Annotated in this window: 72 protein-coding genes and 2 rRNA genes (2 of these 74 running past the window's edge); 16 read left to right on the forward strand and 58 right to left on the reverse strand. The window is 66.4% G+C overall.

Annotated features, from left to right (window positions below; translation table 11 throughout):
* From tssM to tssJ, 4 genes are all read right to left on the reverse strand, one after another.
* Positions 1-3498, reverse strand: partial view of a type VI secretion system membrane subunit TssM gene (gene tssM / locus NWF24_RS30925; protein ID WP_258351858.1) — the 5' portion only. The gene continues 162 nt to the left of window position 1, outside the view; the window shows 3498 of its 3660 coding nt (coding positions 1-3498); its start codon is at positions 3496-3498; its stop codon lies beyond the left edge, outside the window.
* Positions 3498-4895, reverse strand: coding sequence for a DotU family type VI secretion system protein (locus tag NWF24_RS30930; protein ID WP_258351859.1), 1398 nt, complete (start codon positions 4893-4895; stop codon positions 3498-3500). The genes tssM and NWF24_RS30930 overlap by 1 nt, the downstream gene beginning before the upstream one ends.
* A gap of 8 nt (positions 4896-4903) precedes the next feature.
* Positions 4904-6199 carry a type VI secretion system baseplate subunit TssK gene (gene tssK, locus NWF24_RS30935; RefSeq protein ID WP_256217028.1) on the reverse strand — a complete coding sequence of 432 codons (1296 nt, stop codon included), beginning with the start codon at positions 6197-6199 and terminating at the stop codon, positions 4904-4906.
* A gap of 255 nt (positions 6200-6454) precedes the next feature.
* Complete coding sequence (gene tssJ / locus NWF24_RS30940) at positions 6455-6973, reverse strand: type VI secretion system lipoprotein TssJ (RefSeq protein WP_258351860.1); 519 nt, start codon at positions 6971-6973, stop codon at positions 6455-6457.
* A 150-nt stretch (positions 6974-7123) separates the two neighbouring features.
* Here tssJ and NWF24_RS30945 point away from each other — a divergent pair, with 150 nt between their 5' ends.
* From NWF24_RS30945 to NWF24_RS30955, 3 genes are read left to right on the forward strand one after another with little or no spacing between them, the layout of a single operon-like run.
* A complete protein-coding gene (locus tag NWF24_RS30945) occupies positions 7124-7510 on the forward strand; it encodes a TssQ family T6SS-associated lipoprotein (protein WP_258351861.1) in 387 nt (128 codons plus the stop codon).
* Positions 7511-7568: 58 nt separating this feature from the next.
* On the forward strand, positions 7569-9533 hold the full coding sequence (gene tagH, locus NWF24_RS30950) for a type VI secretion system-associated FHA domain protein TagH (protein WP_258351862.1): 1965 nt from the start codon (positions 7569-7571) through the stop codon (positions 9531-9533).
* On the forward strand, positions 9526-10317 hold the full coding sequence (locus tag NWF24_RS30955) for a PP2C family protein-serine/threonine phosphatase (RefSeq protein WP_258351863.1): 792 nt from the start codon (positions 9526-9528) through the stop codon (positions 10315-10317). The genes tagH and NWF24_RS30955 overlap by 8 nt, the downstream gene beginning before the upstream one ends.
* Positions 10318-10329: 12 nt before the next feature.
* Here the strand turns inward: NWF24_RS30955 and NWF24_RS30960 are convergent, their stop codons facing one another.
* The 28 genes from NWF24_RS30960 to NWF24_RS31095 form a co-directional block, all read right to left on the reverse strand.
* Entirely contained in the window at positions 10330-10710 is a 381-nt protein-coding gene (locus tag NWF24_RS30960; protein ID WP_093058952.1) for a DUF4150 domain-containing protein, read from the reverse strand.
* A 15-nt stretch (positions 10711-10725) separates the two neighbouring features.
* Entirely contained in the window at positions 10726-11370 is a 645-nt protein-coding gene (locus NWF24_RS30965; RefSeq protein WP_258351864.1) for a DUF3540 domain-containing protein, read from the reverse strand.
* Positions 11371-11423: 53 nt separating this feature from the next.
* The gene (locus NWF24_RS30970; RefSeq protein ID WP_258351865.1) at positions 11424-12473 is read right to left on the reverse strand and encodes a pentapeptide repeat-containing protein; all 1050 of its coding nucleotides are present in this window, start codon (positions 12471-12473) and stop codon (positions 11424-11426) included.
* A complete protein-coding gene (locus NWF24_RS30975) occupies positions 12470-15181 on the reverse strand; it encodes a DUF2169 domain-containing protein (RefSeq protein WP_258351866.1) in 2712 nt (903 codons plus the stop codon). Before NWF24_RS30975 ends, NWF24_RS30970 begins: the two co-directional genes overlap by 4 nt.
* Positions 15182-15198: 17 nt before the next feature.
* On the reverse strand, positions 15199-15627 hold the full coding sequence (locus tag NWF24_RS30980) for a hypothetical protein (RefSeq protein WP_258351867.1): 429 nt from the start codon (positions 15625-15627) through the stop codon (positions 15199-15201).
* A 14-nt stretch (positions 15628-15641) separates the two neighbouring features.
* On the reverse strand, positions 15642-18011 hold the full coding sequence (locus NWF24_RS30985; RefSeq protein ID WP_258351868.1) for a type VI secretion system Vgr family protein: 2370 nt from the start codon (positions 18009-18011) through the stop codon (positions 15642-15644).
* A gap of 20 nt (positions 18012-18031) precedes the next feature.
* A complete protein-coding gene (tssH, locus tag NWF24_RS30990) occupies positions 18032-20761 on the reverse strand; it encodes a type VI secretion system ATPase TssH (RefSeq protein WP_258351869.1) in 2730 nt (909 codons plus the stop codon).
* On the reverse strand, positions 20758-21963 hold the full coding sequence (gene tssG / locus NWF24_RS30995) for a type VI secretion system baseplate subunit TssG (protein WP_258351870.1): 1206 nt from the start codon (positions 21961-21963) through the stop codon (positions 20758-20760). Before tssG ends, tssH begins: the two co-directional genes overlap by 4 nt.
* Positions 21960-23831: a type VI secretion system baseplate subunit TssF gene (tssF, locus tag NWF24_RS31000; protein ID WP_258351871.1), complete on the reverse strand. Its 1872-nt coding sequence runs from the start codon at positions 23829-23831 to the stop codon at positions 21960-21962. The genes tssG and tssF overlap by 4 nt, the downstream gene beginning before the upstream one ends.
* Complete coding sequence (tssE, locus tag NWF24_RS31005) at positions 23832-24359, reverse strand: type VI secretion system baseplate subunit TssE (RefSeq protein ID WP_042673168.1); 528 nt, start codon at positions 24357-24359, stop codon at positions 23832-23834. It lies immediately after the preceding gene.
* An 11-nt stretch (positions 24360-24370) separates the two neighbouring features.
* Positions 24371-25231 carry a type VI secretion system accessory protein TagJ gene (locus NWF24_RS31010; RefSeq protein WP_093180104.1) on the reverse strand — a complete coding sequence of 287 codons (861 nt, stop codon included), beginning with the start codon at positions 25229-25231 and terminating at the stop codon, positions 24371-24373.
* Between the two features lie 127 nt (positions 25232-25358).
* A complete protein-coding gene (locus NWF24_RS31015) occupies positions 25359-25841 on the reverse strand; it encodes an Hcp family type VI secretion system effector (RefSeq protein WP_097197420.1) in 483 nt (160 codons plus the stop codon).
* A 47-nt stretch (positions 25842-25888) separates the two neighbouring features.
* Positions 25889-27397, reverse strand: coding sequence for a type VI secretion system contractile sheath large subunit (gene tssC / locus NWF24_RS31020; RefSeq protein WP_093059305.1), 1509 nt, complete (start codon positions 27395-27397; stop codon positions 25889-25891).
* Between the two features lie 33 nt (positions 27398-27430).
* Positions 27431-28009 carry a type VI secretion system contractile sheath small subunit gene (gene tssB, locus NWF24_RS31025; RefSeq protein ID WP_093081718.1) on the reverse strand — a complete coding sequence of 193 codons (579 nt, stop codon included), beginning with the start codon at positions 28007-28009 and terminating at the stop codon, positions 27431-27433.
* A gap of 92 nt (positions 28010-28101) precedes the next feature.
* A complete protein-coding gene (gene tssA, locus NWF24_RS31030) occupies positions 28102-29196 on the reverse strand; it encodes a type VI secretion system protein TssA (protein WP_258351872.1) in 1095 nt (364 codons plus the stop codon).
* A 151-nt stretch (positions 29197-29347) separates the two neighbouring features.
* Positions 29348-30529 carry a fumarylacetoacetate hydrolase family protein gene (locus NWF24_RS31035; RefSeq protein ID WP_258351873.1) on the reverse strand — a complete coding sequence of 394 codons (1182 nt, stop codon included), beginning with the start codon at positions 30527-30529 and terminating at the stop codon, positions 29348-29350.
* 94 nt (positions 30530-30623) lie between these two features.
* Complete coding sequence (locus tag NWF24_RS31040) at positions 30624-34394, reverse strand: molybdopterin-dependent oxidoreductase (RefSeq protein WP_258351874.1); 3771 nt, start codon at positions 34392-34394, stop codon at positions 30624-30626.
* Entirely contained in the window at positions 34391-34891 is a 501-nt protein-coding gene (locus NWF24_RS31045) for a (2Fe-2S)-binding protein (RefSeq protein WP_258351875.1), read from the reverse strand. The genes NWF24_RS31040 and NWF24_RS31045 overlap by 4 nt, the downstream gene beginning before the upstream one ends.
* A complete protein-coding gene (locus NWF24_RS31050; protein WP_375338493.1) occupies positions 34869-36002 on the reverse strand; it encodes an ABC transporter substrate-binding protein in 1134 nt (377 codons plus the stop codon). Before NWF24_RS31050 ends, NWF24_RS31045 begins: the two co-directional genes overlap by 23 nt.
* 71 nt (positions 36003-36073) lie before the next feature.
* The gene (gene pncA / locus NWF24_RS31055) at positions 36074-36799 is read right to left on the reverse strand and encodes a bifunctional nicotinamidase/pyrazinamidase (RefSeq protein ID WP_258351877.1); all 726 of its coding nucleotides are present in this window, start codon (positions 36797-36799) and stop codon (positions 36074-36076) included.
* A 31-nt stretch (positions 36800-36830) separates the two neighbouring features.
* Positions 36831-37565: an ABC transporter ATP-binding protein gene (locus NWF24_RS31060; protein WP_258351878.1), complete on the reverse strand. Its 735-nt coding sequence runs from the start codon at positions 37563-37565 to the stop codon at positions 36831-36833.
* Complete coding sequence (locus NWF24_RS31065; RefSeq protein WP_097197427.1) at positions 37562-38371, reverse strand: ABC transporter ATP-binding protein; 810 nt, start codon at positions 38369-38371, stop codon at positions 37562-37564. The genes NWF24_RS31060 and NWF24_RS31065 overlap by 4 nt, the downstream gene beginning before the upstream one ends.
* A complete protein-coding gene (locus tag NWF24_RS31070) occupies positions 38368-40302 on the reverse strand; it encodes an ABC transporter permease (protein ID WP_258351879.1) in 1935 nt (644 codons plus the stop codon). The genes NWF24_RS31065 and NWF24_RS31070 overlap by 4 nt, the downstream gene beginning before the upstream one ends.
* Before the next feature lie 30 nt (positions 40303-40332).
* Positions 40333-41538 (reverse strand): ABC transporter substrate-binding protein, encoded by a 1206-nt coding sequence (locus NWF24_RS31075; protein WP_258351880.1) that lies wholly within the window; start codon positions 41536-41538, stop codon positions 40333-40335.
* A gap of 67 nt (positions 41539-41605) precedes the next feature.
* Positions 41606-42190, reverse strand: a complete 585-nt coding sequence (locus tag NWF24_RS31080; RefSeq protein ID WP_093059282.1) for an amino acid synthesis family protein — start codon at positions 42188-42190, stop codon at positions 41606-41608.
* 32 nt (positions 42191-42222) lie between these two features.
* On the reverse strand, positions 42223-42864 hold the full coding sequence (locus tag NWF24_RS31085) for an amino acid synthesis family protein (RefSeq protein WP_258351881.1): 642 nt from the start codon (positions 42862-42864) through the stop codon (positions 42223-42225).
* Between the two features lie 21 nt (positions 42865-42885).
* Positions 42886-43803, reverse strand: a complete 918-nt coding sequence (locus NWF24_RS31090; protein WP_258351882.1) for a UPF0280 family protein — start codon at positions 43801-43803, stop codon at positions 42886-42888.
* 2 nt (positions 43804-43805) lie between these two features.
* Positions 43806-45431: a 6-hydroxynicotinate reductase gene (locus tag NWF24_RS31095; RefSeq protein ID WP_258351883.1), complete on the reverse strand. Its 1626-nt coding sequence runs from the start codon at positions 45429-45431 to the stop codon at positions 43806-43808.
* Positions 45432-45742: 311 nt separating this feature from the next.
* On the opposite strand from NWF24_RS31095, the gene NWF24_RS31100 reads away from it, so the two are divergent.
* The 3 genes from NWF24_RS31100 to NWF24_RS31110 are packed head-to-tail and all read left to right on the forward strand — an operon-like array spanning position 45743 to position 48469.
* A complete protein-coding gene (locus NWF24_RS31100; RefSeq protein WP_130426483.1) occupies positions 45743-46516 on the forward strand; it encodes a ferredoxin--NADP reductase in 774 nt (257 codons plus the stop codon).
* Positions 46517-46535: 19 nt separating this feature from the next.
* Entirely contained in the window at positions 46536-47315 is a 780-nt protein-coding gene (locus NWF24_RS31105) for a TetR family transcriptional regulator (RefSeq protein WP_258351884.1), read from the forward strand.
* Positions 47270-48469: an amidohydrolase family protein gene (locus NWF24_RS31110; protein ID WP_258351885.1), complete on the forward strand. Its 1200-nt coding sequence runs from the start codon at positions 47270-47272 to the stop codon at positions 48467-48469. Before NWF24_RS31105 ends, NWF24_RS31110 begins: the two co-directional genes overlap by 46 nt.
* Before the next feature lie 12 nt (positions 48470-48481).
* Here NWF24_RS31110 and NWF24_RS31115 read toward each other — a convergent pair whose 3' ends face one another.
* The 4 genes from NWF24_RS31115 to metH are packed head-to-tail and all read right to left on the reverse strand — an operon-like array spanning position 48482 to position 54492.
* Complete coding sequence (locus NWF24_RS31115; protein ID WP_258351886.1) at positions 48482-48883, reverse strand: GtrA family protein; 402 nt, start codon at positions 48881-48883, stop codon at positions 48482-48484.
* Positions 48880-49875 carry a glycosyltransferase family 2 protein gene (locus NWF24_RS31120; protein ID WP_258351887.1) on the reverse strand — a complete coding sequence of 332 codons (996 nt, stop codon included), beginning with the start codon at positions 49873-49875 and terminating at the stop codon, positions 48880-48882. Before NWF24_RS31120 ends, NWF24_RS31115 begins: the two co-directional genes overlap by 4 nt.
* Positions 49872-51701: an ArnT family glycosyltransferase gene (locus NWF24_RS31125; protein ID WP_258351888.1), complete on the reverse strand. Its 1830-nt coding sequence runs from the start codon at positions 51699-51701 to the stop codon at positions 49872-49874. Before NWF24_RS31125 ends, NWF24_RS31120 begins: the two co-directional genes overlap by 4 nt.
* 52 nt (positions 51702-51753) lie before the next feature.
* Entirely contained in the window at positions 51754-54492 is a 2739-nt protein-coding gene (gene metH, locus NWF24_RS31130) for a methionine synthase (RefSeq protein WP_258351889.1), read from the reverse strand.
* Between the two features lie 224 nt (positions 54493-54716).
* On the opposite strand from metH, the gene NWF24_RS31135 reads away from it, so the two are divergent.
* Positions 54717-55688, forward strand: a complete 972-nt coding sequence (locus NWF24_RS31135; protein WP_375338494.1) for an esterase/lipase family protein — start codon at positions 54717-54719, stop codon at positions 55686-55688.
* A gap of 7 nt (positions 55689-55695) precedes the next feature.
* The gene (locus tag NWF24_RS31140; protein WP_258351890.1) at positions 55696-56625 is read left to right on the forward strand and encodes a lipase secretion chaperone; all 930 of its coding nucleotides are present in this window, start codon (positions 55696-55698) and stop codon (positions 56623-56625) included.
* Here NWF24_RS31140 and NWF24_RS31145 read toward each other — a convergent pair.
* Complete coding sequence (locus tag NWF24_RS31145; protein WP_258351891.1) at positions 56615-57058, reverse strand: PACE efflux transporter; 444 nt, start codon at positions 57056-57058, stop codon at positions 56615-56617. The genes NWF24_RS31140 and NWF24_RS31145 overlap by 11 nt on opposite strands.
* A gap of 101 nt (positions 57059-57159) precedes the next feature.
* On the opposite strand from NWF24_RS31145, the gene NWF24_RS31150 reads away from it, so the two are divergent.
* The 3 genes from NWF24_RS31150 (at position 57160) to NWF24_RS31160 (ending at position 59868) form a co-directional block, all read left to right on the forward strand.
* A complete protein-coding gene (locus tag NWF24_RS31150) occupies positions 57160-58092 on the forward strand; it encodes a LysR family transcriptional regulator (protein WP_258351892.1) in 933 nt (310 codons plus the stop codon).
* 33 nt (positions 58093-58125) lie between these two features.
* Positions 58126-58746 carry a TetR/AcrR family transcriptional regulator gene (locus NWF24_RS31155; RefSeq protein ID WP_258351893.1) on the forward strand — a complete coding sequence of 207 codons (621 nt, stop codon included), beginning with the start codon at positions 58126-58128 and terminating at the stop codon, positions 58744-58746.
* An 87-nt stretch (positions 58747-58833) separates the two neighbouring features.
* Positions 58834-59868: an NADP-dependent oxidoreductase gene (locus NWF24_RS31160; RefSeq protein WP_258351894.1), complete on the forward strand. Its 1035-nt coding sequence runs from the start codon at positions 58834-58836 to the stop codon at positions 59866-59868.
* Positions 59869-59879: 11 nt separating this feature from the next.
* Here NWF24_RS31160 and NWF24_RS31165 read toward each other — a convergent pair whose 3' ends face one another.
* Together NWF24_RS31165 and NWF24_RS31170 are read right to left on the reverse strand one after the other, a co-directional pair.
* A complete protein-coding gene (locus NWF24_RS31165; protein WP_258351895.1) occupies positions 59880-60596 on the reverse strand; it encodes an SH3 domain-containing protein in 717 nt (238 codons plus the stop codon).
* Between the two features lie 78 nt (positions 60597-60674).
* Complete coding sequence (locus NWF24_RS31170) at positions 60675-61727, reverse strand: homocysteine S-methyltransferase family protein (RefSeq protein WP_258351896.1); 1053 nt, start codon at positions 61725-61727, stop codon at positions 60675-60677.
* A 113-nt stretch (positions 61728-61840) separates the two neighbouring features.
* Between NWF24_RS31170 and NWF24_RS31175 the strand changes: the two genes are divergently transcribed.
* The gene (locus NWF24_RS31175; protein WP_258351897.1) at positions 61841-63700 is read left to right on the forward strand and encodes a DUF1963 domain-containing protein; all 1860 of its coding nucleotides are present in this window, start codon (positions 61841-61843) and stop codon (positions 63698-63700) included.
* A 12-nt stretch (positions 63701-63712) separates the two neighbouring features.
* On the opposite strand, the gene hutG is transcribed toward NWF24_RS31175, so the two are convergent.
* From hutG to NWF24_RS31245, 14 genes are all read right to left on the reverse strand, one after another.
* On the reverse strand, positions 63713-64537 hold the full coding sequence (gene hutG, locus NWF24_RS31180; RefSeq protein ID WP_258351898.1) for an N-formylglutamate deformylase: 825 nt from the start codon (positions 64535-64537) through the stop codon (positions 63713-63715).
* Positions 64538-64544: 7 nt separating this feature from the next.
* On the reverse strand, positions 64545-65927 hold the full coding sequence (locus tag NWF24_RS31185; protein WP_258351899.1) for a formimidoylglutamate deiminase: 1383 nt from the start codon (positions 65925-65927) through the stop codon (positions 64545-64547).
* Positions 65924-67159: an imidazolonepropionase gene (gene hutI / locus NWF24_RS31190; protein ID WP_258351900.1), complete on the reverse strand. Its 1236-nt coding sequence runs from the start codon at positions 67157-67159 to the stop codon at positions 65924-65926. Before hutI ends, NWF24_RS31185 begins: the two co-directional genes overlap by 4 nt.
* 27 nt (positions 67160-67186) lie before the next feature.
* On the reverse strand, positions 67187-67759 hold the full coding sequence (locus tag NWF24_RS31195; RefSeq protein ID WP_258351901.1) for a HutD/Ves family protein: 573 nt from the start codon (positions 67757-67759) through the stop codon (positions 67187-67189).
* The gene (locus NWF24_RS31200; protein ID WP_258351902.1) at positions 67756-68424 is read right to left on the reverse strand and encodes an amino acid ABC transporter permease; all 669 of its coding nucleotides are present in this window, start codon (positions 68422-68424) and stop codon (positions 67756-67758) included. The genes NWF24_RS31195 and NWF24_RS31200 overlap by 4 nt, the downstream gene beginning before the upstream one ends.
* A 7-nt stretch (positions 68425-68431) precedes the next feature.
* Positions 68432-69184 carry a transporter substrate-binding domain-containing protein gene (locus NWF24_RS31205; RefSeq protein WP_258351903.1) on the reverse strand — a complete coding sequence of 251 codons (753 nt, stop codon included), beginning with the start codon at positions 69182-69184 and terminating at the stop codon, positions 68432-68434.
* A 45-nt stretch (positions 69185-69229) separates the two neighbouring features.
* Positions 69230-69964 (reverse strand): IclR family transcriptional regulator, encoded by a 735-nt coding sequence (locus NWF24_RS31210; protein WP_097197449.1) that lies wholly within the window; start codon positions 69962-69964, stop codon positions 69230-69232.
* A 141-nt stretch (positions 69965-70105) separates the two neighbouring features.
* Positions 70106-70957 carry a phytanoyl-CoA dioxygenase family protein gene (locus NWF24_RS31215; protein WP_258351904.1) on the reverse strand — a complete coding sequence of 284 codons (852 nt, stop codon included), beginning with the start codon at positions 70955-70957 and terminating at the stop codon, positions 70106-70108.
* Complete coding sequence (gene hutU, locus NWF24_RS31220; protein ID WP_258351905.1) at positions 70957-72684, reverse strand: urocanate hydratase; 1728 nt, start codon at positions 72682-72684, stop codon at positions 70957-70959. Before hutU ends, NWF24_RS31215 begins: the two co-directional genes overlap by 1 nt.
* A gap of 28 nt (positions 72685-72712) precedes the next feature.
* Positions 72713-74272, reverse strand: a complete 1560-nt coding sequence (gene hutH / locus NWF24_RS31225; protein ID WP_258351906.1) for a histidine ammonia-lyase — start codon at positions 74270-74272, stop codon at positions 72713-72715.
* Between the two features lie 60 nt (positions 74273-74332).
* A complete protein-coding gene (gene hutC, locus NWF24_RS31230) occupies positions 74333-75070 on the reverse strand; it encodes a histidine utilization repressor (RefSeq protein ID WP_258351907.1) in 738 nt (245 codons plus the stop codon).
* An 8-nt stretch (positions 75071-75078) separates the two neighbouring features.
* A complete protein-coding gene (locus tag NWF24_RS31235; RefSeq protein ID WP_258351908.1) occupies positions 75079-75876 on the reverse strand; it encodes an ABC transporter ATP-binding protein in 798 nt (265 codons plus the stop codon).
* Positions 75861-76715, reverse strand: coding sequence for an ABC transporter permease (locus NWF24_RS31240; RefSeq protein WP_093059309.1), 855 nt, complete (start codon positions 76713-76715; stop codon positions 75861-75863). Before NWF24_RS31240 ends, NWF24_RS31235 begins: the two co-directional genes overlap by 16 nt.
* 13 nt (positions 76716-76728) lie before the next feature.
* Positions 76729-77703: an ABC transporter substrate-binding protein gene (locus NWF24_RS31245; protein WP_258351910.1), complete on the reverse strand. Its 975-nt coding sequence runs from the start codon at positions 77701-77703 to the stop codon at positions 76729-76731.
* A gap of 290 nt (positions 77704-77993) precedes the next feature.
* On the opposite strand from NWF24_RS31245, the gene recQ reads away from it, so the two are divergent.
* Positions 77994-79886, forward strand: a complete 1893-nt coding sequence (gene recQ / locus NWF24_RS31250; protein ID WP_258351911.1) for a DNA helicase RecQ — start codon at positions 77994-77996, stop codon at positions 79884-79886.
* A 12-nt stretch (positions 79887-79898) separates the two neighbouring features.
* Here recQ and NWF24_RS31255 read toward each other — a convergent pair whose 3' ends face one another.
* The 3 genes from NWF24_RS31255 to NWF24_RS31265 form a co-directional block, all read right to left on the reverse strand.
* The gene (locus tag NWF24_RS31255; protein WP_258351912.1) at positions 79899-81089 is read right to left on the reverse strand and encodes a nucleoside hydrolase; all 1191 of its coding nucleotides are present in this window, start codon (positions 81087-81089) and stop codon (positions 79899-79901) included.
* Positions 81090-81259: 170 nt separating this feature from the next.
* Positions 81260-82888 carry a S41 family peptidase gene (locus tag NWF24_RS31260; protein ID WP_258351913.1) on the reverse strand — a complete coding sequence of 543 codons (1629 nt, stop codon included), beginning with the start codon at positions 82886-82888 and terminating at the stop codon, positions 81260-81262.
* 64 nt (positions 82889-82952) lie between these two features.
* Positions 82953-85277, reverse strand: a complete 2325-nt coding sequence (locus NWF24_RS31265) for an ATP-binding protein (protein WP_258351914.1) — start codon at positions 85275-85277, stop codon at positions 82953-82955.
* A gap of 121 nt (positions 85278-85398) precedes the next feature.
* On the opposite strand from NWF24_RS31265, the gene NWF24_RS31270 reads away from it, so the two are divergent.
* The 3 genes from NWF24_RS31270 (at position 85399) to NWF24_RS31280 (ending at position 88889) form a co-directional block, all read left to right on the forward strand.
* Positions 85399-86598, forward strand: coding sequence for a threonine ammonia-lyase (locus tag NWF24_RS31270; RefSeq protein WP_258351915.1), 1200 nt, complete (start codon positions 85399-85401; stop codon positions 86596-86598).
* A 119-nt stretch (positions 86599-86717) separates the two neighbouring features.
* On the forward strand, positions 86718-86870 hold the full coding sequence (locus NWF24_RS31275; RefSeq protein WP_258351916.1) for a hypothetical protein: 153 nt from the start codon (positions 86718-86720) through the stop codon (positions 86868-86870).
* A 153-nt stretch (positions 86871-87023) separates the two neighbouring features.
* Complete coding sequence (locus NWF24_RS31280) at positions 87024-88889, forward strand: phosphoenolpyruvate carboxykinase (GTP) (protein ID WP_258351917.1); 1866 nt, start codon at positions 87024-87026, stop codon at positions 88887-88889.
* Positions 88890-89036: 147 nt separating this feature from the next.
* On the opposite strand, the gene rrf is transcribed toward NWF24_RS31280, so the two are convergent.
* Both rrf and NWF24_RS31290 read right to left on the reverse strand, forming a co-directional pair.
* Positions 89037-89149 (reverse strand): 5S ribosomal RNA (gene rrf, locus NWF24_RS31285).
* A 128-nt stretch (positions 89150-89277) separates the two neighbouring features.
* Positions 89278-91191 (reverse strand): 23S ribosomal RNA (locus NWF24_RS31290) (it continues 959 nt past the right edge of the window).

Raw genomic sequence — 91191 nt, forward strand, 5'->3', positions numbered from 1 at the left:
CAGCCTGTGCAGCGCCCACGGCCCTTCGGTCACGATGCCGCCCGCCGGCGTGCCGTTGGCTGTGGTCACCTGCAGGCGCACCTGGTTGCTGTTGCGCGGGCCGGGCCACTTGATGGTGCTGGGCGCCTGCGGGCCGTGTGCGTAGCGCACCGTCTGTCCGTCGACGTCGAGCGTGAACTGCGTGAGCGAGGCGTCCATGTCCTCGGGCCGGATGTCGATGGTGAACGAGGGCGTGCGCCCACCCGCCATGCCCGAGAAGAACACGTCGCGGATGGCCTGCGCCTTCTGGAACGAATCGAGGTACGCCGAGCGCCCTGCGGCGCTGCCGTCCACGCCGCGCTTGAAGGCCCATGGGTTGACCGAGGTGTCGACCTGCGTGACGAGGTTCTTCTGGAAGAAGTCGTCCATCATCCCGCCCGGCGCGAACAGCTGCGCAAAGTCGCCCGAAGCAACGTCGCGGTTCGACCCGCGCGTGAACGGATAGCGCCCCGCAATCGCCTGGTTGCAGAACGAGCCGATGCTCGCCGCCGCGCTCTGCCCGATGTTCTGCCGCGTTACCGCTGCCGCCTTCGACGACGCGGTAGCCGACAGATCGTTCAGCATCCCCTGGAACGGCACCGGCAGGCGCCCGGCTTCCGCCTGCACCTTGGTGACCGAATCGCTGGTCGGCGGGATGTTGCCGCTGCGCAGCGCGGTGTCGGTGGCGGTGAGGTAGTTGTAGAGCTCGTTGATGAGCGCGGCCGTCGCATCGATGGGCGCCTGCCCGCCCTGCTTGGGCGCGGTCACCATGCGGCGCAGCGGCTCGAAGTGGTTGTCCACCAGCGACTCGGGGCGGTCTACCCGCGTGTTGCGGCGCTGGCTGCCGTCGGGCTGGCCGATGAGCTGCTCGATGCGCTCGCGCGTGCTCTGCACGCGGTTCTGCGCCTGGTCGAGCAGGCTGCGCGCGGCCTCGTCGTGGTTGCGCAGCAGGTCGGTCTCGCGCGCCGCGCCGCGGATGAGCCGCGACATCGGCGACTCCGCGGTCGAGAGCACGCGCGTCATCTGGATGCTCTGCAGCAGCGAGCGGCTGTCGGCCAGGCGGATGTCGACGAGGTAGTCATCCCACACCTTGATGTAGTCGGTGAGGTAGAGCCGGCGCACTTCACGCAGCAGCAGTTCGCGCGAGGTGATGTCGGCGATGCCGGGCGCGCGGATCTGCAGCACCCAGCGGTCTTCCTGTTCGAGCGACAGCGTGGTCTCGGCGATGCGCTTGTCGAAGATGTCCCAGTAGCCGCGATAGGTGAAGAGCGTGGGAATGCCGTCGGTCAGCGGCTTGCCGCTCGCACGTCGGATGACCAGCGCCGACTCGGCACCGCCCGCCTCGGCGATGGTGAAAGCATTGGGCTGGCTGGTCTGCAGCAGGATGCGGCGCAGCCGCGCGTACGAGCGCTGCGCCAGCGGCACGCCGGCCAGGCGCTCGCGCGTCTGCATGATCAGGCGGTCGTCCTTCGCGAAGGGCGAAGTCAGCACGCGCCCCACGAACAGCGCCTTCAGGTGCGATTCGAGGTTCGCGCGCTGCTCGCGCGTGAGCGAAGCGCCGATCTTGCGGTCTACGTCGGCGAGCAGCCAGGCCTGCAGGAAGTCGGCGTCGTAGCGCTCTGCGTCGTACAGCATGAGATACGCCTTGAGCGCCTCATAGCTGTATTCGGCGTCGATCTTCGCAGCGTCGCGCAGCGACTGCTCGACGCGCTGCGCGGCCTGCGGCAGCAGCACCGTCTCCAGCGCGCGCTGGTACACGCCATCGGTCGCGGCCTGCAGCTTTTCGCCCTGGTAGAGGCCGAAGCGGTAGGAGGTGGGCGGATCGCCGATGTCGAAGTGGTTCGACTTCGGCAGGTCGCGCAGCTTGTCGAGGATGAGCAGCGAGCTTGCAATGTCGCCGCTCGAATCGACCACCGTGGGCAGCTCACCGCGCGCGGCGGCCTTGTTGAAGGCCTTGGCGTTGGTGTCGACCTCGGCCACGTAGTCCTTGTTGTTGCGCCAGCTGTTCACGCAGGCACCCAGGAACAGCACCAGCAGCACGCCAATGGCGCTGTAGCCCGCGATGTCGATGGCCCGTTTGCGCCGGTACCAGCGCAGGTTGGTGCCGGCCACGCCCGCGTCGCGGAAGATCACCTGCTGCAGCAGTTCCTTCAGGAAGTAGCTCTTGCCCGGGCCCGGCGGCGGCGCCGGCGGCGCGTTGACCTGCAGGTAGCGCTTGATGGCGCCCATCACGCGGTCGAAGGCCGTGCCCTCCTGCGTGCCGCTGGTGAAGTACACGCCGCGCAGCATCGACGCGGCCTCGAACTTCGAGGGGTTGAATACGTCGGCCAGGAAGGTGCCGAGGATGTCCTCGAAGCTCGCGAACTGCTGCGGCAGCAGGTAGGCCTGCGCGCGGCGCATCGGGTCGGACTCGGCCGCCAGCAGCTCGGGCAGGCGTTCGTCCAGGCGCTGGTGCAGCAGCTTGTATTCCTGGTGGAAACGCTCGCGCAGGTCGCCGCTGCCCACCGGAGCCGCGCCCTTGCCGGCCTTGTTCGCCGGGTTGCCCTGAATGGGGAAGGTGAAGCCCCACACCTGCTGCCGCTCTGCACGGCCCAGCGAGCCGAAGTACTCGTTGAAGCCCGCCAGCAGGTCGGTCTTGGTGACCAGCACGTACACCGGGAAGTCGATGCCCAGGTCGTTGCGCAGCTCCAGCAGCCGCTTGCGCAGCGCCATCGCATGGCGCGCGCGCTGCGCGTCGTCGGCCAGCGGCAGGTCGGCAATGCTGATGGTGAGGATCGCACCGTTGATCGGCTGGCGCGGACGGAACTTCTTCAGCAGATCGATGAAGCCCTTCCACTCGCCCTCGTCGGTCTCGCGATTGCTCTCGTGCGTGGTGTAGCGGCCCGCGGTGTCGATCAACACTGCTTCGTTGGTGAACCACCAGTCGCAGTTGCGCGTGCCGCCGATGCCGCGCACCGCGGCCTTGCCGAGCTGGTCGGCCAGCGGAAAGTCGAGGTCGGAATTCACCAGCGCGGTGGTCTTGCCCGAGCCCGGCGCGCCGATGAAGATGTACCAGGGCAGCTGGTACAGGTACTGCCGGTCGAACAGCGAGAAGCGCCCGCCGGACTTGCCATCGGCTCCTTCGCCGAAGCGCATGTTCTTCAGGATGGCCGTGGCGTCGGTGAAGCCGCTTTGCAGCTCCTTGATCTCGGGCGCGTCCTCGGGCTTGGCTTCCTTCTCTTTCTTGGAAGGGGTGCGCAGCTGGTTGAGCAGTTGTGCATTGAGCCGGCGCTCGCGCCACTTGCGGTAGATGACGCGTGCGATCCAGATCGCGAACATCAGCGCGATGACCACGATGCGCACGATCTCGTCTTCGAGCGGGCGGTAGCGGCCCACCGCTATGGCCGGGCCGATGATCCAGATCAGGAAGGCGAGCGCGACCAGGCCCAGAAAGACCCACAGATCGCGGCTGATGAGAAAACGGAAGATGGCGCGCAGCATCAGCGGGTGCCTCCGGGCTGCGGTGCTGGAGCGGCAAGCGGCGCAGAGTTGGCGGGCACGCCGGCCACAGGCGCCACCAGCAGCGTCACCTCGACGCGGCGATTGCGCGCGCGGTTGGCCGCGGAGTCGTTGGGCACGAGCGGGTCGGCATCGCCGCGGCCTTCGGCGCGCAGGCGTTCGGGGCGCGCAAGGCGCGTGGCGATCATTTTCTTCACCGCGTCGGCGCGGGCCTGCGAGAGTTGCCAGTTGGAGGGAAAGCGCACGCTGCGGATCGGCTGGTCGTCACTGAAGCCGCTGACCAGCACGTTGCCGTCCACGGCGTTGAGCGCATCAGCCACGCGCGCGAGCACCGGCGCATAGCGGTCGAGCACGCGGTCGGAGCCCGACGCGAACAGGCCGTCACCGCGCAGCACCACCACGCTGCGGTCGGCCTCGTCGCGCACGGTCAGCAGGCCGTCGCGGATCTCGGGTTCGAGAAAACGCTGCAGGCGCGGCGTTGGCGCTGGCATGACGACGGCGCGCGCGGTCTGCGGCAGGCGTACCGCGTTGACGGCCGCGAAAGCACCGTCGGAATGGCCAGCGAGGTTGAAGGTGAGCAGCGCGAACACGACGAGCAGCAGCACCGCCGCCACCGCGCCCACCGCCCACACGGGCAGCCAGTTGCGTGTGCGGCGCACCGGTGCACTCGCGTCCTGCCAATGCGGCGACAGCGGCACGGCGATTTCGCCGCGCGTCTGCCGGATGATCTGCAGCAGCCGCTGCTTGAGCGTTTCGAGCTGCGTGCGGCCGTTGTCGATGACGCGGAAGCGCCCCTCGAAACCCATGGCCAGGCAGAAGTAGATGAGCTCGATCAGGTGCAGGTGCTGCTGCGGGTTCTGCACCAGGCGTGACAGCAGCTGGAAGAACTTCTCGCCGCCCCAGGTCTCGTTGTGGAACATCACGAGCAGGCTCTGCGACGACCAGATGCTGCCGCCCCACGGCGTGAGCGCGGCGGCCTCGTCGACTGCCGTACACAGGCAGTAGCGCGCACCGATGATCACTTCGGGTGAGATGCCCGCCTGCTGCGCGCGCGTTTCGAAGCGGCGCACTTCATCGACGAGGTGCTCGCGCAGCTGCGCGGGCGCGGGATGGTGGCCGGTGGCGCGGATCTGCGGGATCAGGTCGAGCAGCGGATTGGCGGCCGCCACCAGCGGGTTGTTGCCCGCAAGCGCCGTGTCGCCCGCATGCGGACGCCGTGCGTCGTGCCATGCGGTGAAGGATTCGGGCTGCGCGCCAAGGCCGCTACCACCGCGCGAGGCATTCGGCATGCCACCTGCGTCGCCCATTGCATTGCCGCCGCCGGGATTCGGCGGCACGAAGCCTCCCGGACCGACGGCCATGTCGTTGACACCGTTCATAGAGTCCCTCACGGACGGATGGCCCAGAACTCCATGGCCAGCCCGGGAAAGTCACCGGCCAGGTGCATCGCCACGCCGCCCGATTTTTCGAGCTGGCGCCACATGTCGCCGCTCTTGTCGAGTTCGAAATAGTGGTAGCCCGCGTTGTACGGAATCTGCCGCGGCGCCACCGGCAGCGGGCGCACCACCACGCCGGGCAATTGCAGCTGCACAAGGTCGCGGATGCGTTCGACCGAGCCGATCTTCACCTGCGTGGGGAAGCGCTGCTGAATGGCATCGGCCGGCAGGTCGGCATGCACTGCGAGCACGAAGCCCGCGTTGCGCACCAGCACCGGGTCGGGCATGCGGCCCACGCGCACGCCGTGGCTGCGCTCTTCGAGTTCGATGGCGATCGCGCTCTGTTCGAGCACGGCCGACAGCGAACGCCGAAGCTCTTCAAGCAGCGGGCGGATGCACTCGTTGAGGTTGTCGTGGTCGTATATCGGCCACAGCACCGGACGGCGCGTGGGCGATGTGTGCGTGGCCAGATGGCAGGCCAGCTTGAGCCAGTCGACGAACAGGTTTTCTGGGTGCACCTGCACCGCCTGCTGCGAATGCCACGTGAGCGCGAGATAGCGGTTGACCAGTTCGAGCAAGAGGAAGTCAGAGACCTCGCTCACGCCGCCGCGCCCCGGCTGCGACAGCCGCGAAGCCAATGCCTCGGAGCGCTGCGTGAGCAGGCCGTGCAGCTCGGCGATCATGCTGCGCAGCATTGCGTGCGCGGAAGCGTCGAGCACCGGCGGAATGTAGTTGGCATCGACCACCAGCTTGTGGTCGGTACGCCGCTCGATCACGCGCACCGCGCCAATGGCCTGCCATTCGGCGGTGAGCGAGGAAGCGCGCGCAAGACGCAAGCGCGGCGCGGCGAGCTGCAGCACGGCGGGGCCGAGAGCAACCGCGTTGCCGTCGTTAACTTCGCGCTCGATCACGCCGAAGCGCGCGGCCGAGCCTTCGTCTTCCGCGAAGATGACCTCTTCGCTGCCGGGCCTGCGCAACGGCAGCGCGAGCACGATGAGCTCGTCGGTGAGATCGGTCGGTACTTCATAAGGCAGCGGCGCGTCTTCGGCACCGAACGAGAACGGCGTGCCGTCGGGCATCACGCCCGCGCCGCCGAGCAGCGACACACGGCCCAGCGCATACGCGTCGCGGTCGATCTCCAGACTCAGCCAGCCCCAATAGGCACCTTGCAGGCCTGCGGTGCGCCGGGTCACGTATTGCTCGACATAGCGTTCCATTTGCTGGAAATGCTGCGGCCGCAGGTACATCCCTTCGGACCACACCACACGATTCGCCAATGCCTGCGGATGGGCGCCATTCTTTGCGGCGCCCGAATTGCGAACTGTCACCAAAAGACCTCCTGGGGTGTGCTCACATCGAAGCGGGAGATGCGCTGAGGAGCGGCCTCCCGGTCCACTTGTTTTGCTCCTGATGCTACACGGCGCGTCTTACGTTTTGCACCGCATTTCACTCAAGAATTTCTCGCACTTTCGTACTAGCAGACCAACACCCCAAGCCGAAAGTTAACGACTTGGTAGCAGCTCTATGCCCGTCTTGCGCACGGCAACGTGCACGGCCTGCTCGCTCGGCGAAAACTGCCACACCTTGTACAGGTTGGTTTGCTTCGGTTCCTTCAGCGGCAACACGATGCGCCAGCGTGCGGCCTCGAGTTTGCGATAGCCTGCAATGATGCCGATGGCGCGCGAGTCGAGTCCTGCCTCGCGCTTGAACACACGCTCTTCGCCGCTGCGCATGATGGCCTGGTCGGCGTTGACGAGCTCGGTCATGAGCGTCTCGCGGTCACGGTCCTGTAGTGCAAAGTAGTCTGCTGTTTCGAAGTTACCGGAAGATTTCAGTTCGAAGACCTTCACGAGGATGGGTGCGGCCTGACCGCGTCCGTCGGGGTTGACGCCATCGTCGATCTTGACTGTGATGGCATAGGGCGTGGGCATGGACTTGGCTGTCGATGCGCATCCGCTGATGAGGCCCGCAAACAACGGTGTGGTGGCAAGTGCGCCTTGTAGCAAGCTTCGTCGATGCATTGAAATCTCCCCGAGGGTTCGCGGCCTATATTATCGAAGTCATGCGCACTTACGATGGCGCATAACGTGCATGTCGCAACACAGCGGCACACTATCTCAAGCATTCCTTTTGCAAGGTAGGAGAGAAGATTGAAGTCATGTCTGCCTGCTTTGGCGTTCGCTCTTTTCGTGGTCGCGGGTTGCACGACCACACCACCGCCAGAGCCCGCGCCGCAACCCGAACGACTGAGCCAGCAAGTGGCGCGCACCACGCTCGAGAAGGCGCAGCAAGCGTATGACGAAGGCGACTATGCCAAGGCCGTCAGCACGCTCAAGAGCGGCGGCGTGTCGGTATTCGAAGGTGCCGAGCCGGGCACCCGGCTCGATGCGATGAAGCTCGAGGCCTTCAGCTACTGCGTGGCCAACCAGATCGCCGAGTGCCGCAACCAGTTCCGCAAGATCCTCGATGCGTTCCCGACCTTCGAGCTCAACGTGGCGGAGCGCAAGCATCCGGTGTGGGGCCCCGCGTTCGAGGCCGCCAGGCGAATGAAGCGTTGATGAAGAACATCGCGGCGGCCCCGGTGCCGCGGCGCGAGACGACGAACACGGAGAAGCCATGCGTTGGACAGTGATCGAACATGCCGGCAGGCCGGTGACCGCGGGCCCCTCGGCATTGCTCGCCGCGCCCGGCGGAACGATCGGACGCAGCCCCGACAACCACCTCGTGCTGCCCGACGAGCAGCGGCAGATCTCGCGCCTGCAGGCCACCGTGCGCTTCGACGAAGACGGCATGGCGGTACTGCGCAACATGAGCGCGGTGCTGCCGATCAGCGTGAACGGACACACGCTCGCGCACGAGCAGGAAGCGCGCGTGGCCGATGGCGACCGCGTCGCGATCGGAAGCTATTTGCTGGAGGCCGCGAGCGCGCAGCGCGCGGCGCCTGTGATGGCTGCGGCTCCAGTTCCGCCTCCTCCACCACCTCCCCCGCCGCCACTGCAATCGATGCAGCCGCCAATGGCCGCGCCGATGTCGGCGAGCCCTATCGATGCGCTGCTGCCTTCCTCCGGCGCATCCGACGTGTTCTCCGATCTGTTCGGCGAAGGCGCGCTGCCCATCGGCGACACGCAACCCACGGTGGCGATGCCGCCGCCGCGGCAGGCAACGCCCATGCCGCCACCGATGCAGCCGCCCGCATTCGCTCCGGCGCCGCGCGAGTCCTTCGCCGCACCCTTGCAGCCGTCCGCGCCACCACCACCGCCGCAACCCAAGGTGAGCCCGCCCCCCGCCTCGTCACAGATCCCTTCTGCGGCTGACTGGGACGCCATCCTCGCCAACGCACCGCGCCGCGTCGACAGCACGCCCGCGCCGATGCCCGACCCGATGGCGCATGAGCCCTTCGAGTTGCCGTCGCAGGCGCGCCGCAACCCGGTCGATCCGCTCGCGGAGCTGAATCCCGACGCAGCCAACGACATGTCAGACATGGCGCTCAAGCGCGGCGTCGATCCGCTCTCGTTCTTCGCGGCCGACGAGAGCGCGCACTCGCCGCTGACCGATCCGCGCCCCACCGCGCTGACGCATACCGACCCGATGCTGCCGGGCGACACGCACCCCGCGCTCGACCTGTTGCAGAACAACAGACCGGCCGTGCAGGGGTACAGCCATTCGAACCATACGCGGGAAGTGGCGGCTCAGTTCCGTCCGCCGACTCCGGTGGCGATGCCGGTGCCTGCGCCGGCACCCGTGCCCGCCGTCGAACCTGTGAAGGTGGAGGCACCGCCGCCGCCACCACCGCCTGCGCCCGTTCCGCCGCCACCACCTCCTCCGCCGCCTCCCGCACCACCGCCCGTGGTGCAAGAGAGCCCGCCCGAGCCGCCGCCTGTCGTGGCCCCGCCCGTGGCCGCCGAGCCCGCTGCCGCACCCGTCGCCGCAGCAGTAGCGCAGCTCGTGGCACAACAGCCCGCAGCCCCATCGTCCTCATCGGAAGCCCTCTTCAAGGCCTTTCTCGAAGGCGCGGGCGTGCCGGAAGTCGCTGGCCAGCAACCGCTTGACATCGAGGCCATGCAGCGCCTGGGCCGCATCATGCGGGCCTTCACCGACGGCACCATCGAACTGCTGTCCTCGCGCGCCATGCTCAAACGCGAGGTACGCGCCGAGATCACGATGATCGTGGACGAGGAGAACAACCCGTTCAAGATCCTGCCCAACGGCCGCGCCGTGCTGATGCAGATGTTCGGCGCGCGCATGCCCGGCTTTTTGCCGCCGGAGGCCGCCGTGCACGACGCGCTCGGCGACCTGCAGTCGCACCAGCTCGGCATGGTCGCCGGCATGCGCGCCGCACTGCTCACGCTGCTCAAGCGCTTCGACCCCGCCGCGCTGAGCCGCGAGACCCCGCACGACGGCAGCCTGGGCGAGAAGCTGCTGCCCGGCGGCCGCGAGGCGCGCCTGTGGCGCGAGCTCCAGCAACTGCACACCGAAACGACCGCAGCCGTCGAAGACGACTTCCAGGCCGTGTTCGGTCGCGCCTTCCAGCAGGCCTACGACAAGGAAATGGAACGGCTGAAGGAGGCGCGCCGTGCTTGAAGCCACCCGCTCTTTCGCTGTGCCCATATCGACCTCACAGTTCTCCTGCGTGGGCGAACGCAGCGGCAACCAGGACGCCATCGGCTACCACCTCGACGAGCGCAACGGCTGCTTCGTGGTGAGCGACGGCGTCGGCGGCAACGCCGGCGGCGAGCTGGCCTCGCGCATCGCGGTCGACACCGCCCTCAACACTTTCGTCGACGCCCCGTCTCTGGCCGCCGACAACATCCAGCGCTGCGTTAAGGCGGCCAACGACGCCATTCTTGCGAAGCAGCGCGAGCTCACGGAGCAGAGCCGCATGAGCGCGACCTTCGTGTCGCTGTTCATCGACCGCATCACCAACCAGGCCTGCTGGGCCCATGTGGGCGACAGCCGCCTCTACTGGTTTCGCCGCGGCGCGCTGATGCAGCGCACAGAGGACCACAGCCTGTCGGAGCGCTCGGGCGATGCGGCCGCAAGCCACCAGAACGGCGGTGAGCGCCTTGTGAAGACCAATCTGCTGTACCGCGCACTGGGCGCACGCGCGACGGCCGAAGCCACCATCACCGCGCCGCAGCGCCTTGCCGATGGCGACGCCTTCCTGCTGTGCACCGACGGGCTCTGGCAGCTGATCTCGCAGCAGGTGATGGAACGCTCATTGCAGCTGGCCGACAGCGCGGAAGAATGGCTCGCGCTGATTCGCCGCGCAGCCGAATCCAAGGCTGATGAATCGCGCGACAACTACTCGGCGCTGGCCGTGTGGGTGGGCTTTCCGCAGCAGGTGACGCTGGCAGGGACGGTCTGAATCGACGCGCCCTCAGGGCGCCAGCATCAGCACCTTGAACTGGCTCGGCACGATGCGCATGCCGACGATGTTGCAACGGTTCTGCGTCGTGATGCTGGTGACCCGCGTGGCCGGCGTACCCTTGAGAAGCACGGTGAACGCGCCTGTCACATGACGCGATTGCTGCATGAACGTCTGCGACACAACGCCGCCCAGCGCCCCGGGCTGATCCCCCAGGGTGATTGGCGTGGTCGTAGCCATGTTGTGTGCCGGCATCGCCATGAAAAGGATGTTCCAAGCATTCGGAACAGCCATCGGCCCCATAGCCATGTTCGGGTATGGAATGGGCACCGGCGTCTTGCAAACGTCGGGGAATGCCATGTCCATTCCCATGAGCTGACAATTGGCAAACATCTGGTACCTCCTCGCTTAGCCCATGTGGATCTGAGCCGCGTCCACCTTCACCAGCTCCTGGCCGGTGACCATCGTGTGGTGGCCATGAATGCGCACCGTCTCGCTGGCCTTGTAGTCCATGTGGCCCGCACGCACCTGGTCGACTTCATCCGTCAGGCGTAGCGTCTGACGCGCCATCTGCACGATGCGATCGGCCACGGTCTCGAATACCTTGCCGACCAGCCGGACGCTTCCTGCCGCGGCCTGCACGGAGCGCGTCACCAGCCGCAGTTCACCAATGTCACACTCGCCCTCTTCTGCCTTGAGTACGAAGCGCTTGTCCGCGCGAAGCTTGAGCTCCGAAGTACTCGCGATGGTCACCCGGCCGTTGCCGGTAGACGCGAAGGTGACGTCGCCCGCCGCCTCGATGCAGCTTGACGACGCATCGGCCTGCTCGATCACGGCGATCAGGTAGGCTCGCGCGCTGTCGGGACCGGACACCAGCACGGTATCGCCGCTGGCCGGTTTGAGCAGGCAGCTAGCCGCGCGCCGGCAAACCCAGACAGCACCCTGCTCGTCATCGACGGTGACACGTCCATCCGGCAGCAAGGCGGCGACCACCCCCTGGAAGTGAACCGGAGCCGTCAGCTTCGAGGCTTTGCGCAGTGAAACGACTGACATGGAGATTTCCTTGTTTCGATGGGTAAACAGTGGAACGGACAGGCCTGGCGGCATCAACGCAGCGGAAGGATCTCTTGAGCCTTGAACAGCTCCGGATCGTTTTCGATGATGCCAGCGCTTCCCGAGAAACGCGCATCTGCGCGCGCGGCCCGATGAAAGCGGGTGCGCAGAAAACGCGCATTGCGCAAATCCGCGTCATGAAGTGCGGCATAGGAAAAATCAGCATCGTGCAGGTCCGCGTCGCGAAAGCTGGCACCCTTCGCCTGCGCGCGATGGAACACGCTCAGCGGCAGGCGCGAGCGGCTGAAATCGGTACCTTCGAGTTTGGCGTCGGCCCAGATCGACTGATCGAAGATGGCATCGCTGCAATTCGCTTCACGCAGATCGGCCTCCGGGAACATCGTCTGGGCGGCATCCACTCCGCTGAAGTTCGCCTTGGTCAGCGTGGCGCCCTTGAAGTTGCTCTGGGTCAGCACGGCGCCGCTGAAATCGACATCTGCCATCGCGCTGTCGGTGAACTGGCAGCGCAGGAAGGCGGTGTGCGGCAAGCGCTGACCTTCGAGATTGCACTCCATCAAGATCGAGCCATCGCATTGGGCCTGGGCGAACTCCACCATGCGCAGATCCATGCGAAAGAACATCAGGTGCAGCAGCTTCGCCCCGCGGCAGTCGAGCTGGTCGACCCGTGATTCGGTGATGACGATCTGATCGCAGATGCCGGGCTTCAACACCGCATGCCCGAGCTCGCATCTGAGAAAAGCCACGCGCTCCATTTGCGATTTCTCGAAATCCGCGTGAGCCAGCGAAGATTCGACAAACTGGGTGTCCTGCATGAACGCGCGGCCGAGTTGCGCGGCCTCCAACCGACACCGAAACACGCGCACGCCTTTCAAGCTGGCCGCCGACAGGTCGGCTTGATCGAGGTTGCATTGCGCAAGCGAACTGTCGTCGAGGCAGGCGCCGCGCAGATTCGTCCGGCTCAAGTCGACGTGCTCCATCTGCGCCCCCGACAAGTCGATGCCGCTGAGGTCCTGACCCGCGAGACTCACTTTGACCACCGGTTCGGCATGCCGAATCTTGTCCAGAAGTTCTTCCACTGTCATCGAACCGGCTCAGTCTTTCTTGCAGGCAAGGTCTTGGCTCCCTGGGTGTAGGCGCCGATGAAGGTGGTCGAACCGTCGATGGCGGCCTGTGACACGTCGGCGCGAAACAGATTGGCATCCTGCAGGCTGGCAAAGCGCAGGTCGGCCTTGGAAAGATTGGCGTCGATGAGGTTGGCACCGCGCAACGAGGCTTCGCGCAAGTCCGCGCGAATGAACAGGCTCTCGCCGGCATGCAATTCCTCCAGCCGCGCGCGCCGCAGGTCGCACTCGGAGAAGTCGCAGCCTTCAAGGCGCGCCTTCGCGAGGTCGGCGCCGACCAATATGGCACCGCGCAGGCCGCACTGCCTGAGCGAAGCGGCGCAGAACACCGCCTGCACAAAGCTGCAGCCATGGACGAAGGAACAGGTCACGAGGCTGGCCTCGGTGAAGTCGACCCCCTCCTGCGCATCGACGGCGACGAAAGCACAGGCGTTCAGCGAGGCGCGTACGAAGGATGTTCCCTTGAAGCTGCACTCGACCCAGCTCACCTGCTTGAACGCGGCGTCGTCGAAAGCGATGTCTTCCAGTGCCAGCTTGACCATCGCCATTTGCTCCCAGTGCGAGCCGCGCGCATCGCAGCGCGCCCATTCGCTTTCGAACAGATCGGCTTGCTTGAACGCGGCCTTCGCCAGCACGCAGGAACGAAAAATGGTCTTGCTGCAACGCGTCTGCACGAAGCTGGCCGCCGTGAAGTTCGCCCCTTCGCATTGCGCGCCGCCCAGATTGGCCTCGTCCAGCCGCGCATCGGTGAGCGAAGCCCGGACAAGCCGCGCCCGCGCAAGCACCGCGCGCGTGAAGTTGCAGCCATCGAGCCGCGCGTCGCTGAAGTCGACGTCTTCGAGGTTCGCTCCCGTGAAGTCGGCACCGCGCAGATCCAGACCCGAGAGGTTGGCGCCGACGAAGCTCATGCCTGCGAAACGACGCTCGCCGCTGGCTGCGGCCTCGAGACGCCGACGCAGCCGCCTGGAGCGCAGGCTGCTGGCCGGCGGCGCCGGCTCGAGCAGGTGTGCGCCGTAGAGGTCCCCCATGCGCATGCTGCGCCCAGCCTGCTCGCGCAGCCGCGCGCTTTCGGCGGCTTCGTCAGGCGTGGGGGGTGTTCGGCGCTCGCGCGCCGCGTCTTCCTCGAGGCGCGCGAGGTCACGCAGCAGGCGGTCCGGGTCGAATCGGCGCTGCACAGGCTTGCCGGTCCGCGCCTCCACCTCGGTCATGGCCTTGTCGATGCTCGCCTTGATCTCGTCCGACAGCTTGCGCGGCTCCATCTGCGACAGCGGCGGGATATCGATATCGGGTTGAATGGCAGCGGGCATCCCGTGTGCGACGGCCTTGGCCCGGTCCTCGGCGCCGCGGGCAAGGGCCGCCTGGCGCATTTGCTCGAGGACTTGATCGGCCTTCTCGGCGAAGTCGGGCAGATCGTCCGCGGAGGCAGGCGGCCGCAGATCCGGTTCGGACACGGGCGGCAGATACTGCTCGGGATCCACGCCCTGCGCCAGCAGACGGGCACGCATGCGTTCGCGCTCGCGCTGCCGGCCTGCGTGCAGATTGCGCGCCAGCGGAAGCGAAGCGATATCGGGCATCTGGTCGCCTGCCCATGGCCCCATGATCGCCTTGGGGACCAGGTCGCTGTCGCGCAGGACCAGCACCGCCTTGGCTGGATCGATGCGCTGCTGCAGCACCTGTTGGTAGTGGGCGAGCGGCCGCGGCTGCCCGCGCAACTCGAGCGCGGGCATGATGTGCTTGACGTCGGCCGCGTCATCCTCTGCGATGGGCGATGCTCCGTGCCAGACCAGGATGACGCGCTCGGCGTGCGGAAAAAACCAGGCCGTGCTCAGGTGCAGCGAAATTTCCGACAGCGCGCCACCGTCTTTCTGAAAGCTGGCGAAGCAACGCGCCTGCCAATCGGGCAGCTGGCCGCGCATCACCGGCTGCCGAGGGTGCATGTTCCACAGTTCGTAGGCGGCGCCCGGCGGCAATTCGCGCCGGCCGGGCAGGCGCTGGTCGGGAGGTGCTGCATTGAAGTAGCGCCAGTCCATGTCATCGGCGAAACCCGGGTACTCGTGCTGCAGCCACTGCTGGTCGTAGGCGCGCCCCATCAGTGCGAGCCGCTGCGGCCGATCGGGAGGCACGGCGCCGAAACCCGCAGGCACGATGCGCCGCCCGGGTGCGTCCTGACGCGCGCCGGGCAACTCGACATTGGGAAGCCGGCGCGTCTGTACGCCGTTGATCGTTTCATCGAAGCTGCCGATGCCTTCCGGGTTTTCGGGCTCGCTCGGGCCGCCATAGGCATGCGCCCAATCCAGCCTCAAGCGCTCGAAAGGCTGCGCAGGCGTAGCGCGGCCGCCAAGCCAGTAGCGATCACCGCTCACCAGCAATGGCTTGGCCTGGCCATTGAAGACGGCCTTGGCCGCACACAGTGTCTTGTCGTCCTGATGCGCCGTGTACGCATAGCCGCTGACCAGCCACTCCGGCTCGATCTTCGGCACGCACAGGTCCAGCACGTTGCCGGGCCCGATTTCGTCGGCCGCCAGCTTCCAGAGATCCTGGTCGGGCATCAGCAGGGGCTCGGGAGCCAGGCTGGCCATCGCGAAGACCGAGACGCCCAGGTGGTCTTGCCGCTGCCGCCGGAAGGGCCGCGTGAGGATGCTCAGGCGAAAGGGTTTGATGGTCTTCATGGGGCAGCGGACCCGCTTCAGCGCATCGGCTGATCGATGGCGATCTCGTGCGAGACCGGGTCGAAGCGCAGCTTCACGGAGCGCCCCGGGGCGAAGTCGGCGAGCTTCACCGGGCTGATCGGGGCGACCAGTTCAGCCTCGAAGGCGGGCCATCCGCCCTCAGGCTGTACTTGGAACTTGAGCCGTACGAGGATATAGATGCGCGCGGCCCGCATGCCCGTGTCATGGCTCTCGAGCACCGTCGCTACGGCCGGTTGGCCCGTACGAAGCACTCGCTCGGCGAGATCCGCACCCATCGCGCGGCGGTTGACCACACTCTGCATATGCATCACGTGGGAGGCATAGCGCTTGGCCAGCGTGATCGCCACGAACGCCGGCAGCACGACGACAGCGATGGGGACAATCAGATACCAGTACTTGGTAAACCACACAGCGAAAAGATCCAACACGCGCTCCAAGCTCAGACAAAGACGGTGAAGCCCGAGAGGTTCACCCTGTATCCGTTGTTATCGATTTTTTGCGCCTGGTTGTCCCACGTGAAAGCCGTCTGGGTGGTGGAAAATGTGCCCGCCGCAAGGCTGACGGAATACAGGTCGAGCTTTATGAACGCACCCGTGAGCGAGTAGGTGTTGAACCCCAGGTTCAGCCCGGCAATGCTGGTCACCAGGCCGTTCACGAACAGTGAAGTGCCGTTGAGGCTCACGTTGGCCCCGTTGATCCCCATGTTGAAGCCCTTGAAGGCAATACCCCAGTCCGTGAAGGTCACCTTTTTTGCCGACTTGTCCTCGACATGGGGCGCATCCAGCACGATCTTGGTCGGCGACTTGACCGAGATGTCTGCCGCGGTGCTTTCCAGGTTCATGGGGCCATCCGTCGTCGCACTCAACGACGTGTTCGCGTGCACCTTTTGTACCCCCTCGACGAGATAGTCCTCGTCGCCGTGGACCGTCACCTTCTTCCCCTTGGTTTCTTCGGTGTACAGGCCGACCACCTTGGTGGTCTGGGGACCGGCAATGTCTTCCTTGAGCGACGTACCGATGATCCGCTCTTCACCGCTGTCGACCGTGTCCTTGCGCTTGCCGGTGACATGGATGGTCTGGTTGCCGATGACGTCGACCTGCTGGTCGCCGCCATCCACCTTGATGAACTGGTTGCCGCCGTTGACGGTGATCGTCTGCGGCCCGCCCTTGTTCACCGTCAGCGTGTGCGGCCCGTTGACCGTCTCGTTGAGCGAGGTGTTGGTCGTGTAGGTGTCCGCGCCCTCGATCAACGTGTCGCGCGTGCCGTCCACGGTGTGCGTTTCATTGTTCTCTACGCTGAGGCTGAAGTCCTTCTGCGCGTGCATCTTGATCGACTCGCTGCCGGGGTCGTCGTCGATCACGAAGTGGTTGGCCAGCTCGCCGTCGCCCTTGATGGTGCGGCTGATGAAGCCGCTGACCGTCGCCTTGGCCGGCAGTTCGAGCGGCGGCATCTGGTCGGCGTTGTAGACACGGCCGATGATGATCGGCCGGTCGGGGCAACCGGCGATGAAATCGACGATCACTTCCTGCCCCACGCGCGGGTGGTTCACCGCGCCGAAGTTCGAACCGGCCCACGCGCTGGACACACGCACCCAGCATGAGCTGTCTTCGTTGCGCTGGCCGTAGCGGTCCCAGCGGAACTGCACCTTCACGCGGCCGTACTTGTCGATCCAGATGTCTTCCCCGGGCGGGCCCACGACCGTGGCGGTCTGCGGGCCGTGCGTGGTCGGCATCCGCGTGACGCGCGGCGCGCGGAACGGAAACGACGTGGGCTGCACGCCGAAGTTGAAGCTGTAGAGACCGTCGGGGCTGCCCGTCGCATAGCCGCCCTCGCGCAGGTTGTACGTCACCGAGACGATCAGGTATTCCTTGTTGTCCTCGTCGCGCGGCGCGTTCTGCATGTTGAAGCGGTAGCCGGGCGCCATGCCGCGCACGTTGGAGTGGCCGGTGTCGACTTCGGCCTGCGCCTGCGCTTCCTCGAGCCGGATGCGCGCGTAGTGCTCGCCCTGCCCGGCGTCGCTGTAGCCGCCGAGCCACTCGTACATCTCGTAGCGGCCGTGATCGTTGTCGCGCGGCTGGCTGCGCGTGTTGAGCAGGTCGGCCTTGGGCTTCTTGAAGTCGAAGTCGTCGACCACGAAGGTGCCGGGCCGGATCTCCTCGGTCACCTCCCACTGGTCGATCACTTCGCGGCCCGTCTCGCCCACGCGATCGGTGGCGAGGTAGCCGATGCGCGGATAGCCCGGCAGCGTGTCGTGCGCGCCCATGTCGTCGGCCAGCACCAGCGTGTGCTGGTTCTTCTCGTGCCTGAAGTAATAGTAGATGCCTTCGTGTTCCATCATGCGGCTCACGAATGCGAAGTCGGTCTCCTGGTACTGCACTGAATAGTCGCGCTGGCGGTAGGTGGCGCCGAGCTTCTTCTCGAACGCGAACCCATACTCGCCGAGCACTTCGTCCAGGATATCGACAACCGATTTGTTCTGGAAGATCTTGCAGTCGCTGGTGCGCGTGAGGTACCAGAGCCAGGGCCGCACCGAAGCGCGGTACACGACGTAGCGCGAGGAGCTCTCTTCACGGCCGATCATCGTGAAGCGCGTGATCTGCCCGTTGAGGTAGCGCGGCGCCCCGTCGATGGTCACGATCTCGAGAGTGAGCGGCTTGCCGAGAACCGCCTTCATGTCGACGGAGGTGTTGGGACTCAGCAGGTCCACCTCGAACTCGAAGAGCTCCGACAGCCCTTCGTTGCCGTGCATCGAGCGGAACAGCAACTGGTCCGGTGCAAGCGGCGTATGTGCAGTGACGACTCTGGCCATGTGGTACTCCCTTTCTGCGCTCAATGTTCAGAAAATTCGTAGCGAAAATCGTCATCCGCCGCACTCAGTTGCACGCCCGCGAGCTTGCGTGCACTGACCGTGGCGCCGATGACTTCCTCGCTCAACCGCGGAAGAATCGTGTGCGTGAGGATCGCGTCGATCATCCGGCCGCCCGATTCGATGGCAGTGCAACGGCGCGCGACGAGTTCGACGGCGCTGTCGTCGTAGGCCAAAGCAATGCCGTGGTTCGCCTGCAGGCGCGCCGCGATGCGATCGAGCTGGAGGCGGATGATGCGATGCAATGCCTCTGCGTGCAACGGGTAATAAGGCACTACAACGAGGCGGCCGAGCAGCGCGGGCGCGAACACCTTGAGCAGCGGCTCGCGCAGTGCTGCGGCCAGCGGCTCGGGGTCGGGGCGCAGGGTCGGGTCTTCGCACAGCTGCATGACCAGGTCGGTGCCGACGTTGGAGGTCATGATGATCACGGTGTTGCGGAAGTCGATGTGGCGGCCCTCGCCGTCTTCCATCCAGCCCTTATCGAACACCTGGAAGAAGATCTCGTGCACGTCGGTGTGCGCCTTCTCGATCTCGTCGAGCAGCACCACGCTGTAGGGCCTGCGGCGCACGGCCTCGGTGAGCACGCCGCCTTCGCCGTAACCCACGTAGCCGGGCGGCGCGCCCTTCAGCGTGGAGACGGTGTGCGACTCCTGGAACTCGCTCATGTTGATGGTGACGAGGTTCTGCTCGCCGCCATACAAAGCTTCAGACAATGCCAGCGCGGTCTCGGTCTTGCCCACGCCCGAGGGGCCGCACAGCAGGAACACGCCGACGGGCTTGTTGGGGTTGTCGAGCCGTGCGCGCGCGGTGCGGATGCGGCGCGAAATGGTCTCCAGCGCATCGGGCTGCGCGACCACGCGGGCCGAGAGGATCTCGCCGAGCTTCAGCACCGACTGCGCGTCGTCGCGCACCATGCGTCCGATGGGAATGCCGGTCCAGTCGGCCACCACGGTGGCGATGGCCTGCGCATCGACGGCCGCGAGGATGAGCGGAGACTCGCCCTGCAGCTGCACGAGCTTGTCTTGTGCTTCGTTGAGTTCGGCGCGGATTTCCTCGGGCGTGCGCTGGGGTTCAGCGGGCGGCGTGTCGACATCTGCATCGACATTCGCCTCGCCGGCTTCTGCCGTCTCCGCCTGCACCGGCACCGCCGCCGGCGACAGCTGCTTGCGCAGCGCCACGATGCGCTCGACCAGCGCGCTTTCTTCCACGCGCCGCGTCTCCAGCAGATCGAGTTCGGCCTGCGCCGCCGCCACCTGAACCGCGATGCCTTCCACACGCTGGTGCTCGCCCACACCAATGGCCGCTTCGCGCCCCGCAATACCCGACTCGATGCCCAGCACCTCGATGCGGCGCTGCAGGTCTTCGATGGCAGCGGGCAGCGCGTGCTGGCTCAGCGCCACGCGTGCACAAGCCGTGTCGAGCAGGCTCACGGCCTTGTCAGGCAACTGCCGCGCGGGAATGTAGCGGTGCGACAGGCTCACGGCCGCCTCGAGCGCGGCGTCGAGAATGAGCACGCCGTGGTGCTTCTCCAGCTCGGCCGAGATGCCGCGCAGCATGATCACCGCCTTGGGCTCGGTGGGCTCGTGCACCTGGATGGTCTGGAAGCGCCGCGTGAGCGCCGGATCTTTCTCGATGTACTTCTTGTACTCCGACCAGGTGGTCGCGCCAATGGTGCGCAGCCGCCCGCGCGCCAGCGCCGGCTTGAGCAGGTTGGCCGCGTCACCGGTGCCGGCCGTGCCGCCTGCGCCTACCAGCGTGTGCACCTCGTCGACGAACAGCACGATGGGCTTGGGGCTCTTCTCGACCTCGTCGATCACCTGGCGCAGGCGCTGTTCAAATTCCCCCTTCACACCTGCACCGGCCTGCAGCAACGTGGGGTCGAGCACCCACAGCGACACGTCTTTCAGCGAAGGCGGTACGTCGCCCGCAGCGAGGCGCGAGGCAAGGCCCTCGACCACTGCCGTCTTGCCGACGCCGGCCTCACCGGTGAGCAGCGGGTTGTTCTGGCGGCGGCGCATGAGGATGTCGATGATCTGTCGGATCTCGTCGTCGCGGCCGTAGACCGGGTCGAGCTCGCCTGCGCGTGCCTTGGCGGTGAGGTCGCTCGCATACTTGGCGAGCGCCGAACCACCTGCCGCGGGGCTATCGCCTTGGTGGTGCGCGGCAGCGGCTGCGCCGCCGGCCGCGACGCCGCTTGGTGCGGCATCGAAGTCGTCTTCAGGCGAGCCTTCGGTCCATGCAGCGAGCTGCGCCACCAGCACGTCGGGCACGATCTTGTCGAACTCGCGCGAGATGCCCGAGAGCACCTGCCGCAGCCCCGGCGTCTTGATGATGCCCGCGAGCAAATACGCACCGCGGATCGAGGTAGCCTCGAAGCGCAGGCTCGCATAGACCCACGCGCGCTCGACGGCGTTGTCGACGTGTTCGGAGATGTCGCTGATCGACGTGGCGCCGTGCGGCAGCCGATCGAGCGCGCGCACGAGGTCTTGTTCGACCGCATCGAGGTTGAGCCCAGCGCGCTTGATGATGCGCAGCATGTCGCTGTCCTGCAGCTGCAGGATCTGGTGCAGCCAGTGCACCAGCTCGACGTAGGCATTGCCGCGCAGCTTGGCAAAGGCGGTGGCGGTCTCCAATGCCTTGTAGAGCATCGGATTGAGTTTCGAGAAAAGAGAGACGCGGCGGATGTCGGTCATAGAGCCATGGAGGAAGATGCGGGCGCGGCAACGGGTGCCGCCGATGCGGAACGGGAAAACAATGCTTCGGGCTGGAACACCATGTCGCCGGCGTCGGTGTCCGACAGGCGCGTGCCGAGCCAGCTGCCCCAGCCGAGGCGCTGGTTGCTGTTGAGCCGCATGCCGTGCGCGTCCTGCTTCTTGAGCACGAGCCGCAGGTCCCACGCGAACTCGATGCCGACGTACTGGCGCACCCAGTCGACCACCTGCTGCAGCCGCTTGCTGCCCGGCAGGAACTCGCGGAACTCTTCCTGCGAGAGCGGCCCGAGCTCGAGGCGGAACTTGCTCTGCGCATCGCGCACGGCAAGGCCGATGGTGGCGCCGCCGCCGAGCCGGTGGTTGCGGCCGGTGATGCCGATGCGGCTGACCTGGCGCTCGTCGATCATCACCCAGTCGCTGACGAACTCATCGACGCGCACGGGCACGTCGAAGTAGAGCTTGAGGATCTGGATCAGGCCCTCGGGGTTGCGCGTCTGACGCACGAGGTGGCCCGCCATGAAGGTGCGCGCATGGTCGGCAATGCGGTCGCGCTCCTTGAGGCCGGGCTGCCCCATGTTCATGAGGCTGGCCACGTAGTCGACGAAGCGGTGGCCATCGGGGCGGTCCAGGCTGTTGACCGATTGCGCGTCGGCCCAGGCCCGGTAGAACAGCAGGATCAGCCGGTGATGGAACAGGTCGGCGAACGCGCTGATGGTGTTGTCGGCATGGTGCCGCTTGCGCTCGCGCGCGTACTCCGTCAGGTGCAGCGGCAACGGACCGTTGGGGCCGAACAGGCCGAAGCCGTAGATCGAGATGCGCGGCGGGCCGTCGCTGTCGACATCGACGCCCGACACGTTCGAAGGCGCGAAGGCCATCGAGGGCTCTTGCCCGAGGCGCAGCGGCTCGTCGAGCGGGCGCGGCGCGCGGCCCAGCAGCGGATGGTCGCCCTGCGCGTCGAGCCGGCGCAGCAGCATGAACAGGTCGTGCTCGAAGGGCTGCTCGACCAGCTTGGCCCAGAGCACGGGATCGGCCTGTGGCACGCCGCGCCGCGCCGCGGCACCGTACGCAGGTTGCACAGGCTGCGCGATGTCATGGCGGACCTCGGCCGCGTCCAGCACCTCCTGGGCCTCCCCGGCCGGCGCTGCGGCTTGCTGCATCCCGTCGGTGAAGCCGGTTTCGCTCATACGGCGGGGCGACGTCCCACGCGCGGGGTCCACCGCGCGATCTCGCCGCGCTGCAGGCTGGACAGCGCGAACTCGGTGAACGCATTGAGCGACACGTGCCGGCTGAAGAACTGCTCCAGCACGGCACCAAAAAGATACGGGCTCGCGCCCGAGAACGCGACCTCATCGATCTTCAGCGCAATCTCCACGCCGCGCCCGAACACGATGGGGCCCGGCTCCGGCAGGCGACGGAATACCGGCGCCAGCGCCATCGAGCGCACGCCCTGAATCTGGCGGCGCACCGAAGGGTCGGCGAGGTTGCCGTACAGGTCGAGCATCTCGCGCAGCGCGGCCGCGCCCTGCGTCGCATCGACATCGGTGAGGCTCAGGTAGTTGAGGCCGAGGTGACTGATGAGGCGCCACGTCAGCGCGCCTTCGGCCAATGCGGGGTACGGCCGCGAAGGCCCGCGCAGGATGCGGATCGAGCGTACGGGCGCCGATACGCGCAGCGTGAAATCCGACTCAAGCCCGGTCGGCAGCAGCAGCGGCAGGTCGCGGTTGGTGCACAGCGCATCGAGCGTGATGTGCCGCAGGCTGTGCGGAAACGGCGCATCGTGCTGGTCGACCAGCGACACATAGACCTCGCTGCCGGTGTAGCTGGTGCGCGTGCCCTGGGCGCGTGCGCGGTCCGACACCAGGCGCGGCTCGCGGCGCAGCGAGAAGTACGCGCCGAAGTCGCCATCGTCCGCCGCGAACGAACCGAGGAAGGGCCGGAACTCGCGCTCTTCCGAGCCGTTGGCCATGTGGCCGGTGACGCGCTCGACGGTGAAGATCTCGAAGTCGCGCGGGCGCGTGCGATCGATCACCGCGTGATGCTCGTGCTGGCCCGGCCCCACCGGAATGCGGTCGCTGCGGCGCGGCACGAGGTTGATGATGGGCGTGCAGAACAGCGAGAAGTGCTTGGCATCTACCAGCCGTTCGAGGTCGCCGTCGGCGCGGTCGAGCAGGATCACGATCTCCATCGTGGTGCCGCCCATGGCCTGCACCGCCGCACGCAGCTTGCTCACGCTGAAGAACAGGTAGCGGTCGGGAAACGCGAAGTACTCGTGCAGCAGGCGGTAGCCCTGGAACGAGCGCGCGTCATAGGGCAGCAGCGCCTGGTCGGGGTCGAAGCCCTCGTGCCTGATGGCCTCGTCGCCCAGCGGCACGATGCGCGCCGTGCTGCCCGGTCCGCTGCGGCACACAACACCGATGCTGTGGTGCGCCGCGAGTTCGAGCACGCGCAGCGCATGCAGCTCCGCGCCCGAAAGGAAAAACTCGAGCCGGTCGAGCGGCATGTCGGCAAAACGCGCACCGCCCACCGCTTCGAGCTTGATGGTGATGGCGCTCTTCGCCTGCCGCGCAGCCATGGGCATCGCATGCGCGATTTCCGCGGGCACCGGGCCGATGCCGGCGTCGGCGATGCGAATGGGCCACAGCGTGACTGCATGGCCTGTGCGGAACTCGCAGGCCGTCTGCTCGCCCTTGATCATTCGCCCGCGCAGGATGGTGTGGCGCGGCAGCTCGTAGCCGGCCTTCAGCGAGCCTTCGTTGAGATTGCCGTCGATCTGCACCACGGCCATGGCGGGCAGCGGCGCGAGGAAGTTGGGGTACACCACTTCGAGCAGCCGCTGCGAGAAGCGCGGAAACTCCGCGTCCATCTTGAGCTGGATACGCGCGGTGAGAAAGCTGAAGCCTTCGAGCAGGCGCTCCACGTACGGGTCGCTGACCTCGATGCCGCGCATGCCGAGGCGGCCCGCGATCTTCGGGTAGCGCTGCGCGAACTCGGCCCCGAGCTCGTGCATGTAGGTGAGCTCGCGGTTGTAGTAGTCGAGCAGCCTGGCATCCATTCAGAGGCCTCCGGTGGGCCGCAGCACCATGTGCCCGCTTTCGAGGTCGAGCTCCGAGCGCAGGATGAATTCGATCGGGTACGGCACCGACCACAGCGTGCCGCGGATCTCCAGCGCGAGCAGGTTGTGGTGCTCGAGATCGGTGGCGTCGGTCACGCAGCGCACGTCGATGCTGTCTTTCATGATGCGCGGCTCGAAGTCGATGATGGCCGAGCGGATGGCCGCTTCGACGTCCGCGAAGTCGACCTCCGACATGCGCCCGCCGGCCCAGCCGCGCACGCCGAAGTTCAACACCGAGCGGCGCGCGCGCGGCATGGTGTTGATGTTGTGGTCCGCACCGAAATTGGTGGTGTTGAGCAGCCACTGCAGATCGCGCAGCACCGAGTCGCGCAACAGCCTGCCGCTCATGAGGAAGGCGCCCGCGCGCTCCTGGCGGGTCTGCGGCGTCTTGTCGGTGAGGCGGTCGAGCAGCACCGGCTGCAGGCGGTCGCGCGCGACGCTTTCCTGCTGGTCGCCGTCAGTGTCCATGATGCTGCTCATCAGGTCGCGTCCTCGCGCGAGAACTCGATGAGCCGCAGGTCGAGCAGCGAATGGTCGCCAGCCTCGCTGATCAGCGTGCGCTGGCCGAGGCCCGCGTATTGATCTTCGCCGGCCAGCGGCAGCCAGTCGGTGCGGCGGCCCAGCGTGGTTTCGTCGTCGAGGCCTTCGAGCGAGCCCGGATAGCGCACCGGCACCAGGCCGTTGAGCGCGCGGCCATCGTGCAGCTCGAATTCAGCTGGCGCCCACAGCAGGTCGACCAGGTGTTGCGGCCGCGAGAACTTGATGCGGCGCACTTCGGGCAGGGGCAGCCATGCATAGCCCGAAGGCGTGAGCAACTCCAGCACCGCGCCGATGCGCACGTCGCCGTCGCACAGCCACGCGAAGATGCTGCGCTCCACCGGTTCGCCGTCGAGCGCCTGCACGGCGCGCGAATCGGAGCGGTCGACGCTGGTGAGCGCGCCATGCAAGGCGGGCGCGGCCTGCCGCGCGGTCTCGCGCAAGGCGGCGGCCTCCTCGGCGCGGTCGGCCGGCAGGGCAGCAGCAGCGATCAGCTGTTCGACCCATTCCGCGTTGCCGCAGACGATGGCCGGAGCGCGTCCGCCGGACCAGAAGTCGCTGCGATGCCGTTCGCCCGAAAGCGCCATCGAACACGTGACGCTGGCGGGAGTGAAAGTGGGGTCGAGCTTGGTGGCGAGCTTGAGCTGGTCTTCGGCCCGCTGCCATTCGCCGCGCAGCGCGAGGAAGTGGCACAGGGCAAGACGCAAGCTTGCATTCTGGGGATTGGCGCGGATCTGCCTCTGTACCCATTCGGTGTGCTCGGCCACGGAGCGTTCGCCCAGCACTGCAAACCCATCGCCCATGAAGCTTCCTCGCTGACTGAGTGGCACACGGCGCGAAAGGCCTGTGTGCGAAGGACGGCCGTGGAGGCCGTCGGGAAAAACGTCGCGGCCGGCCCGCTGGGCCGGCCGCGCATCGAGAAAAAGGAAATCAGGCTTCCTTGTTTTCCTTGATGTTCCAGCCCAGCACCGTCTCGGCGCCCTTGCCGCCCTTGTCGGTCTGTTCCCAGTACTGCTGCTTCACCTTTGCGGCCTGGAAGGCGTACTGCACGAACACGGCGTCCGAACCCTGCTCGGCCGTGTACTGCACCGAGGTGACCAGCACTTCTTCGAGCGTGACGCGGGTGTACTCGATCTGCGCGCCCCCCGCCTTGCAGACCGACACTTCCACCTTGCTCAGGTGCTTGCCGCTGGCGCAGTTCTTCAGGACGGACGGTGCCGCCTTGTCGATGCGTGCCAGCACCTGCAGGTCGTTGAAGCTGGCCTTGCCAACTCCGCCGCCGCCGCCGCTGACCATGTTTCCAGGCTGCGTTGCTCCCCACGCAAACGACTTGATGTCCGTCCACTCCTTGTGGTTCGAGTCTTTCGATTCGCCGTTTGCGCCTTCAACGCGCATGAACATGTCTACTGCCATGATTAACCCCCAAAGTTATATGTGCCCGATTCCGGGACACCGTTGAATTAGCTGCTGTCCTTCTTGTTGGATGGCAGCTTCGAAACCAGCCGCAACGACACCGTCAGCCCTTCGAGCTGATAGTGCGGCCGGAGAAAAAACTTGGCGGCGTAGTAGCCCGGGTTGTCCTCGATGGCTTCCACCTGGACTTCCGCCGCCGCCAGCGGCTTCATCGCCTTCGTGTCCTGCGACGAGGTGCCGGGGCTGCCGTCGACGTAGTTCATGATCCAGTCGTTGAGCCAACGCTCCATGTCCTCGCGCTCGCGGAACGAACCGATCTTGTCTCGCACGATGCACTTCAGGTAGTGCGCAAAGCGGCAGCAGGCGAACAGGTACGGCAGGCGCGCCGCGAGGTTCGCGTTGGCCGTGGCGTCGGCGTCGTAGTACTCGGCCGGCAACTGCAGCGACTGCGCGCCGATGAAAGCCGCGAAGTCGGAATTCTTGCGATGCACCAGCGGCATGAAGCCGTTCTTGGCAAGCTCGGCCTCGCGCCGGTCGCTGATGGCGATCTCGGTCGGGCACTTCATGTCCACGCCGCCGTCGTCGGTCGGGAAGGTGTGCGTGGGCAGGTTCTCCACCGCACCGCCGGACTCCACGCCGCGGATGGAAGTGCACCAGCCGTACTGCTTGAACGAGCGGTTGATGTTCACGCCCATTGCGTAGGCCGAGTTGGCCCAGGTGTAGCGGCTGTGCGCGGCCGAGTCGGTCTCTTCCTCGAACTCGAATTCGTCGACCGGATTGGTGCGCGCGCCGTATGGCAGGCGAGCCAGGAAGCGCGGCATGGCCAGGCCGATGTAGCGCGCGTCTTCCGAGTCGCGCAGGCTGCGCCATGCGGTGTGCTCGGTGTTCTGGAAGATCTTGGTCAGGTCGCGCGGGTTCGACAGCTCCTGCCACGAATCCATCTGCATCACGGTGGGCGATGCGCCGGCGATGAAGGGGCAATGCGCGGCCGCGGCGATCTTGGCCATTTCGCTGAGCATCTCGACGTCGGGCGGGCTGTGGTCGAAGTGGAAGTCGCCGATCAGCGCGCCGAAGGGCTCGCCGCCGAACTGGCCGTACTCGGCTTCGTAGATCTTCTTGAACAGCGGGCTCTGGTCCCAGCCGATGCCCTTGTGACGCTTGAGCGAGCGCGCCACTTCACGCTTGGACGCGCACATCACGCGGATCTTGAGCTGCTCGTCGGTCTCGGTGTTGTTCACGAGATAGTGCAGGCCGCGCCATGCGCCTTCGAGCTGCTGGAAGTCCTCGTGATGCAGGATCTGGTTGATCTGCTCGGAGAGCTTGCGGTCGATCTCGGTGATGATGGCCTGCACCGTGCGGTAGGCATCGTTGGAGACGGTGACGGTGCTTTCGAGCGCCTGCACGGCCAGCGTCTTGACGGCGTTCTCGACCGCCTCGCGGGCCTGGTCGGTCTTGGGCTTGAACTCGCGCTGCAGCAGGTCGGAGAACTCGTTCGGCTCGAGCGTTTCGACGGAGGCGGGTGCGCGCGCGGCGGTCTGTTTGGGGGCGGTGCTCATGATGATGACGGTCCTTGCTGCTCGTGCTCGCGCTTACTCGGAAGAGGTCCCTGGGTTGCCGGGCGTACCGGCCTTTTCGTTGGCGGCTTCCACGGCCTTGGCGACGGCCGGGTTCGGCGCCGAGGCCAGCGACTTGAGAAGCCCCGGGTTCTGCAGCGCCTGCGCGATCAGTTGCTCCGCGCCGTTCTTGCCGTCCATATAGGACAGCAGGTTCGACAGCTCGGTGCGCGCTTCGAGCAGGTGCTGCAGCGCGCCAACTTGGCGGGCAATGCGCGCGGGCGAGAAGTCGTCCATGCTGTCAAAGGTGATGTCGACGTTCATCTGGCCGTCGCCGGTGAGCGTGTTGGGCACCTGGAAGGCAACGCGCGGCTTGATGGACTTCATGCGTTCATCGAAGTTGTCGATGTCCACCGCCATGAACTCGCGCTCGCCGAGGTCGGGCATCGGGTCGACCTGCTTGCCCGCGAGATCGGCGATGACGCCCATCACGAAGGGCAGCTGGATCTTGCGTTCGCTGCCGTAGATCTCGACGTCGTATTCGATCTGCACACGCGGCGCGCGGTTGCGCGCAATGAACTTCTGACCACTGTTTCTGACACGGTTGTCTGCCATAAGCTTCCTCTTGAATCTGTAATGCGTGTGGGTACGACCCCGGCAGTCCTGCCGGCCTGCGGAGTCCGCGACGGCCTCCGCCTTCTTGTTTATTACGTGCTGCCCCCACTGTTCAGCGGACGTCCTGCAAGGCTTTCTATCTTTTGCAATCCCTCGGGCACGAGCTCTTCGATGATCTGGAAGAAGTTGAGATCCAGCAGCCGCTGCGCTCTGCGAATCAGCATGGGCGCCGGATGACTGGGTTCCGTGCGCTCCATGAACTGGCAAGCTTTTTCCAACAACACTTGCACATCATCACGAGTCGATATTTCAATATCTTTAACAAGCACCGTGCGTAGGCCAGCACCACCATTTGCACTGCCGGCAGCAGCACCCTTCGCAGCCGGCTCGGCAACTCCCGCCCCTTGCGGATCGGCTCCAGAGTGGGCTGCGCCAGCCTCTACCCCTTCGCCGGGCGCCTGCTCGGGCAACAGCTGGGCCACGGTGCGCAGCGAGCGTTCGAGCCGCGAGAAATCCGGCGCCCAGCTCTGGCCGAGCGCGCGCTCGCAGGTTTCGCGAATGCGCTGCAGCAGGTCGAGCGCAGCACGCAACGCCACCACCGGGGGCGCCGCCTTTTCCTGCGCGCGCCGCGCCGCGTCCCGCAGTCGGCCGATGCCGCCCGGGTAATCGATCTGATGGTCGGTCTTGCTCGAATCGAGCAAGGCTTCGACCTGTCGCAGGCTCATTGATGCGCCGCCGTCTTCGAGCAGCCTGGCATCGCGAACACTGCGCCCCAGTCCCTCGGCTTCGGCCAGCGCGGCCAGTGCATTCATGCGCGGCAGCGGGTCTTCGAAGCCATCGTCGACAACGCGCGGATGCACGTTGTCCCAGAATTTCTGCAGCACGGCGTCGACGAGTTGCAACCCATCGACATAGCCGGGCAAGCCACGGTTTTCGGTCCAGGCCAGCGTGAGGGGTACCAGCACCCGCAGGTCGCGCGTACGTGTGCACAGCTGCTTCGCGATGCGCTCCACGCGGGCCCAGTCGGGCGGCTCGGCGGGGATGATCGTCGAGCCGAATTGCTGCTCGCGCTTACCCGTTGTTGCTTGATGCAACGCCATGAAATCGGGGTCGTATTCCAGGTCTTCACCGCACGGATGCGAGCCTTCCACAGGCAACTGCAATAGATCGATTTCGCTCGGCGACAAACCTCTTCTCCCTGTTCAACCGTTTCGTAACAGCGGCAATCTTGAGGGGAACAAGAGGCGCGGTCAACAGCAACAGATTGCAACACGACGCGTATGAATTACTAAGGAGTACAACTCCTTTTGAAATTCAAACGGAACGTCTACATGCGAATCACAGCAGACCGCGTTCGCTCAAATTGCGCATCAACGCACTGATACCAAAAGTCCACATCGGCGCCTGGTCCGCGTGCACAACGCGATTGACCAGGGCGCCGAGTTCCGGTGCGGCAATGCACACGCGGTCGCCCACGACGTGGGTGAATCCTTGCCCAGGCCCATGACGGTCTTGTGTCGGCGCGAACATCGTTCCAAGAAACAACATGAAACCATCAGGGTAGGCGTGATGCCTACCCACGGTCTGCGCCACGAGGTCGAGCGGATCGCGGCTGATCTTCGACAGCGAGCTCGAACCCTCGAGCGTGAAGCCCTCGGGGCCGGTCACTTCCAGCGCAACGGTGATGCGGCGCACGTCCGCAATGCCGAAATGCGCATCGAACAGGCGGATGAAGGGGCCGATGGCGCACGAGGCGTTGTTGTCCTTGGCCTTGCCGAGCAGCAGCGCGCTGCGGCCTTCGAAGTCGCGCAGGTTGACGTCGTTGCCGAGTGCGGCGCCAAGCGTCTCGCCACGGCTGTTGACGGCGAGGACGACCTCGGGCTCCGGGTTGTTCCACACCGAGCCAGAATGAATGCCGACGTCGGCGCCCGTGCCCACGGCGGAGAGCACCGGTGCCTTGGTGAAGATCTCGGCGTCGGGGCCGATGCCGACTTCGAGGTACTGCGACCACGCGCCCTGCGCGATCAGCACTTCCTTGACCTTCATGGCCTCGGGCGAGCCCGGCACGATGTCGGCGAGGTTGTCGCCGAGCACGCCACCGATGGCCGCGCGCGTGGCCTCGGCCTTCGATGCGTCGCCGCGTGCCTGCTCTTCGATCACGCGTTCGAGCAGGCTCGCAACGAAGGTGACGCCGCTGGCCTTGATGGCCTGCAGGTCGCAGGGGGCGAGCAGCCAGGGCTTGTTCGTGTCGCGCGCGGTCTCGTCGCTGTTGGCAAGGACCTCGTCGAGCGCGGCGATGCGCGGTGCGCCCTGCAATGCGTGGCGAACGGCTTCTGCAGGCGCCTTCTTGCCCTCGAGCAGGTCGCTCATGGTCGGCGCAAGCGCCGACAGGTCATACAGGTCGCCGTCGTGCACGGCCACCAGCACGGGGCCCACGCCGGGTTGCCACAAACGGCCGACGAGGGTGGCGCGTTCGGCGTCGCGGGGCAGGCTGGAAGAGATTGAAAGATCGAGCGGCATGGCGTGGTGTCTCCGTGGATGTGTGCGCTACGCTGCATCGTAGCGGCGCACAGCGGATCACGACGCGGCCGGCTCTTTCCTTCTCTTCCTGGTGTCAGTGCCCCGGCGCGGCGCGCACGCGCGCCACGTCGGCAGGCAGGTTGGCCCACGCAGGCTCCTGCGGTGCGAAGCGCGCGCGCATGTAGCCGGCGAGTTCGGCGATCTGCCGGTCGTCGAGCACTTCTCGGAACGCGGGCATGAAGCCGATGTCGCGGCTCGCGGGCTCGCGCACGCCATCGAGGATGGTGCGCAGCAGGTTGTCCGGCCTCGCGCTCGTGAGGTTGCTGTTGAGCGCGAGCGGCGTGTTCACGCCGAGTAGCGTAGGGCCGTTGCCGTCGTGGTGGCAGGAGGCGCAGGCGCTGTCGAACATGCGCTGCGCGGGGCCGAGCAACTGGCCCTGCGTGCGTGCGGCGTTATCGATCGCTTGCTGTGCCACGGCGGTCGGTTGCACGGACGGTGCAGGATTGAACGAACCGAGGTAGGTTGCCATCGCGCGTACGTCTTCATCCGGCACCTGTGCGAGTTCGCGCACCACCTCGGCCATCGGCCCACCGGCGATGCCATGGCGCTGCGTGTGGCCTTGGCGCAGGTAGCGGTAGAGCTCATCGGCGTCCCACGGCACCGCAGACTTCGACAGGTGCGTGAGCGCGGGCGCCTCCCAGCCGTCGATCATGGCGCCCGACAGGAAGGCGCTGCCGCCCTGCTCCGCGCCGAGCGCATTGCGCGGCGTGTGGCAGGCGCCGCAATGGCCCAGGCCGTTGACGAGATACGCGCCACGGTTCCATTCCGCGCTTTGCGTGGCCACGGGTTGCATTGGCGTCGGATCGTGGAACAGCGCGTTCCAGCCGGCCATCAGCGGCCGCATGCTGAACGGGAACTTGAGCTCGGACTTCGGCGTTTCCGCGCGCACCGCGGGCATCGACATGAAGTAGGCATAGAGCGCCTGCAGATCGTCGTCGCTGGCCTTGGCGAATGCGGTGTAGGGGAACGCGGGGTACAGGTAATGGCCGTCGCGCGAGACGCCTTCGCGCATCGCGCGCTGGAAGGCGCTGAAGGACCAGCGGCCGAGGCCCGTCTTGGGGTCGGGTGTGAGGTTGGTCGTGTAGAGCGTGCCGAAGGGCGTTTCCATCGCGCGGCCGCCCGCATTGGGTGCGCCGCCAGGGGCGGTGTGGCACACGGCGCAGTCGCCGGCAGCGGCAAGCACACGCCCGCGTTCGATGGTGGCCTGGCTGTAGACCGGAGCGGTGAGCGATACGGGCGCGATGGCGGAGCGCCAGCCGAGCAGACCGGCGACCACGCCGATGCCGCCGACGACGAGCGCAGCGCCGGTGGCCCAGACGCTCTTGCGCTGAGGCCATGCGGCTCCCGCATTGCTCCTTCTCCCTCTGGGAGAGGGCTGGGATGAGGGTGCGACGGCGTCACCATTCGCAGGCCGCTTGCCCTCACCCCAACCCTCTCCCGGAGGGAGAGGGGGCAAGTCCGAAGTCAATGGGTTCAGTGCTGCCAGCACCGTCTCCGGCGTAAACGGCGGCGACCTGAACCGCACCCCCGTCGCATCGAAGATCGCATTCGCAATCGCCGCAGTCCCCGGCACCGAAGACGACTCACCGGCCCCCAGCGACGGCTCTCCAGGCCGGGGCATGTGCATCACCTCGATCACCGGCACTTCGCGGAAATTGATGATCGGGTAGGCACCCCACTCGCGGCTCGCGACCACGCCGGAAGGCAGCACGCCCGGCAGCTGTGCGCCCGTCGTCGAGCCTTCCTGTTGTTGTTGTTGCTGCGGCGCGAACTGCACCCGCTCCTTCAGCGCCCGGCTCGTTGTCTGGATCACGTTGCCGTGTATCTGATGCTCGACCCCCGCCGGGTTGATCATCAGCCCCGCGTCATGCCCCACCACCACACGGCGCACATGCACCTCGCCGGTCTTGCGATTGACCTCGACGTCGGCCACCCACGCAGCCCACGCGGCGCCGAAGCCCGGCCACTTGCTGTGGATGTAGCGGGCGTACGCAAAGCCTTGCCCGAAAAGGATGTCGCCCCCTTCGCCGAGCCCGCCGTCCGCGTTCTCCTGCGGCCCGGTGCGCATGCGCCAGCCGGCCTTCTGCGCAGTGGCCTGCACCAGTTCGACCGCGCGCGGATCTTCCAGATGCCGCAGGCGGAACTGCACCGGGTCCACACCAGCAGCAGTCGCCAGTTCATCGATGTACGACTCGTGCGCGAATGAGCTAGGCAGCGCCGACACGCCGCGCAGCCACGAGGCCCGCACGATCGGCGCCATGTCGTTGACCTTCACGCGCAGGTTGTCGTACGTGTAGGGCGGGCGCGCGGTGCGGTCGCCCATCTCGAAGGCCTGCGCCACCGGCTCGATGGTGCGCGTGAGCAGCAGCGCGAGCGTGGGCGCGCCGTTCGACGGATACGAGGTTTCGAAGTCGTAGGCGGCGACGCGGCCATCGGCCATGAGGCCGCCGTCGATCTCCATGAGCTGCGCGGCGCCCTTGGGCTCCCACGCATGCTCCTGCTCGCGCGTGAGCTGCACGCGCACCGGCGCACCGACCGCACGCGCGAGCAGCGCCGCATCGGCGGCCACGTCGTCGGCGCCGTTGCGGCCATAGCAGCCAGCGGCTTCCATGCGGACCACGTCGACCTGCACGTCCTCCACGCCCATGAGCTTCGCGAGATCGGCGCGCAGCACGTGCGGATTCTGCGAGCCGGCCCAGCAACGCAGCTGCATGCCGCTGCCATCGGCCGGCTGCCAATCGGCCAGCGCGCACGAAGGGCCGATGGACGCATGCATCTGGTACGGCCACACGTAGGTGCGATGCATCGGCTGCGCGGCGGCGGCAATGGCGCCATCGACATCGCCTTCATCGACCAGCAGGCGCTGCGTCGACGGGTTGTCGCGCAGTGCCTGTGCCAGGTCGCCCAGGTCAGGCATGCCGGGCCATGGCTTCCACGTGACGCGCAGTTCGCGCAAGGCCTGCTCGGCGTGCTCCTCGCGCTCGGCCACGATGCCAACGAAGTCGCGGATGACGACCACGGCGCGGATGCCGGGGATGTGCGCAATCGACGATTCATCGACCGCCTCGAGCGTATTGCCGATGAACTCGCCATGGTCCGCGCCCGCATACGGCGGGCGCACCACGCGGCCGTGCAGCATGCCGGGCACGCGCATGTCGTGCACGAACACGAGCTCGCCTGCCAGCTTGGCCGGAATGTCGACGCGCGCCTGCCGCGTGCCGACGACGCGATAGTCAGCGGGATTCTTGGGCTGCGCCTGCGGATCGAGCCGCAGCACGGTGCGCTGGCCGGCCACGAGTTCGGCGTAGCTGACGTGGCGGTCCGGCGCTTCGGTGATTCGCACCACGCCGTTGCGCACCTGCAGCGCGTCGACGGCCACGCCCAGCCGTTCAGCCGCGCGCGCCAGCAGCCACGCGCGCGCCTGCGCGGCGGCAAGCCGCATCGGCTGCGCATGGATCTGGATCGACGCACTCGCAATCGTCGCGCCCTGGTTGGGCGCGCGCGCGGTGTCGCCGAGCATCACCCGCACGCAGGGCATGCCGAGGTCCAGTTCCTCGGCCACGATCTGCCCGAGTGCGGTCTGGATGCCGGTGCCCAGATCGACGTGGCCGTTGAGTGCCGAGGCGCTTCCGTCGTCCCATACGGCGAGCAGGATCTCGTCGCCTTCGAGCGGGTTGCCGGCGATGAATGCGGGCTGGCCCTTGGCAGGCGGCGGTGCGAGCGGGGTCTCGCGCACCACCAGCAGCACGCCATCGGCCGCCAGGAACTCGGTGCGTGTCCGCGGAAGATCGGCGCGTCGCGTCATGGGGCCGGATGCGCGCGCATGCGCACCGCCGCGCGTTGCACGGCGTCGAGAATTTCGATGTGCGTGCCGCAGCGGCACAGGTTGCCCGAGAGCTCGGCGCGAATGCGCGCATCGCTCGCATCAGGATCGCGCGCGAGCAAGGCCGCCGCCTGCATCACCATGCCGTTGAGGCAGTAGCCGCACTGCGCGGCCTGTGCATCTTCGAAGGCGGCCTGCACCGGATGCCAGTCGCCCCGCGCGCCCAGCCCTTCAAGCGTGGTGATGGCACGCCCCGCCACGCCATGCGCGGGAATCACGCACGAGCGCGCCGCCACGCCGTCGACATGCACCGTGCACGCGCCGCACTGCCCCAGCCCGCAGCCGTACTTGGGGCCGTTCAGCCCCAGGTCATTGCGCAGCAGGTGCAGCAGCGTCGCTTCGCGCGGCACGCCCTCGATCGTTTGCGCCTGGCCGTTGACCAGCAGGTGCAGCGGCTCAGCGCCGCAACTGGCCGTCACGGGTGTACATCTCCAGGTCCACGAAGGTCGAGCCGTTGTGGTTCTTCGCGCTGTACTCGACGGGGAAGTCGCCGATGCGCGTGCTGCCGATGCTTTCAAGCCCGGCGATGAAGCTGTCGCGCGTGAGCGTCTTGCCCGCGCGGCGCAGGCCCTCGACCATCACGCGCGCGACGATGTAACCCTCCAGCGCGGTGTAGCTGTCGATCTTCTCGCCGAACTCCGCGCGGTCGCGCTGGTAGTCGGCCACGATGGGCATGCGCTGCGCCTGCGGCGGCGGCACGATGCTGGCCGTGACCAGCCCCGCGAGCTTGCCGTCTAGCCGCTTGGCCGAACCGGCCGCGTCGGTGATGCCGACCGACAGCGTGTACAGCGGCGCGCCCACGCCGTTCGCGCGGTAGTCGCGCATGAACACTTCGACCATGCGCCCGGCCATGATCATCACGACCGCGCCCGGCTTGGCTTCAGACAGACCGGTGACGACCTGCTTCGCGTCTTCGGCCGTGATGGCCAGCGGGAAGGTCTTGAGCACCTTCACCTTGTGGTCGGCCGCCAGCTCTTCACAGGTGGCGAGGTTCGACTTGCCGAAGGCGCTGTCCTGGTAGACCACCGCGATCGACTGGATGCCGATGGTCGAGAGGTGGCTGATGATCTTGCGCAGCTCCAGGTCGTAGCCCGCACGCACGTGGAACAGGTAGCGGTTGACCTTGGTGCGGAACGAGCTAGTGCCCACCAGCGGCGCGAACATCGGCACGCCCGCCTTCTCGGCCAGCGGCATCGCGGCCGCGAGGTTGCCGGTGGCCACGTAGCCGGTGAGCGCGAAGACCTTGTCCTCGTCGATCAGCTTTGCCGTGTTGATGGCGGTCTTTGCGGGGTCGTAGGCGTCGTCATACGTGACGAGTTCGATCTTGCGACCGTTGACGCCGCCCGACTTGTTGACGCGGTCGAAGTACAGCTTGATGCCCGCGCGGTAGTCGACGCCGAAGTCTTTTGCCGGCCCGCTGAACACGGCCGACTGGCCGATGCGGATGGTGGTGTCGGTCACGCCGTTTTCCGCGCGTGCCGACCGCAGCAGGCCGGGGCCAAGGGCCAGGGCTGCACTGCCCGCCACCATGGCGCGCCTTGAAAGGGAGGGCTTCATGCGTCGTGGATCTCGCTTTTTCTGCTGTTCTTCGAGGTGCGGGCTCAGGCGGTCTGGATGTCGGCGGACTGGATGCGCTTGACGCCCTTGGCCGTCATCTGCTTCCACGCCGCGGCCAGCGAGCCGTTGAGGTCGATGCCGCGCGTGGCGTCCTCGATCACGTAGGCCTCGAAGCCGGCCTTGCGCGCGTCCATCGCGGTCCATGCCACGCAGAAGTCGGTGGCCAGGCCGGTGACGAACACGGTCTTGATGCCGCGCGCCTTCAGGTAGCCGGCCAGGCCCGTGGCCGTCTTGTGATCGGCTTCCTCGAAGGCCGAGTAGCTGTCCATCTCCTTGTGGAAGCCCTTGCGGATGATCAGTTGCGCGGTTGGCACCTTCAGCTCCTTGCCAAGCGCGGCGTCTTCAGTGCCCTGCACGCAGTGATCGGGCCAAAGCACCTGCGTGCCGTAGCTGAGCTTGGTGGTCTCGAAAGGCTTCTTGCCGCTATAGGTGCTTGCGAAGGATGCATGGCCCGCCGTGTGCCAGTCTTGCGTGACGACGATGTTCTGGAACGCGGGCGCCAGCGCGTTGATGACCGGAATGACTTCATTGCCGCCCTTCACCGCCAGCGTGCCGCCGTCGAGAAAGCAGTTCTGCACGTCGACCACGATCAGCGCGGCCTTGTCGCCGGGCTTGATCTTGCCCGCCGCGAAGGCGTTGAAACCGACACTGCCGAAGCCGCCGGCCAGCCCCAGGGCGGCGGCGGATTTCACGAGGGTTCTGCGATGCATGGCGTGGACTCCGATGGGTTGAAGGAAAAACTCAAACGCTGAGGTAGGCGCGGCGAACTTCGTCGTTGGCCGCAAGCTCGGCCATGGTGGCGTGATAGCGGATCTGCCCCTTCTCGAGCACATAGGCGCGGTCGGACACCAGTTCAGCGAAGTGCATGTTCTGCTCCGACAGCAGGATGCTCACGCCCTGCGCCTTGAGCTCCAGGATCATGTTGGCCATCTGCTCGACGATCACCGGGGCCACGCCCTCGGAAGGCTCGTCGAGCAGCACGAGGTACGGGTTGCCCATGAGCGTGCGCGCCACGGTCAACATCTGCTGCTCGCCGCCGCTCATGCGTCCGCCGGGGCGGTTGGGCATTTCGCCGAGGTTGGGGAACAGCTTGAACAGGCGCTCGGGCGTCCACAGCGGCGCGTCGGTGCCGTCGGCCCAGCGGCGCGCGGGCTGCTTGCCGACTTCGAGGTTTTCCATCACGGTGAGGTCGGTGAACACGCGGCGGTCTTCGGGCACGAAGCCCAGGCCCAGACGCGCAGCGTGGTGCGGTTCGCTCTTCGAGATGTCGTGGCCCAGGAAGCGCACCGCGCCGCGGCGCTTGGTCAGCATGCCAATCAGCGTCTTCAGCGTGGTCGACTTGCCCGCGCCGTTGCGGCCCATGAGCGCGACCACTTCGCCGCGACGCACTTCGAGGTCGACGTCATAAAGGATTTGCGCGGCGCCATACCAGGCACACAGGGCCTTGGCCTGCAAAAGGGGTTCGTGTGTGCTCATGCGGCGACTCCAAGGGCTGCGGCTTTCTCTGCGATCTTCTCGAATGTCTTGCCGCTGCCGAAGTACACCTCCTGCACCTTCGGGTGGTCGCGGATTTCGAGCGGCTTGCCCTGCGCGATGAGGCGGCCGCGCGCCAGCACGATCATGCGGTCGGCATATGCGAACACCACGTCCATGCTGTGCTCGGTGAAGAGCACGGCCATGCCGCGTTGAATGACGAGATCCTTGGTCAGCGCCATGAGCGAGTTGCGCTCCTTGGGCGCCATGCCGGCGGTGGGCTCGTCCATCAGCAGCAGCTTGGGGCTGTTGGCCATCGCAATGGCGAGCTCGACGCGCTTCACGTCGCCGTACGCCAGCACGCTGCAGGGCCGGTCGGCCTGCGACTTCATGCCGACCTGGTCGAGCAGCGCCAATGCTTCGTCGCGCTTGTGGTCGGCCGCGCGGCGCCACATCGAGAACAGCTTGCCGTCGTGCGACAGCAGCGCCATTTGCACGTTCTCGACCACGGTGAGCGAGGCGAAGGTTTCGGCGATCTGGAAGGTACGGCCCACGCCCTGGCGCCAGATGGCGCGCGGCTTCTGGCCCACGAGCTCATGCCCATCGAACAGGATCGAACCCTGGTCGGCCTTGAGCTGGCCGTTGACCATGTTGAAGGTGGTCGACTTGCCGGCGCCGTTGGGGCCGATGAGGGCGAGCAGTTCGCCGGCGTGCAGCTCGAAGCTGATGCCGTCGACGGCCTTCACGCCGCCGAAGGACTTGCCGAGGTTCTCGACCTTGAGCAGGGGTGTGTTGGAGGTGGTCGTCATGCCTTGGCCTCCTTCGCCTCGGCGGCCACAGGCGCCGCATCGGGCTTGGCGCGGCGCAGCAGCTTGTCGGTCAGCTGCTTCGCAAAGCCTGCAATGCCCTGCGGGAACAGCAGCACGAGGATCAGGATGATGGCGCCGAGCGTCGCGCGCCAGTAGTCGGTGTTGCGCGCCACGGTGTCGTGCAGCCAGCTGAAGGTGACGGCGCCGACCACCGGCCCGGCCAGCGTCTGGATACCGCCCAGCAGCACCATCACCAGCCCGTCGACCGACTTGTCGACGCTCAGGCTCTCTGGCGAGATGCTGCCCTTGGAGAAGGCGTAGAGCGAACCGGCCAGCCCGGCCGCGGCGCCCGCGACGACGAAGGCCGTCCATTGCATGCGCTTGACGTCGATGCCGATGGCGTCGGCGCGCAGCACCGAGTCGCGGCCCGCGCGCAATGCATAGCCGAAGGGCGAGAACAGCACGCGGCGCAGCATCATGACGCCGGCAGCCACCAGCACCAGCGTGAGCCAGTAGTAGGTGCGCTTGTCCGACAGCCATTCCGACGGCCACACGCCCGTGAGGCCGTTGCTGCCGCCGGTGAACGAATCCCACTGGTAGACGACAGCCCAGGTGATCTGCGCGAAGGCCAGCGTGAGCATGGCCAGGTACACGCCAGACAGCCGCACCGCGAACCAGCCGTAGACGAAGGCGCCGATGGCCGCGACCAGCGGGGCCACGATGAGCGCGACTTCCATCGGCAAACCGCTGGAGCGCACCAGCAGCGCGGCGCCATAAGCCCCGAGGCCGAAGTAGGCGGCATGGCCGAACGAGTGCATGCCGGCCGGGCCCATGATGAAGTGCAGGCTGGCAGCGAACAGCGCGGCAATCAGCAGGTCGATCATCAGCACCGTGGTGTAGGGCGAATCGGCGGTGAGCAGCGGCATCGCCATGAGCACCACGCCCAGCGCGGCGACCAGCCACAGGTAGCCCTTGCTCGCGCGGCGCAGCGGCTCCTCGGCCATGCCCACGTAGCGGCTCGGTGCCTGTGGCCGGCCGAACAGGCCCCACGGGCGCCACACCAGCACGATGGCCATGACGATGAAGTCAACCACCAGCGTGAGCTTCGAGAAAGACACGCTGTAGCCGAAGATTTCCACCACGCCGAGCCAGATGCACACGGCCTTGATCTCGGAGATCAGCAGCGCCGCCGCATAAGCGCCCGGAATGGAGCCCATGCCGCCCACCACCACGACCACGAAGGCTGCGCCGATGGTGTTGAGGTCCATCGCGAGCGTGGCCGGCTCGCGCGGCAGCTGCAGCGCACCGCCCAGGCCCGCGAGCATCGCGCCGAGTGCGAACACCGCGGTGAAGAGCCAGGCCTGGTTCACGCCCAGCGCGCTGACCATCTCGCGGTCTTGCGTGGCGGCACGCACCAGCGTGCCCCAGCGGGTGCGCGTGAGCAGCAGCCACATGAGGCCGAGCACGACCGGGCCGACGACGATCAAGAACAGGTCGTAGGTCGGAAACTGCCGGCCCAGGATTTCGACCGAGCCCGACAGGCCCGGAGCACGCGGCCCGAGCAGTTCGTCAGGCCCCCAGATGTAGAGCACCGCGTCCTTGATGACAAGGACCAGTGCGAAGGTCGCCAGCAGCTGGAACAGCTCGGGCGACTTGTAGATGCGGCGCAGCAGCACCATCTCGATCAGCGCGCCGAGAATGCCGACCGCGAGCGCGGAAATCACCAGCGCGGGCCAGAAGCCCATGCCGCCGCCGAGCTTCTCGACCAGCGTGTAGGCCAGGTAGATGCCGACCATGAAGAAGGAGCCATGCGCAAAGTTGACGATGCGCGTGACGCCGAAGATCAACGAAAGGCCGGCCCCCACGAGGAACAGCGACGAAGCCGACGACAGCCCGGTGAGGAACTGAAGCAGCAGGGACGAGAGGCTCATGGGTGCAAGCGTTCCGAAAAAGGATCAGGGTCAGTCGGCGGCGCGCGACTTCTTCACGTCGGCGGCGGAGGGCTGGAACTTGGCGCCGTCGAAGTAGGTGTAGTCGACCATCACGCCCTTGCCGTTCTCGTTCTTCGTCTTGCCGACGAAGGCGCCCATGGTGGACTGGTGGTCTTCGGCGCGGTAGCTGATCTTGCCGAAGGGCGTGTCGACCTGCAGGCCCTTGAAGGCTTCGAGGAGCTTCGGCGTTTCGGTGCTCTTGGCCTTGGCGGCGCCGGCCGCGACCGACTTGATCATGCTGTAGCCAACCACCGAGCCGAGGCGCGGATAGTCGTTGTACTTGGCGTGGTACGCGAGGAAGAAGGCCTTGTGCTCGGGCGTCTGGATGCCGTACCAGGGGTAGCCGGTCACGATCCAGCCGTTGGGCGTTTCGTCCTTCAGCGGGTCGAGGTACTCGGGCTCGCCGGTCAGCACGCTGACGACCGCGCGGTCCTTGAACAGGCCGCGGGTGTTGCCTTCGCGCACGAACTTCGAGAGGTCTGCGCCGAAGAGCACGTTGAAGATCGCGTCGGGCTTGGCATCGGCCAGCGCCTGGGCGACGGCGCCCGCATCGACCTTGCCGAGCGGCGGCGCCTGTTCGGCGACGAACTCGACGTCGGGCTGCGCGGCCTTCAGCAGCGTCTTGAAGGCGGCCACGGCCGACTGGCCGTATTCGTAGTTGGGGTACACGACGGCCCAGCGCTTCTTCTTGAGCTTGACAGCCTCGGGCACGAGCATGGCGGCCTGCATGTAGGTGCCGGGACGCAGGCGGTAGGTGTATTCGTTGCCGCCCTGCCAGGTCATCTTGTCGGTCAGCGGTTCGCCGGCCAGGAAGAAGATTTTCTTCTGCTTGGCGAAGTCGGCCACGGCCAGGCCGGTGTTCGACAGGAAGGTGCCGGTGAGCACGTCGATCTTCTCGCGCGCCACCAGCTCTTCGGCCACGCGCACGGCGTCGCCGGGGTTGGCGTTGTCGTCGCGCGTGATGAGCTCGATCTTCTTTCCGTTCACGCCGCCCTTGGCGTTGATTTCTTCGACAGCCAACTCCATGCCCTTCTTGTAGGGCTCGAGGAAGGCGGGCTGGGCCTTGTAGCTGTTGACCTCGCCGATCTTGATCACGCCCTGCGCGTGCGCGGGAACGAGAGCAGTGGTCAACGCAGCGAGGGCCGCGGCGCTGAAGACGTGACGCAATGGGTTCATGGGGAAAGCTCCTTGAGATCGAATGAGGAAAGAAAACACCGTGATTGGGCGAGGGCGAAAGACAGCGTCAGCGAAGACCGTCTTCGCCCTTGATTTCATGGGCCTGCAGGCCGCCGATGCGCGGCAGCGGACGGCCGCTGTCGGTGACGGCAACCGCCACCACGATCTCGTTGGCGCGCGGCGCGTCGCTTACGCGGGCTTCGATCGCGTCGAAATGGCTGCGCACGAAGGCTGCGTCTTTATGGCCCAGCGGCACGTCGATGGCGGTGCCCAGCGTGCCCTGCTTCTTGGCCGAAGGCACGAGCGCCGCGCCCTTCTCGACTGCAACGCGCAGCGGCGCGCCCAGCTTGGGATGCAGGATGGCGGCGGCGTGTTCGAGCTCGCCGCGCTCGCCGACGATGGCGGCCTTGCCATAGCTTTGCGCCTGGCCGGGCTCGATGCCCAGCGCCTTCACTGCCTTCTGGCCGAGCAGCGCGCCGAGCTCTTCGCCGATGGCGATCAGTTCGTCGAGGTTCTCGCTGTAGCGGCCGGCGTACGGGTTCTCGATCACGGCGATGGCAACGGCGCGGCGCGTGGGCGGCGTGACGTCCTTACCCATTTCCTTGCGGGTTTCATCGACCTGGATGACGAGCTTGCGGATGTTGGCGGTCATGTTCTGTATTCCTTGTCTTGTCTCTGTGCGGGTCAGCGCAGGCCGTCCCACTTGCTGATGTTCTCTGCGAGCAGGCCGCCGACGCGGGCATGCACGCGGTAGCCGGTGCTCATCGCGAGGATGAAGACGATCTCGTCCGCAGCCGGCGCGCCGGGCACGCGCACCTCGATGGCGTCGAACTGGCCGCGCACGTAGCTGGCGTTGATGTTGGTCAGCGGCACGTCGAGCGCGGCGCCGGGCGGGCCGACCTTCTTGGTCGAGGGCACGATCGACAGCGCGTTGCCGGGCTGGCCGGTTTTCTCTTCGGCCTTGCCTGCGGTGTAGGCGACGCGGCTGCCCTTCCAGCCGAGCAGCTCGCGCATTGCGTAGCCACCGGGCACGTGCCACAGCGCGCCGTGCTCCAGCTCGCCGTCGGCGCCGACGATGGCGCCCTTGCCGTAGGTGGCAATGCGCTCGAGCGGCACGTCCATGGCGGCGTGCAGCTTGTGTGCCATGTCGACGCCCACAGGGTCGAGCAGCGCCATCATCGGAAGGATGTCGGGCTCGTAGCGGCCGGCGAACGGATTGGTCAGCACCGCGCCGATGGCACCGCGCACCAGCGGCGTTGCGGCACGCGGTCCGAACTCGTGGTGGATGTGCTCGACATGGGTGAAGACGCGTCGGATTTCGATCATGAAAAAGAACCTTGCTTTTCGTTAAGCAAATACTGAACCAACTGCTTTCGGCAGCTCGGTCTTGAGCGCCTTCGAGCATAAGGGTTCGACAAGTCGCCACTGCCCCTGACAAACGAGTAGAGCGGCCCACACAAGCCCGCCTTTTTGCAGGACCTTGGCGCACACCACGCCCGTATCGAGTGCGCTGCGCACCTGCCCGGGGGCCAGCGTGGGTACGTCGACGGTGACGAGGGTGTCGCCGAGGTCGCTGTCGTCCTTGCATTCGTTCGCGGGGCGGCGCGCGATGGCCGCGTCGTCCACATCGACGGCGTTGGCGATCACTGTCGCCGCCGCATCGGCCTGCGCTGCAGTGGCGGCCAGGACCGTCACGCTGTCGGCGATGCCCAGCGAAAAGCTGCGTCCGCGCCAGCCGCTGGTGGCGACGCCGCGCACGGGCTGGTCCGCGCGCAGCTCGAACTGGCCGTCGGTGGTGAGGATGCCGCTGCCACCATCGACATGATTGCGCCAGTCGAAGCGCGCGAGGTCGGCGAACACGCCCACGCGCGCGGACTGGCCGGGCGCGAGGTGCAGCGCGATGTCGCCGCCGTTGTTGATCCATGCGCGCTCGATGCCGGGGCGTTCGTAGAAAGCGATCAGCTCCTGCGCGACCGAGCCGGCCACCGCCGCCATCGGCGTGATGAACATCGGCGAGAACGCGGCGCAGGCGTCCCACATGCGGCGCGCCACCACATTGCGCGGACGCATCTTGTCGGTGACGGGCAGGCGCAGCAGCGGCAACTCGCGCACCAGTTCGTCGAGCACATGGACGAAGCGCGCCCACGCGGCGTCGTGCGCGGCCGCGACGGCGTACGGGTCGCCATGCGCCTCGGCCACGATGTCGATCGGGCCGTGGTTGAAATGCCAGCGGTTCTGATCGAGCGCTGTGCGTTGGGCGGACATGATCAGCCCAACATGGGGGCGTGGCCGAGCGGCCACGGATTGGCGTCGTCCATCGCGAGCCATTGGCGCGCAAGCGGTGCGCCGTCTTCCTGCCATGCACCGCGCGCGAGCGCCTGTTCGAGCGGGAAGATGTGTTCCATGTGGCCGCCGAGCGCTTCGTAGTCGTCGCGTCGCATGCTGAACTCGATGGGTGCGACGATGGCCGGCGTGGGCACGGTGCCGAAGCTGTTGTCGGGCATGCGCATGACGTCGGCCATCACGGTGATGCCGCCGCCGGGCCACACGTATGCCGGTGCGCCGCCGCAGGTGACGTTGACCAGCGCGCGCTTGATGGCACGCGTGAGCAGCACCGGGTTTTCAGTGACCCCCGCGCGCAGGCTGCCGCCCGCGCCGCCGAGGAACAGCACAGTGCACAGCGAGGGTTCGCAGTTCTCGCCGATGCGGTCGACGATGCGCTTCACCTCCGCGGGCATGGGTTGCTCGACAGGCTTGAGCGCATCGTCGAGCACGTACCACTGCGCGTGCTCGCCGGTGGTCGAGGTCATCAGCAGGCGCAGGCCGGGGCGCGCGACGCCCTCTGCCCAGCCTTCGATGATCGCGAGCGGATCGGCGATGTCGGTGCCGCCCCAGCCGTTGCCCGGGTTCGCCACCTGGAAGTAGCGCCCCGGCGTGGACTTGCGCCCCAGCATCTGGATGCCCGAGGGCGCCATGTCGAGGCAGCGGCCGGCCTGGTGCTCGGTGAGCACGCCTGTGATGTGGTCGTCGACCACTACCACCTCGTCAGCCACGCCCGCGAACTGGCGCGCGAAGATGCCGACCGCCGCGGAGCCGCAGCCCACGCGCATGCGTTGCTCTTCGACGCCATTGACGATGGGCGCCTTGCCGGCCTGGATGACGAGGGTGGAGCCGCCGTCGATGGTGCACTCCACGGCCTTCTTGTTGCCCAGCAGTTGCATCAGCTCGGCCGTCATGCGGCCTTCCTTCTTGCTACCGCCGGTGAGGTGGTGCACGCCGCCGAGCGAGAGCATCTGCGAGCCATATTCGGCCGTGGTGACGTGGCCCACGACCTCGCCGCGGTAGCGCACGTTTGCCTGCTCTGAGCCAAGGAAGCGGTCGGTGTCGATCTTCACCTTGAAGCTGCAGTAGCTGAAGATGCCTTCGGTGACGACGGTGACCATGTCGACGCCTTGGGCCTTCGATGCCACGATGAAGGGCGCGGGCTTGTAGTCGGGGTAGGTGGTGGACGAGCCCACGCCGGTGACGAAGACTTCGTCGGCGTGCAGCAGGTCGCCGTTCCAGTCGGGCTCGGCGGGGGCCGGGGCCAGAGCCGTTTCGGCGCCAGTGCGATTGAAGGGCACCAGCGCAGGCGCTTCGCTTTCGATCGTCCGGCGCAGCAGCACCACGGGATCGACGCGCACCAGCACGCCTTCGCGGTTGGCATAGCGGTCGCAGGCGCCGGTGCGGCCGTCGGAGATCTGGCACAGCACCGGGCAGGCGTTGCACTCGACCTTGGCCGTGCTCATGCGCTCGTTGCGCGGAGGCGCCTTGCCGAAGGCGCTGCTGCCGGCTTCAGCCACCACGGGCATGTCCATGCCGGGGAGGCCATCTGTCTTGGTGTGTTCTGTCATCGGGCAATCTCGTGGGCGTATGTGGGCAAATCCTGGCTGTCGGGGTTTGCAACAAACGTGCCGTCCGCCCGCTTGTGCACCGACTTCCGTTTGTGTAGCATTCCCTACACTTTCATGTTGCGTTCACTACATTCGCAGTCAATGTAGCAAACAGGCCCGATGCTTGCAATGGTGTTTTCTCGCGATGTTCATCGGGGTTTTTACGACCAACGACAATGGAGGGTTCGGAGCCGGCCGGTGGTTTTCGCCCCAAAGGCGTGCACATCGGCTCAGCCAACCTCCCCTGTTACCAACCAACTCTTGAGTTCCGTATGAGTGCATTCAGCGAAGAACGCGTCCTGAGCGTCCACCACTGGACCGACCGCCTGTTCACCTTCACCACCACGCGCGACCCGGCGCTGCGCTTCTCGAACGGTCATTTCACGATGATCGGCCTGAAGGTCAACAACAAGCCCCTGCTGCGCGCCTACAGCATCGTGAGCCCGAACTACGAGGAGCATCTCGAGTTCCTGAGCATCAAGGTGGAAGAAGGCCCGCTGACCTCGAAGCTGCAGCACATCCAGGTGGGCGACACCATCATCGTGGGCCGCAAGCCCACCGGCACGCTGCTGATCGACTACACGCTGCCGGCCAAGCGCCTGTACCTGTTCGGCACCGGCACCGGCCTCGCACCGTTCATGAGCATCATCCGCGACCCGGACACCTACGAGAAGTTCGAACAGGTCATCCTGGTGCACGGCGTGCGCCAGGTCGACGAGCTGGCCTACCACGACCTCGTGACCGACCACCTGCCCAAGCACGAGATCCTCGGCGAGATGATCGAGAAGCAGCTGCTGTACTACCCGACCGTCACGCGCGAGGAGTTCCGCAACCAAGGCCGCATCACCGACCTGATCGAGAGCAACAAGCTCACCGACGACCTCGGCCTGCCGCCGCTCAACGTCGAGGAAGACCGCGTCATGCTGTGCGGCAGCCCCGGCCTGCTGGTCGACCTGAAGCACATCCTGGAGAAGCGCGGCTTCAAGGAAGGCAACACGAGTACGCCAGGCGACTTCGTCGTCGAACGCGCCTTCGCAGAAAAGTAAGCAGGACGTCGCGCGCACGATGGCCGACAACAGCCGCTCCGCCTCCCACAAGCCCAAGCCGCAGCGCCGCACGGGCGTGCGCGAGGCGGCCGCACAGGCCACGCGCGACAGCATCCTGAAGGCGGCGACCAAGGTGTTCGCCAAGTACGGCTACGACGGCGGCAGCGTGGAGAAAATCTCCAAGGCCGCGAAGTCGTACGACCGGATGATCTATTACTACTTCGGCAGCAAGGAAGGCCTCTTCATTGCGGTGCTCGAAGGCATCTACCAGCGCATGGACGACGCCGAGGCCGCCATCGCGCTCGACGCCTCGCGGCCGGTGGAAGCGCTCACCGAAGTCATCCGCTTCGTGCTGGGCTACTACCGCAAGAACCCCGAGTTCGTCACGCTCTTGAACACCGAGAACCTGCACAAGGGCCGGCACATTTCGAAGTCGCTGCGGGCGCGCGAGTATTCGTCGCGCGCGGTGGCGATCATTGCGGAAATCCTCGCCAGCGGCGCTGCGCAAGGCCTGTTCCGCAAGGAACTGGTGGCGCGAGACATCTACCTGCTGATCGCGTCCACGGGTTATTTCTACACCTCCAACCGGCACACGCTCACCGCCTTCCTCGGTGAGCCGCTGGAATCGCCGGAGGCGATCACGCACTGGGAAAACTTCGTGATCGAGACGCTGCTGCGCACGGTGCGCGCTGACTCGGATGCAGAGGCGGACGAGCCGCAAGACAACACACCACCCCACGAGGACACATCGAAATGGCAGAAATCGCAGCCGGCGGCAAGTCGGGCAAGGTCGTCATAAAGAACATCGGGCTGCTGCTCTCGGGCGACATCGACAAGCCCATCCTCGACGCCGACACCATCGTGGTGAACGACGGCCTGATCGTCGCGGTCGGCAAGGAGAAAGACTGCGATCTCGAAGGCGCGCAGACCATCATCGACGCGAAGAAAACCTGCGTGACGCCCGGCCTGATCGACAGCCACGTGCACCCGGTGTTCGGCGACTGGACACCGCGCCAGGGCCAGATCGGCTGGATCGACTCCACCATGCATGGCGGCGTGACCACGATGATTTCCGCTGGCGAGGTGCACCTGCCCGGCCGTCCCAAGGACATCGTGGGCCTGAAGGCACTGGCCATCACCGCGCAGCGCGCCTTCGACAACTTCCGCCCCGGCGGTGTGAAGGTGCTGGCGGGCGCGCCCGTCATCGAGAAGGGCATGGTCGAGAGCGACTTCAAGGAACTCGCTGAAGCCGGCGTGGGCCTGCTCGGCGAAGTGGGCCTGGGCTCGGTGAAGGCCGGCTACGAGGCGAAAGAGATGGTGGCCTGGGCGCGCAAGTACGGCATCCAGAGCACGATCCACACGGGCGGTCCGTCGATCCCCGGCTCGGGCCTGATCGACAAGGACGTGGTGCTCGAGGCTGACGCCGACATCATCGGCCACATCAACGGCGGCCACACCTCGCTGCCGGAAGCGCACGTGTGTGAGCTCTGCGAGAAGAGCTCGCGCGCCATCGAGATCGTGCACAACGGCAACGAGAAAGTTGCCATTGCAGCGGCGAAGGCGGCGCTGGAGCTCAAGTGCCCGCACCGCGTGATTCTCGGCACCGACGGCCCCGCCGGCTCGGGCGTGCAGCCGCTGGGCATCCTGCGCATGGTGGCAATGCTGTCGTCCATCGCGAACATTCCGGCCGAGCTGGTGTTCTGCTTCGCGACCGGCAACACCGCGAAGATCCGCAAGCTCAACTGCGGGCTGATCGAAGTGGGTCGCGATGCCGACTTCGTGTTCATGGACCGCGCGCAGCATTCGCCCGCGCCGGGGCTGCTCGAAAGCGTGCAGCTCGGCGACATCCCGGGCGTGGGCATGGTGATGATCGACGGCATCGTGCGCTGCGGCCGCAGCCGCAACACGCCGCCTGCTACCGAGATTCCGGTCGTCGTGTCCGGCGCGCACTGAGCGCTGGCGGCCTCAGCCGCCGCGGTGCGAGCGAAAGACCAGGTAGCGCGCCGAAAGGAAGTTGGCGCTCATGCCGGCAAGGCTGCCCAGCGCCACGCCCAGGGCAGCGGCCCAGCGCCCTTCGACCCAGTGCAGCGTCAGCACATAGGCGCCGTAGTTCAGCACCGCGCCGGCCGCCATGGTCGCCAGGTAGCCCAGGTACTCGCGCCAGAGAGAGCGGCCGGCCGATGCGCTGGGCGCGAAGGTGTAGCGGCGGTTGAAGGCCCAGGTGGTGGTCGCCGCTGCAAGAAACGACACCACCCGCGCACCGTACCAACCCAGCAGCGGCGCCAGCAGATACAGCACGACCACGTCGACCACGAGCCCGATCACGCCGACGAGGGCGAAGGAGAGGAGCTCGCGTCCGATCTTCATCGTGAATTGCGTGTGCCGCGGGCCGCCTGCTCGCGCACGCTCGGAATCGCGAGGTAGCTCAGCCGCTTGGCCTCCCGCCGTCCCAACGTGATGGCCTGCATGACGACGCCGCACACGAAGGACAGCATCGCCGCCAGCATCGCGCCCGTGGCCAGCACCGCCGTGGGGAGGCGAGGCACCAGGCCGGTGTGCATGTAGGTCATGACGAGCGGCAGGACCAGCGCGACCGACATCAGCACCAGCAGCCCCCCGATGATCGAGAAGAACTGCAGCGGCCGCTCGCTCACGAACAGCTTGCAGATGGTCTTGAGGATGCGCCAGCCGTCGCGGTAGGTCGAGAGCTTGCTCACCGAGCCTTCGGGGCGCGTGCTGTAGGCGGTGCTTTCCTCGGCATAGGGCATGCGCAGTTCGAGCGCGTGCACGGTGAGTTCGGTTTCGGTCTCGAAGCCCCGCGACAGCGCCGGGAACGACTTGGCATAGCGCCGCGAAAACACGCGGTAGCCCGAGAGCATGTCGCTGAGGCCGCCACCGAACAGCTGCGCCACGGCACCCGTGAGCATGCGGTTGCCCAGGCGGTGGCCAGTGCGGTAGGTGTGCGCGTCCTGGCCGTCGTCCACGCGGCTGCCGACCACCATGTCGAGGTTGTCGCTCACCAGCCGGTCGATGAGCCGGCGCGCGGCGCCGGTGTCGTAGGTGGCGTCGCCGTCGACCATCACGTACACGTCGGCATCGACGTCGGCGAACATGCGCCGCACCACGTTGCCCTTGCCGCGCAGGGTCACGTGCGTGACGATGGCACCGGCCGCGCGCGCCACGGCGGCCGTGTCGTCGCTGGAGTTGTTGTCGAAGACGTGGATCTCGGCCTCTGGCAGCGCAGCGCGAAAGCCCGCCACCACCTGGGCGATGGCGAGCGCCTCGTTGTAGCAGGGGATCACCGCGGCAATGCGCAGGCCGCTGCTGCCGTGGGTGGTGGGGAAATTGGCGTCGGTCATGGTGCGGCGGGAAGGATACGGTAGACCCGGCTGCCGTCCTTCTCGTATTCGACGGCGAAGTACTTGTCGAAGTCGACGCGCGCGCTGAATACGGGCACCACACTGTCCGGCAGGACGACCGCCACAAAACCCAGGCCGCCGAGCTTGCGCGCGAGATCGCCGCCCGACAGGCGCCCGAAGTCGGTGTAGCGCCACGGCCCGAGCGTGTCGCCCCAGATGGGGTTGGGCCCGTAGTAGATCGCTTCGTTCAGCGCGACCTGGTAGACGCGGCCGGTGGCAGTGCGGCGCAGGTAGTCCATGACGGCATAGCCCGGCACATGCTTGCGCAGCACGGCATCGCGGGCCTCCGGGGTGATCGAGACCATCGACATCTTCACCGCGGTCTGGCGCACCGACACGGCGGCCAGCACGGCCAGCAGCAGCACGAGCACCCAGTCACCCGCGCGGGCGCCGGAACGCGCGGTGTCGCGGCTCATCGAGCCCGTCGCCACGGCGCCGGCATCCTGCGTCTTCTCTTTCGCACCGAACATGCGGCGCAGGCCCGATGCGGCCCAGCCGAACAGCACCTGCCAGCCGATGGCCGCGATGGCGGCCAGCAGCGGGAACGAGGCCGTCAGGTAGCGCGGATAGCGCGAGGTCACGACCCAGACCACCACCGAGTAAAGGCAGAACCAGCCTGCGGCGCGCACGGCCGCGGAGCGCTTCCACAGCACGCTGAACGGCGCGAAGAACACGGACCAGATCAGCGCATTGGGCAGCTCGGCATGCACGCGCACGTCCGCCACCTGCTGCACGTAGTCGGCCGGCGTCCATTCGGTGAAGCCGAACACGCGCGCACCGATCGGGTTGAACGGGTCGCCCGTCATGACGGCGTTGCGCGCGTACCAGTACACGCACGGGATCAGGAAGCAGACGAACACCAGCGCCCATGCCTGGGGCCGGCGCTCGTGGCGAATGACGAACAGCGCCACCAGCGGCAGGAAGATCAGCGCCTGGTACTTCGAGCCCGCGGCCACGCCAAGGCAGAAAGCGGCCACGCCGAGCCAGCGCATGCCGCCGTGCACGGGCTTTCCGGGCTCCGACTCGCGCCACCACCACAGCGCCACGCAGGCCGACAGCACGAACAGCGCCACGCCCATGTCGATCAGCGCGTTCGAATAGTCGCCGAGCCCCAGCCAGATGGCCGCGCCGATGCAGGCGGTGAGCCGGTTGGCGTGCAGGATGCCGAGGCGGAAGATCATCACCACCGACAGCGCACCCGCCAGCGCATTGAGGAAGTGCGGCAGCACGTCGTCGCCAACCTGCAGTGCAGCGGCGTAGAGCAGGTTGTAGTTGTACGGGAACCAGGGGTAGCGCAGCCAGTCATGGATGCCCAGCGAGCCCTGCTGCGCGACCTGGCGCGCATACGGCAGGTGGTACATCAGCTCGTCGAAGGCGATCGGCGGGGCGAGCGGCGCCACCAGCGCGGGCAACGCGACCAGGGCCAGCGCGATCATGGCAACGCGCTCGAAGTAGGTCCACGGCGCGGCGGGTTCGTTCGCGCGCAGGGCACGCCGTTCGCGCAGCCACGACGGTAGCTGGATCGCCGCCGCAACGAAGCCCGCCACGACCAGCGCCACGGTCGCGCCCATCTTGAAGGCCCCGAAGATGGCCAGCGCCTGGAACGCGCAGATGAAGAGGCCGACGCCCAGCGCCACGGCCATGGCGGCTTCGAGCCCAGCGTCGCGGCGCGGCGGCGGGGCCATGCGGCCCAGCAATGCGCGGCCGTAACCCCAGCAGCTGAACACGAAAATCGCCAGTGCCGCGTAGTGCGCGGCTGCAAACATCAGCTTCTGAATAACAACTCCCGGCGCCGGGCGGCCGCGCCGGCCGGCAGGTTCAAAGATTGGGCGCCAGCAGACGCTCGAGATCGGACTCGCTCTCCTTGCGCCGCGCGGCTTGGTCCTGCAACTGATCGTGTCCGATCTTGCCGACGTTGAAGTACGTCGCATCGGGGTGGCTCAGGTAGAAACCGCTCACGCTGGCGGCGGGCATCATAGCGAGGCTTTCCGTCAGGGTCATGCCAATGTCCGCGCAAGCCAGAAGGTCGAACATCGGGCGCTTCACGCTGTGGTCGGGGCAGGCCGGGTAGCCGGGCGCGGGGCGGATGCCGCGGTACTTCTCCGCGATCATGTCGTCGTTGCTCAGGCTTTCGTCGCTCGCGTAGCCCCAGAGGTCGGTGCGCACGCGGTGGTGCAGCGACTCGGCGAAGGCCTCTGCCAGCCGGTCGGCCAGGGCCTTGAGCATGATGGCCGAGTAGTCGTCGAGGTCGTCGATGAAGTACTTCTCTTTTTTCTCGACACCCAGGCCGGCGGTCACGGCGAACATGCCGACATAGTCTTTCACGCCGCTGTCCTTGGGCGCGACGAAGTCGGACAGGCAGCGGCTGGGGCGCATCACGCCGTCGATCATCTGCTTCTCGGTCTGCTGGCGCATGCCGTACCAGGTGAGCGCGACCTCGCTGCGCGACTCGTCGGTGTACAGCTCGATGTCGTCGTCGTTCACCGTGTTGGCAGGCCAGAAGCCGACGATGCCGCTCGCGCTGAGCCAGCGGCCTTCGATGAGGCGCTTGAGCATGCGTTGGCCATCGGCGTACACGCGCACGGCCTCGGTGCCGACGATCTCGTCCTTCAGGATGGCAGGGAACGGGCCGGCCAGGTCCCAGGTCTGGAAGAACGGGCCCCAGTCGATGTACTTGGCCAGATCGGTCAGGTCGAAGTTCTTGAACACGCGCCGGCCGATGAACTTGGGCACGGGCGGCAGGTAGTTCGCGAAGTCAATCGGCGTCTTGTTGGCGCGCGCCTTGGCCAGCGGCCACATCGGCACCTGCTTCTTGTTGGCGTGCTGCTGACGCACCTTGACGTAGTCGGCGTTGATCTCGTCGATGTACGCAGTGGCCTGGTCGGAGAGCAGGCTCTGCGCCACGCTCACGCTGCGCGAGGCGTCGGGCACGTAGACCACGGGGCCTTCGTAGTGCGGCGCGATCTTCACGGCCGTGTGCACGCGGCTGGTGGTGGCGCCACCGATCAGCAGCGGAATCTTCTTGATGCGGAAGTGGTCGTCCTTCTGCATCTCGCCGGCCACGTACTGCATTTCTTCCAGGCTCGGCGTGATGAGGCCAGACAGGCCCACGATGTCCGCGCCCTCGACCTTCGCCTTGGCCAGGATCTCGTGGCACGGGACCATCACGCCCATGTTCACCACTTCGAAGTTGTTGCACTGGAGCACGACGGTGACGATGTTCTTGCCGATGTCGTGCACGTCGCCCTTCACGGTGGCGATGATGATCTTGCCCTTGGTGCGCACGTCGCGGCCCGCGGCCTCGTCCTGGCGCTTTTCTTCCTCGATGTAGGGAATGAGGTGGGCCACGGCCGACTTCATGACGCGCGCCGACTTCACCACCTGCGGCAGGAACATCTTGCCCTGGCCGAACAGGTCGCCCACGATGTTCATGCCGTCCATCAGCGGGCCTTCGATCACGTGCAGCGGGCGGCCGCCCTTGGCAAGGATCTGCTGGTAGGCCTCTTCGGTGTCTTCGACGATGAAGTCGGTGATGCCGTGCACCATCGCATGCGACAGGCGCTGGTTGACGTGCACCGGGTTCTCGGGCGTGCCGCGCCACTCGAGTTTCTTGCTGTCGTCCTTGGCGCCGCTCTTGGCGGTTTCGGCCACTTCGACGAGGCGCTCGCCGGCGTCGGCGCGGCGGTTGAGCACCACGTCTTCGACGCGCTCGCGCAGCTCGGGTTCGAGGTCGTCGTACACGCCGACCATGCCGGCGTTGACGATGCCCATGTCCATGCCCGCCTTGATCGCGTGGTACAGGAACACGGTGTGGATCGCTTCGCGCACCGGGTCGTTGCCGCGGAAGCTGAAGCTCACGTTCGACACGCCGCCCGACACCTTGGCGCCCGGCAGGTTCTGCTTGATCCAGCGCACGGCGTTGATGAAGTCGACCGCGTAGTTGTCGTGCTCCTCGATGCCGGTGGCAATGGCGAAGATGTTCGGGTCGAAGATGATGTCCTCGGGCGGGAAGCCCACCTCGTCGACCAGGATGCGGTAGGCGCGCTCGCAGATCTCGATCTTGCGTGCGTAGGTGTCGGCCTGGCCCTTCTCGTCGAAGGCCATCACCACTGCGGCGGCACCGTAGCGCTTCACCAGCTTGGCCTCGTGCTTGAACTTGTCGACGCCCTCCTTCATGGAGATGGAGTTGACGATGCCCTTGCCCTGGATGCAGCGCAGGCCTGCCTCGATGACTTCCCACTTCGAGCTGTCGACCATCACCGGCACGCGCGCGATGTCGGGCTCGCTGGCGATGAGGTTGAGAAAACGGACCATCGCGGCCTTGCTGTCGAGCATGGCCTCGTCCATGTTGATGTCGATCACCTGCGCGCCGTTCTCGACCTGCTGGCGCGCCACGGCCAAGGCTTCTTCGAACTGCCCGTTCAGGATCATCCGCGCGAAAGCCTTGGAGCCCGTGACGTTGGTGCGCTCGCCGATGTTGACGAACAGCGTGCCCTGGCCGATGGCAACCGGTTCGAGGCCGGACAGCTTCATGGGAGGGGGCATTGGGGAAGACATGGTTTGACTCGTGGGCAAAAGCGGTTATTCGTGCGCGGGTTGGGGGAGTCTATCGCCGTCCCCTATGCCGATAGCGAGCAAAGAGTAAGTCTGAATCATGAAAGGGTAAGTCCGAATCGATAGCGAATCCCTGATTTCGCAGAATGAAAAGAGCACGCTCGTTCTTTTTTGCGTGCATCCCCCTAAACCGACCTAACGCAATACAGGGAGTTCCGATGATTCGACTGAAGACGATTCTGGCTTCGACAGGCAGGAAAAGCGGCACGGCGCGGCGATCTGCCGGCGCCCTCCTGATGTGCGGCGTGCTGGCCCTCGCGCCCCTGGCGCAGACCGCGCAGGCAGCCAGCAGCAAGACCGCACAGACGGCCTACCCGATCGTGCTGGTGCACGGCATGCTGGGCTTCGACACCGTCGCGGGCATCGACTACTGGTACGGCATTCCCGGCGAGCTTCGCGCCCAGGGCGCCAAGGTCTTCGTCGCCGAAGTGGCGGCCACCAACAGCAGCGAAGTGCGCGGCGAACAGCTGCTCAAGCAGGTCAAGGATGTGCTGGCGCTCACCGGCGCGAGCAAGGTCAACCTGATCGGCCATTCGCACGGCGGCCCCACGGCGCGCTATGTCTCGGGCGTGGCGCCGGAGTTGGTGGCCTCGGTCACGACGGTGGGCAGCCCCCACAAGGGCAGCAAGGTGGCAGACGTGCTCGGCAACACACTGCCGGACGGCAGCATCAGCCGGACCGTGGTGGTGAGCGTGGTCAACGCGTTCTCCAGCCTCATCGGCATTCTCTCGGGCAACAACACGCCCCAGAACGGGCTCGGCGCGCTGGATTCGCTCAACACCGCCGGCTCGGCCAAGTTCAACGCCAAGTTCCCCGACGGCGTGCCCACCACGGCCTGCGGCAACGGCACCGAGCTGGTCAACGGCGTGCGGTACTTCTCGTGGTCGGGCACCCAGCCGCTGACCAATGCGTTCGACGCATCCGACTACGCGCTGTCGCTGACGAGCGTGGTGCACGGCGAGCCCAACGACGGCCTCGCTTCGGCCTGCAGCTCGCACCTGGGCACCTACCTCGGCAGCTACCGGCAGAACCACCTGGACGAGGTCAACCAGCTGCTCGGGCTGCGCGACCTGTTCTCGGTGAGCCCGGTGACGCTGTACGTCAACCAAGCGGCGAAGCTGAAGCAGCTCGGCCTCTGAGGAGACGATGTCCCCGAAGCTCCTGCGCCCGCTGGCAGCGGTCGCGGTGGTGGTAGCCGCAGGCGTGGCGTGGTGGCAGCTCAGCGAGCCTGAAGCGCCTGCGGTCGCCGCTTCTTCGGTGCCGCCGGTCGCCAACCCCGCGGCGGCGGAAGCATCCGCCATCGCGCTGCGCAACAACGGCCATGCCCCCGACCCGCTGCTGACGCCCGACCTGCTGCGCATCTTCGAGCAGATGCTGAACGACAGCCAGGCCAGGGACAAGGAAGGCCTGATGGCCGAGATGCGCGCGAAGGTCGACAAGTACCTGCCGCCGGAATGGCGCGTGCGCGGGCTGGGCCTGCTGGAACGCTACATCGACTACCGCAACGCGCTCGAGGCGCTGCCGGCAGCCAGCATCGGCGACCCTGCCGGGCTGCGCAGGATCCTCGATGCGCGCGCGGGCATCAGGGCACGCTACTTCGCACCCGAAGAGGTCGAGGGCTTGTTCGGCGCCGAAGAGAAATTCGACCGCTTCAGCGTCGAGAAGCTGGAGATCGAGCGCAACAAGGACCTGACGCCCGAACAGAAGCGCGAGGCGCTGGCGCAGACCGAAAAGAACTGGCTCACGCCCGAGCAGCTCGCCGACCGAGCTGCCACCACGGCGCAACTCGGCGTCGCCGAGCAGACCGCGGCACTGGATGCGCGCGGCGCGAGCCCCCAGGAACGTTTCGCGGAGCGCTCCCAGCAATACGGCTACGAAGCGGCGCAGCGGCTGGCCACGCTCGACCAGCAGGAGCAGGACTGGCAAAGCCGCCTCTCGCGCTATGCCGCTGCCGACGAGGCCACGCGAGCACAGCTGCAGGCCCAGCTCTTCACGCCGCAGGAAGCGCTGCGGCTTCAGGCCGCGCTGGAAGTCCGCGCCGCCAACGACAAGAAGAAGGGGCCCTCTACGCCGTGACCACCGCGCTGTTCGCCGCCGCAGAAGCCGGCAGGCCGAACACCCGGTCGAAGGCCCAGTTGAAGACGAAGGTGTAGACCAGGAAGAAGATCACCAGCCCCAGGTCCATCACCAGCGCCTGCCAGAGCGACACGCCCAGGCCCCAGGCGAACATCGGCACCAGGAAGGCAACCAGCCCGCCCTCGAAGCCGATGGCGTGGGCGATGCGGCGGCGCAGGCTGCGTCCGCGCACGACCTGGCGCGATTCCCAGCGCTCGAACAGCGAGTTGAAGACCAGGTTCCAGATCACCGCGATGACCGAGGCGGCCACCGCCAGCACGCCCGAATGGCCGAGGCCGGCGTCCGTCATCAATGCCAGCCCGGCGCTGGCGGCGACGATGGCGATGCCCTCATAAAGGCTGATGTAGACGATGCGACGTTGAATGCCTTGCATGACTCTTCTCTTGGTTTCGTGACTGCGATGACTGGACTTTATGTGTCATCCACTGATATAAAAAGTTAACTTGTTTCAGTTTTATTGATAGATCGGACGCCATGGCTTTTTCCAGCGACAACGTCGAAGTCTTCCTGGCCGTGATCGACCACGGCTCGTTCTCGGCCGCCGCCCGGGCGCTGCACAGGGTGCCGTCTGCCGTGAGCATGGCCATCGCCAACCTCGAGGCCGAGCTCGACCTGCCGCTGTTCGACCGCAGCGGCCGCGAGCCCCAGCCCACCGCCGCCGCGCGCTCGCTGGAGCCGCAGGCGCGGCTGCTGGCGGCCCAACTCAGGCAGCTGCAGGTGCAGGCGCTGGCGCTGAACCAGGGGCTGGAAGACCGGCTCACGCTGGCCATTGCGCCCGAGCTGCTGGCCGCGCGCTGGAGCGGTCCGCTGGCCGAGCTGGCACGGGAGCATCCGCTGCTGCAGGTCGAGGTGCTGGCGGCCCCGCAGGCCGACGCGCTGGCGCTGCTGCACAGCGGGCGGGCGCAGCTGGCGCTGGTGTTCGAGCGCCCGAGCCTCGACGGGCGGGAAGGCTTCCAGGAAGTCGGCAGCGACCTGATGGTGGCGGTCATCGCGCCGGACCACCCCGTGCTCGCGGCCAACGGCGGCCGGCTGCGCGAGGACCACCTGACGAACACCCGGCAGATCGTCGTGGCCGGGCGCGACCTGACCACCAGCGACCCGCGCTTCGTGTTCGCGCGCCATGTCTGGCGCACCGACAACGCGCTGGCCGCGCTGAGCCTGATCACCGCCGGGCTGGGCTGGGGCTGGCTGCAACGCAACTTCGCGAAGCCGCATGTGGCAGCGGGCGCGCTGATCGAGATTCCGTTCGAGAACCTCAGCAACGGGCTGGACCTGTGGGTGGATGTAGTGTGGTCACGTGAGCGCCCACTCGGCCTGGGAGCCCAGCGCTTCGTGAGGTTGATAGCCAAGGACCGGGTTGCCGCCGGTGAATGCAGCCCCAAGACAGGCGGCGATCAAAGCGACTAGACGACTGGTCTAATAGCCGCTAGAGTGCGGACCATGAACGCGATCGCTCCCACTCCCGACGTCCGGCAGCACATCCTCGACGTGGCTCATCCGCTGCTCCTGCAAAGGGGCTTCACCGGGGTCGGCCTGGCCGAGGTGTTGGCGGCGGCGAAGGTGCCGAAGGGGTCGTTCTATCACTACTTCGGCTCCAAGGAGGCCTTCGGCGAGGCCGTGCTCGAAGCCTATTTCACCGAATACCTGGGGCGCACCGACGCCCTGCTGACCGAGGCGCCGGGCACGGCCGCCAAGCGGCTGATCGGCTATTTCGACGACTGGCTCGAATCGCAGACCGGCGACGATGCGCAGAGCCGCTGCCTCGTGGTCAAGCTAGGCGCGGAGGTCTGCGACCTGTCCGAGAGCATGCGCGCGGCGCTGGCGCGCGGCACCCGCGGCATCACTGATCGGCTTGCGCGCTGCATCGAGGCTGGCCGGGCCGACGGGTCGCTGCAGGCCGCGCCGCAAGCAAAGGAACAGGACGCGCAGGGAATCGCCGTCGCGCTCTACCAGCGCTGGCTCGGCGCCAGCCTGCTGGCCAAGATCACCCGCGACCGCGCATCGCTGGATGCGGCGATGTGCGACACCCGGCAGCTGCTGGGCCTGTCTACGGACAACTGAAGCGAAAAGCGGGAGACGAGCGCTCCCGCTTTTTTTGCCCGCCCACTAGACGACTGGTCTATTAACCACCAAAGGAGCCCACTGCCCATGCCTCAAAGCGACACCCTCAACCGCCGCATCGTCCTCGCCGCACGCCCGCGCGGCCTGCCGACACCGGGCGACTTCCGCCTCGAAGAAACCGCCATCCCCATGCCAGGCGAAGGACAGGTGCTGCTGCGCACGCTGCATCTCTCGCTCGATCCGTACATGCGCCAGCTGATGGACGAGGTCGCGCCGGTCTACGCGGCCTCGGTGCCGCTGGGCGAGCCGATGCCGGGCGGCACGGTCAACCGCGTCGTCGACTCCAAGCACCCGCAGTTCCGCCCCGGCGATCTCGTGCTCGGCAACGCCGGCTGGCAGGACTACGCGCTGTCCGACGGCCAGGACCTGCTCCCGCTCGGCGAGATGGCACAGCCGTCGCTGGCGCTGGGCGGGCTCGGCATGCCTGCCTTCACCGCCTACGTCGGCCTGCTCGACATCGGCCAGCCGAAGCCGGGCGACACCGTGGTGGTGGCCGCAGCGACCGGCGCGGTCGGCTCGGTGGTCGGTCAGATCGCCCGGCTCAAGGGCGCGCGTGTGGTCGGCATCGCGGGCGGCGCGGACAAGTGCCGCTACGCCGTCGAAACACTCGGCTTCGACGCGTGCCTCGACCGCCACGACCCGGAGTTCGCATCGCGCCTCGCGACCGCCTGCCCCAAGGGCATCGACGTCTACTTCGAGAACGTCGGCGGGGCGGTGTTCGACGCGGTGCTGCCGCTGCTCAACATCGGCGCGCGCGTGCCGGTGTGCGGGCACATCGCCGACTACAACAACGAGACGCTGTCGTCAGGCCCGAACCGGCTGCCGCTGCTGATGGCGGCGCTGCTGCAGAAGCGCATTCGCATGCAGGGCTTCGTCATCCTCGACCACTACGGCGAGCGCTTCGACACCTTCCGGCGCGAGATGGGCGAATGGGTCGGTGCCGGCCGCGTCACGCTGCGCGAGGACCGGGTCGATGGACTGGAGAACGCCCCGGCCGCGCTCATCGGCCTGCTGCAGGGGCGCAACTTCGGCAAGCGCGTGGTGCACGTCGCCGAGGGCTGACGCACGCGCTTTCAGGGCCGGTGGCCGCCACCATGTCCGCCGCCGTGTCCGCCACCGCCATGCGGACGGTCGCCGCCCCCACCGGGCCTCGGCCGGCCTCCGGGATGCGGATGTGGCAGCCCGGGCGGCGGCCCGGGACGGAAGGCCGGCTGCGGCCGTGGCGGCCTGATGCCTGGATCGTGCGGCGGGCGGAATCCGGGCCCGGGTGGTGGGCGAAAGCCAGGGCCCGGCGGCCGGAAACCCGGCCCCGGCCGCCACGGGTGCGGCTGCCAACCCGGCCTCACCGGCGGCGGTGGACGCCATCCCGCCATGGGTGGCGGAGGCGGCCGGCCACCCCACCAGCGTCGGTCGCCGTACCACGGCCGGTCCCGGTAGTAGTCGGCCCAGTAGCTGCCGATCGCGAAGCCGATGATCGGCACGCCGATCACCGCGCCGTAGGTGGCCAGCGGCACGCGCTGCTCCTGGTAGGCGTAGTCGAGGTTGCGCGACCACACCCAGCCGCGCCCACCGTCGGGCAGCACCACGTCGCACCAGCCATAGCCGCTGGTGCAGCCGACCACGTCGAGCGGCTGGCCCGGCCCGAGCCGCGCCACCAGCGGATAGTCGCCCGAGGGGCCGGCGCGCATGTTGACCGCGCCGCGCGTGAAGGCCTGCTGCGCCGCGGCCGCGAGCGGAAGCAGCAGTGCCAGGGCGCCGATGCCGATCCAGCGCGGAACGAGTGTGTTCATGGGTAGGCTCCTTGCGCCCCAGCGTAGGCCGGGGGCCAAGAGCCTGTCAATCGGCCACGGGCGCGACCGGAGTAGTGCTTACGCAGCTTCTTTGTAGAAGCCAGCGTTGTTGCTGCCGAGCACGCGGCCTGCCACCGGCGCCACCGCCTTGCCGATGGCCGCAATGTGGTCCGGCGTAGTGCCGCAGCAGCCGCCCACGATGTTCACCAGCCCCTCGGCCGCGAACTCGTGCAGCAGCCGCGAGGTCACGTCCGGCGTCTCGTCGAAGCCCGTGTCGCTCATCGGATTGGGCAGGCCCGCGTTCGGGTAGCAGCTGATGAAGGTGTCGCCGGCCACGCGCGCCAGCTCCTGGATGTACGGGCGCATCAGCGCCGCGCCCAGCGCGCAGTTCAGGCCGATGGCCAGCGGCTGCGCATGGCGCACGCTGTGCCAGAAGGCAGTGACGGTCTGGCCGCTGAGGATGCGGCCCGAGGCGTCGGTCACCGTGCCGCTGATGATCAGCGGCAGGCGCTGCCCGCTGTTGTCGAAGTACTCGTCGACCGCGAACAGCGCGGCCTTGGCGTTGAGCGTGTCGAAGATGGTCTCGACCAGGATCACGTCGGAACCGCCCTCGACCAGCGCTTCGGTCTGCTCGTAATAGGCCGCACGTAGTTCCTCGAAGTTGACGTTGCGCGCGCCCGGGTCGTTCACGTCGGGGCTGATGCTGGCCGTCTTGGGCGTCGGGCCAAGGGCGCCGGCCACGAAGCGCGGCTTGTCGGGCGTGCTGAACTTGTCGCAGGCCGCGCGCGCCAGCTTGGCTGATTCGAGATTCATCTCGCGCGCGAGGTGAGCCATCTTGTAGTCCTCCTGCGCGATGGTGGTCGCGCCGAAGGTGTTGGTCTCGATCAGGTCGGCACCGGCCGCGAGGTAGCTCTCGTGGATGTCGCGGATCACGTCGGGCCGCGTGAGCGACAGCAGCTCGTTGTTGCCCTTGATGTCGCGTTCGAAGTCCTTGAAGCGCTCGCCGCGGTACTGCTCCTCGGTGAGCTTGAAGCGCTGGATCATCGTGCCCATGGCGCCGTCGAGGATGGCGATGCGCTTGGCGAGGATGCCGGCCAGGGCCTGGCCGCGGGTGTAGACGAGGGGCTTCATAACCCCCGATTGTAGAAACCAGCCCATCGCCCCGCTCTGCCCCGGGACTTGGGCCTTGTCCATGTCTTGCCGCTCTGGCAAGGTTGGACGCAGGCATCGACGCTTTCATCTCCATGCAAGAAGACATCTTTCAGGTCGGCGACGCGCACTTCGCGTTCACCGCGCAATCCTCGGCCAGCTTCGTCGACGGCGGCATGCAGTTCCAGTTGCACACGGCCCCGGTCGCATTCGATGCGGCGCTGCATGCACCCGCCTTCCAGCCCGACGACGTGGACAACCCCTCGGAGGGCACGATCGCGCCGCAATTCGGCACCGGCAGCACGTTCTTCTTCCACGACAAGACCGGCGAGGCGCTGCGCACAGTGCAGATGCCGCAACACCAGCCGGCCACCTTCGACTTTCACCTGTACGAGCGCGGCTTCGCGCTCGACAACTTCCACGGCACGGTGACGCTGAGGCCATCGTCGGTCGAACTGCACGGCGCGATGCGCTCGCGTTACAGCGACGGCAAAAGCGTTCCCGTCCACATCCGCAAGGCTTTCGCGCCGGGTGAAGTGATATTGCAGCCGCACATGTACACCAGCCTCGCGGAAGCGGCCGAGGTGCCTCCCGAACGGGTGCGGCGGCTGCTGATCAAGCAGCCGTGGCAAGACGACGCGCCGAAGATCGAGGCCTTCCCGCCCGAGATCCTGCGCTTCAAGAACCTCGAATTCCTGTCGTTGCAGTTCACGTCGCCGGCACACGCGCCCTTCACAGCCTTGCCGGACGAATTCTGTTCGCTCGCGTCGTTGAAGGAGCTGTTCGTACGCGGCTCGGCCATCGAGCACCTGCCCGAGAACTTCGGTGCGCTCGAGCAGCTGGAAGCGCTGTTCCTGCAGTACGGCAAGCTGCGCGACCTGCCCGACAGCATCGACCGCCTTTCGCGGCTGCAACGGCTGGTGCTGCCCGGCAATGCGCTCTCCACGCTGCCCGAATGCGTCGGCCACCTGCCGGCGCTGACTCTGCTGAACGTCGAGAAGAATCCCTTCGTGTCGCTGCCGGCGTCGCTGAAGAACATCGGGAAGGTCACGCTCGAGAACAAGCTCAAGGCGCTGTATCTCGACATCCGCTATCGCCCGGACATCGATCTGGCGGTGGCGCCCGAAAGCTTCCTGGCGCGCGACAGCGCAGAACACGCGGCAATCCTGGAAGCCGCCTGCGCCCGGCACAAGCTCAAGCGCTATCTGCCCGCGCTGCTGCGCCTGGCCCGCAACACCGTGCGCTACCGCACCACCGAGCCGGAAGACTATGCGCAGAAGGGCAACACGCGCTTCGGCGGCGCACCCGACCTTCCGCCGGACATCGAATTTCCCCGTGCGGAAGACGGCACGCACTGGCGCTTCTATGCGCAACTGCGGCTGAGCGACGTGGCCGGGCTGCAGCCCTGGCTGCCGCGCGACGGCATGCTCTACTTTTTTGGCGAAGACCAGGAAGAGCTGCAGAAGCACTGGGTGATTCACTCGACCGCTCCCGCCTCGTCGCTGCAGACCTACCGCTACCCGGACGACCCCACGTTCGACATCGACGACGTGTTCCCCGGCTTCAAGGCCGTCGCCAGCGCCACCGTGTCGGTGCCGAGCCTCTACAACGCAGGCGACCGCCTGACGGGCCCCGACGCGGTGCTGCTGGACATCCGCGACAACGACAAGCTGCAGAAGGCCTACTGGGCGCTTCGGGACGAGCTCTCGGGCAAGAGCGAGGACTGCCATCTCGTCAATGCGCATGTGTTCACGCAGCACGAATCGCCCGAGGAGCAGGCATCAGCCGAGCGCGGCGGCCTGCCCGGCGAATGGGTCAACCTGCTGATGCTCGAGTCGGACAACCGGCCCGGCTTCTACTTCTGGGACGCGGGCACGCTGAGCTTCAGCATCCACATGAAGGACCTGGCGCTCGGCGATTTCTCCAGGACCTTCGCGAGCCTGGAAAGCAGTTGAGCCTGCGGTCGCTCAGCGCGCCGCGCGCGATTCGGCGAACGCCAGCACCGCCTCGATCATCCGCCGCACATGCGGCTGCACGCCGGCCGCCACCTCGGGCAGGTAGTCGAACGGCAGCTTCTCCTGCATGTAGCTGCTCTGCGTCATCTCCAGTTGCACCGCGTGCACGTTCTGCGCGGGGCTGCCGTAGTTGCGCGTGATGTAGCCGCCGGTGAAGCGGCCGTTGAGCACACCGGTGTAGCCGGTGGCGCTTTCGGCGATGCCCAGCAGCGTCTGCGCCAGCGCCGGGTCGCAGCTGATGCCCTTGCCGGTGCCCAGGTTCAGGTCGGGCAGCTTGCCTTCGAAGAAGCGCGGCAGCACCGAGCGGATGGAGTGCGCGTCCCACAGCGCGGCCACGCCGTGCTGCGCGCGGATGCGCGCGAGCTCTTCGGCCAGCTTCGCGTGATAGGGCTGCCAGATGGCATCGCGGCGCTCGGCGGTTTCCGCATCGCCCGGCAGATCGCCGGGGTTGGCATACACCGGCGTGTCGTCGAAGGTGTCGACCGGGCACAGGCCGGTGACGCTCTGGCCGGGATACAGGCTCGCGCCATCCGGCGGACGGTTCAGGTCGATCACGTAGCGCGAATGCGTGGCCACGAGCACCGACGCGCCGAGCTCATCGGCAAAGTCATACAGGCGTTCGAGGTGCCAGTCGGTGTCGGGCACATGGCGCGCTTCTTCCGTGAAGCGGGCAGCCAGTGCGGGCGGCACATGCGTGCCGACATGCGGCATCGAAATGAGCAGCGGGCGCGTGCCCTGGCGGAAGCGGAATGGCGGTTCGGCGGTGGTGAAGGCCATGGTGGGGTCAATCCTTGAGTAGTTGGGTGCGCGCGGCCACGAAGGCGGCCGCGGCTTCGTCGTGCAGCGCATGGCGGCCGGCCGAAACGCGCGGACGGCCCGCCACCCAGACGGTGTCGATGGCCGAGGTGCGATGGCTCGCGAAGACGTGGGCCGAGAGCATATCGGGCGCAAGCAGGCCCTGCAGCGCGAGGTGCGATGCATCGAGCACGGCAAAGTCGGCCTGCTGCCCCGTGGCAAGCCCGCCGACGGCGCGGCCCGCGGCCTGCGCACCGCCCTGCACCGCTTCGAGCGTGAGCGCGGTCGCGACATGCGGCTGCGCCGCGCTGGCGCCGACGTTGCGCTGGCGCTTGGCCAGGCGCTGGCTGTACTCGAGCATCAAAAGCTCTTCGGCCGCGTTCACGCTGGCGTGGCTGTCCGAGCCCACGCCCCATGCCCCGCCGTGGCTGCGCCATTTGGCGAAGTCGAAGATGCCGTCGCCGAGGTTGGCCTCGGTCGTCGGGCACAGGCCCGCGACCGCGCCGCTCTGGGCCGCGTACTCGTACTCGGCGTCGTTCATGTGCGTGGCGTGCACGAGGCACCAGCGCGCATCGACCGAAGCGTGGTCGAGCAGCCACTCGACCGGGCGCAGGCCGCTCCAGGCCACGCAGTCGTCCACTTCCTTCGTCTGCTCGGCGATGTGGATGTGGATGGGCGCGGTGCGGTCGATGGCTTCGAGCCCCGCGATCGCATCGCGCAGGCCTTCGGGCGGCACGGCGCGCAGCGAATGCGGTGCCAGGCCGAGGCGTGCGCCCTGCGCTTCGCAAACCGGCTTGAGCGCTTCGAGCAAACGCAGCATCGAATCGGTCGAGCGGATGAAGCGGCGCTGCCCGTCGGTGGGCGGCAGGTCGCCGAAGCCGCCGGTCTGATAGAGCACCGGCAGCAGCGTGAAGCCGATGCCGGCATTCTTCGCGGCGCGCAGCAGGGCAAGGCTCAGCGTCGCGTCGTCGGCATACGGGCGGCCATCCACGTCGTGATGCACGTACTGGAACTCGCACACGCTGGTGTAGCCCGCTTCGAGCATCTCGGCATAGAGCCAGGTGGCGATGGCTTCCATGTGCTGCGGGCCGAGGCGCGCGGCAAAGCGGTACATCAGCGTGCGCCAGCTCCAGAAGCTGTCCTGCTGCTCGGCGCGATGTTCGGTAAGGCCCGCGAAGGCGCGCTGGAAGGCGTGCGAATGCAGGTTGGGCATGCCGGGGATCACGGGGCCGCTGGCGGCTTGCGTGTCGGCAGTCCGTTGTGCACCGGCTTGCACCTGCGTGAGCTGGCCCGCATCGTTCCACGTCAGCAGGACGTTCTTGGCCCAGCCTTCGGGCAGCAGCGCGTCGGCTGCGAAAAGCGTTTGTGTCATTCCTTGGCTCCGATGGCGATGCGGCCCTGCCGCACCACCGCGCGCACGGGCTGCTGGCCAAACCAGTAGGCGAGTTCGGCCGCTTCGCGCACGTTCCACAGCACGAAGTTGGCGGGCATGCCGGGCGCGATGGCGCCGTGTGTATCCTGCAGGCCCAGCGCCCGCGCGGCGTGCACAGTGACGCCATCAAGCGCTTCAGGCACGGTGAGACGAAACAGCGTGCAGGCCATGTTCACCATCAGCAGCAGGCTCAGTGCCGGCGAGGTGCCGGGGTTGTGATCTGTGGACACGGCCATCGGCACGCCCGCTGCGCGCAGCGCGGCGATAGGCGGCAGGTGCGTGTCGCGCAGCGTGTAGTAGGCGCCGGGCAGCAGCACGGCCACGGTGCCCGACTGGCGCATCGCCTCGATGCCTTCGGCCGACAGGTGTTCGATGTGGTCGCACGAGAGCGCCCCATATCGCGCGGCCAGCGCCGCACCGCCCATGTCCGACAGCTGCTCGGCATGCAGCTTCACCGGCAGGCCCAGCGCCTGCGCGGCCTTGAAGACCTGCTCGGTTTCTTCGAGCGAGAAGGCGATGCGTTCGCAGAACACGTCGACCGCATCGACCAGCCCTTCGGCCGCCAGCGCGGGGAGCATCTGGTTGCAGACGAGATCGATGTAGTCGCCACTTCCATTGACCTGGCCCGCGTATTCGGGCGGCAGCGCGTGCGCGCCGAGGAAGGTGGTGCGCACCGTCACGCCATAGGCTTCGCCCAGGCGCCGCGCCACGCGCAGCTGCTTGCGCTCGTGTTCCAGCGAGAGGCCGTAGCCCGACTTGATCTCGATGGCGCACACACCATCGGCCAGCAACTGTTCGAGCCGCGACGCGGCCTGCGCGAAGAGCGTGTCTTCGTCAGCCTCGCGCGTGGCGCGCACCGATGAGACGATGCCGCCACCGGCCTTCGCCACTTCTTCGTACGTGGCGCCCGCGAGCCGCATCGCGAATTCGTTGGCGCGCTGGCCGCCGTAGATCAGGTGCGTGTGGCAATCGACCAGGCCCGGTGTGACGAGCGCGCCGCCGCCGTCGTGCGGCGCAAGGCTCGCGAACCCTGCCGGCAGTGCGCTGCGCGCGCCGACCCAGCGGATCGCGCCCTGCTCCACCACGATGGCAGCTTCCGCCCCGGCATCGGTAGCGAGGCGCAGACCGGTCCAGAGGCCGTCGGCCGAAGGGAATTCGTTGGCGGGTTTCATCGTCTTTCCTGTCTTTGCTGTTGCAGGTTACGCCGGCCTGATGCGCACAGCGAGCAACCGTGCATCGGTGCCCTCGGGCACCGCCTGCCAGGCCTGCGCTGCGTCAGCCCACTGCAGGCCCTCGCCTTCGCGGAACGCTTCGTCGTTCAACCGCCACGCGCCGCGCAACGCCAGCAACACGCCATGCGGCGCGGCGTCGATGGCTGAAACGCCATCGAGCACCAGCACCTCGGCGCGCCACTGTCCACGCCGCGTCATCACGTTGAAGTCGTTCGACGCACCGCCGAGCAGCGTGCAGTCGACGGCCTCATCGCCGCTGAAGGCAAAGGGCCGGTGCGGCACGTCGAGCCGATGGTCGATACGCCCGTCGTGCGTGAACAGGCGAACCCCGTCGCCTTCCAGCAGCGTGATGCTGCGGTCGACGCCCGCGAACACCGAGAACGGCCCCGCCGCTGCGATGGTCGCGATGCTCACGCGCCAGCCGAAGCTGTCGAGCCCCGCGCCCTGCGGCCAGCTGGCGATTTCCTGCGTGGTACCGCCGCCGTTCTTCCACGGCATAGCAGGCAGCGCGGCGCGCGAGAAACGAAGCACAACGCTCATCGCATCAACCCGCCCTGGCGCAGCCGCTGCTCGAAGTGCCGCAGCACCAGCGTCATGGTGCCGGTCAGCACGAAGTACACGACCGCGATGGCCAGGTACACCTCCAGCGAGCGGTAAGACACGCTGATGATCTTCTGCCCTTCATGCATCACGTCGTGGATAGTCAGCAGCGACACCAGCGCCGAGTTCTTGATGAGCGCGATGAACTCGTTGCCCAGCGGCGGAATCATGCGCACCACCGCCTGCGGCAGCACGATCTGGCGCATCGCCACGCCGGGCGTCATACCCAGCGACTGCGCCGCCATCGTCTGGCCCTTGTCGATCGACTGGATCGCGCCGCGCACGATCTCCGACACGTATGCGCCCGAGTACACGCCGAGCCCCAGCACGCCGCACAAGAAGGCCGGCAGAAGAATGCCGAAGTGCGGCAGCCCGAAGAACAGAATGAACAGCTGCACCAGCAGCGGCGTGCCGCGAATGGCCGCCACATACGCGGTGCACACGCCGTAGAGCCAGCGCCGCTTCGGGTTCAGCCGGCCGATGCCGACCAGCAGGCCCAGCACGCAGCCCAGCGCCAGCGCGCAGGAGGTGATCTCCACCGTGACGAGCGCGCCGCGCAGCAGGTCGGGCCGGCCCTCCCAGACGGGCGAGAAATCGAAATCCATGGCCCGCTTACTTGGCGTTGGCGCTGAACCACTTCTTCACGATCTGGTCGTAGGTGCCGTCCGCTTTCAGCTTCTCGATGGCGCCGTTCACAGCCTTGGTGAGCTCGGGCGTGTCCTTGCGGATGGCCATGCCGTATTCCTCGGTGGTGATCTGCTCGGGCAGCACCTTCAGGCCGCCGCGCGTGCGCACGTACTGGTAGGCGGCGGGCTTGCCGGTCACGGCGGCGTCGGCGCGGCCGATGTCGACGAGGTTGAACATCTCCTGGTTCTTCTCGACTTCCATCAGCTGCACCTGCGGGAATTTCTCCTTGGTGTACGACACCGACTTGGTGCCCACCTGCACGCTGACCTTCTTGCCGTTGATGTCGGCCGGCGTCTTGATGGCGGTGTTGCCGTCCTTCACCATCACGACGAGGCCGCCCGCGTAGTACGGCACGGTGAAGTCGACGACCTTCTTGCGCTCGTCGGTGATGTAGATGCCCGAGACGGCCATGTCGAAGCGCTTGGAGATCAGGCCCGGCACGAGGCCCTTGAAGTCGATGTCGATCCACTCGATCTTGCGGCCCAGCGTCTTGCCGATGGCCTCGACCAGCTCCACGTCGAAGCCGGTGCGCTTGCCGTTCTCCACGAATTCCATCGGCGGGAAGGTGGCATCGGTAGCCACGCGCAGCGGCTCGCCCTGCGCTTGCGCGGCGCCAGCGAAACCGAAGAGAGCGAGACCGGAGAGTGCGGCGGCGACAAGGGTGCGACGGGTGTTCATGGTGAAAGGCTTCCGTGGGAATGAAAAAGAAAGAGCAGCGCGCGACTACTGCAGGGCGCGAGAGATGCGGGCCGCCGTGACGACGGTCATGTGGAGCAATGCAGCTTCCATGCCCTCGACGCGCGTGAGCGGCGCCATGAGCGTGATCGCGCCGCGCAGGCGCCGCCCCGAGGCGAGCACCGGCGCGCTCGCGCCCCACACGCCGGCATCGACCTCGCCGTGGGTCACGGCATGGCCGGCTTCGCGGATGGCATCGAGTTCGGCGGCACGCTCGGCACGGCGTTCAGGGCTTTCGGCCAGCCCGTCGAGCAGGGCATCGCGCTGGTCGAGCGGCATGTGGGCCAGCAGGCACTTGGCGCTGGCGCCGTCGCGCGCCGGCACGCTGCGGCCGCGATCGAAGGAGCAGCGCAGCGACTGCTCGCTGTCGATCATCTCCAGGCACACGACGCGCTCGTTCACGGCCGTGACCAGCGCCACGCTCTCGTGCGTCTGCTGGGCCAGCACGCGCATGTCGGCGCGCGCCGCCATCACGAGATCGGAGTTGCCGTCGAAGCCGGTGGCCAGCTGCACGCTCACCGGCCCCGGCGAGTAGCGGCCCTCGGACTCCATCACGAAGCCCCAGCGGCGCAGCGTGGCGATCTGCCGGTACAGCGTGCTCTGCGACAGGCCGGTGGCCTGCACCAGCTCGGCCGCCGTCATTGCCGCCTTGCTTTGCGCCAGCACCGACAGCACGAACAGCGCGCGGTCGTTGTGGGCGGGAGCTTCAATCGGGGGCGTCATCGGAGGCAATCGCTGGAGGTCGAAAGTGGATCCGGCGTGCAGTATCTTGCTCGCCGTTCTCACTTCCAAGTCTTGATTCCCATTCGATGGGAATGAGCGCGTTTTTTCTTTCTACCTTCGTCTTAACCCGGGGCGGCCTCTTCAGCCCACCAGCAGCGGAAAGCGCGCGTCGTCCATGGGCGCGCCCGCCGGCAGCGTGTCGGCCAGCCCGGGGAAGTCGGGCGAGGTCTTCCAGCTGCGCGGCGCATGGCGGATGTCGTCGCCCAGGAAGCGCACCGAGAACACGCGGCGCCGGTTCCGCCCCTCGACCCCGGCGGCCGCGTGCAGCGTGAGCATGTGGAAGCAGACGAAATCGCCGGGCTCGATGTTCCAGCCGACGATGGGAAAGCGCTCGCGATCGCCCTCGATGTCGGGCAGGTCTTGCAGGCTGCCTTCGGGGAACCACTTGGCGTGGTTGTCCATGAAGGTGCGCGGCATCAGCCACGGCCCCTTGTGGGAGCCGGCCACGAACTCGAGCGTGGCAGCGCGCGACACCGGATCGACCGGAATCCACATGCTGACGTTCTGCTCGCCCTCGATGTTGTAGTAGGGCTGGTCCTGGTGCCACGGCGTGCGCTGACGCGTGCCGGGCTCCTTCACGAGCAGGTGGTCGTGGTACAGCCGCACGGTCTGCGAACCCATGAGGCGCTGCGCCAGTTGCGCGAGTGGCGCCTCGAAGATGAAGCGGCGGAAGGCGTCGATGTCCTGCCAGTTGCAGAAGTCCTCGAAGAAGCGGCCCGGGTCGTCGGGCCGGCTCGCCACCTTGGCGCGCGGGCTGGGCGCGGCGAGGTTGGCTTCGATGCCGCCCTGCAGCAGCGCCAGTTCGCCCGGCGTGAGCAGCTGTCGGATGCAGACCGCACCGTCGCGCTGGAACTGCGCGACCAGCGCGTCGTCTACGCGCGCCTGAACGCGGCGCTGCAGTTCCCGGGCGTCGGGAAGGACCGCGCCCGCCATCACTTCACCATCGGCAGCTTCAGGCCCTGCTTCTTCGCGGTGGCGACGGCAATGTCGTAGCCCGCGTCGGCATGGCGCATCACGCCGGTGGCCGGGTCGTTGAAGAGCACGCGCTCGATGCGCTTGGCCGCGGCATCGGTGCCGTCGCACACGATCACCACGCCCGAATGCTGCGAGTAACCCATGCCCACGCCGCCGCCGTGATGCAGGCTGACCCAGGTGGCGCCACCGGCGGTGTTGAGCAGCGCGTTGAGCAGCGGCCAATCGGACACGGCATCGGTGCCGTCCTTCATGGCTTCGGTCTCGCGGTTGGGGCTGGCGACCGAGCCGGTGTCGAGGTGGTCGCGGCCGATGACGATGGGCGCCTTCAGCTCGCCGTTCTTCACCATCTCGTTGAAGGCCAGGCCCGCGATGTGGCGCTCGCCCAGGCCCAGCCAGCAGATGCGCGCCGGCAGGCCCTGGAAGGCGATGCGCTCGCGCGCCATGTCGAGCCAGCGATGCGTGTGCTTGTTCTCGGGGAACAGCTCCTTGATCTTGGCGTCGGTCTTGTAGATGTCTTCCGGGTCACCCGAGAGCGCCACCCAGCGGAACGGGCCCTTGCCCTCGCAGAACAGCGGGCGGATGTAGGCCGGCACGAAGCCCGGGAAGTCGAAGGCGTTCTTCACGCCTTCGTCGAAGGCCACCTGGCGGATGTTGTTGCCGTAGTCGACCGTTGGGATGCCCATGGCCTGGAAGTCGAGCATGGCCTGCACGTGCACGGCGCACGACCTGGCGGCGGCCTTCTTCAGCGCATCGTGCTGCGAGGCGTCCTTCATCGCAGCCTGCCATTGAGGCACGCTCCAGCCCGAAGGCAGGTAGCCGTTGATGAGGTCGTGCGCGGAGGTCTGGTCGGTCACGAGGTCGGGCTTCAGGCCGCCGGCCTTCGCACGCTTGACCAGCTCGGGCAGGATGTCAGCCGCATTGCCGAGCAGCGCGATCGACACGGCTTCCTTCGCGTCGCAATGCTGCTTGATGAGCTCGAAGGCGTGGTCGATGTCGCGCGCCTGCTTGTCGACGTAGCGCGTGCGCAGGCGGAAGTCGATGCTCGACTGCTGGCACTCGATGTTGAGCGACACCGCGCCCGCCAGCGTGGCCGCGAGAGGCTGCGCGCCGCCCATGCCGCCGAGGCCGGCCGTAAGGATCCACTTGCCCGCGAGGCTGTTGTTGTAGTGCTGGCGACCGGCTTCAACGAAGGTTTCGAAGGTGCCCTGCACGATGCCCTGGCTGCCGATGTAGATCCAGCTGCCGGCCGTCATCTGGCCGTACATGAAAAGGCCTTGGCGGTCGAGCTCGTTGAAGTGCTCCCAGTTGGCCCACTTGGGCACGAGGTTCGAGTTGGCCAGCAGCACGCGCGGTGCGTTCTCGTGCGTCTTGAACACGCCGACGGGCTTGCCCGACTGGATGAGCAGCGTCTCGTCGTCGTTCAGCTCTTTCAGCGACGCGAGGATCTGGTCGTAGCAGGCCCAGTTGCGCGCGGCGCGGCCGATGCCGCCGTACACCACGAGATCCTGCGGGCGCTCGGCCACCTCGGCGTCGAGGTTGTTCTGCAGCATGCGGAACGGGGCTTCGGTGAGCCAGCTCTTGCAGTTGAGCTCGCTGCCGCGCGGGGCGCGGATCACGCGGGTCGGGTCATGGCGCGGGTCGGCGGCATCGGGGTTGTTCAGGGCGAATTTCTCGGGAGCGTTCATGGCGTGGTTCTCCTAATCGGGGTGTGTTTTACGAGTGACTGGGCAGGATGTCGAGCAGCGCGGCCGGCAGCTCGGCCTTCAGCGCCCACTGGCGCATGGCTTCGATGTCGGGGGCGAGGTAGCGGTCGCGTTCGAGGAAGGCGACCTTCTGGCGGATGGCGGCGAATTCGGCTTCGACCAGCGGCGAGCTCTTGAGATTTCGCTTGAGCTCGATACCTTGGGCCGCGGCCATGGCTTCGATGCCGACCACCACCGCGGTGTTGTTGACCATGTCGGCCAGACGACGGCCCGCGAAGGTGGCCATCGACACGTGGTCTTCCTGGTTGGCCGAAGTGGGCAGGCTGTCGACGCTGGCGGGGTGCGCGAGCGACTTGTTCTCCGAAGCCAATGCGGCCGCCGTGACCTGCGCGATCATGAAACCGGAATTGAGGCCGCCATCGCGCACCAGGAACGGCGGCAGGCCCGACAGGCCCGTATCGAGCAGCAGCGCGATGCGGCGCTCGGCAATCGCGCCGACTTCGCTGATGGCCAGCGCAATGATGTCGGCCGCGAATGCGACGGGCTCGGCGTGGAAGTTGCCGCCCGAGATCACCTCGCCGGTGTCGCAGAACACGAGCGGGTTGTCCGATGCGGCATTGGCCTCGATGACCAGCACGCGCGCGGCGTGCGCGAGGTTGTCGAGGCAGGCGCCCATCACCTGCGGGATGCAGCGCACCGAGTACGGGTCTTGCACGCGGCCGCAGTCGGCGTGCGAGGGAACGATCTCGCTGCCTTCGAGCAGCGTGCGCACCGCGCCCGCCACGGCAATCTGGCCGAGCTGGCCCCGCGCGGCGTGGATGCGTGCGTCGAAAGGCTTGATCGAGCCCTGGATGGCTTCGAGCGAGAGCGCACCCGACATCAGCGAAGAGGCGAACACGTCTTCCGCGCCGAACAGGCCGAAGAGCGCGAGCGCGGTCGACACCTGCGTGCCGTTGAGCAGCGCGAGGCCTTCCTTGGGGCCGAGCACGAAGGGTTCGAGGCCGATGCTGCGCATGGCTTCCGCACCGCCGACCACCTTGCCATCGGCCAAAGTCGCCTGGCCTTCGCCGATCAGCACGCAGGCCATGTGCGCGAGCGGTGCGAGGTCACCTGAAGCGCCGACCGAGCCCTTGCACGGGATGCTCGGCGTGACGCCCGCGTTGAACAAGGCCAGCAGCGCATCGACCAGCGCGGGCCGCACGCCCGAATGGCCGCGCGCCAGGCTCACCGCCTTGGTCGCGAGGATCATGCGCACGACAGGCGCAGCCAGCGGCTCGCCCGTGCCGACGCTGTGCGACAGCACCAGGTTGCGCTGCAGCTCCGCCAGGTGGTCGTTGCCGATGCGCGTGCTGGCGAGCTTGCCGAAGCCGGTGTTGATGCCGTAGACGACCTGGTCGTTCTCGACGATGTGGCGCACGGCAGCCTCGGCGCGCAGCATGCCGTCGCGCACCGACGCATCGAGCGCAAGTTGCACGCCGCCGGCCTGGATGCGTCGCAGCATCGCTAGATCGACCTTGCCGGGCATGAGGGTCAAAGTGGCATCTGGAGTGGCGGTGTGATTGCTTGGCATGTGAACCTGTCTATACAAGTAGTTGCGAGAGAAAACGTAGGTCTCTGAGGACGAAAAAAACTAGCCGAAGCTCGGGTTGCCGTCGGCTCGGAAGCGACTGCCCAGGCTGTAGCGCGAAGCGGGATGAAGGCAGCGCACCCAGGTCACGGGCGTGTTGCGTATCCACGTGCGGCGCGTCAGCAGCAGGCAGGGGTCGGTGGGTGCCATCGCGAGCCTTTGCGCCTGCTCCGGGTTGGGCAGCACGGCATCGACGACGTGTTCGATCTGGTCGAAGGGCACGTTGCGCACCAGGTATTCGCTGGGCGGCATGGCGGTGAAGTCTTGTTCGAGGTAGTCGGGCACGACCTGCGGGTTGACGTAGCGCTCTTCGAGCTGCACCGGCGTTTCGTTCTCCAGGTGCAGGCAGGCGCTGTGGAACACCGAGTCGCCAGCGCGCAGGTCGAGCCACGCAGCCACGTCGGGCGAGGCGGCAATGCGTTCGACCTCGATCATTTCGCAGCGGTAGTCGTGCCCGCGCTGGCGGATTTCGCTGGCGATGTTGGCGATCTGCAGCAGCGTGGACTGCGGCTTGTTCTCGGCCACGAAGCTGCCGACGCCCGCCACGCGCACGATGCGGCCCTGTTCCACCAGTTCGCGCAGCGCACGATTCACAGTCATGCGCGCCATGCCGAACTGCGCCACCAACTCGTGCTCCGAAGGCAGGCGGTGGCCGGGCGGCCACGTGCCGTCCTGGATCTTGCGGGAGATGTGATCCTTGACTTGCGCGTAGAGCGCGAGGGTTGGCAGGTCGCGTTTCATCGTTTCGGTCAATGCTCCGCTGCCGCCATCGACTCGGCGCGAATTTCTTCCGTCAGGCGCGCCTTGATGTCCATGAACTCCGGCGAGGTCTTGATGGTGTAGCTGCGCGGATGCGGAAAGTCGACCGCGATCTCGGTCTTGATGCGCCCCGGCCGCGCGCTGAACACCGCCACGCGGTTGGCCATGAAGATCGCCTCGTCGATGTCGTGCGTGACGAACAGTACCGTCTTCTGCGCCGACTCCCAGATGCCGAGCAGCAGTTCCTGCATCAGCACGCGGGTCTGGTTGTCGAGCGCGCCGAAGGGCTCGTCGAGCAGCAGCATCTTGGGGTCGTTGGCCAGCGCGCGCGCAATGGCCGTGCGCTGCTGCATGCCGCCCGAGAGCTGCTTCGGAAAGTGGTTCTCAAAGCCGCGCAGGCCGACCTTGGCGATGAAGAACTCGCTGCGCTCCTTCTGGTCGGCCTCGCTCATGCCGCGCTCGCGCAGGCCGAAGCGGATGTTCTGCGCCACCGTGAGCCACGGGAACAGCGTGTAGCTCTGGAACACGACGCCGCGGTCGGCACCCGGGCCATCGATGCGCTCGCCGTCGAGCAGCACCTGGCCGGTCGTCGGAAAGTCGAGCCCCGCCACGATGCGCAGCAGCGTCGACTTGCCGCAGCCCGAGGGGCCGAGGATGGTGACGAAGTCGTTTTCCTTCACCTCGAAGTCGATCGGCTGCAGCGCCTGCGTGTGCTGGCCCTTGGTGCCGGTGAAGACGCGCGAGACGCCCTGGATGGAAAGTTGGTTCTTCGTCACAGTGCGGCCCATGCAAACAGACGGCGGTTGAGTGCCTTGAAGGCGAAGTCAGATAAGAGGCCGATGACGCCGATCACGATGATCCCGAAGATGATCTGGCCGGTATTCAGCAGCGCCTGGCTGTCGGTGATCATGTGGCCGATGCCCGACGAAGAGCCGATCAGCTCCGCCACGATCACATACGTCCACGCCCAGCCCAGTACGAGGCGCAGCGTTTCGGCGATGCCCGGCGCGGCGCCCGGAATGAGCACGCGCGCCACGATGCCGCGGCTGTTGGCGCCCAGCGTGTAGGCCGCTTCGACCAGGTCGCGCCGCGCGCCACCCACCGTAACGGCCACCATCAGCACGATCTGGAAGAACGAGCCGATGAAGATCACCAGCAGCTTCTGCATCTCGCCCAGGCCCGCCCAGAGAATGAGCAGCGGAATGAAGGCCGAGGCCGGCAGGTAGCGGCAAAAGGACACGAAGGGCTCGAAGAAGGCTTCGACGGTCTTCCAGGTGCCCATGGCAATGCCCAGTGGCACGGCGAACACTGCCGCCAGCAGGAAGCCGCCGAACACGCGCCACACGGTCATGCCGATGTCGCCGATGAAGCCGTACTCGGTGAAGAGAAGCCAGCCCTCCTTGACCATGGTCGGCGGGCTCGCGAGGAAGGTCGGCGGCACGAAGCCGCCGAGCGTGGCAATGGCCCACACGAGCACGAAGACGACGAAGAACGCGAGCCCCAGCAGCACGCGCGCACGCGTGCCGATGGGTTCGAGCGGTGCGAACGCGCGGCGGCGCGCGGGCGCGACGACCGGCGCCGCTGCGGGCCTGGGGGCAGGCGCCGCGGCCACCGCGGCGGACGGCATTTGCGACATGGTGTTACTTGACGAAGCTTGCATCGAAGGTCGCCGCGAAATCTTCAGGCGCCTTGCGGATCACGCCGGCTTCCAGAAGGATGGGCGTGGCTTCCTTCATGAAGCTGGTGAGTTCGCCAGCAAAGAACTTCTGGTTGGCGGCCTTGTCCTGCCAGCGCAGGAAGGCCGACGACTTGGCGAACTGCTCGCCGCTCTGCTTCACGGCGGAGCCCATGAGCTCGTTCGACTTCTCGGGCTCGGCCTTGATCATGTCGAGCGCCTCGAAGTACGACTTGGTGAGCGCGGCGGCGGCCTTGGCGTTGGCCTTGAGCCAGGTGGGCGCGCAGCCGACGGTGTCCATCACCATCGGGTAGTCGAGCGTGGTGGCCAGGATCTTGCCGGCGGCGGGGTTGGCGCGCACGGTCGAGAGGTACGGCTCGTAGGTCATGGCGGCGTCGTTCTGGCCGGCCACGAAGGCCTGGGCCGAGGCCTGCGGCGACAGCGTGGTGGTCTTCACGTCCTTCAGCGTCATGCCGTTCTTGTTGAGCATCCAGGCCAGGCCGAAGTAAGGGGCGGTGCCGGGGGCGTCGACGCCGATGGTCTTGCCCTTGAGGTCGGAGAACTTGCTGACGTCGCCGCGCACGGCGAGGCCGTCGGCGCCGTAGGACTTGTCCATCTGGAAGATCTGCACGATGGGCACGCCGTTGGCATTCCAGGCCACGTGCGTCTCGACCGTGGTGGCCGCGCACTGGATGGCACCGGAGGCCAGCGCCAGGTGGCGGTCCTTCTGAGGGATCATCTTGAGCTCGACGTCGAGCCCGTTCTTCTTGAAGATGCCGGCCTTGTCCGCCAGCGAGAGCGGCGCGAAGCCGGTCCAGCCGGACATGCCGAGCGCGATCTTCGTCATGTCCTGGGCGGCGGCCGTTCCGGCCATGCCCGCTGCACATGCCCCTGCTGCCAGCAGCGAAGCGACTTTCACAACTACCGTCTTCTTGACCATGGGTACTCCTGGGGTCTGTTCTTAGGAAAAGGCTCGGCGGCGGGCCCGATGGCCGGGTAACGCACGCCTCGCATTGTTGCCAAGCGCCCCAACTTGTATATACAGGATAACCCGAAAGCTCATTTTTGGTGCACTTCCTTGGGAAATGCACCGCTTTGCTGTCTAGACAAGGGAGGCCGCGGGACGGGGGTGACCATCGCAAACCTCGTGCCACAGTCATATCGACGGGGCTGGGGGACAATCGACGGCCCACCCTCTTTGCCCCCTTTCCGACCTCCCCACCGCTGCCTGTGTCCTCTCTCGCTCCCCACCCCATCGACGTCTCCGGCAGCAGCGCCCCTTCCGACATCCTCCACGAGGTCTTCGGCTACGCGCAGTTCCGGGGGGCCCAGCAGGACATCGTCGATCACGTGGTGGGCGGCGGCGATGCGCTGGTGCTGATGCCCACGGGCGGCGGCAAGTCGCTGTGCTATCAGATTCCCGCTATCGCGCGGCAGCGTGCGGGGCGCGGCGTGGCGATCGTGGTGTCGCCGCTGATCGCGCTGATGCACGACCAGGTGGGCGCGCTGCACGAAGCCGGGGTGAGCGCGGCCTTTCTCAATTCGACGCTCGACTGGGAGCAGACGCAGGACGTGGAGCGCCGAATGCTGCGCGGCGAGATCACGCTGCTGTATGCCGCCCCCGAGCGCGTGAACACGCCGCGCTTCCTGTCGCAGCTCGATTCGCTGAAGGAGCGCGGCAAGCTCTCGCTCTTCGCCATCGACGAGGCGCATTGCGTGAGCCAGTGGGGCCACGACTTCCGCCCCGAGTACCGCGCGCTGACGGTGCTGCACGAGCGCTACGCGGGCGTGCCGCGCATCGCACTCACGGCCACGGCCGACGATCTGACGCGGGCCGACATCGTCGAGCGGCTGCAGCTGGAGGATGCGCGCCAGTTCGTCTCCAGCTTCGACCGGCCGAACATCCGCTACACCATCGTCGAGAAGAAAGACGCCACCACGCAGCTGCTGCGCTTCATCGAGCGCGAGCACGAGGGCGATGCGGGCGTGGTCTATTGCCAGTCGCGCAAGCGGGTGGAAGACGTGGCCGTGACGCTGCGCGACGCGGGTATCAACGCATTGCCGTACCACGCGGGCCTCGATGCGGCGGTGCGCCAGAAGCACCAGGACCGCTTCCTGCGCGAGGAAGGCATCGTGATGGTCGCGACCATCGCCTTCGGCATGGGCATCGACAAGCCCGACGTGCGCTTCGTCGGCCACCTCGACATGCCCAAGAACATCGAGGGCTACTACCAGGAAACCGGCCGCGCCGGCCGCGACGGCGGCCCCGCCGACGCATGGATGGCCTACGGCCTGCAGGACGTGGTCAACCAGCGTCGCATGATCGACGAGAGCCCCGCCGGCGAAGAATTCAAGCAGGTGATGCGCGGCAAGCTCGATGCACTGCTCTCGCTGGCCGAAGCCAGCGACTGCCGGCGCGTGCGCCTCCTGGGCTACTTCGGCGAGAAGAGCACGCCCTGCGGCAACTGCGACAACTGCCTGAACCCGCCGCAGGTGTGGGACGGCACCGATGCCGCGCGCAAGCTGCTGAGCACCATCTACCGCGTGCAGCAGCTCAGCGGCATCAGCTTCGGCGCGGGGCACATCATGGACATCCTGCGCGGCAAGCCGACCGAGAAGGTCAAGCAGTTCGGGCACGAGCGCGTCAGCACCTTCGGCATTGGCGCGGAGTTCAGCGAGGTGGCGCTGCGCGGCGTGCTGCGCCAGCTGATCGCCACCGGCGCGCTGGCGGTGGACGCAGAGGCGTTCAACACGCTGAAGCTCACCGAAGGCTCGCGCGCGGTGCTCAAGGGCGAGGCGAGCGTGACGCTGCGCGAGTCGGTGTCGTCACCGGCCGAGCGCAAGCCCCGGCGCGAGAAGGTCGCCAAGGGCGCCCCCTCGCCGGCCGCGGCCAAGCTCGACGACATGGGCAAGAAGCGCTTCGAAGCGCTCAAGGCCTGGCGTGCCGAGGTGGCGAAGGAGCACAACCTGCCGGCCTACGTGATCTTCCACGACGCCACGCTGGCCGCCATTGCCGAGCGGGCGCCCGCGACGCTCGAAGACCTGCAGGGCATCAGCGGCATCGGCACCAAGAAGCTCGAGGCTTATGGCACCGAAGTGCTGCGGGTCTGCGAAGCGTTCTAGAGGCTGCAGCGTCTAGTTCGTCGCCGACAGCGTGATCGGCACCGGCCGCGTCAGCAGGTCGACGTACAACTCGAAGAAGCGCGCGTTGTCGAACTTCTTCACCACCGTCATCTTCTGCAGCGTCGCCCCCGCAGGCTGCGAGGTGTAGCCGATGGATTGGCCGTTGTTGGCGGCACCGGGCTTGGCAATCACGTCGACGTAGCGGTCCACCGTCTGCGTGGCGTAGCTCGGATCGATCAGGTAGGCGAGCGTGAGGGTGTCCCAGATGTTCTGGGTGTAGTTCGGGTTGGTCTCGAAGCCGTTCTTGCCGTCGAAGCCGTAGCCGTTGAGCTTCTGGAACACGTCGGTCACGGCCGTGGGCTTGGCAGCATGCGCGATGCGGTCGTAGATGGGCTTGGTGAGGAACACGGTGTCGGTCACGTCCAGCGGCACCACCACCTGCGGAATGGGCAACCGCACCACGAACTGCGCGGCGTCGGGGTCGAACCACCAGTTGAACTCGGCGGCCTTGGTGGTGTTGCCCGGCACGTCGATGGCGCCGCCCATGTAGATGATCTTCTTGATGAGCGGAACGATCTCTGGGTTCTGCTTCACCGCGAGCGCGATGTTGGTGAGCGGGCCGATGGCCAGGATGGTGATCTCGTTCGGATTGGCCTTCACGGTGTCGACGATGAAATCGACCGCGCTCTTGCGCTGCACCACTGTGTGCTGGGCGAAGCCGTCGGGCGAGGGCTTGAGGTCGGCATCGGTCTTGGGTTCGGGGCCGCCCCAGGCGCCGAGGTAGCCGTCGCCGCCCGCGCCCGCTGCCATTTCGGCTTCCACGTCGGCGAAGGTGTGGTTGAGCGCGTAGTCCGCACCCACGTAGATGCCGATGTTGCCGCCCACGCCAAGCCGCTCCACCGACATCAGCGCGTCGGACACGCCCTGCTTGAGCCACTGGTTGCCCGAGACCACGCTGATGCCCATGACCTGCACCTGGCCCGTGGCCTGCAGTTGCGCGGCCATGACGCCGAGCTGGCCGTCATCGCTCATGGTGTTGTAGTCGCTGTCGATGATGATTTTCTGTGCGCTGGTGGAGCCACCCGATGCGCCGCCACCGAAGCCGGAACCGAGGCCGATGCCGCCGCCTCCATCGCCACCTCCGCCGCAGCCCGCCAACACCGTGATGACGGCGAAGAACATCGCCCCGATCCATTTGCGCATCTTCTTCTCCTGAGACTAGGAATTTGGTTTTCAGGCTTCGACACCGAGTACTACTGAAATACAAACGTTTGCGCAAAGCTTTGCGCAAACGTTTGCTCACTCTAAAGGGCAAGCCACGGGTGTGGCAAGCGCCATGGCCTAGGGGTTTTCCGCGGGAACGGGGAGAGGGGTCAGCCCGGGTTGGGCTGGGGGTCGATCAGGCGGTTCTCGCGCAGCGGCGAGCGGCCTGGCATGTAGGGTTGCTCCACATCGGCCTGCTCGGTCTTCTCCAGGCCCGAGGCAGCGGACTTGGCCGACCCGGCCGGACAGGCGCCGGTGCTGCGCAGCGTGAGCGCCGCGGACAGCCGCGCCTCGTCTTTATCGCCGAGCTGGTGGCTGAAGTCGTCGGCCACGGTGCAGCCGGGGTTGGGCGTGAAGCCGTCGCCGTAGTCGCCGTAGCCCTGCTGGTTGACGCCCTTGAACTGGATCGCGAAGTAGGTGGTGCCGCAGTTGTCCTGCGGGTAGAAGCCATAGGGCTTGCCGCAAGTGGTGCCGCCGACGAGGTTGACGGTGACGCCCACGCCGCGCAGGCTGTTGACGACAGACTCGCTCGCCGAGCAGGTGTCCGGGCCGGTGAGCACAGTGACGCGCGAGAGGCCGAGCGTGGGCAGAGCCTGACCGCTGCGGCTGGTGGTGGCGAAGGGCGTGAGGGTCTGCGCGACTGTCAGGTGGAAGGGGTTCTTGTCGTTGAAAGCCAGTAGCTCGAAAGTCTTGCCCGCGGTCACCGCCGGCGACGAGATCATGTAGGCCAGCCGGCTGGCAATGAGCAGCTGGCCGCCGCCGTTGTAGCGCATGTCGAGCACGAGGTCCTGGATGCCGGCACCCTGCTTGAAGGTGTTCACCGCGGAGATGAGCTGCGCCTCGGAGGTCGTGATGTGGTCGTTGAACAGCAGGTAGCCGACGCGGCCGCTGCCGGTGTCGATGACCTGGACGTTCTGCACCGGCGTGCTGGTGATCTTGGCCGCCGTCAGTTGCACCGCGGGCTGCGCCGTGCCGCCCACCTCGAAGGTGAAAGTGTGCGATTCGCCAATGGCCTTGGGCGACAGGGCGGCATTGATCGCGTTGACGTTGGCGGTGCCGGTGCTGCTGACGACGTTGATGCCGTCGATCGTGAGGATCTTCGCGCCGCGCTGCAGGCCCGCCGTGGTGGCGGGCGAATTCGGCTCGACGAAGGCGATGCGGATGTCGCGCGGCGGCGAGCTGCGCACCGACGCCGTCTCCATGCCGTAGCCGGCCGACACGCCGCCCTGCGACAGCTGGCGGTACACCTCGGTGTCGTAGGTGAAGTGAAAGCGGTCCTTGGCGCGGCCCGAGTTCGTTGTGGCCGTGGTCTTGAGCACGTTGAACCAGGTGATCGGCGTGGCGTAGTCGGCGGCCTTGAGGGTGGTCGGCACTTCGCCGTACCAGAGGTAGGTTTCGTCGATCCAGCCACGCACCCAGCTTTTCTCGTTGTCGAGCGTGCCGCTGTGGTCGGGGTAGGCCGTGCCGGTATCGGGGTTGATGCCGCTGCGCGGCGCGGCGCACAGGCCGGCGACCGTGGCCGAGGCGACGATGCCGCTGCCGCCGTCACCGCCACTTGCGGGCGGCGGTGTCGTGGTGCCGGGCACCAGGCCGATCGGCAAACCACCGCCCCCGCCTCCACCACCGCCGCCCCCACAGCCCGCCAGCAGGCAGGCCACGGCGAGCGCAGCGCTTGCTGCTGCAGCCCTTGTGCCAGGAGGCGGCAATTGCCGCGCGTCATCGAACTTGAGAGAGCCCATGTGTTCCTCCTTGTTCTTCCTCACAGCACCGTCTTCTTCGTCCGGCTGCTGCCATTGAAGCCGGCTACTGCAGGAAGCCCATGCCGCGCGATTCGCGCACTTCGGGCTTGATGCGGTGCTCGGCTTCGAGCTGGTCGAGAAACTCGGTCGCGGAAAACTCCGCCGCGAGGATATCGACCTGTCGTTTCACCGCCGCGAAATCCCCCGGGCACAGCTGTGTCAGCGGCGCCAGCCGCGAGCGCATGGCGCTCGTCATGAGCGCGGCGTCGCCGGCGAGCGCCTCGGTGATGAACATGCGTTCGCGCTGCGCGGCCGTGAGCGGCATGAACTTGATTTTGAAAGTGAAGCGCCGCAGCGCAGCCTGGTCGAGCCGGTCGAGCAGGTTGGTGGTGCAGATGAAGACGCCGTTGAAGCGCTCCATGCCCTGCAGCATCTCGTTGACCTCGGTGACCTCGTAGGTGCGCTGCGCGCCGCGCCGGTCCTGCAGGAAGCTGTCGGCCTCGTCGAGCAGCAGCACGGCCTTTTCGTTCTCGGCCTCGCGGAACATGGCAGCCATGTTCTGTTCGGTTTCACCGACGTACTTGCTCATGAGGTCGCTGGCTTGCTTGACGATGAGCGGGCGGCCGACGGCCTTGGCGATGTGCTCGGCCAGCGCGGTCTTGCCGGTGCCTGGCGCGCCGTAGAAACACAGCGTGCCGTGGCCGCGCGCCTTCAGTGCCTCGACGATGCGCGGGATCTCGAAGCGGGTCTCGACGTTGAGCATGTCGAGGTCGTAGGTGGTGACGCTGCGGCGCTCGCCGCGGCCGGTGTCGAGCGTACCCAGCGCCAGGTCGGCGTTGCGCAGCTGGCGCTCGATGAGCGCTTCCATCGAAGCGTCGTCGGTTCGCGCGAGCCCTGCGAAGCGCACCGCCGTGCGGATCTGCGCGGGCGTGAGGCCCTTGCGCTCGGCCAGCTTGGCAGTGAAAGCCTCGGACACGACCACGCCTTCGAGCGTCTTCTTCACGAGCTGCTCGCGCGCGCCGGGCGGCGGCGACTTGAGCTCGAGGTGATAGGCGAAGCGACGACGGAAGGCCGGGTCGATCTGCTCGATGCGGTTGGTGACCCACAGCGTGGGCACGGGGTTGGCTTCGAGGATCTGGTTGACCCAGGCCTTGCCGCTGACGCTGCCGCTGGTGGGCGCCGGAATCTGCTCGGCGCGCGCCATGAACTGTGCGGCCTCGGTGCTGATGGGCGGGAAGACGTCTTCGACTTCGTCGAACAGCAGTGCGGCCTGCGCGCTGCCCTTGAGGAACACCTGCGCGATCTGCAGAGAGCGGTAGCGGTCGCGGCCGCTCAGCGAGTTGCCATCGCGGTCGGCGTACTCGACTTCGAAGAGCTCGAGTCCGGCGGCCTGCGCAACGACTTTCGCGAGTTCGGTCTTGCCGGTGCCGGGCGGGCCATAAAGCAGCACGTTGACGCCGGGCTCCTTGCGCGCGACCGCCGCGCGCAGCAGCGTGACGAGCATCTGCGCGTCTTCCTGCACGAAGGAAAAATCGTGCGGCGTGAGTGCGCTCTTGGCCGAAGGCCGCGTGAACACGGCCATCAGCTCGTTGTGGTCGCGGTACTCGCGCATGAGCACTGGTGGCAGCTTTTCGCTGACCTTCATGAGATCGGCAAGGTCGGTGATGTTGTGCTCGGAGATGAGGTTCTCGACGAGCCCGATGCGCTCGAGCCGCGAGCCAGCGCGCAGCGCCTCGCCCACTTCGCTCGCGTTCACGCCCGCGATGTCGGCGATGGCCGCATAGGCCTCGGGTGCGTTGTTGACCTTGAACTCGACCAGCAGCGAGCGCAGGTCGCGCTGGTAGCGTGCGAGCGTGCCGTAGAGCAGCAGTGCACGCTCGGCCTTGTTGAGCTGCAGCAGGCCTGCGAGCGCATCGATGTTCTTCTCGACCAGCGTCGACTGCTTGCGCAGCGCATGCGTGAGCCAGTCGCGCGTGACGGCCAGCACCGAGAGCAGGTCCTTCGGCTGGTCCTTGGCGTATTCGTCGAGGTAGAAGAAGAGCGTGCCTTCTTCATACGGGCCGCGCCACACGCCGTGGCGCTCCAGCAGCGTGCGGCCGTCGAAGTCTTCGACGCCCTTCCAGGCTTCGTTGCCCGCGCAGCGGCGTCCGAGGAATTCGCGCAGCCGCTGCAGCACGGCCGCGGGCCACACCAAGTGCCGGCCCGTGAGCGACAGGAGGCCGTTGATATCGCGCCGCACATTGAAGCGCGGCCCCTGCTTGGCCGCGAGCGTGAGCACGAAGTGCGAGCACATGAGCTCGAGCACCGGCGCCTCCTTGAGGCCGGGCGACGGCAATGCCTGCCCGCGTACTGCAGCAGCCACTACATCGACACCCGCACGCTTGGCCATCAGGCAACCTCCAACGAGGACAATCTCAATCTCGGAGCGACCATAACGCAGACTTTTAGCTTCGGGAAGACCAGTAAACGGGAAAAACCCTGATGGTGCGATTCCAGCCACAATGCGCGCCATGATCGGAATCCAGGAAATCGAGCGCGCCGCGGCGCGCCTGCAAGGCCAGGTGCTCAACACGCCGTGTGTTGAATCGCGCACCCTGTCGGAAATCGTCGGCGCTCAGGTGTTCCTGAAATTCGAGAACCTGCAGTTCACATCCTCATTCAAGGAACGAGGGGCGTGTAACAAGCTGGTCGATCTTTCTCAGAACGGTACACGCGGAGTGATTGCCATGTCTGCCGGCAACCATGCGCAGGGTGTGGCCTATCACGCGCAGCGCCTCGGACTGCGCGCGCTGATCGTGATGCCGCGCTTCACCCCAGGCGTGAAGATCGAGCGCACGCGCGGCTTCGGCGCCGAGGTGGTGCTGCACGGCGACACGCTGGAGGCAGCGCGAACCCACGCTTTCGAGCTTGCGCAGCGCGAGGGGCTGACCTTCGTGCATCCCTACGACGACGAGGCGATCATCGCGGGCCAGGGCACGGTGGCGCTCGAGATGCTCGACGCCGTACCCGACCTGGACACGCTGGTGGTGGCAGTGGGCGGCGGCGGTTTGATCGCGGGCATGGCGGTCGCCGCGCGCGAGCGTAAGCCAGGCATCGAGATCGTCGGTGTGCAGACCACGCGCTTTCCGGCGATGGTCAACGCCATCAAGGGCACGCATCACGTGCAGGGCAAGAGCACCATCGCCGAGGGCATTGCGGTCGGCACGCCCGGCGTGCTGACGCAGGAAATCATCGCGAGCAAGGTCGGCGACCTGCTGCTGGTGGACGAAGGCGACATCGAGCAAGGCGTGCTGATGCTGCTCGAAATCGAGAAGACGCTGGTCGAAGGCGCGGGCGCGGCGGGGCTGGCGGCGCTGATCCGGCACCCCGAACGCTTCAAGGGCAAGCGCGTAGGGCTGGTTCTGTCGGGCGGCAACATCGATCCACTGCTGCTCGCGGCCATCATTGAGCGCGGCATGGTGCGGGCGGGGCGGCTGGCACGCGTGCGTGTGAGCGCGCGCGATGTGCCGGGCTCATTGGCCCAGATCACGGCCACTGTGGCCGAAGCGGGCGCTAACGTCGACGAGGTCCATCATCAACGCGCCTTCACGATGCTGGCGGCGCAGAACGTCGACGTCGAGCTGGTGCTGCAGACGCGCGGGCGGGACCATCTGGCCAGCGTGCTGGCCGCGCTGAAGGATGCGGGCTTCGAGGCTGAAGAGCAGCATTGAGCCGCAAGATCAACCCCGACAAGCCCAATTAAGGGGCTCGCATCCCCCTAGACCGGCCCTGGGCTACCCGCCGGTAAAATGCCATCAGTTTGTCAATTGAGCCTTCGAGGAATTTCCCGATGTCCAACCCTACTCCCGTCGAGCCGAGCCACAGCGCCGCTGTTGAAAAAGACGCCGTCGAATCGGTCGTTCACCTGATGCCGCTGGTGCTTCCGCTGGCCGGCGGCGTGCTGATGCTGCTGCTGGCATCGATCGCGGTCTTCATGGCCTGACGCTGACAGGTACTGTCGCCTTTGTCTGCGGGCGGTGCGGCCCGCACTGACGCAATCTCCCGAAGCGAAACGTTTTCTCAAACGGACCTCCGTGCCTGAGCAGGCACAGCGCCCCGTTCGGAAAGACGATTTTTCAACTTAGGAGATTTTCCGATGAACGCACCCACGATGCAGGGCCTCAACATTCAGGCGCCCTCATACGTCAAGAACGCGAAACTGATTGCCTGGGTGGCCGACATGGCCGCGCTGTGCAAACCCGAAGCCATCCACTGGTGCGACGGGAGCAAGGAAGAATACGACCGCCTCTGCCAGCAACTGGTCGACGCCGGCACCTTCAAGAAGCTCAACCCCGTCAAGCGCCCCAATTCCTTCCTCGCGGTGTCCGACCCGAGCGACGTGGCGCGCGTCGAAGACCGCACTTTCATCTGCTCCGCGGAAAAGGAAAACGCCGGCCCCACCAACAACTGGATGGCACCGGCCGAAATGCGGGCGACCCTGCAGCCCCTGTTCGACGGTTGCATGAAGGGCCGCACGATGTACGTCGTGCCGTTCAGCATGGGCCCGCTGGGCTCGCCGATTGCCCACATCGGCATCGAGCTCTCCGACTCGCCTTATGTGGCCGTCAACATGCGCATCATGACCCGCATGGGCAAGGCCGTGTACGAGGTGCTGGGCGCCGATGGCGATTTCGTGCCTTGCGTGCACACCGTGGGCGCGCCGCTCGAAGCCGGCCAGAAGGACGTGGTCTGGCCCTGCAACAAGACCAAGTACATCGTTCACTACCCCGAGACGCGCGAGATCTGGAGTTATGGCTCCGGCTACGGCGGCAACGCACTGCTGGGCAAGAAGTGCTTCGCGCTTCGCATCGCTTCCAACATGGGCCGCGACGAAGGCTGGCTGGCCGAGCACATGCTCATCCTGGGCGTGACGAGTCCTGAAGGCAAGAAGTACCACGTGGCGGCCGCATTCCCCAGCGCTTGCGGCAAGACCAACTTCTCGATGCTGGTGCCGCCTGCCGGCTTCGAAGGCTGGAAGGTCACGACCATCGGCGACGACATCGCCTGGATCAAGCCCGGCAAGGACGGCCGCCTCTACGCCATCAACCCCGAGGCGGGTTACTTCGGCGTGGCGCCTGGTACCAACATGCTGACCAATCCGAACTGCATGGACAGTCTGCACCACGACGTGATCTTCACGAACGTGGCGCTGACCGATGACGGCGACGTGTGGTGGGAAGGCATGGAGCAGGACACCAAGACGCTGCCCGAGCACCTTACCGACTGGCAAGGCAATGACTGGACGCCGCAGATCGCCAAGGAAACCGGTGCCAAGGCGGCACACCCGAACTCGCGTTTTACCGTGGCAGCCACAAACAACCCAGCGCTCGACGACGCTTGGGACGACCCGAAGGGCGTGGCGATCGACGCCTTCATCTTCGGCGGTCGCCGCTCGACCACCGTGCCGCTGGTGACCGAAGCCCGCAGCTGGGTCGAAGGCGTTTATATGGCTGCGACCATGGGTTCGGAGACCACTGCCGCCGCTGCCGGCCAGCAAGGCGTGGTGCGCCGCGATCCGTTCGCGATGCTGCCGTTCATGGGCTACAACATGAGCGACTATTTCCAGCATTGGCTCAATCTCGGCAAGAAGCTGGAAGCCTCGGGCGCCAAGCTGCCGAAGATCTACACGACCAACTGGTTCCGCAAGGGTGCTGACGGCAAGTTTGTCTGGCCAGGCTATGGCGAGAACATGCGCGTGCTGAAGTGGATGATCGATCGCGTCGAAGGCAACAAGACCGAAGGTGTGGAGCACATCACCGGCGTGAGCCCGCGCTATGAAGATCTGAACTGGACGGGCTTGAACTTCAGCGCCGAGCAATTCGCCACGGTGACCAGTATTGACAAGGCAGCTTGGCAAGCGGAGTTGAAGCTGCACGCGGAACTGTTCAAGCAGCTGGAGCACCATCTGCCGACGGAATTGCCGGAAACCAAGGCTGCTATCGAGCAGCGCCTGGCGGCCTAATCACACTGGCTGCGCCAATAAAAAAGCCCGATGGATTCATCGGGCTTTTTTTGTTTTTGCGCATTTGGACATTTGCAGATTCCAAAAGCATTCCCCCAAGGCAAAAACCCCCAGTCAATGCTGACTGGGGGTTTCTGGGCTGTAAGAGCCTGACGATGACCTACTTTCACACGGGAACCCGCACTATCATCGGCGCTGACGCGTTTCACTGTCCTGTTCGGGATGGGAAGGAGTGGTACCACGTCGCTATGGTCATCAGGCATAAAGGGTTGTCTGACTGATCACGTGATCAATCAAACGAATTCATAGAGTTTGGAATCAGCTTTTGGCGAATTATTTTGAATGCGTCAACTTGGCATAACACCTTGATCAGACTGATCAAAGTTATAGGGTCAAGCCGCACGAGCAATTAGTATCAGTTAGCTTAACGCATTACTGCGCTTCCACACCTGACCTATCAACGTCCTGGTCTTGAACGACTCTTTAGGGGGCTCAAGGCCCCGGCAGATCTCATCTTGAAACGAGTTTCCCGCTTAGATGCTTTCAGCGGTTATCTCTTCCACACTTAGCTACTCGGCAATGCCACTGGCGTGACAACCGATACACCAGAGGTGTGTCCACTCCGGTCCTCTCGTACTAGGAGCAGGCTTCCTCAAATCTGCAGCGCCCACGGAAGATAGGGACCAAACTGTCTCACGACGTTTTAAACCCAGCTCACGTACCTCTTTAAATGGCGAACAGCCATACCCTTGGGACCGGCTACAGCCCCAGGATGAGATGAGCCGACATCGAGGTGCCAAACACCGCCGTCGATATGAACTCTTGGGCGGTATCAGCCTGTTATCCCCAGAGTACCTTTTATCCGTTGAGCGATGGCCCTTCCATACAGAACCACCGGATCACTATGTCCTGCTTTCGCATCTGCTCGACTTGTCAGTCTCGCAGTTAAGCACGCTTATGCCATTGCACTATCGTCACGATGTCCGACCGTAACTAGCGTACCTTCGAACTCCTCCGTTACGCTTTGGGAGGAGACCGCCCCAGTCAAACTGCCTACCATGCACTGTCCCCGATCCAGATAATGGACCTAGGTTAGAACCTCAAACACACCAGGGTGGTATTTCAACGTTGGCTCCACAAGATCTAGCGACCCTGCTTCAAAGCCTCCCACCTATCCTACACAGATCTGTTCAAAGTCCAATACAAAGCTACAGTAAAGGTTCATGGGGTCTTTCCGTCTTTCCGCGGGGAGATTGCATCATCACAAACATTTCAACTTCGCTGAGTCTCAGGAGGAGACAGTGTGGCCATCGTTACGCCATTCGTGCAGGTCGGAACTTACCCGACAAGGAATTTCGCTACCTTAGGACCGTTATAGTTACGGCCGCCGTTTACTGGGACTTCAATCAAGAGCTTGCACCCCATCATTTAATCTTCCAGCACCGGGCAGGCGTCACACCCTATACGTCCACTTTCGTGTTTGCAGAGTGCTGTGTTTTTAATAAACAGTCGCAGCCACCGATTTTTTGCAACCCATTCATGCTCCGTTGTTCACTTCACACTAATAGGGCACACCTTCTTCCGAAGTTACGGTGTCAATTTGCCGAGTTCCTTCTCCTGAGTTCTCTCAAGCGCCTTAGAATACTCATCTCGCGCACCAGTGTCGGTTTGCGGTACGGTCGTATATAGCTGAAGCTTAGTGGCTTTTCCTGGAACCTCGTTCAGTCACTTCACCAGCAAGCTGGCTCGATCGTTGGCCTCGGTATATGTGCACCGGATTTGCCTAATGCACGCCTACATCCAACTAAACCGGGATATCCAACACCCGGATGACCTATTAAGATCCGTCCCCACATCGCACTATATATCGGTACAGGAATATTGACCTGTTTCCCATCAGCTACGCATCTCTGCCTCGCCTTAGGGGCCGACTCACTCTACGCCGATGAACGTTGCGTAGAAAACCTTGCGCTTACGGCGAGGGGGCTTTTCACCCCCTTTAACGCTACTCATGTCAGCATTCGCACTTCTGATACCTCCAGCACGCTTTACAACGCACCTTCACAGGCTTACAGAACGCTCTCCTACCACTTGCAATAAATTGCAAATCCGCAGCTTCGGTAACTGGCTTAGCCCCGTTACATCTTCCGCGCAGGACGACTCGATCAGTGAGCTATTACGCTTTCTTTAAATGATGGCTGCTTCTAAGCCAACATCCTGACTGTTTTAGCCTTCCCACTTCGTTTCCCACTTAGCCAATTTTAGGGACCTTAGCTGGCGGTCTGGGTTGTTTCCCTCTTGA

Origin of the sequence: Variovorax paradoxus (assembly GCF_024734665.1) — a bacterium.
Classification (GTDB): Bacteria; Pseudomonadota; Gammaproteobacteria; order Burkholderiales; family Burkholderiaceae_C; genus Variovorax.

Coding starts and splice junctions, on each gene's coding strand:
- NWF24_RS30930 (WP_258351859.1), bottom strand. CDS start 4,895: ATGAACGGTGTCAACGACATGGCCGTCGGTCCGGGAGGCTTCGTGCCG.
- tssK (WP_256217028.1), bottom strand. CDS start 6,199: ATGTACCTGCGGCCGCAGCATTTCCAGCAAATGGAACGCTATGTCGAG.
- tssJ (WP_258351860.1), bottom strand. CDS start 6,973: ATGCATCGACGAAGCTTGCTACAAGGCGCACTTGCCACCACACCGTTG.
- tagH (WP_258351862.1), top strand. CDS start 7,569: ATGCGTTGGACAGTGATCGAACATGCCGGCAGGCCGGTGACCGCGGGC.
- NWF24_RS30960 (WP_093058952.1), bottom strand. CDS start 10,710: ATGTTTGCCAATTGTCAGCTCATGGGAATGGACATGGCATTCCCCGAC.
- NWF24_RS30965 (WP_258351864.1), bottom strand. CDS start 11,370: ATGTCAGTCGTTTCACTGCGCAAAGCCTCGAAGCTGACGGCTCCGGTT.
- NWF24_RS30970 (WP_258351865.1), bottom strand. CDS start 12,473: ATGACAGTGGAAGAACTTCTGGACAAGATTCGGCATGCCGAACCGGTG.
- NWF24_RS30975 (WP_258351866.1), bottom strand. CDS start 15,181: ATGAAGACCATCAAACCCTTTCGCCTGAGCATCCTCACGCGGCCCTTC.
- NWF24_RS30985 (WP_258351868.1), bottom strand. CDS start 18,011: ATGGCCAGAGTCGTCACTGCACATACGCCGCTTGCACCGGACCAGTTG.
- tssH (WP_258351869.1), bottom strand. CDS start 20,761: ATGACCGACATCCGCCGCGTCTCTCTTTTCTCGAAACTCAATCCGATG.
- tssG (WP_258351870.1), bottom strand. CDS start 21,963: ATGAGCGAAACCGGCTTCACCGACGGGATGCAGCAAGCCGCAGCGCCG.
- tssF (WP_258351871.1), bottom strand. CDS start 23,831: ATGGATGCCAGGCTGCTCGACTACTACAACCGCGAGCTCACCTACATG.
- tssE (WP_042673168.1), bottom strand. CDS start 24,359: ATGGACACTGACGGCGACCAGCAGGAAAGCGTCGCGCGCGACCGCCTG.
- NWF24_RS31010 (WP_093180104.1), bottom strand. CDS start 25,231: ATGGGCGATGGGTTTGCAGTGCTGGGCGAACGCTCCGTGGCCGAGCAC.
- NWF24_RS31015 (WP_097197420.1), bottom strand. CDS start 25,841: ATGGCAGTAGACATGTTCATGCGCGTTGAAGGCGCAAACGGCGAATCG.
- tssC (WP_093059305.1), bottom strand. CDS start 27,397: ATGAGCACCGCCCCCAAACAGACCGCCGCGCGCGCACCCGCCTCCGTC.
- tssB (WP_093081718.1), bottom strand. CDS start 28,009: ATGGCAGACAACCGTGTCAGAAACAGTGGTCAGAAGTTCATTGCGCGC.
- NWF24_RS31035 (WP_258351873.1), bottom strand. CDS start 30,529: ATGCCGCTCGATCTTTCAATCTCTTCCAGCCTGCCCCGCGACGCCGAA.
- NWF24_RS31040 (WP_258351874.1), bottom strand. CDS start 34,394: ATGACGCGACGCGCCGATCTTCCGCGGACACGCACCGAGTTCCTGGCG.
- NWF24_RS31050 (WP_375338493.1), bottom strand. CDS start 36,002: ATGGTGGCGGGCAGTGCAGCCCTGGCCCTTGGCCCCGGCCTGCTGCGG.
- pncA (WP_258351877.1), bottom strand. CDS start 36,799: ATGCATCGCAGAACCCTCGTGAAATCCGCCGCCGCCCTGGGGCTGGCC.
- NWF24_RS31060 (WP_258351878.1), bottom strand. CDS start 37,565: ATGAGCACACACGAACCCCTTTTGCAGGCCAAGGCCCTGTGTGCCTGG.
- NWF24_RS31065 (WP_097197427.1), bottom strand. CDS start 38,371: ATGACGACCACCTCCAACACACCCCTGCTCAAGGTCGAGAACCTCGGC.
- NWF24_RS31070 (WP_258351879.1), bottom strand. CDS start 40,302: ATGAGCCTCTCGTCCCTGCTGCTTCAGTTCCTCACCGGGCTGTCGTCG.
- NWF24_RS31075 (WP_258351880.1), bottom strand. CDS start 41,538: ATGAACCCATTGCGTCACGTCTTCAGCGCCGCGGCCCTCGCTGCGTTG.
- NWF24_RS31080 (WP_093059282.1), bottom strand. CDS start 42,190: ATGACCGCCAACATCCGCAAGCTCGTCATCCAGGTCGATGAAACCCGC.
- NWF24_RS31085 (WP_258351881.1), bottom strand. CDS start 42,864: ATGATCGAAATCCGACGCGTCTTCACCCATGTCGAGCACATCCACCAC.
- NWF24_RS31090 (WP_258351882.1), bottom strand. CDS start 43,803: ATGTCCGCCCAACGCACAGCGCTCGATCAGAACCGCTGGCATTTCAAC.
- NWF24_RS31095 (WP_258351883.1), bottom strand. CDS start 45,431: ATGACAGAACACACCAAGACAGATGGCCTCCCCGGCATGGACATGCCC.
- NWF24_RS31100 (WP_130426483.1), top strand. CDS start 45,743: ATGAGTGCATTCAGCGAAGAACGCGTCCTGAGCGTCCACCACTGGACC.
- NWF24_RS31105 (WP_258351884.1), top strand. CDS start 46,536: ATGGCCGACAACAGCCGCTCCGCCTCCCACAAGCCCAAGCCGCAGCGC.
- NWF24_RS31110 (WP_258351885.1), top strand. CDS start 47,270: ATGGCAGAAATCGCAGCCGGCGGCAAGTCGGGCAAGGTCGTCATAAAG.
- NWF24_RS31115 (WP_258351886.1), bottom strand. CDS start 48,883: ATGAAGATCGGACGCGAGCTCCTCTCCTTCGCCCTCGTCGGCGTGATC.
- NWF24_RS31120 (WP_258351887.1), bottom strand. CDS start 49,875: ATGACCGACGCCAATTTCCCCACCACCCACGGCAGCAGCGGCCTGCGC.
- NWF24_RS31125 (WP_258351888.1), bottom strand. CDS start 51,701: ATGTTTGCAGCCGCGCACTACGCGGCACTGGCGATTTTCGTGTTCAGC.
- metH (WP_258351889.1), bottom strand. CDS start 54,492: ATGTCTTCCCCAATGCCCCCTCCCATGAAGCTGTCCGGCCTCGAACCG.
- NWF24_RS31140 (WP_258351890.1), top strand. CDS start 55,696: ATGTCCCCGAAGCTCCTGCGCCCGCTGGCAGCGGTCGCGGTGGTGGTA.
- NWF24_RS31145 (WP_258351891.1), bottom strand. CDS start 57,058: ATGCAAGGCATTCAACGTCGCATCGTCTACATCAGCCTTTATGAGGGC.
- NWF24_RS31150 (WP_258351892.1), top strand. CDS start 57,160: ATGGCTTTTTCCAGCGACAACGTCGAAGTCTTCCTGGCCGTGATCGAC.
- NWF24_RS31155 (WP_258351893.1), top strand. CDS start 58,126: ATGAACGCGATCGCTCCCACTCCCGACGTCCGGCAGCACATCCTCGAC.
- NWF24_RS31160 (WP_258351894.1), top strand. CDS start 58,834: ATGCCTCAAAGCGACACCCTCAACCGCCGCATCGTCCTCGCCGCACGC.
- NWF24_RS31165 (WP_258351895.1), bottom strand. CDS start 60,596: ATGAACACACTCGTTCCGCGCTGGATCGGCATCGGCGCCCTGGCACTG.
- NWF24_RS31170 (WP_258351896.1), bottom strand. CDS start 61,727: ATGAAGCCCCTCGTCTACACCCGCGGCCAGGCCCTGGCCGGCATCCTC.
- NWF24_RS31175 (WP_258351897.1), top strand. CDS start 61,841: ATGCAAGAAGACATCTTTCAGGTCGGCGACGCGCACTTCGCGTTCACC.
- hutG (WP_258351898.1), bottom strand. CDS start 64,537: ATGGCCTTCACCACCGCCGAACCGCCATTCCGCTTCCGCCAGGGCACG.
- NWF24_RS31185 (WP_258351899.1), bottom strand. CDS start 65,927: ATGACACAAACGCTTTTCGCAGCCGACGCGCTGCTGCCCGAAGGCTGG.
- hutI (WP_258351900.1), bottom strand. CDS start 67,159: ATGAAACCCGCCAACGAATTCCCTTCGGCCGACGGCCTCTGGACCGGT.
- NWF24_RS31195 (WP_258351901.1), bottom strand. CDS start 67,759: ATGAGCGTTGTGCTTCGTTTCTCGCGCGCCGCGCTGCCTGCTATGCCG.
- NWF24_RS31200 (WP_258351902.1), bottom strand. CDS start 68,424: ATGGATTTCGATTTCTCGCCCGTCTGGGAGGGCCGGCCCGACCTGCTG.
- NWF24_RS31205 (WP_258351903.1), bottom strand. CDS start 69,184: ATGAACACCCGTCGCACCCTTGTCGCCGCCGCACTCTCCGGTCTCGCT.
- NWF24_RS31210 (WP_097197449.1), bottom strand. CDS start 69,964: ATGACGCCCCCGATTGAAGCTCCCGCCCACAACGACCGCGCGCTGTTC.
- NWF24_RS31215 (WP_258351904.1), bottom strand. CDS start 70,957: ATGGCGGGCGCGGTCCTTCCCGACGCCCGGGAACTGCAGCGCCGCGTT.
- hutU (WP_258351905.1), bottom strand. CDS start 72,684: ATGAACGCTCCCGAGAAATTCGCCCTGAACAACCCCGATGCCGCCGAC.
- hutH (WP_258351906.1), bottom strand. CDS start 74,272: ATGCCAAGCAATCACACCGCCACTCCAGATGCCACTTTGACCCTCATG.
- hutC (WP_258351907.1), bottom strand. CDS start 75,070: ATGAAACGCGACCTGCCAACCCTCGCGCTCTACGCGCAAGTCAAGGAT.
- NWF24_RS31235 (WP_258351908.1), bottom strand. CDS start 75,876: ATGGGCCGCACTGTGACGAAGAACCAACTTTCCATCCAGGGCGTCTCG.
- NWF24_RS31240 (WP_093059309.1), bottom strand. CDS start 76,715: ATGCCGTCCGCCGCGGTGGCCGCGGCGCCTGCCCCCAGGCCCGCAGCG.
- NWF24_RS31245 (WP_258351910.1), bottom strand. CDS start 77,703: ATGGTCAAGAAGACGGTAGTTGTGAAAGTCGCTTCGCTGCTGGCAGCA.
- NWF24_RS31255 (WP_258351912.1), bottom strand. CDS start 81,089: ATGCGCAAATGGATCGGGGCGATGTTCTTCGCCGTCATCACGGTGTTG.
- NWF24_RS31260 (WP_258351913.1), bottom strand. CDS start 82,888: ATGGGCTCTCTCAAGTTCGATGACGCGCGGCAATTGCCGCCTCCTGGC.
- NWF24_RS31265 (WP_258351914.1), bottom strand. CDS start 85,277: ATGGCCAAGCGTGCGGGTGTCGATGTAGTGGCTGCTGCAGTACGCGGG.
- NWF24_RS31270 (WP_258351915.1), top strand. CDS start 85,399: ATGATCGGAATCCAGGAAATCGAGCGCGCCGCGGCGCGCCTGCAAGGC.
- NWF24_RS31275 (WP_258351916.1), top strand. CDS start 86,718: ATGTCCAACCCTACTCCCGTCGAGCCGAGCCACAGCGCCGCTGTTGAA.
- NWF24_RS31280 (WP_258351917.1), top strand. CDS start 87,024: ATGAACGCACCCACGATGCAGGGCCTCAACATTCAGGCGCCCTCATAC.